This is a genomic window from Rhodococcus sp. DMF-1 (assembly GCF_021441945.1).
Taxonomy (GTDB): domain Bacteria; phylum Actinomycetota; class Actinomycetes; order Mycobacteriales; family Mycobacteriaceae; genus Rhodococcus; species Rhodococcus ruber.
In genome coordinates this window covers 3,659,731-3,773,741 of record NZ_CP090442.1, presented here as the reverse complement: position 1 = coordinate 3,773,741, position 114,011 = coordinate 3,659,731, and the positions used below count along the sequence as shown (strand labels likewise).

At 71.8% G+C, this 114,011-nt stretch carries 104 protein-coding genes (2 of these 104 only partly in view); 59 read left to right on the top strand and 45 right to left on the bottom strand.

The genetic code is table 11. The annotated features are described in order from the left end of the window. Positions 1 to 972 carry the 3' portion of an alpha/beta hydrolase family protein gene (locus tag LZP97_RS17130; protein WP_048773733.1) on the top strand. The gene continues 327 nt to the left of window position 1, outside the view, so the window shows 972 of its 1,299 coding nt (coding positions 328-1,299); its start codon lies beyond the left edge, outside the window; its stop codon occupies positions 970 to 972. A 390-nt stretch (positions 973 to 1,362) separates the two neighbouring features. Beyond that, positions 1,363 to 2,073 (top strand): M23 family metallopeptidase, encoded by a 711-nt coding sequence (locus LZP97_RS17125; RefSeq protein ID WP_048773735.1) that lies wholly within the window; start codon positions 1,363 to 1,365, stop codon positions 2,071 to 2,073. Between the two features lie 52 nt (positions 2,074 to 2,125). On the opposite strand, the gene LZP97_RS17120 is transcribed toward LZP97_RS17125, so the two are convergent. Further along, complete coding sequence (locus LZP97_RS17120; protein ID WP_040274850.1) at positions 2,126 to 4,099, bottom strand: M13 family metallopeptidase; 1,974 nt, start codon at positions 4,097 to 4,099, stop codon at positions 2,126 to 2,128. Positions 4,100 to 4,235: 136 nt separating this feature from the next. Between LZP97_RS17120 and LZP97_RS17115 the strand changes: the two genes are divergently transcribed. Both LZP97_RS17115 and LZP97_RS17110 read left to right on the top strand, forming a co-directional pair. Next, on the top strand, positions 4,236 to 5,630 hold the full coding sequence (locus LZP97_RS17115) for a WS/DGAT/MGAT family O-acyltransferase (protein ID WP_048773736.1): 1,395 nt from the start codon (positions 4,236 to 4,238) through the stop codon (positions 5,628 to 5,630). Next, the gene (locus LZP97_RS17110; protein ID WP_017681967.1) at positions 5,630 to 6,838 is read left to right on the top strand and encodes a serine hydrolase domain-containing protein; all 1,209 of its coding nucleotides are present in this window, start codon (positions 5,630 to 5,632) and stop codon (positions 6,836 to 6,838) included. The genes LZP97_RS17115 and LZP97_RS17110 overlap by 1 nt, the downstream gene beginning before the upstream one ends. A gap of 56 nt (positions 6,839 to 6,894) precedes the next feature. Here LZP97_RS17110 and LZP97_RS17105 read toward each other — a convergent pair whose 3' ends face one another. The 3 genes from LZP97_RS17105 to LZP97_RS17095 all read right to left on the bottom strand — a co-directional run bounded on the left by LZP97_RS17105 (position 6,895) and on the right by LZP97_RS17095 (position 9,683). Next, positions 6,895 to 7,803: a PaaI family thioesterase gene (locus LZP97_RS17105; RefSeq protein ID WP_048773738.1), complete on the bottom strand. Its 909-nt coding sequence runs from the start codon at positions 7,801 to 7,803 to the stop codon at positions 6,895 to 6,897. Positions 7,804 to 7,885: 82 nt separating this feature from the next. Next, positions 7,886 to 8,659 carry a pirin family protein gene (locus LZP97_RS17100; RefSeq protein WP_017681965.1) on the bottom strand — a complete coding sequence of 258 codons (774 nt, stop codon included), beginning with the start codon at positions 8,657 to 8,659 and terminating at the stop codon, positions 7,886 to 7,888. A gap of 55 nt (positions 8,660 to 8,714) precedes the next feature. After that, on the bottom strand, positions 8,715 to 9,683 hold the full coding sequence (locus tag LZP97_RS17095; RefSeq protein ID WP_010593601.1) for a pirin family protein: 969 nt from the start codon (positions 9,681 to 9,683) through the stop codon (positions 8,715 to 8,717). 445 nt (positions 9,684 to 10,128) lie between these two features. Between LZP97_RS17095 and LZP97_RS17090 the strand changes: the two genes are divergently transcribed. After that, positions 10,129 to 10,581, top strand: a complete 453-nt coding sequence (locus LZP97_RS17090; protein WP_010593600.1) for a VOC family protein — start codon at positions 10,129 to 10,131, stop codon at positions 10,579 to 10,581. A gap of 9 nt (positions 10,582 to 10,590) precedes the next feature. Here LZP97_RS17090 and LZP97_RS17085 read toward each other — a convergent pair whose 3' ends face one another. Then, the gene (locus LZP97_RS17085) at positions 10,591 to 11,586 is read right to left on the bottom strand and encodes a sigma-70 family RNA polymerase sigma factor (RefSeq protein WP_048773740.1); all 996 of its coding nucleotides are present in this window, start codon (positions 11,584 to 11,586) and stop codon (positions 10,591 to 10,593) included. A 167-nt stretch (positions 11,587 to 11,753) separates the two neighbouring features. Between LZP97_RS17085 and LZP97_RS17080 the strand changes: the two genes are divergently transcribed. Continuing rightward, entirely contained in the window at positions 11,754 to 13,154 is a 1,401-nt protein-coding gene (locus LZP97_RS17080; RefSeq protein ID WP_010593598.1) for an ABC1 kinase family protein, read from the top strand. A 116-nt stretch (positions 13,155 to 13,270) separates the two neighbouring features. Here LZP97_RS17080 and LZP97_RS17075 read toward each other — a convergent pair whose 3' ends face one another. Next, complete coding sequence (locus tag LZP97_RS17075; RefSeq protein ID WP_017681964.1) at positions 13,271 to 13,969, bottom strand: SDR family NAD(P)-dependent oxidoreductase; 699 nt, start codon at positions 13,967 to 13,969, stop codon at positions 13,271 to 13,273. Positions 13,970 to 14,147: 178 nt separating this feature from the next. Continuing rightward, positions 14,148 to 14,960: a bifunctional hydroxymethylpyrimidine kinase/phosphomethylpyrimidine kinase gene (gene thiD, locus LZP97_RS17070; RefSeq protein ID WP_017681963.1), complete on the bottom strand. Its 813-nt coding sequence runs from the start codon at positions 14,958 to 14,960 to the stop codon at positions 14,148 to 14,150. Between the two features lie 247 nt (positions 14,961 to 15,207). Between thiD and LZP97_RS17065 the strand changes: the two genes are divergently transcribed. Beyond that, positions 15,208 to 15,915 carry an SOS response-associated peptidase gene (locus LZP97_RS17065; protein WP_010593595.1) on the top strand — a complete coding sequence of 236 codons (708 nt, stop codon included), beginning with the start codon at positions 15,208 to 15,210 and terminating at the stop codon, positions 15,913 to 15,915. A 77-nt stretch (positions 15,916 to 15,992) separates the two neighbouring features. Beyond that, complete coding sequence (locus LZP97_RS17060; RefSeq protein WP_010593594.1) at positions 15,993 to 16,766, top strand: alpha/beta fold hydrolase; 774 nt, start codon at positions 15,993 to 15,995, stop codon at positions 16,764 to 16,766. Positions 16,767 to 16,782: 16 nt separating this feature from the next. On the opposite strand, the gene LZP97_RS17055 is transcribed toward LZP97_RS17060, so the two are convergent. Next, complete coding sequence (locus LZP97_RS17055; RefSeq protein WP_228287118.1) at positions 16,783 to 17,292, bottom strand: acyl transferase; 510 nt, start codon at positions 17,290 to 17,292, stop codon at positions 16,783 to 16,785. 33 nt (positions 17,293 to 17,325) lie between these two features. After that, positions 17,326 to 17,568: a DUF2630 family protein gene (locus tag LZP97_RS17050; RefSeq protein ID WP_010593592.1), complete on the bottom strand. Its 243-nt coding sequence runs from the start codon at positions 17,566 to 17,568 to the stop codon at positions 17,326 to 17,328. 101 nt (positions 17,569 to 17,669) lie between these two features. Between LZP97_RS17050 and LZP97_RS17045 the strand changes: the two genes are divergently transcribed. From LZP97_RS17045 to LZP97_RS16970, 16 genes are all read left to right on the top strand, one after another. Next, the gene (locus tag LZP97_RS17045) at positions 17,670 to 18,095 is read left to right on the top strand and encodes a hypothetical protein (protein WP_048773742.1); all 426 of its coding nucleotides are present in this window, start codon (positions 17,670 to 17,672) and stop codon (positions 18,093 to 18,095) included. Between the two features lie 93 nt (positions 18,096 to 18,188). Then, positions 18,189 to 18,440, top strand: coding sequence for a hypothetical protein (locus LZP97_RS17040; RefSeq protein ID WP_010593590.1), 252 nt, complete (start codon positions 18,189 to 18,191; stop codon positions 18,438 to 18,440). Positions 18,441 to 18,654: 214 nt separating this feature from the next. After that, positions 18,655 to 19,011, top strand: coding sequence for a PadR family transcriptional regulator (locus LZP97_RS17035; RefSeq protein ID WP_010593589.1), 357 nt, complete (start codon positions 18,655 to 18,657; stop codon positions 19,009 to 19,011). Further along, positions 19,011 to 20,351 carry a permease prefix domain 1-containing protein gene (locus LZP97_RS17030; RefSeq protein ID WP_048773776.1) on the top strand — a complete coding sequence of 447 codons (1,341 nt, stop codon included), beginning with the start codon at positions 19,011 to 19,013 and terminating at the stop codon, positions 20,349 to 20,351. Before LZP97_RS17035 ends, LZP97_RS17030 begins: the two co-directional genes overlap by 1 nt. Before the next feature lie 145 nt (positions 20,352 to 20,496). Further along, positions 20,497 to 21,306, top strand: a complete 810-nt coding sequence (locus LZP97_RS17025; protein WP_048773743.1) for a crotonase/enoyl-CoA hydratase family protein — start codon at positions 20,497 to 20,499, stop codon at positions 21,304 to 21,306. Positions 21,307 to 21,353: 47 nt separating this feature from the next. Continuing rightward, positions 21,354 to 22,511: an acyl-CoA dehydrogenase family protein gene (locus LZP97_RS17020; RefSeq protein WP_048773744.1), complete on the top strand. Its 1,158-nt coding sequence runs from the start codon at positions 21,354 to 21,356 to the stop codon at positions 22,509 to 22,511. 32 nt (positions 22,512 to 22,543) lie between these two features. Beyond that, entirely contained in the window at positions 22,544 to 24,094 is a 1,551-nt protein-coding gene (locus LZP97_RS17015) for an acyl-CoA synthetase (RefSeq protein WP_048773751.1), read from the top strand. Beyond that, on the top strand, positions 24,091 to 24,714 hold the full coding sequence (locus LZP97_RS17010; protein WP_048773753.1) for a TetR/AcrR family transcriptional regulator: 624 nt from the start codon (positions 24,091 to 24,093) through the stop codon (positions 24,712 to 24,714). The genes LZP97_RS17015 and LZP97_RS17010 overlap by 4 nt, the downstream gene beginning before the upstream one ends. Positions 24,715 to 24,737: 23 nt before the next feature. Then, positions 24,738 to 25,886, top strand: a complete 1,149-nt coding sequence (locus tag LZP97_RS17005; protein ID WP_026138049.1) for an acyl-CoA dehydrogenase family protein — start codon at positions 24,738 to 24,740, stop codon at positions 25,884 to 25,886. Further along, complete coding sequence (locus LZP97_RS17000) at positions 25,886 to 26,950, top strand: acyl-CoA dehydrogenase (RefSeq protein WP_026138048.1); 1,065 nt, start codon at positions 25,886 to 25,888, stop codon at positions 26,948 to 26,950. Before LZP97_RS17005 ends, LZP97_RS17000 begins: the two co-directional genes overlap by 1 nt. An 89-nt stretch (positions 26,951 to 27,039) precedes the next feature. After that, the gene (locus LZP97_RS16995) at positions 27,040 to 27,807 is read left to right on the top strand and encodes a tyrosine-protein phosphatase (RefSeq protein WP_048773755.1); all 768 of its coding nucleotides are present in this window, start codon (positions 27,040 to 27,042) and stop codon (positions 27,805 to 27,807) included. Next, complete coding sequence (locus LZP97_RS16990) at positions 27,804 to 29,021, top strand: CaiB/BaiF CoA transferase family protein (RefSeq protein WP_048773756.1); 1,218 nt, start codon at positions 27,804 to 27,806, stop codon at positions 29,019 to 29,021. The genes LZP97_RS16995 and LZP97_RS16990 overlap by 4 nt, the downstream gene beginning before the upstream one ends. A gap of 94 nt (positions 29,022 to 29,115) precedes the next feature. Then, positions 29,116 to 29,760 carry an FMN-dependent NADH-azoreductase gene (locus tag LZP97_RS16985; protein ID WP_040274954.1) on the top strand — a complete coding sequence of 215 codons (645 nt, stop codon included), beginning with the start codon at positions 29,116 to 29,118 and terminating at the stop codon, positions 29,758 to 29,760. 266 nt (positions 29,761 to 30,026) lie between these two features. Next, on the top strand, positions 30,027 to 30,170 hold the full coding sequence (locus LZP97_RS16980) for a hypothetical protein (protein ID WP_017681953.1): 144 nt from the start codon (positions 30,027 to 30,029) through the stop codon (positions 30,168 to 30,170). Position 30,171: 1 nt separating this feature from the next. Next, positions 30,172 to 31,098, top strand: coding sequence for an ATP-binding cassette domain-containing protein (locus tag LZP97_RS16975; RefSeq protein WP_040274877.1), 927 nt, complete (start codon positions 30,172 to 30,174; stop codon positions 31,096 to 31,098). Then, complete coding sequence (locus LZP97_RS16970; RefSeq protein ID WP_010593577.1) at positions 31,095 to 31,907, top strand: ABC transporter permease; 813 nt, start codon at positions 31,095 to 31,097, stop codon at positions 31,905 to 31,907. Before LZP97_RS16975 ends, LZP97_RS16970 begins: the two co-directional genes overlap by 4 nt. A gap of 252 nt (positions 31,908 to 32,159) precedes the next feature. Here LZP97_RS16970 and LZP97_RS16965 read toward each other — a convergent pair whose 3' ends face one another. Genes LZP97_RS16965 through LZP97_RS16955 form a run of 3 tightly spaced genes read right to left on the bottom strand, consistent with a single transcriptional unit; the run spans position 32,160 to position 34,324 of the window. Further along, complete coding sequence (locus LZP97_RS16965; RefSeq protein ID WP_010593576.1) at positions 32,160 to 32,474, bottom strand: WhiB family transcriptional regulator; 315 nt, start codon at positions 32,472 to 32,474, stop codon at positions 32,160 to 32,162. A 13-nt stretch (positions 32,475 to 32,487) separates the two neighbouring features. Then, entirely contained in the window at positions 32,488 to 33,495 is a 1,008-nt protein-coding gene (locus LZP97_RS16960) for a MaoC family dehydratase (protein ID WP_048773757.1), read from the bottom strand. 1 nt (position 33,496) lies between these two features. Then, positions 33,497 to 34,324, bottom strand: a complete 828-nt coding sequence (locus LZP97_RS16955; RefSeq protein WP_010593574.1) for an HpcH/HpaI aldolase/citrate lyase family protein — start codon at positions 34,322 to 34,324, stop codon at positions 33,497 to 33,499. Between the two features lie 260 nt (positions 34,325 to 34,584). On the opposite strand from LZP97_RS16955, the gene LZP97_RS16950 reads away from it, so the two are divergent. Genes LZP97_RS16950 through LZP97_RS16940 form a run of 3 tightly spaced genes read left to right on the top strand, consistent with a single transcriptional unit; the run spans position 34,585 to position 36,990 of the window. Further along, on the top strand, positions 34,585 to 35,736 hold the full coding sequence (locus LZP97_RS16950; protein WP_010593573.1) for an acyl-CoA dehydrogenase family protein: 1,152 nt from the start codon (positions 34,585 to 34,587) through the stop codon (positions 35,734 to 35,736). Positions 35,737 to 35,764: 28 nt separating this feature from the next. Further along, a complete protein-coding gene (locus LZP97_RS16945) occupies positions 35,765 to 36,520 on the top strand; it encodes a GntR family transcriptional regulator (protein ID WP_040274957.1) in 756 nt (251 codons plus the stop codon). A 17-nt stretch (positions 36,521 to 36,537) separates the two neighbouring features. Beyond that, on the top strand, positions 36,538 to 36,990 hold the full coding sequence (locus LZP97_RS16940; RefSeq protein WP_048773759.1) for a MaoC family dehydratase: 453 nt from the start codon (positions 36,538 to 36,540) through the stop codon (positions 36,988 to 36,990). On the opposite strand, the gene LZP97_RS16935 is transcribed toward LZP97_RS16940, so the two are convergent. Then, the gene (locus LZP97_RS16935) at positions 36,918 to 37,613 is read right to left on the bottom strand and encodes a pyridoxamine 5'-phosphate oxidase family protein (RefSeq protein WP_048773760.1); all 696 of its coding nucleotides are present in this window, start codon (positions 37,611 to 37,613) and stop codon (positions 36,918 to 36,920) included. The two genes, LZP97_RS16940 and LZP97_RS16935, sit on opposite strands and share 73 nt — an antisense overlap. Before the next feature lie 79 nt (positions 37,614 to 37,692). Between LZP97_RS16935 and pdxR the strand changes: the two genes are divergently transcribed. Further along, positions 37,693 to 39,135 carry a MocR-like pyridoxine biosynthesis transcription factor PdxR gene (pdxR, locus tag LZP97_RS16930; protein ID WP_017682373.1) on the top strand — a complete coding sequence of 481 codons (1,443 nt, stop codon included), beginning with the start codon at positions 37,693 to 37,695 and terminating at the stop codon, positions 39,133 to 39,135. A gap of 39 nt (positions 39,136 to 39,174) precedes the next feature. Here pdxR and LZP97_RS16925 read toward each other — a convergent pair whose 3' ends face one another. Continuing rightward, positions 39,175 to 40,245 carry an alanine racemase gene (locus LZP97_RS16925; protein ID WP_010593568.1) on the bottom strand — a complete coding sequence of 357 codons (1,071 nt, stop codon included), beginning with the start codon at positions 40,243 to 40,245 and terminating at the stop codon, positions 39,175 to 39,177. A 117-nt stretch (positions 40,246 to 40,362) separates the two neighbouring features. Between LZP97_RS16925 and LZP97_RS16920 the strand changes: the two genes are divergently transcribed. From LZP97_RS16920 to LZP97_RS16905, 4 genes are read left to right on the top strand one after another with little or no spacing between them, the layout of a single operon-like run. After that, positions 40,363 to 42,261, top strand: coding sequence for an N-acyl-D-amino-acid deacylase family protein (locus LZP97_RS16920; protein WP_048773762.1), 1,899 nt, complete (start codon positions 40,363 to 40,365; stop codon positions 42,259 to 42,261). Beyond that, positions 42,258 to 42,893 carry a TetR/AcrR family transcriptional regulator gene (locus tag LZP97_RS16915; protein ID WP_010593566.1) on the top strand — a complete coding sequence of 212 codons (636 nt, stop codon included), beginning with the start codon at positions 42,258 to 42,260 and terminating at the stop codon, positions 42,891 to 42,893. Before LZP97_RS16920 ends, LZP97_RS16915 begins: the two co-directional genes overlap by 4 nt. Continuing rightward, positions 42,893 to 43,771 (top strand): alpha/beta fold hydrolase, encoded by an 879-nt coding sequence (locus LZP97_RS16910; protein WP_048773765.1) that lies wholly within the window; start codon positions 42,893 to 42,895, stop codon positions 43,769 to 43,771. The genes LZP97_RS16915 and LZP97_RS16910 overlap by 1 nt, the downstream gene beginning before the upstream one ends. After that, on the top strand, positions 43,756 to 44,238 hold the full coding sequence (locus LZP97_RS16905; RefSeq protein ID WP_010593564.1) for a nitroreductase/quinone reductase family protein: 483 nt from the start codon (positions 43,756 to 43,758) through the stop codon (positions 44,236 to 44,238). The genes LZP97_RS16910 and LZP97_RS16905 overlap by 16 nt, the downstream gene beginning before the upstream one ends. 144 nt (positions 44,239 to 44,382) lie before the next feature. Here LZP97_RS16905 and LZP97_RS16900 read toward each other — a convergent pair whose 3' ends face one another. Next, entirely contained in the window at positions 44,383 to 44,766 is a 384-nt protein-coding gene (locus LZP97_RS16900) for a DUF5313 family protein (RefSeq protein WP_010593563.1), read from the bottom strand. A gap of 148 nt (positions 44,767 to 44,914) precedes the next feature. Here LZP97_RS16900 and LZP97_RS16895 point away from each other — a divergent pair, with 148 nt between their 5' ends. The 3 genes from LZP97_RS16895 (at position 44,915) to LZP97_RS16885 (ending at position 47,928) form a co-directional block, all read left to right on the top strand. Continuing rightward, entirely contained in the window at positions 44,915 to 46,141 is a 1,227-nt protein-coding gene (locus tag LZP97_RS16895) for an acyl-CoA dehydrogenase family protein (RefSeq protein WP_010593562.1), read from the top strand. Between the two features lie 83 nt (positions 46,142 to 46,224). Then, positions 46,225 to 47,127 carry an alpha/beta hydrolase fold domain-containing protein gene (locus LZP97_RS16890; protein ID WP_017681945.1) on the top strand — a complete coding sequence of 301 codons (903 nt, stop codon included), beginning with the start codon at positions 46,225 to 46,227 and terminating at the stop codon, positions 47,125 to 47,127. Positions 47,128 to 47,235: 108 nt separating this feature from the next. Beyond that, positions 47,236 to 47,928 carry a TetR/AcrR family transcriptional regulator gene (locus LZP97_RS16885; RefSeq protein ID WP_040274892.1) on the top strand — a complete coding sequence of 231 codons (693 nt, stop codon included), beginning with the start codon at positions 47,236 to 47,238 and terminating at the stop codon, positions 47,926 to 47,928. Positions 47,929 to 47,934: 6 nt separating this feature from the next. On the opposite strand, the gene LZP97_RS16880 is transcribed toward LZP97_RS16885, so the two are convergent. After that, entirely contained in the window at positions 47,935 to 49,005 is a 1,071-nt protein-coding gene (locus LZP97_RS16880) for a class I SAM-dependent methyltransferase (protein WP_010593559.1), read from the bottom strand. Positions 49,006 to 49,185: 180 nt separating this feature from the next. On the opposite strand from LZP97_RS16880, the gene LZP97_RS16875 reads away from it, so the two are divergent. Both LZP97_RS16875 and LZP97_RS16870 read left to right on the top strand, forming a co-directional pair. Then, positions 49,186 to 50,871: a transposase gene (locus LZP97_RS16875; RefSeq protein WP_040269672.1), complete on the top strand. Its 1,686-nt coding sequence runs from the start codon at positions 49,186 to 49,188 to the stop codon at positions 50,869 to 50,871. Positions 50,872 to 51,062: 191 nt separating this feature from the next. Then, positions 51,063 to 51,461 carry a VOC family protein gene (locus LZP97_RS16870; RefSeq protein ID WP_048773296.1) on the top strand — a complete coding sequence of 133 codons (399 nt, stop codon included), beginning with the start codon at positions 51,063 to 51,065 and terminating at the stop codon, positions 51,459 to 51,461. Here the strand turns inward: LZP97_RS16870 and LZP97_RS16865 are convergent. Together LZP97_RS16865 and LZP97_RS16860 are read right to left on the bottom strand one after the other, a co-directional pair. After that, positions 51,458 to 52,279 (bottom strand): alpha/beta fold hydrolase, encoded by an 822-nt coding sequence (locus LZP97_RS16865; protein ID WP_010593557.1) that lies wholly within the window; start codon positions 52,277 to 52,279, stop codon positions 51,458 to 51,460. The two genes, LZP97_RS16870 and LZP97_RS16865, sit on opposite strands and share 4 nt — an antisense overlap. Beyond that, positions 52,276 to 53,811, bottom strand: a complete 1,536-nt coding sequence (locus LZP97_RS16860; protein ID WP_010593556.1) for an ABC-F family ATP-binding cassette domain-containing protein — start codon at positions 53,809 to 53,811, stop codon at positions 52,276 to 52,278. Before LZP97_RS16860 ends, LZP97_RS16865 begins: the two co-directional genes overlap by 4 nt. Positions 53,812 to 54,047: 236 nt before the next feature. Here LZP97_RS16860 and LZP97_RS16855 point away from each other — a divergent pair, with 236 nt between their 5' ends. The 3 genes from LZP97_RS16855 to LZP97_RS16845 all read left to right on the top strand — a co-directional run bounded on the left by LZP97_RS16855 (position 54,048) and on the right by LZP97_RS16845 (position 58,390). Then, positions 54,048 to 55,838, top strand: a complete 1,791-nt coding sequence (locus tag LZP97_RS16855; RefSeq protein ID WP_048773126.1) for a penicillin-binding transpeptidase domain-containing protein — start codon at positions 54,048 to 54,050, stop codon at positions 55,836 to 55,838. 83 nt (positions 55,839 to 55,921) lie between these two features. Beyond that, positions 55,922 to 57,598, top strand: coding sequence for an NTF2-like N-terminal transpeptidase domain-containing protein (locus tag LZP97_RS16850; protein WP_048773127.1), 1,677 nt, complete (start codon positions 55,922 to 55,924; stop codon positions 57,596 to 57,598). Between the two features lie 54 nt (positions 57,599 to 57,652). Further along, positions 57,653 to 58,390, top strand: a complete 738-nt coding sequence (locus tag LZP97_RS16845; RefSeq protein ID WP_026138042.1) for a sulfite exporter TauE/SafE family protein — start codon at positions 57,653 to 57,655, stop codon at positions 58,388 to 58,390. 143 nt (positions 58,391 to 58,533) lie between these two features. Here LZP97_RS16845 and LZP97_RS16840 read toward each other — a convergent pair whose 3' ends face one another. From LZP97_RS16840 to LZP97_RS16820, 5 genes are all read right to left on the bottom strand, one after another. Further along, positions 58,534 to 60,000 carry a peptide MFS transporter gene (locus tag LZP97_RS16840; protein WP_010593552.1) on the bottom strand — a complete coding sequence of 489 codons (1,467 nt, stop codon included), beginning with the start codon at positions 59,998 to 60,000 and terminating at the stop codon, positions 58,534 to 58,536. A 93-nt stretch (positions 60,001 to 60,093) separates the two neighbouring features. Next, positions 60,094 to 60,471 carry a DUF3054 domain-containing protein gene (locus LZP97_RS16835; RefSeq protein ID WP_010593551.1) on the bottom strand — a complete coding sequence of 126 codons (378 nt, stop codon included), beginning with the start codon at positions 60,469 to 60,471 and terminating at the stop codon, positions 60,094 to 60,096. A gap of 73 nt (positions 60,472 to 60,544) precedes the next feature. Beyond that, positions 60,545 to 61,105 carry a YceI family protein gene (locus tag LZP97_RS16830; RefSeq protein WP_010593550.1) on the bottom strand — a complete coding sequence of 187 codons (561 nt, stop codon included), beginning with the start codon at positions 61,103 to 61,105 and terminating at the stop codon, positions 60,545 to 60,547. Between the two features lie 105 nt (positions 61,106 to 61,210). Continuing rightward, positions 61,211 to 62,344, bottom strand: coding sequence for a lysylphosphatidylglycerol synthase transmembrane domain-containing protein (locus LZP97_RS16825; protein ID WP_040274897.1), 1,134 nt, complete (start codon positions 62,342 to 62,344; stop codon positions 61,211 to 61,213). Between the two features lie 70 nt (positions 62,345 to 62,414). Then, a complete protein-coding gene (locus LZP97_RS16820; protein WP_010593548.1) occupies positions 62,415 to 63,884 on the bottom strand; it encodes an adenylate/guanylate cyclase domain-containing protein in 1,470 nt (489 codons plus the stop codon). Positions 63,885 to 64,052: 168 nt separating this feature from the next. Here LZP97_RS16820 and macS point away from each other — a divergent pair, with 168 nt between their 5' ends. From macS to LZP97_RS16790, 6 genes are all read left to right on the top strand, one after another. Continuing rightward, a complete protein-coding gene (gene macS / locus LZP97_RS16815) occupies positions 64,053 to 65,261 on the top strand; it encodes a MacS family sensor histidine kinase (RefSeq protein WP_040274900.1) in 1,209 nt (402 codons plus the stop codon). Positions 65,262 to 65,292: 31 nt separating this feature from the next. Continuing rightward, positions 65,293 to 65,946 carry a LuxR C-terminal-related transcriptional regulator gene (locus LZP97_RS16810; RefSeq protein ID WP_225223230.1) on the top strand — a complete coding sequence of 218 codons (654 nt, stop codon included), beginning with the start codon at positions 65,293 to 65,295 and terminating at the stop codon, positions 65,944 to 65,946. Between the two features lie 89 nt (positions 65,947 to 66,035). Continuing rightward, entirely contained in the window at positions 66,036 to 68,906 is a 2,871-nt protein-coding gene (locus tag LZP97_RS16805; RefSeq protein WP_234574850.1) for an AfsR/SARP family transcriptional regulator, read from the top strand. A gap of 53 nt (positions 68,907 to 68,959) precedes the next feature. Further along, positions 68,960 to 70,369 (top strand): FAD-binding oxidoreductase, encoded by a 1,410-nt coding sequence (locus LZP97_RS16800; RefSeq protein ID WP_048773132.1) that lies wholly within the window; start codon positions 68,960 to 68,962, stop codon positions 70,367 to 70,369. 61 nt (positions 70,370 to 70,430) lie between these two features. After that, on the top strand, positions 70,431 to 71,105 hold the full coding sequence (locus LZP97_RS16795; RefSeq protein ID WP_017681937.1) for a DUF1707 SHOCT-like domain-containing protein: 675 nt from the start codon (positions 70,431 to 70,433) through the stop codon (positions 71,103 to 71,105). Positions 71,106 to 71,178: 73 nt separating this feature from the next. After that, a complete protein-coding gene (locus LZP97_RS16790; protein ID WP_048773134.1) occupies positions 71,179 to 73,026 on the top strand; it encodes a DUF2339 domain-containing protein in 1,848 nt (615 codons plus the stop codon). A gap of 38 nt (positions 73,027 to 73,064) precedes the next feature. Here the strand turns inward: LZP97_RS16790 and LZP97_RS16785 are convergent, their stop codons facing one another. Genes LZP97_RS16785 through trmB form a run of 3 tightly spaced genes read right to left on the bottom strand, consistent with a single transcriptional unit; the run spans position 73,065 to position 77,677 of the window. Continuing rightward, positions 73,065 to 76,196 carry an MMPL family transporter gene (locus LZP97_RS16785; RefSeq protein ID WP_048773137.1) on the bottom strand — a complete coding sequence of 1,044 codons (3,132 nt, stop codon included), beginning with the start codon at positions 76,194 to 76,196 and terminating at the stop codon, positions 73,065 to 73,067. A 9-nt stretch (positions 76,197 to 76,205) separates the two neighbouring features. Beyond that, entirely contained in the window at positions 76,206 to 76,898 is a 693-nt protein-coding gene (locus LZP97_RS16780) for an NYN domain-containing protein (RefSeq protein ID WP_010593540.1), read from the bottom strand. Next, positions 76,895 to 77,677: a tRNA (guanosine(46)-N7)-methyltransferase TrmB gene (gene trmB / locus LZP97_RS16775; RefSeq protein ID WP_172603663.1), complete on the bottom strand. Its 783-nt coding sequence runs from the start codon at positions 77,675 to 77,677 to the stop codon at positions 76,895 to 76,897. Before trmB ends, LZP97_RS16780 begins: the two co-directional genes overlap by 4 nt. A gap of 184 nt (positions 77,678 to 77,861) precedes the next feature. Here trmB and LZP97_RS16770 point away from each other — a divergent pair, with 184 nt between their 5' ends. The 4 genes from LZP97_RS16770 to LZP97_RS16755 all read left to right on the top strand — a co-directional run bounded on the left by LZP97_RS16770 (position 77,862) and on the right by LZP97_RS16755 (position 82,423). Then, complete coding sequence (locus LZP97_RS16770; protein WP_082170390.1) at positions 77,862 to 78,521, top strand: hypothetical protein; 660 nt, start codon at positions 77,862 to 77,864, stop codon at positions 78,519 to 78,521. Continuing rightward, positions 78,521 to 79,960 (top strand): hypothetical protein, encoded by a 1,440-nt coding sequence (locus tag LZP97_RS16765; RefSeq protein WP_010593537.1) that lies wholly within the window; start codon positions 78,521 to 78,523, stop codon positions 79,958 to 79,960. Before LZP97_RS16770 ends, LZP97_RS16765 begins: the two co-directional genes overlap by 1 nt. Before the next feature lie 10 nt (positions 79,961 to 79,970). Next, the gene (locus LZP97_RS16760) at positions 79,971 to 80,315 is read left to right on the top strand and encodes a DUF6802 family protein (protein WP_010593536.1); all 345 of its coding nucleotides are present in this window, start codon (positions 79,971 to 79,973) and stop codon (positions 80,313 to 80,315) included. Between the two features lie 278 nt (positions 80,316 to 80,593). Then, positions 80,594 to 82,423: a phosphoenolpyruvate carboxykinase (GTP) gene (locus tag LZP97_RS16755; protein WP_010593535.1), complete on the top strand. Its 1,830-nt coding sequence runs from the start codon at positions 80,594 to 80,596 to the stop codon at positions 82,421 to 82,423. Between the two features lie 90 nt (positions 82,424 to 82,513). Here the strand turns inward: LZP97_RS16755 and LZP97_RS16750 are convergent, their stop codons facing one another. Next, positions 82,514 to 82,990 (bottom strand): VOC family protein, encoded by a 477-nt coding sequence (locus LZP97_RS16750; RefSeq protein ID WP_010593534.1) that lies wholly within the window; start codon positions 82,988 to 82,990, stop codon positions 82,514 to 82,516. 251 nt (positions 82,991 to 83,241) lie between these two features. On the opposite strand from LZP97_RS16750, the gene cysK reads away from it, so the two are divergent. Continuing rightward, positions 83,242 to 84,177 carry a cysteine synthase A gene (cysK, locus tag LZP97_RS16745; RefSeq protein ID WP_003939081.1) on the top strand — a complete coding sequence of 312 codons (936 nt, stop codon included), beginning with the start codon at positions 83,242 to 83,244 and terminating at the stop codon, positions 84,175 to 84,177. A gap of 7 nt (positions 84,178 to 84,184) precedes the next feature. Then, complete coding sequence (gene epsC, locus LZP97_RS16740) at positions 84,185 to 84,763, top strand: serine O-acetyltransferase EpsC (protein WP_010593533.1); 579 nt, start codon at positions 84,185 to 84,187, stop codon at positions 84,761 to 84,763. Positions 84,764 to 84,868: 105 nt separating this feature from the next. Here epsC and LZP97_RS16735 read toward each other — a convergent pair whose 3' ends face one another. The 6 genes from LZP97_RS16735 to LZP97_RS16710 all read right to left on the bottom strand — a co-directional run bounded on the left by LZP97_RS16735 (position 84,869) and on the right by LZP97_RS16710 (position 91,331). Beyond that, a complete protein-coding gene (locus LZP97_RS16735) occupies positions 84,869 to 86,317 on the bottom strand; it encodes an aldehyde dehydrogenase (RefSeq protein WP_010593532.1) in 1,449 nt (482 codons plus the stop codon). Between the two features lie 11 nt (positions 86,318 to 86,328). Then, a complete protein-coding gene (locus tag LZP97_RS16730; protein WP_048773143.1) occupies positions 86,329 to 87,486 on the bottom strand; it encodes a hypothetical protein in 1,158 nt (385 codons plus the stop codon). Beyond that, positions 87,483 to 88,628: a phosphotransferase family protein gene (locus tag LZP97_RS16725; protein WP_040274913.1), complete on the bottom strand. Its 1,146-nt coding sequence runs from the start codon at positions 88,626 to 88,628 to the stop codon at positions 87,483 to 87,485. Before LZP97_RS16725 ends, LZP97_RS16730 begins: the two co-directional genes overlap by 4 nt. A 69-nt stretch (positions 88,629 to 88,697) precedes the next feature. Further along, the gene (locus tag LZP97_RS16720; RefSeq protein ID WP_048773146.1) at positions 88,698 to 89,612 is read right to left on the bottom strand and encodes a dienelactone hydrolase family protein; all 915 of its coding nucleotides are present in this window, start codon (positions 89,610 to 89,612) and stop codon (positions 88,698 to 88,700) included. Between the two features lie 79 nt (positions 89,613 to 89,691). Then, positions 89,692 to 90,576, bottom strand: a complete 885-nt coding sequence (locus LZP97_RS16715; protein WP_048773149.1) for an ROK family protein — start codon at positions 90,574 to 90,576, stop codon at positions 89,692 to 89,694. Continuing rightward, complete coding sequence (locus LZP97_RS16710) at positions 90,576 to 91,331, bottom strand: class I SAM-dependent methyltransferase (RefSeq protein ID WP_029539964.1); 756 nt, start codon at positions 91,329 to 91,331, stop codon at positions 90,576 to 90,578. Before LZP97_RS16710 ends, LZP97_RS16715 begins: the two co-directional genes overlap by 1 nt. Before the next feature lie 155 nt (positions 91,332 to 91,486). On the opposite strand from LZP97_RS16710, the gene LZP97_RS16705 reads away from it, so the two are divergent. After that, entirely contained in the window at positions 91,487 to 92,722 is a 1,236-nt protein-coding gene (locus LZP97_RS16705) for a glycosyltransferase family 4 protein (RefSeq protein ID WP_048773151.1), read from the top strand. Here LZP97_RS16705 and LZP97_RS16700 read toward each other — a convergent pair. After that, complete coding sequence (locus LZP97_RS16700; protein ID WP_061064873.1) at positions 92,627 to 94,384, bottom strand: hypothetical protein; 1,758 nt, start codon at positions 94,382 to 94,384, stop codon at positions 92,627 to 92,629. The two genes, LZP97_RS16705 and LZP97_RS16700, sit on opposite strands and share 96 nt — an antisense overlap. 89 nt (positions 94,385 to 94,473) lie before the next feature. Here LZP97_RS16700 and LZP97_RS16695 point away from each other — a divergent pair, with 89 nt between their 5' ends. Next, entirely contained in the window at positions 94,474 to 95,700 is a 1,227-nt protein-coding gene (locus LZP97_RS16695) for a polysaccharide biosynthesis protein (RefSeq protein WP_048773155.1), read from the top strand. 125 nt (positions 95,701 to 95,825) lie between these two features. Here LZP97_RS16695 and LZP97_RS16690 read toward each other — a convergent pair whose 3' ends face one another. Continuing rightward, positions 95,826 to 97,046: a DUF3068 domain-containing protein gene (locus LZP97_RS16690; protein ID WP_048773158.1), complete on the bottom strand. Its 1,221-nt coding sequence runs from the start codon at positions 97,044 to 97,046 to the stop codon at positions 95,826 to 95,828. Between the two features lie 191 nt (positions 97,047 to 97,237). On the opposite strand from LZP97_RS16690, the gene LZP97_RS16685 reads away from it, so the two are divergent. Beyond that, positions 97,238 to 98,407, top strand: coding sequence for an acyltransferase family protein (locus tag LZP97_RS16685; protein ID WP_048773160.1), 1,170 nt, complete (start codon positions 97,238 to 97,240; stop codon positions 98,405 to 98,407). On the opposite strand, the gene LZP97_RS16680 is transcribed toward LZP97_RS16685, so the two are convergent. From LZP97_RS16680 to LZP97_RS16665, 4 genes are all read right to left on the bottom strand, one after another. Continuing rightward, entirely contained in the window at positions 98,343 to 102,602 is a 4,260-nt protein-coding gene (locus tag LZP97_RS16680; protein WP_412177616.1) for an alpha-(1->3)-arabinofuranosyltransferase domain-containing protein, read from the bottom strand. The genes LZP97_RS16685 and LZP97_RS16680 overlap by 65 nt on opposite strands. Positions 102,603 to 102,711: 109 nt before the next feature. Then, complete coding sequence (locus LZP97_RS16675) at positions 102,712 to 102,885, bottom strand: DUF2613 domain-containing protein (protein ID WP_003939230.1); 174 nt, start codon at positions 102,883 to 102,885, stop codon at positions 102,712 to 102,714. Positions 102,886 to 103,034: 149 nt separating this feature from the next. After that, entirely contained in the window at positions 103,035 to 104,117 is a 1,083-nt protein-coding gene (locus LZP97_RS16670; RefSeq protein ID WP_010593520.1) for an isochorismate synthase, read from the bottom strand. Positions 104,118 to 104,161: 44 nt separating this feature from the next. Beyond that, positions 104,162 to 104,629, bottom strand: coding sequence for a universal stress protein (locus LZP97_RS16665; protein WP_010593519.1), 468 nt, complete (start codon positions 104,627 to 104,629; stop codon positions 104,162 to 104,164). A 203-nt stretch (positions 104,630 to 104,832) separates the two neighbouring features. Here LZP97_RS16665 and LZP97_RS16660 point away from each other — a divergent pair, with 203 nt between their 5' ends. Further along, entirely contained in the window at positions 104,833 to 106,014 is a 1,182-nt protein-coding gene (locus tag LZP97_RS16660) for a glycoside hydrolase family 3 N-terminal domain-containing protein (protein WP_010593518.1), read from the top strand. A 65-nt stretch (positions 106,015 to 106,079) separates the two neighbouring features. Next, positions 106,080 to 106,688: a TetR/AcrR family transcriptional regulator gene (locus LZP97_RS16655; protein ID WP_010593517.1), complete on the top strand. Its 609-nt coding sequence runs from the start codon at positions 106,080 to 106,082 to the stop codon at positions 106,686 to 106,688. Between the two features lie 102 nt (positions 106,689 to 106,790). Here LZP97_RS16655 and LZP97_RS16650 read toward each other — a convergent pair whose 3' ends face one another. The 6 genes from LZP97_RS16650 to LZP97_RS16625 all read right to left on the bottom strand — a co-directional run bounded on the left by LZP97_RS16650 (position 106,791) and on the right by LZP97_RS16625 (position 112,073). After that, on the bottom strand, positions 106,791 to 108,029 hold the full coding sequence (locus LZP97_RS16650) for an NAD(P)/FAD-dependent oxidoreductase (protein WP_010593516.1): 1,239 nt from the start codon (positions 108,027 to 108,029) through the stop codon (positions 106,791 to 106,793). Continuing rightward, positions 108,026 to 108,211, bottom strand: coding sequence for a rubredoxin (locus tag LZP97_RS16645; RefSeq protein WP_003939212.1), 186 nt, complete (start codon positions 108,209 to 108,211; stop codon positions 108,026 to 108,028). Before LZP97_RS16645 ends, LZP97_RS16650 begins: the two co-directional genes overlap by 4 nt. Position 108,212: 1 nt before the next feature. Further along, complete coding sequence (locus LZP97_RS16640) at positions 108,213 to 108,374, bottom strand: rubredoxin (RefSeq protein ID WP_003939211.1); 162 nt, start codon at positions 108,372 to 108,374, stop codon at positions 108,213 to 108,215. After that, positions 108,374 to 109,597, bottom strand: a complete 1,224-nt coding sequence (locus tag LZP97_RS16635) for an alkane 1-monooxygenase (RefSeq protein WP_048773169.1) — start codon at positions 109,595 to 109,597, stop codon at positions 108,374 to 108,376. Before LZP97_RS16635 ends, LZP97_RS16640 begins: the two co-directional genes overlap by 1 nt. Positions 109,598 to 109,869: 272 nt before the next feature. Continuing rightward, a complete protein-coding gene (locus tag LZP97_RS16630) occupies positions 109,870 to 110,727 on the bottom strand; it encodes a MaoC family dehydratase (RefSeq protein WP_048773172.1) in 858 nt (285 codons plus the stop codon). After that, entirely contained in the window at positions 110,727 to 112,073 is a 1,347-nt protein-coding gene (locus tag LZP97_RS16625; RefSeq protein ID WP_040274939.1) for a 3-oxoacyl-ACP reductase, read from the bottom strand. Before LZP97_RS16625 ends, LZP97_RS16630 begins: the two co-directional genes overlap by 1 nt. 143 nt (positions 112,074 to 112,216) lie before the next feature. Between LZP97_RS16625 and LZP97_RS16620 the strand changes: the two genes are divergently transcribed. Next, complete coding sequence (locus LZP97_RS16620; RefSeq protein WP_048773175.1) at positions 112,217 to 113,530, top strand: acetyl-CoA C-acetyltransferase; 1,314 nt, start codon at positions 112,217 to 112,219, stop codon at positions 113,528 to 113,530. Positions 113,531 to 113,774: 244 nt separating this feature from the next. Continuing rightward, positions 113,775 to 114,011: the 5' portion of a VanW family protein gene (locus tag LZP97_RS16615; protein WP_234574847.1), read on the top strand. Its footprint extends 2,277 nt past the window's final position; 237 of the gene's 2,514 nt are visible here — the first part of the coding sequence; the start codon lies at positions 113,775 to 113,777; the stop codon falls past the right edge of the window.

The window sequence follows — 114,011 nt, the reverse complement described above, 5'->3', positions numbered from 1 at the left end:
GACGGCCCGCTGCTGCCGACGTTCCGGCAGCATCGGGCGGCGTGGGACCGGTTCGTCGAGACCACCCCGCACCCGGCCGAACGGGTCGACATCCCCTACGAGGACGGCTTCCTGCCGGGCTACCTGCTCCGTCCGCTCGGTGAGGAGACCCGCGAGCCCCGCCCCACGCTGATCCTGAACAACGGCAGCGACGGACCGATCAGCAGCCTGTGGACCGCCGCCGGGGCCGGCGCCCTGGCGCGCGGCTACAACGTGCTGTTCTTCGACGGACCGGGCCAGCAGTCCATGCTGTTCGAGCGCGGCGTGCCGTTCCGGCACGACTGGGAGGCGGTGATCACCCCGATCGTGGACTTCCTCCTCCGGTACCCGGAGGTCGACGACTCGCGCATCGCCCTCTACGGGATCAGCCAGGGCGGATACTGGGTTCCGCGCGCACTGGCCTTCGAGCACCGGATCGCCGCCGCAATCGCCGACCCGGGTGTGGTCGACGTGTCCGCGTCGTGGCTCGCCCACATGCCGAAGAACATGATCGAGCTGCTCGAGAAGGGCGACCGGGAGAAGTTCGACCGTGACATGGCCTTCGGCATGCGGCTGTCGGGCCGGCTCGAACGCACCTGGCGGTTCCGGGCGCGCCCCTACCGTCGGATGGACTCGTACTTCGACACCCTCACCGAGGTGCTGAAGTACCGGCTCGGCGATCTCGCCGGCTCGATCACGACGCCGCTGTTGGTCACCGACCCGGAGGACGAGCAGTTCTGGCCCGGCCAGTCCCGCCGGCTCGCGGACGGGCTGCCGGGGGTGACGGAACTCGTCGCCTTCACCGCTGCGGAGGGCGCCAACTTCCACTGCCAGCCCCTCGCCCGCGCTCTCACCGATCAGCGGATGTTCGACTGGCTGGACACAATGCTGGTCGACCCGGACCGCGTCCGGGCTCCGGGCGGCGCGTCGTCGCGCGAGGCCGCGGAAGGCTGATCGAGGTGGCAGCCGGCAGGAGCCGGCCCCGCGGCGGTGTCCTGTCCACACCCGCGCGGTCCCCGGGCAGCCGCGACCGCCGTTGCTGTCGCGGCTGACTGCCCGGCGCGCGGTTGCGCTTCCTCCGACCGAATGTCACATTCGGGTCGCGGAACCGACCGGATGTGACATTCGGTCAGGCAGGACGCGCTACCCACAGCCGCTAGCATGCGCTAATCTGTGACTCGACCGTGACCAATCCGTTATTGAACGGACTACTCGAACGTCGAGGACAGCAGTTTGGCCCCGTACGCCCGCCCCGATGGTGACAACTTCAGCGAAACACTCGAACCCGCAGCGCCTCGGCGTGGGGCACACCGACGCTCGACCCGGACCGGGCCCGCGCGTCGATTGCTGACCATTCCCCTGGCGGTCGGCGCCGTGCTCGCGGCCGGCAGCGCCGCGGCCCAGGCCGCCCCCGGGCAGCCCCGGGCCGAGGCCGCCCCCGAGCGGCAGCAGCCGACCGTCGGGCTCTCGACCGCACCGCAGGTGCTGCAATTCCCGGACGCCGGCACCGACCGGTACGTCGACCAGTTGCAGCGCGCCGCCGAGCGCGAGACCGCCCGCCTCGCCGCGGAGGCCGAGGAGCGCCGGCATGAAGCCGAGCGCCTCGCCCGGGAGGAAGCCGAGCGGATCGCGCAGGAACTCGCGAGCCGCCCGAGTGCCGTCTTCCCCACCATCGGGGCGCTGACCTCCGGGTTCGGGCCCCGCTGGGGAACGGCGCACAACGGCATCGACATCGCCAACGCCATCGGCACGCCGATCAAGTCGGTCACCGACGGCACCGTGATCGAATCCGGCCCCGCCTCCGGCTTCGGACTGTGGGTGCGCATCCAGCAGGACGACGGCACGATCGGCGTCTACGGGCACATCGACCAGTCGCTCGTGTCGGTCGGCCAGCAGGTGCGGGCAGGCGACGTGATCGCCACGATGGGCAACCGCGGCCAGTCCACCGGGCCGCACCTGCACTTCGAGGTGTGGCAGCCGGGCGGCGCCAAGATGGACCCGCTGGCCTGGTTCGGCTCGCGCGGGGTATCCGTACCACAGTCCTCGCGTTCCTAGTCGGACGCCGGTACGCCGCCCCGTCGGGGGGCGCGGCGCACCGGCGTCCGGCTCACCAGATCCGCACGCGCTGCGCCGGGTCGAGATACAACTCGTCGCCGGGGTGCACGTCGAACGCCTCGTAGAAGGCGTCGATGTTGCGCACCACCCCGTTGCAGCGGAACTCCGGCGGGGAGTGCGGGTCCACGGCGAGCCGGCGCAGCGCCTCCTCGTCGCGGACCTTGGTCCGCCACACCTGCGCCCAGCCGAAGAACACCCGCTGCAGGCCCGTGAGGCCGTCGATCACGGGCGGTTCGGCTCCGTCGAGCGCGATCTCGTACGCCTTCAGCGCGATGGACAGCCCGCCGAGATCGCCGATGTTCTCGCCGATGGTGAAGCTGCCGTTGACGCGGTGCCCGGCGAGTCCCTTCGGTTCGAACTCGTCGTACTGCGCGATCAGTGCCGCGGTGCGCTTACCGAACTCGGTGCGATCGTCGTCGGTCCACCAGTTCTCGAGATTGCCGTCGCCGTCGTACTTGGCGCCCTGATCGTCGAAGCCGTGCCCGATCTCGTGCCCGATGACGGCCCCGATCCCGCCGTAGTTGGCGGCGTCGTCGGCATGCAGATCGAAGAACGGCGGTTGCAGGATCGCGGCGGGGAACACGATCTCGTTCATGCCCGGGTTGTAGTAGGCGTTCACGGTCTGCGGTGTCATGAACCACTCGTCGCGGTCCACCGGGCCGCCGAGCTTGGCCAGGTCGCGGTCGTACTCGGCGGCGTAGCCGCTGCGGTAGTTGCCGACCAGGTCGTCCGCGGCGACGGTCACGGCCGAGTAGTCGCGCCACTTGTCGGGGTAGCCGATCTTCGGCGTGAACTTCTCCAGCTTGCGCAGCGCCGCCTCACGGGTCTGCGGGCTCATCCATTCGAGCTCGGCGATGCTGCGCCGGTACGCCTCCTGCAGGTTGGCGACGAGCTGCTGCATGCGGTCCTTGGCCTCGGCCGGGAAGTGCCGTTCGACGTACAGCTTGCCGACAGCCTCGCCGAGCAGGTCCTGGACGAGCGCCACGCCGCGCTTCCACCGGTCGCGGATTTCCTGCGCCCCGGTCAGGGTGCGGCCGTAGAACGCGAAGTTCTCGTCGACGAGCTTCTCGGTGAGGTACGGCGCGCGGGAGTGCAGGACCCGCCAGGTGGCCCAGGCCTTCCAGTCGTCGAGGGGCGCCTCGGCCCACAGCTGCGCGAACGTGTCGAGAAAGCCCGGTTGGCGGACCACGATCTCGGCCCACTGTTCCTCGGTGGCCCCGAGCGCGCCGATCCAGCCGCGCCAGTCGAAACCGGGTCGCTCGGACGTCAGCGCCTCGAACGTCACCAGGTTGTAGGACAGGTCGGCGTCTCGCCGCTTGACCACGTCCCAGTGCCCGGCCGCCAGGCGGGTCTCGAGGTCGAGCACCCGCTGCGGGTCGTACTCGATGCCGGCGAGCTCGAACATGCGCCCGATGTGCGCGACGTACTGTGCCCGGATCTCGGCGTGACCGTCCTCGCGGTAGTACGACTCGTCGGGCAGGCCCAGACCGGACTGCGTCGTGTGCATCAGGTAGCGCGCCGAGTTCTTCGCGTCGGTGTCCACGTAGTGCCCGACGGCGCCGCCGATCCCGACGCGCTGCAACCGGCCGAGCACCGCCGCGAGCGCGTTCCGGTCCGCGGCGTCCGCCACGGCGGCCAGTTCGCCGGCGATCGGGTCCAGGCCCGCCGCCTCGACGGTCTCGGTGTCCATGAAGCTGGCGTACAGGTCACCGATGCGCTGCGCGTCGGTGCCCGGCTCGGCCGAGGACGCGGCCGCCTCCTCGATGAGGGTGCGGACGTCGACCTCGGCCTTGTCGAACAGGGTGCGGAATGCGCCGTCGAGGGCACGATCGGCGGGGATCTCGTGTTCGGCGAGCCAGCGGCCGTTGACGTGCTCGAACAGATCGTCCTGCGCTCGGGTGCGCTCGTCGAGGTGGGTCAGGTCGATGCCCGAGTGTCGGGCCCGGGGATGCTCCACGATGGTCATGCCGTCCATCCTTACACCCATTCCCCGCACCCGGCACGGGCCTGCGTACGGGCGACGGGCCGTCTCCGCCCGCGACACGCCGCGCTCGAGTTACCGTGACCGAAGCCACACAGACACGTGGAAGCGGGGTGGGCGAGTGGGTCTGATGGACCCGATCGACGCGGTTCTCATGACGGCAGAGCTGCTGGCGAACCCCATGCACGTCGGGGTGGTGCTGATCCTGAACCCACCCGAGGACGCCGGCTCCCGATTCGTCGACGACGCCTACCGGGACGCGCTCGGCCGGGGCGACGAGGTGGATCCGGTGCTGCGACGCCGGGCGCACCGGGGTGTGGACACCGGCGGGTGGTGGGCCTGGCGCGACGTGGACGACATCGATCTGAGCTACCACGTGCGGCGGGCGTCGCTGCCGCCCGGCGCTGGACGGGACGCGCTGTGGCAGCTGGTGGGGGAGCTGCATGCCGAACCGCTCGACCGCTCCCGCCCGATGTGGGAGGCCCACCTCGTCGACGGCCTTCCCGACGGCCGATTCGCGCTCTACACGAAGGTCCACCACGCGGTCCTCGACGGGATCGCGGGCCTGCGGATGATCGAGGAGTCGATGTCGCCCGACCCCGATCGCCGGTCGATGTCCCCGTTCTTCGCCACCGGCAGGCACCCGCGGCCCGACGCCGGGCACGGTGGTCTTCCGACGCCGCTCGGCCTGGCCCATTCGGTCCTCGGGGCCCTCACCTCCGGTGTGGGCCTGGTTCGCCGGACCGTCGAGGGGCAGGTCGGGGCCACGGTGCAGGGTCTGACCACCGACACCACGGTGCTGCCGTTCGGGGCGCCCCGCACCCGGCTCAACGGGCCACTCGGAACCGGACGCGTCTTCGCCGCCGCCGGCTGGCCGAAGTCGCGACTGCGCGCGATCGAGCGCGCTGCGGGCGTGACCGGCAACGACGTCGTCACGGCCGTGGTGGCCGGGGCGTTGCGCTCGTGGTTCGGCGAGCACGGCGAACTCCCCGGCGACTCCCTCGTGGCGATCTGCCCGGTCTCGGTGCGCGGACGGCAGGACGGCGCGACGGCGGGCAATGCGTTCGGAACGGCGGTGTGCACCCTGGGCACCGATCTCGCCGACCCGGCCGACCGGCTGCGGCTGATCCACCGCTCGATGCAGGTCGCCAAGGACCGCGTCGCAGCGCTGGGGCCGGTGCCGTCGCTGGTGGTGACGGCACCGAGCATCCTGCCGACCATCCTCGCCCCGATGCTTCCGTTCGACCCGGGGCTGCGGCCCGGGTACAACCTGCCGATCTCCAACGTGCCCGGTCCGCGCACCGAGCTGTACTGGAACGGCGCCCACCTCGAGGAGATGTACCCCGTCTCGATCGTCTACGACGGGATGGCCCTCAACGTCACGGTGTGCTCGTATGCCGACCGGATCGGTTTCGGATATGTGGCCGGCGGGGAAGCAATACCGGACATCGCGACGTTGATACCTCTGACGGAGCGGTCTCTGTCGGAGTTGGAGACTGCGGTAGGAGTGGCGTGATGAGTTCCGATGCCGGAGCGGCCAAGCGGGTGGACGGCGAGCACCCCCCGACCGAGATGATCGTCGACCCACGCTTCCTGCCGGTCGCCGACCGCTTCTTCAAGATGTTCCGCGACACCCGGAACGGCGGCGGGGCGCTCGCGGCGTACCTGCACGGCGAGCCGGTGCTCGACATCTGGGCGGGCTGGGCGTCCCGGGACAAGCGGTGGACCCACGACACCGTCGCGCTGTCGTTCTCCACGGGCAAGGGCGTCGCGAGCACCGTGCTGCACCGGCTCGCCGAGCGCGGGCTCGTCGACTACGACGAACCCGTCGCGACGTACTGGCCCGAGTTCGGGGCCGCCGGAAAGGAATCCATCACCGTCCGGGAACTGATGTCCCACCGCGCCGGTCTGCACCGCGCGCGGGGCCTCGTCCCGGGACGCTTCGGGCTGCTCGACTCCGATGCGGTGGCGGCCGCGCTGGCGGCCTCCGTGCCGGACCCGCGGCGGCTCGCCGGCCCCGGCTATCACGCCGTCACCTACGGCAACCTCGTCGCCGAGATCGCCATCCGGGTGACCGGCCTGTCCTTCACCGAGCTGGTCGAGCAGGAGATCGCCGGCCCGCTCGGTCTGCGCGAATTCTGGTTCCACGTGCCGCAGGACGAGCGGCACCGGATCGCCCGGGTCTTCCCCCGGCTGAACCCGACCCCCGCGCCGTGGGCGGTCACCGGCACCGTGCTGTCGCGGCTGCCCGGGCTGCGTGGCGTCGCCGAGGCGGGCATGGCCGAAGGCTTCGACGAGCTGGCCCGCAGCCCCGCCGCGCACGACGCGGTGATGCCGGGATGGAACGGGGTCTTCACCGCCCGCGCGCTGGCCCGGATGTACGGGGCGCTGGCGAACGGCGGCGAACTCGACGGAGCGCGGCTGCTGAAGGCGGAAACCCTCGAACAGGTCCTCGAGGTGCAGACCCGGCGCCGCGACTACGTGCTCGGTATCCGCCCCAACTGGCGGCTGGGCTACCACCCGGGCTGGGTCGCCCTGCGGGAACAGCCGCTGCAGTCGATCGGTCACTTCGGCTTCGGCGGCTCCGGCGCGTTCGCCGATCCGGAGACGGGCTTGTCCATCGCCTTCGTCACCAACCGCCTCGGCAGTGTCACCCCCATCTCGGACATGCGGTTCCCGCGGCTCGGGGCCGCGGGCGTCGTCGTCGCACGGCGGGCGGCCTGACGGCCGACGCCCGTTCCGTCACCGGTCCTCCGTCCGGCCGCGCTCGTGAGCCGTCGTCAGGGCGCCAGCAGCTGCACGCTCGCCTGGGCCCGGACCAGGACCGCGCCGTCGGGTGCGGTGAGATGCGTGTCGATCGAGGCGAGCCGTCGGCCGGCCCGGGTGACCCGGGCCTCGACGAGAAGGTCGGGGCCGGGTGCCGCGGGGGAGCGCAGGTAGTCGAGCGTCAGGTTCAGCAACCGGTACTCCTGTCCGGCAGCGGTGAGGGTCTGCGCCGCGAGTTCGGCGACGGTGCCGGCGACGGAGACCAGGACCCCACCCTGCACGGCGCCCATCGGATTGGCCATCCATTCCGCGGGTGGTACGACCGCGGCGACGCGTCCCTTCTCGACGGCGCCGACGCGCAGATCGAGCAGCCCGGCGAGCGGGCCCCGGGCCACGGTTCCGGCGGCGATGCCGGAGACCGTGTCGAGGCCGGTGCGCTCGGCGAGTTCCGAAGGGTCCGTCCAGGGTTCGGGTGCGGGCCGGACCAGTCCGGACGCGTCCGCGAACGCGTCGAACACGGCGGGACGATCCACGACCATCGACCGTCCCGTCAGCTGGATCACCAGATCGCCTGCGTCGTCGCAGATCTGCGCGGTGCTCAACGCGGTGGCGTCGTCCACGTGGACGGCGCGGCCGGTGCCGTGCAGAGCCCCCCGGGCCGGCATCGGATTCGCGGTCGAGGCGCTGAGCTGGCTCAGGACGGACCGGGTGTCGCGGCCCTGCCCGCGCCACACGAGGTGCGGGGCGGCGCCGAGAAGGACGTCGGTGAACACGCCGACGGATCCGACGGTGGTGCGGCCGCGGTGGTCGACGAATCGGGCGCCCAGCGGCTGGCGGAACGACACCGTGCCCGGCTCCCCGCTCACGGTGTCGATGCCCATGAAGGCGTTGAGACGATCGGTTTCGGGGACGGTGACGGTCACGGCGACATCCTGAGGTCGAGCGGAGCGAGGGTTCGCTCGGTCACGGTACCGAGGCCGGGGCCGGGCGTTGCGCCCACCCCGGTCAGCCGATGCGGGCGTGCATCTCCCACACGAGGATTTCCGCGGCCGTGTCGGTGTGGACCCGCTGTCCGCCGGAGCCGGTCAGCCGCACGGCGTCGCCCTCCCGCAGGATTCCGGCGCCTTCGAGCTCGGCTGTGCCCTGGGCGACGAAGAGGTGCAGGTAGGGGGCATCGGGCAGGACGACCGGCCGGCCCGGCTGCAGGCGGGCGACCGACAACCCGGCGTACTTGTTGTGGATGCGGATGGCGGCGTGATCGCGGTGCTCGGGGATGCCGGTGGCGACGGGCACCAGGCCGCCGCGCATGAGCTCGTCGTCGATCTCGAGTTGCTCGTAACCGGGGGTGATGCCCGATTCGTCCGGCACCACCCACATCTGGACGAAGCGGACCGGCTCGGCGTGCTCCGCGGCGTGCACGCCGGTGGCGCCGGGCAACCGCCAGGAGTCGTTCTTCTCCGAGTGCAGGATGCCCGTTCCGGCGCTCATCCGCTGTGCCAGGCCCGGATAGATGACGCCCGAGTGCCCGATCGAGTCCTGGTGCACGAGGCTGCCGCGCAGCACCCAGGTCACGATCTCCATGTCGCGGTGCGGATGCGTGTCGAAGCCCTGACCGGGCAGGACCGTGTCGTCGTTGTTGACCAGCAGCAGCCCGTGGTGCGTGTTGTCCGGGTCGTAGTGGTGGCCGAACGAGAACGAGTGCTTCGAGTCGAGCCAGGAGATGTTCGTCGTCAGCCGGTCCTCGGCGCGCCGGATGTCGAGAGTCGTGGCGTCGGTCATGGATTCTCCTCGGTGAGGTGCGGCGGGTTCAGGGTACGAGCGCGTCGGCGCAGCGTCAGGGCAGCTGTTCGTGCCCGGCCGGGATGGTCCCGAGACGTCCCGCCTGGAAGTCCTCGAACGCCTGGATGATCTCGGCCTTGGTGTTCATCACGAACGGCCCGTACATCGCGACGGGCTCGCGGATCGGCCGTCCGCCGAGCAGGAACACCTCGAGGGACGCGGTGCGCGAGTCCTGGGTGCGGTCGGCGGTGAACGTGACGCTGTCGCCGTCCGGGCCGAACACGGCGGTCTGTCCCGCCCGGATGGGGGCGTGCTCGGCGCCGACGGTGCCGTCCCCGGCGAGCACGTAGCCGAGCGCGTTGTACTCGCGATGCCAGGGCAGGGTCACCGACGCGCCCGGCGCGACGGTCAGGTGTGCGAGGGCGATCGGGGTGTGGGTCACGCCCGGGCCGCGGACACCGCCGATCTCACCGGCGACGACGCGGACGAGGGCGCCGCCGTCGGGCGAGGAGGCCAGGGCTACGTGGCTGCCGGCGATGTCCTGGTATCGCGGCTGCGCCATCTTGTGGTTCCGGGGCAGGTTCACCCACAACTGCACGCCGTGGAAGAGGCCGCCGCTGGCGACGACGTGTTCCGGCGGCGCCTCGATGTGCAGGATCCCCGAGCCCGCGGTCATCCACTGGGTGTCGCCCCCGCCGATGGTGCCGCCCCCGCCGTTGGAGTCCTTGTGTTCGAGGATCCCGTCGATCATGTAGGTGACGGTCTCGAATCCACGGTGCGGGTGCCACGGGGTGCCCTTGGGTTCGCCGGGGGCGTACTGCACCTCGCCCATCTGGTCCATGTGGATGAACGGGTCGAGGAAGCGCTGGTCGATGCCTGCGAATGCCCGGCGCACCGGGAAGCCCTCGCCCTCGTATCCGACGGGAGCGGTCCGCACGCCGAGGACCGGACGGGCGGTCGCGTCGGGTGCGGGGGCCGGGATGCGGGGCAGGGTGAGGATGTTGTCTACGGTCACCGCGGGCATGGCGGGCTCCTTCGGCATGTAGTTGACTATGCAACTACTCTAACCGACGGGCCGGGGGATTTGTTCCTGCGCTCCGAGCGGTGTGCAGGCGGACCCGAGAGACGACGAAACCCCCTGCCCGAGGGGAGGGAGGGCAGGGGGTCCGCGCCGGGCGTGTGACGCCCGGCGCCACGTCCCGCCTTCGGGGGGAGGGAGGAGGGACGCGGTGTCGGTGGCGGCCGATCGTCTCCGTCGGCCGGGTGAGGCCAGGATACATACCCGCAGGGGTATGGTCCATCACCTCGGCGCGCGGAGCACCGGGCGCCGAGCATAGTTTCTCGCTCCGATGCGTGCCGGGGTTTCGGCGATCCCGTCCGGCGCGATGAGTTTTCCGGAGCCGGACGGTCTACCTTCTCGACACCTCACACGAGGTGCCGGCCGTCCGCTCACACACAAGGAGTTGAAGATGTCCCGCATGCTCTTCGCCAACCTGTCCGTCAAGGACGTGGCTGCCGCCCGCACGTTCTTCGATGCTCTCGGCTTCACCTTCAACGAGATGTTCTGCGACGACAACACCGCCTGCCTCGAGATCAACGACCAGACCTACGTCATGCTCCTCGAGGAGGCGCGCTTCCGCGACTTCATCACCGGCGACATCTGCGACACCGCCACGGCCCGCGAGGTGCTCCTGAGCGTGTCCGCCGAGAGCCGCGACGACGTCGACCGCCTCGTCGATGCCGCGCTCGCCGCCGGTGGCAGCGACTGGATCACCGCCGGGTCGGAGGAGATGAAGACCGACTTCATGTACGGCCGGGCCTTCCGCGACCTCGACGGGCACGTCTGGGAGGTCATGTGGATGGACGTCCAGGCCGCGGCCGCCGCGATGGGACCGCAGGCCGAGACGTCCGCGCAGGCGTAGCGGCCGGCGTCAGGGGTGCTCGGGTAGTCCGAACAGGGCGAACAGATCGGTGTCGAAGAACACGGTCACATGCACGACCCGGTCACCCACGACGTCGAGCACCTGCAGCTGGAACGGATGGTGCTGCCCGTCCTCGCCTCGCATGTAGAGGCCGAGGGCGGGCTGCCCGTTCGCCACCGTGGGCAGCAGAACCTGGTCGCCGGGACCGCTCGCCGGGCAATGCGTCCGGATGAGGTTTCCGATCGCCTCGGCGCCGCGGTACCAGCCCTCGAACGGCGGCATCTCCCACACCGCCTCCTGGGTGAGCATCTCGACGATCGAATCGATGTCGTACTTCTCGAACCCCTCGACCCAGCGCCGCACCAGCGCCTGGGCCTCCGGACTCTCCGGCTCGACCAGATCGTCCTTCGTCACCTGCGCCTGCTCCAGCTGCGCGCGGGCCCGCTGGAGCAGACTGTTCACCGCGGCCGTCGAGGTGTCCAGCGCGGCGGCCACCTCGGTCGCCCGCCACTGCAGGACGTCCCGCAGCAGCAGCACTGCCCGTTGCCGCGCCGACAGATGCTGCAGCGCCGCGACGAACGCCAGGCGGATGGACTCCCGCGAGGTCACGATCGCCGCCGGGTCCGTCGGATCGTCCGGCCGGCCGTCGTCGCCGAAGGACCCGCCGGGAATCGGCTCGAGCCACGGCACCTCCCCGCGCTCGACGAGGTCGTCGGCCGGATCCGAGCTCGGCACCCCCAGCCCCGTCGGCAGCGGCCGGCGCGACCTGCCCTCGAGCGCGGTCAGGCACACGTTGGTCGCGATGCGGTGCAGCCACGTCCGCAGCGACGAGCGGCCCCCGAAGTTCGCGTAGCCGCGCCAGGCGCGCAGGTACGTCTCCTGCACGAGGTCCTCCGCGTCGTGGATCGAGCCGCTCATCCGGTAACAGTGCGCCAGCAGCTCCCGCCGGTACGGACCGGCCAGCGTCAGAAAGTCGTCCTGCGAGTCGAGAACCTGCTCCGTCATGTCGTACCCCCGCCTGCCCGTCGCTGCCGAAGTGCAGTTACGAGCGTGAGCGTAGTCCCGGGGGCCGACAGGAAACAGGGTCTCGAACTATCTGTGCACTCCGGGTACCGTCCAGTAACTGCCCCGGCCGACAGCCCCGCCGGCAGGCAGAAGGACGAAGGTGACCCGTGCCCGACATCGCGCCCCGACCGACAGGCCCGTACGCCGGGGGACCGCCCGCGTCGGCGCTGCATGTCGACATGCCCCCGCTCGAGCGTTTCGGCCTGCGCGAGGCCGGTCGCACGGTCGTCATCGGTGTGGTGCTCCTCGTCAGCGTCCTGCTGAAACTGCTCGCCTGGCCGCTGCGGCCCGACGGCCGCGGCCCCGCCGATGCCGCTGCCGAGGGCACCGTCGATGCGTTCGAGATCCTCGGTCCCACATTCGTCAAGCTCGGCCAGCTCATGGCGTCGTCGTCCGGGGTGTTCCCCAGGCCGCTGGCCGACGCGTGCCTGCGCTGCCTCGACGACGTCGCACCCGTGCCCGCGGACCGGGCCCGCGCCGTGATCGAGGAGGATCTCGGCCATCCCGTCGGCGAACTGTTCGCCCGGTTCGACGACGTCCCGCTGGCCGCCGCGTCCGTCGGCCAGGTGCATGCGTGCGTCTTGCACGACGGCCGGGAAGCGGTCGTGAAGGTGCAGCGGCCCGGCATCGCCCACCGCATGCTCGTCGACCTGCGGGCGGCCTACGTCGGCGCGCGTCTGCTGCAGGCGTTCGAGTTCTTCCGCATCGCCAACGCCACCGCCATCATCCGCGACCTGCACTCGTCCACGATGACCGAACTCAACAGCGCGGTCGAAGCGGACCGGCAGAGCCGATTCCGGGAGTGCATCGGCGCGTTCGGGGACAACACGACCGTCACCACGCCGCAGGTGTACTGGGACTACTGCGGTCCGCGCGTGATCTGCATGGAACGGCTCCGCGGTGTGCCCATGGACCGGGTGCCCGCCGACTCGGCGATCGACACCAGTCTGCTCATCCGCCGCGGGGTGAAGGTATGGATCGAATCGGTCGTCCTGCACGGACCGTTCCACGGCGACGTGCACGCCGGCAACCTGTGGCTGCTCGACGACGGCCGTCTCGCCTTCCTGGACTTCGGCATCGTCGGTGAGCTGCCCGAGCACTGGCGCGCCATCCTGCGCGACCTGTTCCGCGCGACCGCCATCGACGGGGACTTCGCCCGTGTGGCGCGCGGCATCCGCGCACTCGGCTACACCAGCGGGCTCGACGCCGACGACGCCGAGATCGGCCGCCAGGTGGCGCAGGCGCTCGCTCCGATCCTCGGGCGCGACCTGGGACAGCTGCGGCTCAGCGACCTCATCGTCGCGCTGATCCGGCTCGGCAAGCAGTGGGGGATCGCCAGCCCGGAGGAACTGGTGCTGTTCGGCAAGCAGCTCGGCTACTTCGAGCGCTACGCCACCGCCCTCGCCCCCGGCTGGGTCATCGGCCGGGACCTGTACCTGCTGCGCAACGTCTTCCCCGAGGAGGTGGCGCGCCGCGCCGCCGAACAGGGGCTCGAGCTACCCGCCTGACACGGAGGCGCCGGGCCGCGGAGCGTGCGGACCCATCGCCCGGCTCCGCACGCCGGCGGCATGGTCCGTTCGCTCGGTTCCAGCCGGCCCGGGCGGGGCGTGGTGTGTCCGGCGCGTCAGCCCACGTGGGTGACGGGGATCGAAGCCCCGGTGACGGCGGCGCCGTCGTCGGAGAGCAGGAACCGGATCACCCGCGCGACCTCGGCCGGCCGCGACCACGAGCGCCGGTCCGCGTCGGGCATCGCCGCCCGGTTCGCGGGTGTGTCGATGACGACGGGCAGCAGCGCGTTGACCCGGACACCGTCGCCGGCGTACTCGACGGCCAGGGTCTCGGCCAGTGCGGTCACGGCAGCCTTCGACGCGACGTACGCGGCACCCCCGGCGAACGGCCGTTTCGTCGCCGCGGTGGACATGCAGACCACCGACCCGCCGCCGCCCGCGAGCAGGTGCGGCAGCGCCGCGCGGGTCACGGCGTAGGCGGTACGCAGGTTCAGATCCAGCTGGGCGTCGAGGACCTCGACGGGCGTCTCGTGTACCCGGGAGCCCGAGGTGAACCCGCCCACCAGATTCACCACGCCGAACAGCGGCGCGGAGTCGTCGGCGGCCGCGAGCGCGACGGCCTGCCGCAGCTGCGCGTCGTCCGACACGTCCGCCTCCACGAGATGCAGACTCGGATGGTCCCCGAGCCGCCCGAGTTCGGTACGAGCCACCCAGGGGACCACGACCCGCCAGCCCGCCTCGAGCAGATGCGTCGTGACGGCGGCACCGAGACCGCCGGTGCCGCCGGTGACGAGCGCGGACCGGGTCGTGGTCATCGAAGATCCTCTCGGCGAGCGGACGGATGCCCGTCCACGATAGGCGCCGGGCGCACCCGCGCATCGCGATACCGGGCTACGCGCTCCGGTTCCCGACATCGACAACCGTCCCGACGGTTGTCGACGTCCGGATCTGCACTCCGGTAGGCGAATCCGGCCCGCCGGCGGAGAGGGGGCCCTACGCGGAGCGCGACGCCGCGTACGCGCCCTGCCACACCGTGTCGAACGGGGTGTGCGCCCCGACCCGGCCCTCGATACCGGCGGTGACGAAGTCCTTCGCGAGCGCGACGGCGGCCGGCACGTCGGCGCCCTTGGCGAGTTCGGCGGTCACGGCCGCGGCGAGAGTGCAGCCGGCACCCGACACCCGTTCCCGGCCGACCTTCGGCGCGGCGAGGACGGTGACCTGCTCGCCGTCGAAGAGCACGTCGACGGCATCGTCACCGGCGAGTTCGACGCCGCCCTTGGCCAGGACGTACCGCGGGCCCAGGGCATGGATGCGGCGAGCGGCCTCGACGAGGTCGTCGACGGTGTCGATGCGGTCCATCCCCGCCAGGGTGCGGGCCTCGAACAGGTTGGGGGTGACCACCGTGGCCAGGGGAAGCACGGACTCACGCAGCGCGTTGTCGGTGTCGAGCGCCGCCCCGGGTTCCTGACCCTTGCAGATCAGCACCGGGTCCAGAACGACGTGCCGCCACGACCGGCCACGCAGACCTTCGGCCACTACGTCGATCGTGGCGGGGGTGCCGAGCATGCCGATCTTGACGACGTCGAGGTCGTGGGCCGCGGTGGCCGCCTCGATCTGGTCCGCGACGACCTCGGGCGCGATCGGGACGAAGCGGTGCGACCAATTGTTGCGGGGGTCGAAGGAGACGATGCAGGTCGTGGTGCCGACGCCGTAGACGCCCAGCTCCTGAAACGTCTTCAGATCCGCCTGCAGCCCTGCGCCGCCGGTGGCTTCGGACCCGGCGATGACATAGGCGAGGTCGACCACGGTGTACTCCAATCCGATGGGGGACAGACTGCGTGCCGGACCGAGGAGCCCGCACGTCCGGGGAGACCACGGCTGTCCGCGACGTCGTCGCCGGATTCGCGACCGGTCCCGGCACCCAGGCTAGCGCGCCCGGTCCGGCGTCCCGGCCGGACGGCCCCCGCCGATGACCGGCGTCACACGCGTGTCGGTGCGGTGCGGCACCATGGGAACCGACCGGTCGAGGCCCGACGACGGAAGGTGAGTGCCCATGTGCGGTCGGTATGCGAGCACGGTCACCGATCAGGAACTGCGCTCCCTGTTCGACGTGGTGGAGACGGTGGGCGAGCCGCTGCCCCCGTCGTACAACGTCGCGCCGACGCAGACCGTGCGGGTGGTGCTCGAGCGCGCCCCGAAGGGCGAGCCCGGCGCGGAGGCGGTGCGGCAGCTCCGGTCCGCCCGGTGGGGGCTCGTGCCGTCGTGGGCGAAGGACCCGAAGATCGGCAACCGGATGATCAACGCCCGCTGCGAGACGATCACCGAGAAGCCGTCGTTCAAGGCCGCCGCTTCGCGGCGACGGTGCATCCTGCCGGCCGACGGGTACTTCGAGTGGCAGAAGCGCGAGGACGGCACCAAGATCCCGTACTTCCTGCACGGCGACGGCGTGCTCGCGATGGCGGGACTGTACGAGCTGTGGCCCGATCCGGACCTGCCCGACGACCATCCCGACAAGTGGCTGTGGACCGTCACCGTGCTGACGACGGAGGCCACCGATGCGGCCGGGCAGATCCACGAGCGGTGTCCGCTGGTGCTCCCGTCGTCCTTCCACGACGTGTGGCTCGACCCGGCCCTCACCGACCGCGACGACGTCGACGCGCTGGTCGCCTCGGTACCGGAACCTCACCTGCATCCGTACGAGGTCAGCACCGAGGTCAACAACCCCCGCAACAACCGTCCGGAGCTGCTCGAGCCGGTGTGACGGGGCCGGGTCCCCGGGCGTCCGGGTGGCCGCACCCTCCCGGTCCGGGCAGGATGGGCACGATGCACACTCCTCGATTGGCCTGTCGACGTGCCGGTTCCGGCGAGCCGCTGCTTCTCCTGCACGGGATCGGCGCTACTCGCGACGACTTCGCCGAACTCGTTCCGCGCCTCGCCGAGCACTTCGACGTCCTGGCCGTGGACCTTCCCGGCCACGGATCGTCGCCGATGCTGCCGACCCGTCCCACCGTCGAGTCTCTCGGCGCTGCCGTCGCGGCGGACCTCGACGCCCACGGGCTGGATCGGGTGCACGTCCTGGGCAACTCCCTCGGCGGCCGTCTGGCGTTGGACCTGGCGCGGCGCGGACGCGCCAGGTCGGTGGTGGCGCTGTCCCCGTCCGGTCTCGGGTTGCCGCCGGAGCGGGCGTTCCAGGGACTGCTCATGGCCGTCGCGCGGATCGTCAACAAGGCACGCAGCCCGTTGATCGAGCGGATGTCGGACAGCGCCGTCGGGCGCACTGCGCTCACCGCCGGGCTGCGGGCCCTGCCGTGGCGCACCTCGAAGGCTGAATCCCTGTCCGTGAAGGGGGGTTTCGCGGAATCGGAAGGTTACTGGTCGATGCTGTGGAATGCCGTGCTGGCGGACGTGCCGACGGGTCTCGACCGCATCTCGTGCCCCGTCACCCTCGCGCAGGGCGTGCTCGACGTCGTCGCATCCGCGCAGACGGTGCGGTACGTCCCACTGATTCCCGGGGCGCGGTTCGTGCCGCTGCCGTGGGCCGGGCACGCGCCGCAGTCGGATGCTCCCGTCGCGATCGTCGACCTCGTGCGGCGGACCGCGGCGCAGGCATGATTCCGACGCGGGTTCCTCAGTCGATCCGGACGCCGCCCGTGACGACCCAGATGCCGTCGGCCCCCTCGCGGACGGGCTGGCGTAGCTGAAGCACCACGATGCTGCCGTCCGTCCGGTCGGTCACCTCCACGGTGTGCGGGTCGGCCGTGCGCGCCTCGGTGTCGCTCCAGCCGAACCGGTCCGCCACGAACGCCTGCGCGACCAGGGACGGATCCAGCCGCCACGGCCGGCTGCCCTCGTCGACCGCACGCTGAAGTTCCCCGGCCTCCTCCGGGGTCAGGTTCTCGCCGGGAAAGGACGCGTCGGTCGGTGGAGCGGTGTCCCCGGTCGCTGTGGTCGACGAGGTGTTCGGCACGGGGGTGCTCCCAGCCGTCGTCGCCGTCACCGGTGCCGGTGACGACGCGGGCACGCCGGTGGTCGGCGCCGGGCCCGGCGGGGTGTCGCCGCACGAGGTGACCAGTCCGAGCGAGAGGGCCACTGCAGCAAGAGTTTTCGATGCTCTGAGCCGCACGCTTTCGAACCTCACGCCGTCCTCCTCGCGGTCCCGGTCACGAGGTCCTCACTGGCGGTAGGACTCGACCTCCCCGACCGGCCGCGCCTCCGCCTCGTCCGGGTCGTTGCCGAACTCGGCTTTCGCGCGGCGTTGCCGGAGCAGGTCCCAGCACTGGTCGAGGCGTTCCTCGACGGCGCGCAGGCGCTGCCGGTCCTGATCGCTCATGCCGTCGCCGCTCGACTTCGAACGCAGCGCCTTCTCCTCGTCCACCAGTTCCTCGATGTGCTGGAAGAGGTCGTTCTCGTCCATGGGAAGACTCCCTCGCTGTGGTCGTCTCCCCGGCATATCCGGCCTCCGACCCCGGTAAACCTGCGCGTTTCCGCGTTCGCCGGCTCGGGTACGTCACAGTCATGAGTATCGAAGACGGCCCCGGCGACACCCTCAGCCCCAGCGAGGGCCTCGACTCCGACGAAGTCCGCAACGACGACGGTGACGAGGTCGTGGACCCGCCGGAGGGCTGGAGCGGTGCCGACCGATTCGGCACCACGCAGCGGGAGGAACAGGAGGGCGAGTCGCTGGACCAGCGCCTCGCGGAGGAGGAGCCCGACGTGGCACCCGCGGAGCCGCTCGAACGGCCGGTCGCGGCCATGCCCGACGACCAACTGACCGAGGATGTCGTCGACGAGGTGGTCGACGGGGACGCCGCCGTCGCGGGCGGCGGTGGGAAGCACGCCGAGGTGGTCGAGGGTGTCATCGTCGAGGACTCGCGCGTCGATCGAGGGCAGATCGACGGCAGTCCCGAGGACGGCGACTCCCTCTTCCCGATCGTCGAGTGAGTCGGGCCGTGAGGACGTGCCGAAGCCGACACGGAGGGCGCCGAACCGCCGTTGGGATGTCCGCGGGCGCATTAGCTGTCATGATCATTTGTTATGAGTGACAACTCGGGAGACGCAGGTCGCGGCGGGCTCACCGTCGGCTCGCGGGTGGTGGTGCGCCGCGGCGACGAGAAGGGCCGTGCACCCGGTGTAGTGGTCGAGGACTATGCCAGCGAGGCTGCCCAGGCCGGCGAGCAACTCGGACGGGACTGGGCGCCGGTGCGCCGTTGGGCCGTCGCGCTGGACGACGGCCGGTTGGTCTTCGCCGACGACGACGAGGTGGAGGCGGAGCCGAAGAAGGGCTGACCGCGTCACCGGAGCCGCCTGCCGACCGGGTGGTACACGGCAGTACGGAGCAACGCAGGCCCACCGCGGGGAGGGCGCCGGACCCCGGCGCCCTCCCCGCGCTGTGCAGAGCGTGCGACGGGCGTTTCGGACGCGCAGTCCGCAGCCGAAGACCGACCGGCCTATGCCTAGGTCTGCTAGGTTCATGCCTAGCAGACCTAGGCATAGGAGACCTATGTACATCGAGAAGGACCTCGTGGCCGCGTCGGCGACCCCGCTCGTACTCGGAATCCTCGCCGAGGGCGATTCCTACGGCTACGCCATCCTCAAACGCGTCAAGGACCTGTCCGGCGGACGGATCCAGTGGACCGACGGAATGCTCTACCCCCTGCTGCACCGGCTGGAACGGTCCGGATACGTGTCGGCATCGTGGGGGAGTTCCGACACCGGACGACGACGCAAGCACTACGCGATCACCGACGCGGGACGGAGCGCGCTCGCCGAACGGCGCAGCCAGTGGGACGTGGTCGCGGACGCGCTCGACCAGGTCTGGCGCTGCGCGGAGATGCCCGCGGCCCCCGGGTGGTCGTGATGGACGCCGCGCTGGAGACGCAGATCGGCCGATGGCGAGGTTACGTCGAACGGCGTCGCGTGATCTCCACCGCCGACGCCGACGAGATGGAAGATCATCTGCGGGACCAGATCTCGGATCTGTCCGCCGCGGGACTGGCGGCCGACGAGGCATTCCTGGTCGCGGTCAAGCGCATGGGCAGCGTGGACGACATCTCCCGGGAGTTCGCGCGCGAGCATTCCGATCGGCTCTGGAAGCAACTCGTCCTGACGTCCGTCGCCGCGGACGACAGCGGTCCCCGGCCCAGGCGTGAGTTGCTCGTCGTTCTCGCGCTCGCCGTCGGCGGCGCCGTCGCACTGAAGGCGGGACTGGCGACCCTGGACGAGGGCATCGTCGCGCGCAACCTCGGCCTGCTCGTGCTCCCGTTCCTCGCCGCCTACTTCGCGTGGAAGCGCCGGATGTCGCCCCGCGGCGCCGTGGCGCTGCTGGTGCCGTTCGCGCTGGCGGCGGCCGTGACGAACGGATACCCCTTCGTCCCGAGCGGTTCGACCGAGGTGATCGTCGCGATCCACACCCCGATCGTGTTGTGGTTCGTCGTCGGTCTCGCCTACGTCGGTGGCGAGTGGCGGTCCGACCGGCGCCGGATGGACTTCATCCGGTTCACCGGCGAATGGGTCGTCTATCTCACCCTTCTCGCCCTCGGCGGGGGTGTGCTGGTGGGTCTGACGATCGGCGCGTTCGATGCGCTCGGCACGGATGCCGAGTGGGTCGTCGAGGAGTGGGTGCTGCCGTTCGGCGCGGCGGGCGCGGTCGTCGTCGCCGCCTGGCTGGTCGAGGCGAAGCAGAACGTGGTGGAGAACATCGCGCCCGTCCTCACCCGCGTGTTCACCCCCGTCACGATCGTCATGCTGCTGGTGTTGCTCGCGGCCCTCGCGACGACGGGAAGCGTCGTCGACGTCGACCGGAATCTGTTGATCCTGATGGACCTCATCCTCGTCGTCGTCCTGGGCCTATTGCTGTACGCGGTCTCCGCCCGCGAGCCGCATCTGCCGCCCGACCTGTTCGACCGCCTGCAACTCGTCCTCGTCGTCCTTGCGCTCGTGGTCGACGTGCTCATGCTGACCGCCATGCTCACGCGAATCGCGGAGTTCGGTTTCACTCCGAACAAGGTGGCCGCACTCGGGATGAACCTGGTTCTGCTGGTCGGTCTCACCTGGTCGGCTCGGCTCCTGTTCGGGTTCGTCCGTGGCCGCCGCGGTTTCGGCTCCGTCGAACGCTGGCAGACCCGCTACCTGCCGGTCTTCGGGATCTGGGCGGCGCTGGTGGTGTGCGTGCTCCCACCCCTGTTCGACTTCGCGTGAGCGCGGGCGTTCGACTTCGCGTGAGCGCGGCCGGCCCGGCCGTCGCGGCGTCCCCCTCTTTACAACGGGTCCTCGGCACAGTAATTTGAACGATCGTTCGACCTAATCTGCTGCCTGCCGTTCCGTCGGCCGAAAGGACCTCCGCATGAGCGCACCCGAGGACGTCGTACTCTCCAGCCGCGAAGGCCACGTCACGACGTGGACGATCAACCTGCCCGAGGCGCGCAATCCGATCTCCGGCGACGACGTCGTCGAGCGGCTGGTGCAGCTCGTGGACGAGGCGAACGCGGACTACGAGACCCGCGTGGTGATCCTCACCGGCGCCGGGAGCGCGTTCTCGGCCGGCGGCAACGTCAAGGACATGGCCGACCGTACGGGGATGTTCGGGGGTGCCCCGCATCAGCTGCGGGAGGGCTACCGTCGCGGAATCCAACGGCTGCCCAAGGCGATCTACCACTGCGAGGTGCCGATCATCGCCGCCGTCAACGGTCCCGCGGTCGGCGCCGGCTGCGACCTGGCCATGATGTGCGACATGCGGATCTCCTCGAACACCGCGTTCTTCGCCGAGAGCTTCGTCAAGCTCGGCATCATCCCCGGCGACGGCGGCGCCTGGCTGCTGCCCCGCGCCATCGGTGCGGCGCGGGCCGCGGAGATGGCCTTCACCGGCGACCGCGTCGACGCCGCCACCGCGCTCGAGTGGGGCATGGTCTCCCGGGTCGTCGAACCCGATCAGCTGCTCGCCGCGGCCGGTGAGCTCGCCGCCCGCGTCGCCTCGAACCCGCCGCACGCACTGCGCATGACCAAGAAGCTGATGCGCGAGGGGCAGCGCCAGGATCTCGACAGCATCCTCGAGCTCTCGGCGGCGTTCCAGGCCCTCTCGCACCACACCGCCGACCACGGCGAGGCCCTCTCGGCGTTCCTCGAACGCCGCAGCGGGAACTTCACCGGGAACTGACCGCCGCGCCCTCGCGGGTCGCCGCACGCAACGAAGGGAATACGGCCGTGGAGCGGACGATCTTCAGCCGGGAGCACGACGAATTCCGGTCCATGGTGCGCGATTTCATCGCGCGAGAGGTGCTGCCGCATCGCGAGGAGTGGGACGAGCTGGGCCGGCCCCCGCGCGAGTTCTTCCACCGCCTCGGTGAACTCGGCATCCTCGGCATCCAGGTGCCCGAGGAGTTCGGCGGTGGCGGCGAGGCGAGCTTCAAGTACAACGCCATCGTGTTCGAGGAAGTGGCGCGGGCCGGGGTGTCCTTCGGCTCCTACACCGTGCACTCCTGCCTGATCCTGCCGTACCTGCTCGAATACGGCACCGACGAGCAGCGGAAGCGCTGGTTGCCGGACTTCGCGTCCGGGCGGATGATGACCGCTATCGCGATGACCGAGCCCGGCACCGGCTCAGACCTGGCCAGCATCGCCACCACCGCCACGCTGTCCGCCGACGGCTCGCACTACGTCGTCAACGGCGCGAAGACGTTCATCACCGGCGGCGTCACCGCCGACCTGGTCCTCACCGTGTGCCGCACCGCCCCGTTCGACCCGGAGGACCGTCGCGCCGGACTGTCGATCCTCTGCGTCCCCACCGACGCCCAGGGGTTCTCCGTCGGCCGCAAGCTCGACAAGCTCGGTCTGCACCAGCAGGACACCGCCGAGCTGTCGTACCAGGACGTGAAGGTGCCGGTGGAGAATCTCCTCGGCGAGGAGGGCAAGGCCTTCGGCTATCTCGCCCACAACCTGCCCCAGGAACGTCTGAGCATCGCGTTGAACCAGGTGGGCCAGGCCGCGGCCGCGATCGAGCATGCCCTCGCGTACACCCGGGACCGCACGGTGTTCGGCAAGGCGGTGGCCTCCTTCCAGAACACCAAGTTCGTTCTCGCGGAATGTTCCGCCGAGGTGCAGGCGGCGCGGGTCTTCGCCGACCACTGCCTCGAGCTGCTCGACCGGGGCGAGCTGTCGGTCGCCGACGCCGCCCGGGCGAAGCTGTTCTGCACCGAGGTCGCCGGTCGCGTGATCGACAGGTGCCTGCAGCTGCACGGCGGGTACGGCTACATCACCGAGTATCCGATCGCCCGTCTCTACGCCGACACCCGCGTCAGCCGGATCTACGGCGGCACCAGCGAAGTCATGAAGACGATCATCGCCAAGGACCTCGGCCTGTAACCGTCCCGTCAGGGCAGGTGGAAGGAGCTCGGATGTATCCCGGACGCTACGCGTCGGTCACCCCGGACAAGCCGGCGGCGATCGAGGCCGCCACCGGCCGTGTGGTGAGCTACCGTGAGCTCGAGGACCGTTCGGTGCAGTTCGCACACTGGCTCCGCGCCCACGGCCTCGGCCTCGGGGACCACCTCGCGGTGCTGTCGGTCAACGACGCCACCGCATTCGAACTGTACTGGGCGGCAGTACGTTCCGGAATGTACGTGACGTTCGTCAACACGCATCTCGCCCCCTCCGAGGTCGCCTACATCGTCGACGACTGCGACGCCACCGCCCTCGTGGTCTCCGCGCCGCTCGCCGACCTGGCCGTCGCCGTTGCCGACGACACACCGAAGGTGCGGCACCGCTTGGCATTCGGCGGCGACATACCCGGACACCTCGGATACGAAGCCGAGATCGCCGCGATGAGCACCACCCCGCCGGCCGACCAGCCCGGCGGCACGGACATGCTCTACTCGTCGGGCACGACCGGCCGGCCGAAGGGGATCAAGCCCGCGCTCAGCGGAGTGCAGGTCGGTGAGCAGGCGGCCTCCAACGCGGTCGGGCTGCTGCAGAGTTTCGGCTTCGACGACGGTTGCGTGTACTACTCCCCGGCGCCGATCTACCATGCTGCGCCGCTGCGGTTCGGGGCCGCGGCGCAGGCCCTCGGGGGCACCGCGATCGTCGCGGGCAGGTTCGACGCCGAGACCTGCCTCGCCGACCTCGAGCGCCACCGCGTCACCCACAGTCAGTGGGTGCCCACGCATTTCGTCCGGTTGCTGAAGCTGTCCGAACGAGCCCGCGGCCGCTACGATCTGTCCGCGATGCGGGTGGCCATCCACTCGGCCGCGCCGTGCCCGGTCGAGGTCAAGCGCGCCATGATCGACTGGTGGGGCGAGCGGATCTACGAGTACTACTCGTCCACCGAATCCGTCGGCAGCACCCTCGTCTCGCCGCGGGAGTGGCTCCGCAAACCCGGCACCGTGGGCCGCACCGGTCACGGCCACCCCAGCCGTGCCCACATCTGCGCCGAGGACGGAACGGAGTTGCCGCCCGGGCAGATCGGGTCGATCTACTTCGAACGTCCCGGGTACAGCTTCGAGTACCACAACGATCCGGAGAAGACGGCCGAGTCGCGCCACCCGCTCCACCCCACCTGGGCGACGACCGGGGACATCGGATATCTCGACGAGGACGGCTACCTCTTCCTCACCGACCGGGCCATGTTCACCATCATCTCCGGCGGGGTCAACATCTACCCGCAGGAGATCGAGAACGCACTCGCCTTGCACCCCAAGGTGTTCGACGTCGCAGTGATCGGCGTGCCGGACGCCGAGATGGGCGAATCGGTCCGGGCGGTCGTCCAGCCGGCGGTGGGCGTCGCCGGCGACGAGGCGCTCGCCGCCGAGTTGATCGCCTACTGCCGCGACCGCATCGCCGGGTACAAGTGCCCGCGCAGCGTCGACTTCGTCGACGCGCTGCCCCGGACGCCCACCGGCAAGCTCGTCAAGGGGGCGCTGCGCCCCGTGACCGCCGGAGGTGACCGATGAGCGTCCGGCGGGGAACGTATGCACGACACGGAGACACCGTCGTCCCCTCGGAGCGGCAACGGGTGTTCATCGAGGCGGCCCGTCGCGAGTTCGTCCGCAACGGATACGGGGCCTCGTCGATCCGGACGATCGCCCAGGAAGCCGGCGTCAGCCTGTCCGCGCTGTACTACCACTACAAGAACAAGCAGGACCTGCTGCTGGCCATCCTGATCGACGGCGTCAACGCCTTCGACGCGATGTGCGACGAGGAACTCTCGCGTGTCGGGGACGACCCGGTGGAGCGACTGCGGGCCCTGGTGTTCGCCCTCGTCCGGTTCCGCACCACCTGCCAGGAGCAGAGCCTGATGATCGGCACCGAGGTCCGCAACCTGGAACCGGAGAACGCGGCGGTCTACGAGCAGCGGCGACGTTCCGGAAACGAGTTGCTGGGCAGCATCATCGAGGACGGCGTGAAATCCGGAGCGTTCACCACCCCGTACCCGGAGGATTGCCGTCGCTCGATCCTGGCGATGACGACCTCGATCGCGAACTGGTACGACCCGGACGGTCCGGACACCCCCGCCGACATCGCGGCCCGGTACGGCGACCTGGCCCTGCTGCTGCTGCAACCGCGACCCTGACCCCCTCACGGAAGAAGACGACGATGCGTACATCACTGGTGCCGTCCGCCGGTGCCCCCGACCCGAGCCTCGCCGCGTTGCGAGCCGAGGTGCGCGCCTTCCTGCGCGAGCAGATCGACGCAGGCGTGTTCACCCCCGGCGTGGACACCTGGCTCGCCCGCTGGAACACCGACTTCACCAAGGCCCTCGCCGCCCGCGGCTGGGTCGGCATGACCATCCCCACCGAGTACGGCGGGCACGGCCGCACCTTCATGGAGCGTTTCGTCGTCACCGAGGAACTCCTCGCGGTCGGCGCACCGGTCGCCGCCCAGTGGGTCGCGGACCGGCAGGCGGCGCCGTCGCTGCTCAAGTACGGCACCGAGGAGCAGAAACGGCGGTTCCTGCCCGGCATCGCCCGCGGCGAGATCTGCTGGGCCATCGGCATGAGCGAACCCGAGTCCGGATCCGACCTGGCGAGCGTGAAGACCAGGGCCGTGGAGGTCGACGGCGGCTGGCGCATCACCGGCACCAAGCTGTGGACCTCCGGCGCCCACCACGCCGACGCCTTCTTCGCGCTGGCCCGCTCCGCGCCGCTCGACCCGGCGCACCGGCACGCCGGACTGAGCCAGTTCATCGTCCTGCTGGACTCGCCCGGCGTGGAGATCCGGCCCGTGCTGTCGATGTCCGGTGAGCACCACTTCAACGAGGTCGTCCTCGACGACGTGTTCGTGCCCGACGACCTCGTGCTCGGCACCGTCGGCGACGGCTGGGCGCAGGTCACCTCCGAACTCGGCTACGAGCGCAGCGGCCCGGAACGCTTCATGTCCACGTTCGGGGTGCTCGCCGGGGCGGTGGACGAGGCCGGCGCCGGCCGTCTGCCGGCCGACCCCCGCATCGGCGCGTTCGTCGGCCGGATCTTCGGCCTGCACCACATGTCCCGCGGGGTGTCCGAGGCACTGCAGCGGCACGAGAACGCGGAGGTCGCCGCGTCGGTGGTCAAGGTGCTCGGCACCCAGACCGAGGGCGACATCGCCGACCTCGCCGACGAACTGGCCGACGAGAGCGACACCGCCGGGGAGGGGTTCGCCGAACTGGTCCGAGCCGGCGTCATGCAGCGTCCCGGATTCACCCTCCGAGGCGGCACGAGTGAGATTCTGCGCGGGGTCATCGCGCGGGGATTGGGGATGCGCTGATGAGTAACGCGACTACTGGCAACGACGTCGAGATGCGCGAACTCGCGCAGATGCTCGAACAGCTCTTCGGTGAGCGCCGCGGCGACGATCACCGCCTCGACGGGCCGCTGCGTCTCGACCGCGAACTGTGGTCGACCCTGGCCGAACTCGGTCTCGCCCGGCTCACCGGTCCGGAGGCGGACGGGGGCAGTGAGGCGGGCTGGGCCGAAGCCGCCTACCTGCTCGGCGCCGCGGGCGCCGGTGCCGCGGCGGTGCCGGTTGCCGAGAACGACCTCCTCGCCGGCTGGCTGCTGCAGCTGTCCGGCTGCGAGCGCGCGGTGACCGATCCGGCGGCGGCACGCACCGCCGCCGTGCTGACCGCCGACGGCTCGGCCCGGCACGTGCCGTGGGCCCGCGACGTCGACGCCGTCGTCGTGCTGTGGGAGGCGGACGGCACGTGGCGGGTCGCCGACGTCGCCCGCGCCGACGTCGAGGTCACCGAGGCGGTCGACGTCGCGTCCGAGCCGCGCGACCACATCCGCGTCGACGTCGCCGCGCTCTCCGGTGCCGAGGTGCCGGACGGCACCGCGGAGGAGTTCCTGCGCCGGGGCGCGCTCGCCCGGGCGCTGGCGATGAGCGGCGCGATGGAGCGGGTGCTCGACCTGGTGGTCGGCCACACCACCGCCCGCGTCCAGTTCGGCCGTCCGCTCGCCAAGTTCCAGGCGGTGCAGCACCTGGTGTCGGACATCGCCGCCGAGGGGGCGCTCGCCCGCGCCGCCGCGCAGGCCGCCGTGACGATCGCCGAGGATTCCGGATTCGGCAGCGACGAAGCGGGATTCGCGATCGCCGCCGCGAAGTCCTGTGCGGGGCACGCCGCGTCGGTGGTGGTGCGCAACGCCCACCAGAGTCTCGGCGCGATCGGCTTCACCATGGAGCACGAGCTGCACCGGCACGCGAACCGGCTGCTGTCGTGGCGCCGGGAATTCGGCTCCGTCCGGTTCTGGGACGACAGGCTCACCGCGGCGGCCGTCGAGGCCGGTTCCCGGGGGCTCTGGCCGCTGATCACCGACGGCCGGCCAGAGTAGTCCGTACCGGGACCCCGCTGGACAGGGACCGCCGGTCGGGTATCGACTGTGGGGCGACGGGGCACGGGGTCCCGGACGAACGAGAAGGGGTGCACGTGCAGGACGAAGAGCAGTCCGGACCCGGGCCGGTGAACCTGCGGGACCTCGGTGGGCTGGCGCTGACCGACGGCGGCCGCACCGCCGCCGGTGTGCTGTACCGCGGCGATGCCTGCTACACCGGCGACGTGGTTCGCGGACTCCTCGCCGAGCGGCCCCCCACGACGGTCGTCGACCTGCGCTCCGACGCCGAGCGCGGCCACCGCACCTACACCTGGCCGGACGGCACGCACGTGCACCGGCTGTCGCTGCACGCGGACGCCGCGCCGGGCGGGCGCACCGGCCTCGCCGAACTCTACGGCCGCGTGGTCGACGTGGCCGCACCGCTGTTCGCCGGGCTCGTGCCGGTCGTCGCGCGGGCCGCGGGCCCGGTCCTCGTGCACTGCACCGCCGGCAAGGACCGCACCGGCCTCGCCGTCGCCGTCCTGCTGCTCGCGGCGGGGGTGGAACCGCAGGCCGTCGTCGACGACTACGTGGCCACCGACACGAACATGCCCCGTCTGTACCGTCGCTGGGAGGCCGTCGGTCTGCGCGTGGGCGGCTCGTCCCCGGGTGGTGGCCGGGCGGTACCGTCGGAACTGTTCCGCGCGCCCGCCGAGGCGATCACTCCGATCGTGGAACGCCTCGTCGCGCATCCCGGCGGGCCGGAGGCGTGGCTGATCGACCACGGCGCGCCGGAGGACGATGTGCGACGGTGGCGCTGCCGTGCCCGGGGAGAGGCCGCGACGGCATACGAAGACAGGAAGGCACACACGCGATGAGCGAGCACAGCGAGCCGAGAAGCGAGGCATCGACGGGCCTGCCGCTGGCGGGCATCACCGTCGTCAGCCTCGAGCAGGCGGTCGCCGCCCCCATCGCGACCCGCCACCTCGCCGATCTCGGCGCCCGCGTCATCAAGATCGAACGCATCGGGGAGGGCGACTTCGCCCGCAACTACGACGCCGCCGTCCACGGGCTGGCGTCGCACTTCGTGTGGCTCAACCGCGGCAAGGAGTCGATCTGCATCGACCTCAAGGCCGCCGAGGGCCTCGCCACGGTGCGTCGCCTCGTCGACGACGCCGACGTGGTGCTCCAGAACTTCGCGCCCGGCGCGGCGGCGCGGCTCGGGCTCGGCGCCGACGAGCTGCGGCGCGCGCGGCCCGAGCTGATCGTGGTGAACATGACCGGTTACGGCACCGAGGGCCCGCTGCGCGAGCGCAAGGCCTACGACATGCTGGTCCAGGCCGAGACCGGGCTGTGCTCGATCACCGGCACCCCGGAGACCGCCACGAAGACCGGCATCCCGACCTCCGACATCGCCGCCGGCATGTACGCGCTCACGTCGATCCAGGCGGCGCTGTTCCGGCGCGAGCGCACCGGAGCGGGTGCGACGATCGACGTGTCGATGTTCGATGCGACCGTCGAGTGGCTCGGCCACCCGATGTACCTGCAGATGTATCAGGACACGCAGGTCCAGCGGATGGGTCTGAGCCACGCGTCGATCGCGCCCTACGACGCGTACCCGACCGTCGACGGGAAGATCCTCATCGGCGTGCAGAACGACCGCGGCTGGCGGGCGCTGGTCACCGAGGTGTTCGGCCGCCCGGATCTCGCCGGGCACCCGAAGTTCGCGACGAACATCCTGCGGGTGCAGCACCGCGCCGAGACCGACGCGGTCGTCGCCGAGCACACGCGCCGCTTCGAGACCGCCGAACTCGACAAACGGCTCGCCGCCGCGGGGGTACCCGCCGCCCGGCTGAACGAGATGAAGGATCTGATCGAGCACCCGCAGCTCGAGGAACGGAACCGCTGGCGGGAGGTGGGCACCGAGGCGGGCCCGGTGCGGGCCGTGCTGCCGCCCATGACGTTCTCCGACGTGGAGATGCGCATGGGGGCGGTCCCGGCGCTGGGCCAGCACACCGACGCGGTGCTCACCGATCTCGGCCTCACCGACGAGCAGATCGCCGGGCTGCGTGCCGCCGGCATCGTGCAATAGCCGGTAGCCGACCCGGCACGGTCATCGACCCGGCGCAGTGATCCACCGGCGCAGTGATCCACAGGTGCAGTACTCGAACCCGAAGGAGCCCGACGTGCCCCAGCTGTTGCAGCTCGATTCGTCCGCGAACCTCGAGACGTCCGTCTCCCGCGAGCTGACCCGTCTCTTCGCCGACACGTGGCGCCGGCGCGGACCCGGCCACACCGTGATCCAACGGGACCTGCACCGAGACCCGGTCCCGCATCTCGGGGACGCGGAACTGCACTACGCGCCACGCCTGCGGGCACCCGGCGCCTCCGTCGATCCCGCGGCGGAGGCCTTGCAGACGGAGCTGATCGCCGAGGTCCGGAGCGCCGATGCCGTCGTGATCGGTGCCCCGATGTACAACTGGTCGCTGCCGTCGACGCTGAAGGCGTGGATCGACCACATCCACGTACTCGGCACCACCGTGCCGTTCGACACCCCGGACCAGCCGTTCGCGGGCACGCCCGTCGTCGTGATCTCGAGCCGCGGGCTGGCCTACGGCCCCGGCGACCCGGACGAGGGCCTCGACCACACCGTGCCGCCGCTGCAGCAGGTGCTCGGCACGTCGCTGGGCATGGACGTCACGGTCGTGACCGCCGAATACACCCTGGCGGGACGTATTCCGGCACTGGAGCCGATGACCGAGCGCTCCACGGCAAGCCTGGACGCGGCGCGCGAACGGGTGCAGCGGCTCGCGCACGGTCTCGGCGCCTGAGCCGGGCGCGGCCGGTCCTCTCGTCGGCTCTCAGGCGAATCCGGCGGCGGCTCCGAGGCTTCAAAAGTAGTTCCGCGCCAGTGACTGCGCTGGGAGATGCGTCGTTTATGGCTGGCCGACGGGGCTCCCCCTCACGTCCATTCGTTCGGTTCTTCCGGGCCGCGCTCGAGCGGTCGCTGTCGGTGTGATGCGTCCAAATCGCGAGTCGCTCGTCAGAGATGTCGACTTCCCAACCCAGGGAAGCGCCGTCTCGGAAGGACCCTCAGATGACGACCATCCGTGTCCACATCGCGCTCGACGCCGACGACACCGACGCACCACCCCTCCTTGCGGGGGTGCCCCGACGTCCGGGCCGGCGACGCCGGAGCGCGCCGGCAGTGCACGTGCCCGGCACCGGTTCGGAGGCGTGAGATGAACGCCCCTGCAGTAGTAGTGGACGATCTCCACGTCGCCTACGACAAGACGTGGGCGCTCGACGGCCTCGACCTCGAGGTGCGGGCGGGCACGACGCTCGGCGTGCTCGGCCACAACGGCGCCGGTAAGACGACCTTGATTCGCGTGCTCACCACGCTGGTGCGGCCGACCGTCGGCCGGGCGCTGGTCGAGGGCCTCGACGTCGTCACCGACGCGATGGACGTGCGCCGCCGGATCGGAGTCACCGGCCAGTATGCCGGACTCGACGAGTTCCTCACTGCCCGAGAGAATTTGGAACTGATAGGCCGCCTCGCCGGTCTGCGCGGCCGGGCACGGGCTCGGGCCGACACTCTGATCGACCGGCTCGGGTTGCTCGACCTCGCGTCGCGGCGGGTCGGTGAACTCTCCGGTGGGTCACGACGTCGGGTCGACCTGGCCGCCAGCCTGGTCGGATCTCCGTCGGTACTGTTCCTCGACGAGCCGACCACCGGCCTGGATCCCATCGCCCGCAGCGCGCTGTGGGACGTCGTCGACGAACTCACCACCAACGGCACCACCGTCGTGCTCACGACCCAGTACCTCGAAGAGGCCGACCGGCTTGCCGACCACATTGTCGTGCTCAACCGGGGGCGGGTCGCCGCCCGCGGTACGCCCGCCGAGCTGAAGCGGATTGTCGGCGGCAAGGTGGTGACCGCCACGATTCCCACGCACCAGCTCGGCGGCCTGCCGTTCGGGCCCGAGACCGAGAATCCCGTCGACGGCGGTCGGGTCCGTGTCTCGCTCACCGTCGGCGACGCGATGACCGCTGCCGAACTCGTCGCCCAGCTCGCCCGGGACCGCGTCGACGTCAGCGACCTCGATGTCGCCTCGCCCAGCCTCGACGACGTCTTCACCCACCTCACCCACGACGGAGCCACCCCATGAACGCCATGCTCACCACCCGATCCGGGCGGTCACCCGCCGCAGACCAGCTCGCGGCCCTTGTGGTCCGCAATCTGCGCACCAGTGCCCGCGTCCCGCAGTTGCTGATGTTCTCGCTGACGATGCCGATGGCGATGTTGGTCCTGTTCAGTCAGGTGTTCCGCAGTGTGGCGGCCGGACCCGGTTTCCCTCCCGGGGTCAGCTACATCGACTTCCTCACCCCCGCCATGCTGGCAGTCTCCACCGTGATGGCCGGCACCAACGCGGGGGTGTCCGCGGCGATCGATCACACCAACGGCCTGCACGACCGCTTCGCCGCGCTTCCCATGCGGGCGGCGCTGCCCGGTGTGGCGCGCACGCTCAACGAAGCCGCGTTCACACTCGCCCGGGCCGCGCTCCTCGGTGTCGCCGCCGTCGTACTCGGGTTCGAGTTCCATGGCACCGTCGTCGACGCCCTGGCCGGCATCGTCGTGCTCGCCGTGCTGGCCGCGGCGATGAGTGCCCTGTTCGGGCTCATCGGTGACCGGCTCCGCCGTCCCGATGTGGTGCAGTTCGCCGGGATGATGGTGATGATGCCGCTGATGTTCGTCTCGAGCGCGTTCGCCCCGCTCGAGACCATGCCGGGTTGGATGCAGGCCGCCGCGACGCTCAACCCGGTCGCCCACGCCACCGATGCCCTGCGCGGATACGAGCTCGGCACCGCCACGTTCGGCGACACGGCCACTGCCGTTGTCGCCGCGGTCGCGCTGTGGGCGACGGTGACGCTCCTGCCCGGCATCGCGCGCCGGTTGCGCGCGTCGGTCGCGCGTTGAGCCTGCCCACCTGGGCGGTGCGCTGCCCGGATGGTTCATACCCGCGATCGGACTGACCGTCCACGGGACTGGAAGGTCGTCGTCGGTCGAACAGATCGCTCGACTGTGTAGTCGAGAGAAGGCGCAGGAGGCGAAGATCGCGCCCTACCTGAACGACCTCGTCATGCAGCGCGGACGCACACGCCGTGGGCGCTCGAATGGGACCTGCGACGAGATCGCCACGCCGGGGGGAGTGAGCGACCGCGGGTAGGGTCAGCCGGCCGCCGACGTAGCACGGTCCGGCAGCCAGCGGACGTACCGCAGTCCGCGGCGTTCCCTCTCGGTGAGTCCGCCCCAGATTCCGTGCTGTTCCTTGTTCTTCACGGCATGGTCGCGGCACGCGATACGAACGGGGCAGGGTGCGCAGATGTCCCGGGCCGCTCGTTCCCGGCGTTGCCGCTCGCCCAGGGTCTCGCCCTCGGGGGCGTAGAAGGTGTCCGGTCCGATGAACCGGCAGCGGGCGTGCAGACGCCAGTCGGGTGCGTCGGGGGCGACGATGGGGTCCGGTGCCGGGGCAGGAGAAGTCATGTCGGTTCCGGGGTCAGGCCATGAGTGCGGTGAAGCGCCAGTCCAGCACGGCTGCCGGCGCGTCGGTGCCGCGGTGGGCGTGGACGATCGAGCGCAGTTCGAGGACGCCCCCTCCGCTGTCGAGGGGGTGGGCGGAGTCGACGTGCAGGTCGCTGGTGAGGGTGTCGCCCTCGTGGACCGGACCGGTGTGGTCGCACGAGTGCCAGCCGAGGACGGTGACGAGGTTCGGCAGCGCCCGGGTGGCCTGGGCCAGGGCGAGACCGATGGTGTGACCCCCGTACACCAGTCGCCCTGCGGCACCGACACGTTCGTCGTGGTGGGTGGCGGCGATGTTGAGGGTCAGCCGCGCCAGCTCGGGTGCGCTGGTCACGACGTCGCCGCTCGACCGCAGCACCGCACCGGCCAGCGACGGATCGAAATGCGTTCCTGGAACCCGTGTCCGGTAGGCGGCGAGATCCCAGTCGGCGGGCGCGGACCACCGCGGCGGCTCCTGCGGGCCGATCGCGGACAGGTCGTCGGCGGCCACGACGCGTTCGGGATCGGGGTTTTCGTTCAGCGGCAGCATCGCGCACCGGTAGAAGTCGAGGACGGTCCGTCCGTTCTGGTCGACGGTGTTCATCCGCAGCGCCGCCAGGCCGGTGGGTTTGCGGCCGGGCTTGACCGAATTCTCCTTCAGACCAACCACTTCGGTGGTCGTGTAGAGCGTGTCACCGAGGTGCGGGAAGCGGTGGAAGCGCAGGCCGCGGTAGAACAGGTTGGCCTTGACGTGGTGGGTGACCAGGGTGGACTGGCCGATCGCGAGATCGGTGACGAGCCCGGCGTGCGCGACGGGCCCACCGGCGACGGCCGCCGACAGGTGCGCATCGAGGGGCAGGCGCAGCCGGTCGCCGAGGATCGCCTGGTGGGCGGCGGCGAGGCCGTCGGTGATCGTGACCGCGGGGGCGGTGTCGAAGACCTGGCCGACGGTCAGCTCGTCGAAGTAGGGGCCGCCGACCTCGGTGGCGGCGTTCGCGGTGGTCATCTCAGTTCTCTCCGATCAGGGCGAGGGTGCGGCGGGCGGCGACGGCGACCGCCTCGTCGAGCATCTGTCCGTCGAGCTGGGCGGCGCCCGCGCCGCGGGCCTCGGCCTCGGCCAGGGCGGCCAGCACCCGCCGCGCCTGCTCGGCCTGCTCGTCGTTCGGGGTGAAGGCCGCTGCGGCCGAGTCGATCTGGGCAGGGTGGATGACCCATTTGCCGTCGAAGCCGAGGTCGGCGGTCCAGCGGGCGGCGTGACGGAACCGATCGTCGTCGGTGATGCCGAGGAACGGGCCGTCGATCGCCTGCACGCCCGCGGCGCGGGCGGCGTGCAGGATCCGGTCCTGCACGTACAGCCAGTGCTCGGGGGCGGCGGTGCGGGTGCGGCCGAGCGCGGCGCCGAGGTCGGCGTAACCGAGGATCACCGCGGCCAGTCGCGGGCCGGTGACGATCTCGTCGAGGCGGGTCACCCCGGCCGGCGTCTCGATCAGCGCCTGCACGGCCAGGTCGGTATCGCCTGCCGCCGTGAGGATCCGGTCGGTCTCGGCGAGGTCGGCCGGGCCCTCGACCTTGGGCACCACCACCGACGACAGGGCCGATCCGAGGGCGGCGCAGGCGCGCAGGTCGTCGGCGAACCACGGCGTGCCGGGACCGTTGACACGCACCGCGATCGTGCGACCGGTGCCGTGCGTGGACACCAGGTCGGCGACGAGGTCGCGGGCGGTGTCCTTGTGGCCGGTGGCGACGGCGTCCTCGAGGTCGAGAACCACCTCGTCGGCCGGGGAGGCCAGAGCCTTGCCGGCCTTGCGGTCGTCGGAGCCGGGGGCGACGAGCACGGCTCGCCGGCGGCGGGGCTGGGCGAGAGTCACGGATCAACCTCTGCTGTGGGGCGGTCGGGAACGCGCTAAATGTACGGCCATTGTCCGGTCCGGCGCTACCCGGAGCGGACCTATAGGCGACGGCAGGGTCGACGTATAGGCGGTTCGAGGGGTGTCGTGCGACCGGATGGTGTTGACACGGCCGGGTGCGCCACGAAAAATGGCCGTACAAATGACGGGTGGGATCGCAGGTCCCGTGTCGATTCGAGGATTTTTCCGTGAGCTACCTGAGCGACGAAGAGACCTACCTGGTCAAGACGGTGCGCGAGTTCATCGACCGGGAGGTCAAGCCGTCGGTGCAGGAGGTCGAGCACTCAGGCGAGTACCCCGAGAAGTGGATCGAGCAGATGAAGCAGATCGGGATCTACGGGCTGGCCGTGCCGGAGGAGTACGGCGGGATGCCGGTGTCGATGCCGTGCTACGCGCAGGTCACCGAGGAACTCGCCCGCGGCTGGATGAGTCTGGCCGGGGCGATGGGCGGGCACACCGTCGTCGCCAAGCTGCTGGTGCTGTTCGGCACCGAGGAGCAGAAGCAGCGTTGGCTGCCGAAGCTCGCGACCGGTGAGGTGCGCGCGACGATGGCGCTGACCGAGCCGGGCGGCGGCTCGGACCTGCAGGCGATGACCACCACCGCCCGCCGGGACGGCGACGACCTGGTGATCACTGGCGCCAAGACGTGGATCACCAACGCCCGTCGCGCCGGGCTGATCGCGCTGCTGTGCAAGACCGACCCGGCCGCCACCCCCCGGCACAAGGGCATCTCCATCGTCCTGGTCGAGCACGGGCCCGGCCTGACCGTCTCGCGGGATCTGCCCAAGCTCGGCTACAAGGGCGTCGAGTCCTGTGAGCTGAGCTTCGACGGCTACCGCGCCCCGGCGACGGCGATCCTCGGCAGCGAGCCCGGCCGGGGTTTCGGGCAGATGATGAAGGGCCTCGAGACCGGCCGCATCCAGGTCGCGTGCCGCGCCCTCGGCGTCGCCGCGGCCGCGCTCGAGGACTCCCTGGCCTACGCGCAGCAGCGCGAGAGCTTCGGCCAGCCCATCTGGAAGCACCAGTCGATCGGCAACTACCTGGCGGAGATGGCCACCAAGCTCACCGCGGCACGGCAGCTGACCCGCTACGCGGCCGAGCGCTTCGACAGTGGCGAGCGGTGCGACATGGAGGCCGGCATGGCCAAGCTGTACTGCTCGGAGATCGCGATGGAGATCGCGCTGAACGCGGTGCGCATCCACGGCGGCTACGGCTACTCCACCGAGTACGACGTCGAACGCTACTTCCGCGACGCCCCGCTGATGATCGTCGGCGAGGGCACCAACGAGATCCAGAAGGGCGTCATCGCGTCCCAACTGGTGGCCCGCGGCGGCCTGTGACCGCCCGTCACTAGGATCCGTGATCGTCATGGGCGAACGCGACACGGAACCGGCGTACGCGCAGCTGTCGCGACGGCTGCGCGAGGCCGTCGACGCCGGCGAGTACCGCGGCGGCGTGCGGCTGCCCACCGAGGCCGAACTCGCGCAGCGCTACGGACTGAGCCGGCAGACGGTGCGGCGGGCGTTCCAGGACCTCGTCGCCGACGGCGTCGTCTACCGGGTGCCCGGCCGCGGCACATTCGCCGACGAGGGCGGGCGGCGCTACCGGCGCCAGCTCGGCTCCATCGAGGACCTGCTCGACCTCGCCGCCGACACCACGATGGAGATCGTCGCGCCACTGAGACGCGGCGTGCACATCGAGGCCGCGAGCCGGCTGCGACTGGACACCGATCTGGTGCATTCGGTGGCGCTGCGCCGCGTGCACGACGGGATCCCGTTCGCGCTGACCACCGTGTACCTGCCCGATCACGTGGCCGCGCACGTGCTCGATGCCCCGGAGCTCGCGGCCGGGGCGTCGAGCCGGAACACTGTGATGGGTCTGCTCGAACCGCACCTCGAGCATCCCATCGTCGAGGCGGCACAGACGATCACCGTCGCGCGGGCCACGGACGAGGTTGCGCGCGAGCTGAACTGCACCGCGGGGCATCCCCTGCTGCGGGTGGACCGGCTGTACTCGAACGATCTGGGCGAACCCGCCGAGCTGTCCGTCAGTTACTTTCTGCCCGAGCACTACACGTATCGCGTCACCCTCCGTCGCGCCGGACACCGTCCGCAGCGGCCCTGACCCAGGAGAAACGAATCATGCGCACCTTCCACGGAATCGACGAGATCGAGGCGGCCGTCGGCGAGGATCTCGGCCACAGCGAGTGGCTCGAGATCACCCAGGAGCGGGTGAACCTGTTCGCCGAGGCGACGGGGGACCACCAGTGGATCCACGTCGACCCCGAGCGCGCGAAGGACGGACCGTTCGGCACGACCATCGCCCACGGCTACCTCACCCTCTCGCTCCTGCCCGTCCTCGGATCGCAGATCTTCGCCGCCGAGGGACTGAAGATGCGGATCAACTACGGTGCCAACAAGGTTCGATTCCCGTCGCCGGTGCCGGTGGGGTCGAAGGTCCGGGCGACCGCGAAATTCACCTCGCTCGAGCGCACCGCGAAGGGCGCGAACCTCACCGTCACCTACACCGTCGAGGCCGAGGGTGCCGAGAAGCCGGCGCTGGTCGCGGAAACCATTGCCGTGCTCGTGGCGTAGCGGTCCACCAGCCTGCGGACGGACGCGGGCACGGGCACGTCGTCCGCGACCCACGGCGCGGCGACCGGACGGTCCGCGACCGTCCGCAACGGGACCACACCCGCCCACGAGCCGTCGCTCACGTCGGGCGCGGACGGGGGTGCGTCGCGGATCTTGACCGTCCACTGTCCGGCGCGGATGGGCAGGACCAGGGTGGCGGTGGCCGCCAGTTCCTTCCTGGTGTGTGCCCGGGTCTCGGTGCTGCGCCCCGGAATGAGGCCGTCCGACAGGGCATCCAGGGCGGCGGCGGACTCCTCGGCGGGCAGGGCCGTGACCTCGCCCCGGACGACGGCGGATCGGAAGTTCGCGGACGAGTGGAACAGATCCTGCGCGACGACGACACCGTCGAGGAGCGAGACGCACACGGCCACCGGCGCACCGGATGCGGCCAGGCGCAGTGCGCCCGCGCCGGTGGAGCCGTGCAGCAGGATCCGGTCGCCGTCGCGCGCGTACAGCATCGGTACCACCCACGGCAGGCCGTCGACGACGGTCGCGAAGGTGCAGGTGACGGCCGCGTCCAGCACCGCGTCGAGGTCGGCCCGTCGGGTGCGGGCCCGTTCGGGATAGCGCCTGATGTTCTCCATGCCGGTGAGTCTGTCGGTTATCCGGTCCACTGAACAGGTCCACAAAGCGCGCACAGTCCAGGACCAGTATCGTGGCGCCGTGCCCCGTGTCGCGCCCCCGGTCCATCCGGCCTTCGAACTGCCCGACACCGACGCGCCCCTCCGGCAGCGCCTCGCCGAGGCCGTCGTCGACCAGATCCGGTACGGCCGCATCCGGGTCGGCGATCCGCTGCCGTCGACCCGCGTGCTGGCCGCCGAGCTCGGGGTGTCCCGCGGGTGCGTCGTCGACGCCTACGACGAGCTGTGTGCCTCGGGATTCGCTGTGGCGCGGGCGGGTTCGGGCACGCGCGTCGCGCCCGGTGCCGACGTCGCGGCGCGGGCGCACGCCGCATCCCATCCCGTCGTGCCCGCGGCGGCGACGGAGCCGGATCCGGTGCGGCGCGCGCCCGCACTGGACCTGCGGCCGGGGATCCCGGATCCGGCGCTGATCTCGGAACCGGAGTGGCGTCGCGCGTGGCGGGCGGCCGCCGCGGCGCCGCGGGCCCTCGGCGTCGCGGATCCGGAGGCTCATCCGGATCTGCGCCGGGCGCTGGCCGACCATCTCCGGCGGACGCGGGGCCTCGCCTGCGGGGCGGACGAGATCGTCGTGCTGCCGGGCGTCGCCGCCGCGGTGCGGGTGCTCGCGATCGCGGCGCGGCTGCGAGACCGCGACGTCGCGTTCGAGGATCCGGGATACCTCCGTGCGCGACGGGCGCTCGTCGGTGAGGGCGCCCGGCCGCGTCCGGTCCCGGTGGGGGAGGACGGTCTGGATCCCGACCTGCTGCGGGACACGGACGCCGCGGTGTACTGCACGCCCGCACATCAGTATCCGTTGGGGGCGCGCATGCCCGTGTCCCACCGCGCCCGGCTCGTTGCCCGTGCCGCCGAGAGCGGAACGATCGTCGTCGAGGACGACTACGACGGGGAGTTCCGGTACGACGTGTCGGCCCTGCCGGCGCTGCGCAGCATCGACGGCGGCCGCGAGTGCGTCGCCTACGTGGGGACGGCCTCGAAGATCCTGTCGCCGGATCTGCGGCTCGCGTGGCTGATCCCACCGGCCCCGTTGCGCTCGCGCATCGCGGCGGCCGTGGCCGAGAGCGGGGAGGTGGCCGGCTCGGTCGCCGCGTCCGCGCTGGCCCGGCTGATCGAGTCGGGGGCGCTGTCTCGGCATCTGGCGCGTGCGTCCCGCACCTACCGCGCCCGTCGGGCGGCGTTCGTCGGTGCGCTTCATGGTCTCGAACGGTCCGGGGTGTCGGTGACCGGCATCGAAGCGGGTCTGCATGTGGTGCTCCGGTTTCCGGAGGGTGTCGACGACGTCGCGATCGCCGCCGCAGCGCGACGGCTCGGTGTGGAGACCACGCCCCTCAGCAGGTACAGCGCCGGCCCCGGTGGTCCGAGCGGCCTGGTGTGCGGCTACGCGCGGTTGCCGGAATCGCGGGCGGCGGCCGCCGCCGACGCGATCGGAGCCGCCCTACCCGGCGGTGTGCCCTTTGGGTTGCCCTAGCAGCCCAAAAGGCACACCGGCGGCGGAGCCGCCTGCGTGCTACGTGTTGCGGCCCCGCGCGGCGACTGCCCACCGGTCGACCGCCGTGTCCCCGGCGACGACAGTCAGGTCGTCGGCGAGGTTGACCGTGGAGCACACGTGGTTGGGGATCACCCGGAGGCGTGTGCCGAGGGTGGGGCGGTCGGAGTCGTCCGGCCACAGCACGGTGGCGTGGTGTTCGGACAGCGCGACGATGCGCGCGTCCGGGGCGCCGAGGATGCGGCCGTAGCCCGTCGCCCACGGGGCGCGGTCGGCGCCGAGCACCTTGCTGCCGGCGTCCAGCACGACGGTGTCGTCACGCGCCGACACCACCGTCGCCAACGCGGTCAGCGCGATCGCGTCCTCGTCGATCGTGCCCAGTTCGAGCTGCTGGGCGTCGCCGAAGACGTACACGCCCGGGCGCAGTTCGGTGGCGGCCGGCACGTCGAGGTGAGCGGTGGGGGTCGAGCCGCCGCTGATCACCTCGGCGTCGTGCCCGGTGGCCTCCAGGGCCGCCACCGCCCGGCTCAGCGCTGCCGCCTCGTCCGTCGCCGCGACCGCCGGCCGTCCCGGGCCGTACGAGTGCCCCGGAAAGGTGAACACGCCGCGCACCTCGAGCCCGACGGACGCCGCCGCGACGGCGACCGACCCGGCCCGCTCCGGCGCGACGCCGGTGCGGTGATGACCGCTGTCGACCTCGACGAGCACGGTCAGGCCCGGCCGGGCGTGCTCGGCGAGGGCCCGCGCGCCCTCCGCCGAGTCCACGCCCACGGTCAGCCGGACCTCCGCGGCGAGCGCGCGCAGCCGGGCACCGCGCGCGGCATCCGTCCACAGCGGATACGCGACGAACAGGTCGCGGAAGCCGGCATCGGCGAAGACCTCGGCCTCGGAGACCGTCGCGACGGTGAGCCCGACGGCGCCGGCGGCGAGCTGACGCCGGGCGATCTCGACGCACTTGTGGGTCTTCGCGTGGGGGCGCAGGGCCACCCCGCGGGTACGTGCCGCGTCGGCCATCCGCGCGATGTTGCGGTCGAGGACGTCACGGTCGACGAGGAGGGCGGGGGTGGCGGGAACCGCCGGGAACGCGGGCATGGCCGCACTCTATTCGCGGCGCTGTCCCGCGCCGGTCCGCACCCCGGGTTGCCCGAAAATAGAGAGCGGTCGTCCTCTTTCTGTCTATGCTTCGTGCATCGACGTGAGGGAGATCACATGAACACGACACCGGCGCCCACCGAGTTCGACCTGGTCGTCCGCGGCGGACTGTGGTTCGACGGCACCGGCGCCCCCGGCGTGGTCCGCGACCTGGGCATCAAGGACGGGGTGGTGGCGACGGCGAGCGCCGACCCACTGCCCGTCGGACCGGGCACCGAGGTGATCGAGGCGGCCGGCCGCTGGGTGATGCCCGGCTTCGTGGACCCGCACACGCACTACGACGCCGAGGTGCTCGTCTCGCCCGGCCTGCCGGAATCGGTGCGGCACGGCGTCACCACCGTCCTCATGGGCAACTGCTCGCTCTCGACGGTGTTCGTGCCGCCGCTCGACGCCGCGGACCTGTTCAGCCGGGTCGAGGCGCTGCCCCGCGAGCACGTCCTGACGGCACTCGAACAGGGCCGGACCTGGTCGTCGCCCCGGGAGTACGTCGCCGCGCTGGACGCCCTGCCGCTCGGCCCGAACGTCGCCGCGTTCATCGGGCACTCCGACGTGCGGGCGGCCGTCCTGGGCCTGGGCCGCTCCACCGATCCCTCGAGCCGGCCGAGCCGGGCCGAACTCGCCGCGATCGAGGCCGGCGTCGAGGACGCCCTCGACGCCGGCTTCCTGGGCGTGTCCACCATGACGAATCCCTGGGACAAGCTCGACGGCGATCGCTACCGCTCCCGCACCCTGCCCTCGACCCACGCGTCGTGGTCCGAATTCCGCCGGATCCACCGCATCCTGCGCCGCCGCGGCCGCGTCCTGCAGGCTGTGCCGAACCTCAACACCAAGTACGACGTGGCCTTCTTCGCCCTCGCCACCACGGGTGTGGGCCGCAAGCCGATGAAGGCGGCCGTGCTCGCCGCCGCCGACACCAAGGCCGAGCGCTGGGTGCACCGCATCTTCGGTCCGATCGCCTTCGCCGCCAACCGGATCGGGCGCGGCGCGTTCCGCTGGCAGCACCTGCCCACCACGTTCGAGGTGTACTCCGACGGGATCGACCTCGTCGTGTTCGAGGAGTTCGGTTCGGGGCGCGCCGCGCTGCACCTGAAGGAGGAGGTCGCCCGCAACGAACTGCTGCGCGACGAGGCGTACCGGCGCTGGTTCCGGCAGGACTTCGACAAGAAGTTCTCGCCGCGCGTGTGGCACCGCGACTTCGACGACACCACCATCGTCGAGTGCCCCGACGCGTCGCTCGTCGGTCGCTCGATCGGCGACGTGGCCCGCGACCGCGCCGTGCATCCGGTGGACACCTTCCTGGACCTCGTCGTCGAGCACGGACGGAAGTTCCGCTGGCACACGGTGATCGCCAACGACCGGCCCGAGGTGGCCAATCGGCTGCTCCGGCAGCCCGGCGTGACCGTGGGCTTCTCCGACGCCGGTGCGCACCTGCGCAACATGGCGTTCTACAACTACGGCATCTGCATGCTGCGCCGCATCCACGAATACGCACGGCGCGGCAAGCCCGTCATGCCCTTGGAGTCGGCGATCCACAAGCTCACCGGCGAACTCGGCGACTTCTACGGCATCGACGCCGGGCACCTGCGCGTCGGCGACCGGGCGGACCTCGTGGTCGTCGACCCGGCCGGGCTGAACCAGGACACCGACGCCTACCACGAGGCGCCCATGCCCGAGTTCGGCGGGCTGAGCCGCATGGTCAACCGCAACGACGCCGCCGTCACCGCGACCGCGGTGGCCGGTCGCGTGGTGTTCCGCGCGGGCGAGTTCGTCCCCGGGTACGGCGCCACCGTCGGCACCGGCCGGTTCCTGCGCGCGGGCACCGACGCGCGCGGACCGGTGCCGGCGCGACGCCCCGCTCCGCGCGCCGCTGCACCGCCCGCCGCTGCACCGCCCGCCGCCGCTCCGTCCGCCGCCGCTCCGTCCGCCACCGCCCCGGCCGGCAGCGCAGCACCATGACCGGGACCGCGGCACCGTCGCGCCGCACCCAGCAGCAGCGGCGCACGGCGACGATCGAACGGATCCTCGACGCGACCGTCGCGTCGCTGGGCGAGCTGGGTTACACGGCCACCACCATCGGGGAGGTGTGCCGCCGCTCGGGGGTGTCCTCCGGAGGGGTGTTCCGGCACTTCCCGACCCGGCTCGACCTGATGATCGCGGCCGCCGACGCCGTCCGCGAACGGCAGTTCGCGAACTTCCGGCTGGGGTTGACGCAACTCGGCGGGCCCGACGAAAGCCCCGAATCGGTCCGCGAGTGCCTGCGCCTGCTGCGGGCCGCGTGCCGTGCCCCGATCAACGCCGCCTGGTACGAACTGCTCGGCGCGGCGCGCACCGACCCCGCGCTGCGCGAACGCCTGGCCCCCATGGCACAGCGGTACCACGGCCGGATCGCCGAATTCGGGCGCACCCTGCCGATCGCCTCGCGATTCGAACCGGCGGAGTTCGACACGCTGCTGTTCACGCTGGTGCACCTGCTCGACGGGGAGGCCGTCGCGGCGGTGGTGCACCCGCAACCCGAGCAGGAGGAACCGCGCCTCGAACTGATGGCCCGCCTGGTGACCGGGGCCACGCCACGCAGTAGATTCAGGTAATGAGCATCGACAACGATTCGGCGCCGAAGTGGTTCGTCGAGGCCCTGTCCGCGCCGGTGGAAACGGGCAGCGTCGAGGTCGACGGCGCCTCGATCGCGTATCGCGCGTGGGGTGAGGAGGGCCGCCCCGGCATCGTGCTGGTGCACGGCGGGATGGCGCACTCGTGCTGGTGGGATCACGTCGCACCCCAGCTCGCCCAGGGCCGGCGCGTCGTCGCGCTGGACATGAGCGGGCACGGGGACAGCGACCACCGCGAGCACTACTCCCTCGAGACGTGGGCGCGCGAGGTGCTCGCGGCGGCGCAGGCGGGTGGGATCGCCGGAGCGCCGGTCCTGGTCGGGCACAGCATGGGCGGGATCGTGTCCTTCGTGGCCTCTCACCTGTACGGCGACCGGCTGGACGGGGTGATGATCCTCGACTCGCCGATCCGGGACCTGACGCCCGAGGAGATCGAGATGCGCGCTCAGGTGGCCCGCGAGCGCAGCGACACGAAGGTGTATCCGACGGCGGAGGAGGCGATGGCCCGTTTCCGGCTCGTCCCGCCGCAGGACACCGCCGAGCCGTACGTGCTCGAGCACATCGCCCGTCAGTCCATGCGGCAGGTGCCCGGCGGCTGGAGCTGGAAGTTCGACGCCCTGCGGATGACGAAGGACCGGCGCACCAGCCTCGAGAGCTTCGAGGCGAAGTGCCGCGTCGCCTATTTCCGTTCCGAGAACGGGATCGTCGCCCTCGATCTGCTCGGTCGCATGCGGCCGCAGTTCGGTCCGGGTGCGCTCGTGGCCGAACTGCCCGCCGCGGGGCACCATCCGATGATCGACCAGCCGCTCGCGGTGGTGACCGCCGTGCGGACGGTCCTGGCCGGATGGGCGGCGCCGTGAACCCGCTGCGTCCCGTCGCGGTGCAGCTCGGCCGGCAACCGTGGCTGCCGCGGTTCACCCCGCAGATCGTCACCGTCGACCACACCCTCCAGCGGGTGACGTCCGGCCGGGTCACGCTGTTGACGCTCGCCGGGCTGCCGGAACTGGTGCTCACGGTCCGCGGCCGCAAGAGCGGGGTGGAGCGCCGCACCCCCCTGCTGTGCGCCCCGCGCGACGACGGCTGGCTCGTCGCCGGAAGCAACTGGGGGATGCCCGAACTGCCGGGCTGGGCGCACAACCTCGAGGCCGCCGACGAGGCACTGGTGACCTACCGAGGGGAGGACACCGTGGTCGTGCCGCGCCGCGCGCGCGGCGTCGAGCGCGACGTGCACTGGGGGGTGCTGGTGCAGGTGTGGCCCAATTACGAGCTGTACGCCCGGCGCACCGAGCGGGAGATCCCGGTCTACCTGTTGACACCGAAGGACTGAGGACTCACCACCCTCGGGGTCCACGGAAATTCTTGCGCCGAACCGGAATTCGCCACCGCCGCGGCGCGAGCGGATTCCGGATCGGCGAGCAGATCCGGAACGGCTCCTGCAGCCCGGTACCCGGACGGCCGTGCGTCGGGGCCGTCAGCCGGCGCGCATCGCGGAATGCATCGCCTCGTAGGCGGCCTTCTCGGCGTCGCGCTGCCGGACGCGCCGGGGGTTCTCGAGGTCGCCCGGCAGTCCGTTGCGCTCGAGCCGGCGACGACGGTTCTGTGCCATGTAGGCCGCGGAGAAGAACAGGGCGAGCGCGACGCCGAGCCCCATCGTCGACAGGCGCAGCCACACCGGGCCGGGTAGCAGCAGGAAGGCGGCGTACAGCGGGAGGAACGGGATCTGGCTGCGGATCATGTGGCGGGCGACGGCGTGGTCGCCGACCAGGTCGTTGCGCACCCATTCGCGCATCGAGGCCGGGAGGGGACGGCCGAAGGCGTAGGCGAGCCATTGGAACGGTCCGGGGCGGGTGTGCATTCTCTCGGGCCTTTCGTACGGGAGTGGCACCTCGGAGTCTAGACATTTAGATAGTGCGTTAACTAATAGCAGGCTAAATATGTCCGACGTCACGATCGCGCCGCGCCGGCCTGTGTACCTTTTCGAGAACGTGTTCTATATTTCGTTCATGTACGAGTGGTCCGACACCGATCTCATGTTCCGTGACGCCCTGCGCGGATTCATCGACAAGGAGATCCGCCCGCACGTGGATCGGCTCGAGAGCGGTGAGCTGCCGCCCTACGACATCATCCGCAAGATGTTCGCCACCTTCGGCATCGACGAGCTCGCCCGCGACGGCCTGAACAAGGCCCTCGCCCGGGAGGAGGCCGGTGAGGTGCCGTCGGCAAAGTCGGGTGGCGGCATGGGCTCGGGCGGCATGGCGGCCCTGCTCAACAGCGAGATCGCCGGCGTCAGCCTCGGGCTCGTCGCCTCGATGGGCGTCAGCCTCGGCCTCACCGCCGGCACCATCCGCAGCCGCGGCACCCTCGCCCAGAAGAAGCGGTGGCTGCCCGAACTCGTGACGTTCGAGAAGGTCGGCGCCTGGGCCATCACCGAACCCGACTCCGGGTCGGACGCCTTCGGGGGGATGAAGTCCACGGTCCGGCGCGACGGCGAGGACTACATCCTCAACGGGCAGAAGACGTTCATCACCAACGGTCCCTACGCCGACGTCGTCGTCGTGTACGCCAAGCTCGACGAGGGTGACCCGAGCGTCGACCGGCGCGACCGCAAGGTGCTGGCCTTCGTGCTCGAGAAGGGCATGGAGGGGCTCACCCAGAGTCCGCCGTTCAAGAAGATGGGCATGAACTCCTCACCCACCGGCGAGCTGTTCTTCGACAACGTGCGCCTCACGCGCGACCGGCTGCTCGGTGAGACCGAGGAGGGTGGCCGCAGCGACGGCAAGGAGAGCGCGCGGGAGTCGTTCGCTGCCGAGCGGATCGGCATCGCCTACCTGGCCCTCGGCATCATCGAGGAGTGCCTGCGCCTGTGCAAGGACTACGCGCGCAGCCGCACCCTGTGGGGCCGCGAGATCGCGCAGTTCCAGCTGATCCAGCTCAAGCTCGCCGAGATGGAGATCGCCCGCATCAACGTCCGCAACATGGTGTTCAGCGCCATCGAGCGTGCCGAGGCCGGTAAGCCCGTCGCTCTCGCCGAGGCGTCGGCGATGAAGCTGTACTCCTCGCGTGCGGCCACCGAGGTCGCGATGGAGGCGGTGCAGCTCTTCGGCGGCAACGGCTACATGGCCGAGTACCGCGTCGAGCAGCTCGCGCGGGACGCGAAGTCGCTGATGATCTACGCGGGCAGCAACGAGATCCAGGTGACGCACATCGCCAAGGGTCTGCTCTCCGGGTGACCGCGGTCCGGGCCGCGCCGTGCGGTCCCGGTACCCGGGACAGGTATCTGCACTCGGGCTGCAGGTTCCACTATCGTGTCGCCATGCCCGAGCTCATGCCGGACTCGCCCGACGTCGACCCCGTACCGGCCGACGCGACACCCTTCCCCGACCCGGTCCTCGCGGCCCCCCACACCACCGGTGTCACCGTCGAGGAATGGCTCGTTCCCGGCGCGCTCGGCGACCCCGAGGTGCCCGTGCGGATACACACGCCCGACGCCTGTCCGGACGGCAACCCCGCGGCGCGGCCCGTCGTGCTCGAGATCCCCGGCCGCGGATCGGGCCCCGGCAGCGCCGCCCCCGACGAGGCCTTCGCCGCCGCCGTCGCCCGCGCGACCGGCGCGATCGTGGTCTCCGTCGACTACCGGCTCGTGCCCGAGGACCCTCCCGCTGCGGCGGACGACTGCTACGCGGTCCTCGAGTGGGTTGCCTCCGGCGCGGCCTGCCTGGACATGGATCCGGACCGCATCGTCGTCCTCGGCGACGCCGCAGGCGGCGCCCTCGCCGCGGCCGTCGCCCTGCGGGCACGGGACGAGGACGGCCCGCACATCGCGCTGCAGGCCCTGCTCGAACCCGAACTCGACGACCGGACCGGCTCCGTGCGCGACGGTGCCGCCGGACGGGACGACCTCGACGCCACCCGGGACCGGCGGCACCACCTCGGCGGCCGGGAGGCCACCGAGCAGTCCGGGCCCGCGCACCGGATCGACCTGACCGGACTGCCGTCGACCTACCTCGCCGTCGACGAGCACGGCCCCTTCCGGGACGCGGCAACCGACTACGCCCGACGGCTCCTGCAGGCCGGCGTGCCCGTCGAACTGCACTGCCACCGCGGCGCGTTCCCCGGATCCCTCCTCGCCCGGGATGCCGGCGCCCGTGCCACTCGCGCGCTGTGCGACGCGATCGTCCGGGCCACGGCCCGCACCCCCGTTCTCGATCCCGACTGAACCGCCCCCCCGCGCGGCGCCGCGCTCCTCGGTGACACAGGCCCTGGCACAATTGGGTTCGCCGCACCGGTTGGGAGGAGCCGGTCGGCGACACGGGAGGAGAGACACGTGACCGTCACCGACGGACGCGTCGCGCGGGCCGAACGGACCCGCCACGCAGTGATAGAGGCACACATCGCCCTGATCGAGGCCGGGGAGCTGAAACCGACGGGGGCGCAGATCGCCGCCCGGGCCGGGGTCTCGCTCCGGGCGCTGTGGGCGAACTTCAACGATCTGGAGACGCTGTTCGCGGAGACCGGGGCGGAGTTGCTGCGGCGACAGGACTCCGCGTTCGCCCCGGTCCCCGTCGACCTGCCGCTCGGCGAGCGGATCGACGCGTTCTGCCGGCAGCGCGCCGAACTGCTCGAACTGATGGCGCCGTTCGCGCGCTCGTCCGCGATGAGAGCGCCGCAGTCCGAACGGATCCGGCGAAACAAGTTGCGGCACATCGCCCGGGTGGTCGAAGAGGTCGACGCGCTGTTCGCGGCGGAGCTGACCGCGCTCGACCCGTCGCACCGGGGCCGGCTGGTGCGGTCCGTGGCGGTGGCGAGCACCTGGGGATCGTGGGTGGCGCTGCGCGACGTGCTCGGCCTGCCGGTCGCCGAAGCCACCGAGCTGATGAAGCACACCGTCACCGCGCTGTTGTCCGAGGCCGGCTCGCCGGCACTGTCCGAGGCCCGCCCGCCGGCACTGTCCGAGGCCGGCCCGCCGGCACTGTCGGAGGCACACCCGTCGGAGGCACGCCGGCCGGCGTCGTGCTGAGACCGGTCAGGGGGCCAGCCGGTAGAACCGCCAGAACCCGAAGTCCTCGATCGGCAGCACCGACACGTCCGAGAAGCCCGCGTCGAGCGCATACCGGCGCAGGGTGTCCGCGCGCATCACCGTGCCGGTTCCCGCGCTCGGCGGATGGCTCATGCCGTCCGGCAGGCAGCACACGATGCTGAACCCGTACATCAGCCGCTCGACCTCGTCGCCGGGCGCGGTGAACCGGTCGGCGACGGCCTCGTCCATGACGACCATGACACCGTCGGGCGCGAGTGCACCCCGCACCGCGGAGAGCACCTCGACGGGGCGCGGCATGTCGTGGACGCACTCGAAGGCGAACGCGGCGGTGAAGCGTTCGTGGGGCAGGCCGGCCGCGTCGGCCTCGACGACGGTGACCCGGTCGGCGACGTCGGGGCACGCCGCGACGTTCGTCCGGGCCAGGGCGACCGTCGCCGGATCTATGTCGACGGCGAACAACCGGGCCTGCGGGTACGCGCGGGCCAGCGCGATCGTGGACCATGCTCCGCCACAGCCGATGTCGGCGATCACGGCCCCCGGCCGGCGTAGCAGGGCGTCCAGGTCCGGCACGGACGCCAGGGCACCCGGAAGCGCCTTCTCGTACCACGGCCGGTTCATGTCCGCCTGGCTCTCGCGCGCATCGGTGCCGAGCTGCGCCCAGCTCACGCCGCCGCCGGTGCGGTAGGCGTCGAGCAGAGCCGGGAGTTGCACGGACACCCCGGCGAACATGCGGGCCAGCGGCCCGAGGTAGTTGAGACTCTGCTCGTCGGTGAGGACCTCGGCCACCGCGGGCGGGAGCGTGAAGCGCGGCGGATCGTCGTCGTCGACCTCGAGCAGACCGGTCACCGCCTGCTGCTCGAGCCACTCGCGGGCGTAGCGCGGGTCGGTTCCGGTGCGCGTCGCGAGTTCGTCGGCGGCGGCGGGGCCGTCGGTGACGAGGCTGCGGTACCAGCCGAGCCGGTCGCCGAGGTAGATCGCGATCAGATCGACGGCGCCGAGCGCGGAGTCGAGGACGCGCTGAGCAGCGGTGTCGACGGGGGAGACGGTGTGCGTCACGGTGGGGCCTTCCGGAGGGGACAGGGGTGATTCCGAGAGTCCTCCGACTCCGGGCGGCGGACAACACCCCCTTGGGGGCCGAATGTGACATCCCGTCGATCAGGGGGTTGTTGCAGAATCGTGGGTCGGCCCCGTCATGTCACGGCGGGGCTGACCTGCGGTTTCGTGTAGAATCCGTTGGTGGCCAAAGGATATCGACCCGTCGATCGTGACCAGCAGTTCCTGATCCCCCCGGACATGCGCGACTGGCTCGGCACCGACCATCCCGTGTGGACGGTCATCGACATCATCGACCGGATCGACACCACCGCATTCCATCGGACCGCCAAGACCGGTGGCGCCGGCCGTGCCGGCTACCACCCGGACATGCTGCTCACCTTGCTGGTGTGGGCCTGGTCCCGCGGGGAACGCTCCTCCCGCCGCATCGAACGGCTGTGCACCGAGGACGTGGCCTACCGGGTGATCTGCGCCCAGGACATCCCCGATCACGTGACGATCGCCCGGTTCCGCAAAACCCACGCCACCGCCTGCGAAGACCTGTTCACCCAGGTCCTGCTGCTGGCTGCAGCCCTGGGACTGGGCCGGCTGGAGACCATCGCGTTGGACTCGGTCAAGATCGCCTCCAACGCCTCGGCCGGCGCCAACCGCACCGAATCGTCGGTGCGGGCCGAAGCCGCCGCCCACGCCCGAGCAGTGGCGGCGGCAGCGGTGGCCGCGCATGCGGCCACCGATGCCGCCGAAGACGAACCCCACGATCACGGCGACCGCGGTCCCGGTTCGGTCCCACCGGCGTTGACCGACCCCCGGTCACGGGCAGCGCGGATCAGCGAGGCGATCGCCGCACTCGACGCTGCCCGCGCCGCCGACGAGCAGGCCCGGGCCGACAAGGACACCTCGGCCCGTCTGTATCTCGAGCAGGCCCGCGGCGGGCAGATGCCGATGGGTGCCCCGCCCGCCTCGGCGGCGGTCGCGGCAGCGGAACTGGCGTTGGAGAAGACCCTGGCTGCCCATGCCGCGAAAGTTCGGCGGTACGAGCAGCGGCGGGCCGAAGCGGCAGCGAAAGGCCACCGATACGGTGGCTGGGTGATCCGGCCGGCCGGGCAGGACCCGAAGGTGATCAAGGCCCGGGCACGTCTGGCTCGTGCCACCGCCGCAGCGGCGGCGGCGACTGCGGTCGCGGCGGCACGAGCCGATGCCGACACCGAGGGCCGGCCCGAGCGGGTGGTCAACACCACCGACCCGGAGTCCGGGTTGCAACCGTTGCGTGGTGGCGGCTGGGTGCAGGGGTTCAACTGTCAGGCCGTGACCAGCGGTGACGGGCTGATCATGGCGGTGTCGGTGGCGGCCAATCCCACCGATGCGCCGACGTTCGTGCCGATGATGCAGGCGGCGGTGGCCGCTGCCGGGTCGATCATCGCTGCCCGCCCCACCGGCACCGCCGATACGGACGGCACCGACGGCACCGACGGCGAGGGGATCGGGATGCTGCTCGCCGATGCCGGGTACTTCTCCGAAGCCAACATCACCGCGCCGGGACCGGACCGGTTGATCGCCCGCGGCAAGGCCCGCCACCTCGAACACGCGGCCCGGCACACACCGGTGTCTGGGCCGGCGCCGGTCGAGGCTTCACCGGTCGAGGTGATGGCCCACCGGTTGCGCACCGAGGAGGGAATCGCCACCTACCGCAAGCGTTCTCACATTGCCGAGACTCCGTTCGGGCATGCCAAACACAATCTGAATTTTCGGCGGTTCACCGGCCGGGGACTGGTCCGTGCCCGTGGTGAGTGGAGTTTTCATGCCGCGGTGCACAACATCGGCAAGATCCTCGCTGCGGTGGGTGGGGGCGGGTTGCCGGCCGCTGTGTGAGGCGGTGGTCCCGGGGCGGGAGACCCCGCCCCGGGACCGGCGCTTTGGTTCGCGGTCGCGGACCCTCGGCGATTTCGCAACAGCCCGTCAGATCGAAGCGATGTGACATTCGGCCACTCCCACGCAGCGGGGTGCGGGAACCAGATGCGTCCGCCGGACGTTCGGAGTCGTGCAACCGGAAGGAGTTCACCGTGCAGATCACCGCCAGTGCCCTGTCCCTCAACGTTCCCGACGTGGCCGCGTCGGCCGACTTCGCAACCCGCCACCTCGGGTTCACCGAAGCGATGGCCGAGGACGGGTTCGTCTCCCTCACCCGTGAGGACGCCGGCTTCAACCTCGTCTTCCTGCGGACCGGGCTCGGCAGCTTCAAGCCCGCGAGCATCGCGGGCGACGCCGGGCAGGGGATGCTCGTCGCCTTCGTCGTCGACACGATCGACGACGAGTACGAACGCCTGCGGGCCGAAGGAGTACCGATCGTCACCCCGATCGAGACCGAGCCGTGGGGCGAGCGGTACTTCCAGATGCGCGACCCGAACGGCATCGTCTACCAGCTCGTGCAGTGGGTGGACGAGCCGTCCTCGGCGAGTTAGCCGGACGAGTCGTCGGCGTGCGCCGCGAGGAACGGTTCGATCACGGACAGTACCTCCGGCGCCGCCGCGATCGTCGTCGCGTGGTCGTACCCCCGGATGACGGCGAGCAGGGCCCCGGGGATCGTCCGCGACAGCTCTCGGGTGTCGTCGATCCGTTCGCCGTCCTCCGAACCGACGAATGCCAGCGTCGGCACGTCCAGCGCGGCGAGGGCGGCGTCGTCGATGCCGGGTTCGCGATCCGACCGCCGCATGTACGCGGCGAGGGCGGTTGCGTCGTTCGCCCGGAACGCGGCCTGTGTCGCCGCGTCGACGGGTGCACCGAGGTGTTCCGCCCATGCCTCGAGGAACCCGTCGATGCCGTAGTGACCGAGCACGTCGGCGCATCCCGGGAAGAACAACCGGTCGAACGTCCCGGCCTGCGCACGGGCGCTGCCACCGCCCACGGTGAGCGTCCGTAGCCGCCCGGTGTCCCGCACCGCCAGCGACAGGCCGACCCGGGCTCCGAACGAGTATCCGAGGTAGTGGACGCGGTCGGTGCCGGCGGCGTCCAGTACCGCCAGCACGTCGTCGACGATCAGGTCCATCGCGTAGGCGTCCGGGACGTGGGGCTTGTCGCTGCGGCCGTGTCCGCGCAGGTCGGGCAGGATGAGCCGGTACCGCTCCCGCAGGGGACGCACGTACCCGAATCCCCGCCAGATGGCGGACGAGAGGGCGCTGCCGTGCGCGAGCAGCAGCGACGGGCTGCCGGCGCCGGCGTCGGAGTCGATCACCGAGAAGGCGATGCGGGTTCCGTCGACAGGGTTGATCGCATGGCTCACCGCTCCAGTCTGACCGACCGGGTCACGCCGATGTCGGCCAGGAACCGCTCGTCGTGGCTGACCACCACGAGGGCGCCCCGGTAGGCACGCAGCGCCTGCACCAGGTGTGTGAGGCCGGGCAGGTCCAGGTTGTTGGTCGGTTCGTCGAGGAGCAGCAGCCGCGGCGCCGGGTCCGCCGCCAGCAGGGTCGCCAGCGCCGCCCGCAGGCGCTCGCCGCCCGAGAGGGCGGCCGCCGGCACGTCCGCGTCGGCACCGCGGAACAGGAACCGGGCGAGCAACGCCCGGACCTGCTGCGCCGACAGGTGCGGGGCACGCAGCGCGACGTTGTCCGCCACCGACAGCGTCCCGTCGAAGATGTCCAGCCGCTGCGGCAGCACCGCGAACGGCACCCGGGGGCCGGCCGCGACGACGGCGTGCAGCAACGTCGTCTTGCCCGAACCGTTGGGTCCGCGCAGCGCGATCCGCTCCGGGCCGACGATCTCGAGCGGACCCTCGGCGACGCGCGCCCCGGCGTGCACCTCCGTCTCCGGCAGGTCCACCCGGATCTCCCGGTCGTCGCGCACGGTGTCCTGGGCCTGCTCGAGGGTCTCACGCGCGCCGGCGAGCTTGCCCTCGTGTTCGCGCCGCAGCCGGCCCGCCGACTCCTGGGCCTGCCGCTTGCGGGCGCCCATCACGATCTTCGGCTCCCGCTTGTTCTCGAACATCTTGCGGCCGTAGCGCTCTCGCCGGGCGAGCTTGACGTGCGAGTCGCGCAGTTCGCGCGCCTGCCGGCGCACGTCCGCGCGGGCGTCGCGCACCGCGGCCAGCGCGGCCTCCTGCTCGGCCGCGACGATGCGTTCGTACTCGCTGTAGTTGCCGCCGAACAGCCGCAGGTCTCCGTCCCGTACCTCGGCGACGGTGTCGACCCGTTCGAGCAGGTCGCGGTCGTGGGTCGCGACGACGAGGGTCCCGGGGAACTCCCGCAGCACGTCGTACAGACGCGTGCGGGCCGCCGGATCCAGGTTGTTCGTCGGTTCGTCGAGCAGCAGGACGTCGGGCTCGTCGAGCAGACGGGCCGTGAGGGCCAGCAGGACGGTCTCGCCGCCGGAGAGGGTGCCGACGGTGCGATCGAAGTCGCTGGGGGATCGGACGATTCGGTCGAGGCCGAGGTGGTGCAGGGTGGCCAGGGCGCGCTCCTCGACGTCCCAGCGCTCGCCGACGGTGTCGAAGTCGCGGGCGGCGGTCGAGCCGGCCTCGATGCGCCGCAGTGCCGCACGCACGCCGTCGATGCCGAGGACGGCGTCGACGGTGCGGTGCCGGTCGAGGACGATGTCCTGCGGCAGCAGCGAGACCCGGCCACGTATCGTGACGGAACCGCGGGTCGGGGGCAGATCGCCCGACATGATGTGCAGCAGAGTCGATTTGCCGGACCCGTTGCGCCCGACGAGTCCGGTGCGGCCGGTGGGGAGGGTGGTGTCGAGACCGTCGAACACCACGGTGCCGTCCGGCCAGGTGAACGCGAGGTCCGAGAGAATCGGGGAAGGGTGTGACATGGCTGCTCCCGGCAGTAGGTGACGACGTACCGCGCGCAGGGTGCGGCGCGGCGGGCGAAACCTCTACAGGAGCAACGGCCTTCTCCGATCGGCGGGAACGTGACGAGAATCCACGGTAGATCGGTGATCGCGGAGCGGCAACCGGTTTTCTGCGCGACCGCGACCCGCGTCACAACGTGCCGCCTGTACGGCACGCCCTCCCGGGTCGTGCCCGACGGCACCGTCCGAATTCGGGCATGATCGTGGTCGTGCTCATCCTTCGACGCCGACCGGTTCCGCTCCTGACGACCGTAGTCGCCGCGCTCGCGGCCGCCGGGTGCTCCTTCGGGCCCGACCAGCCCGAGACCGTCGTGGGCGAGTTCGCGGCGGCGCTCGAGGCCGGCGACGTGCAGGCCGCGGCGGACCTCACCACCGACCCCGCGGCGGCGGCCACGACGATCGGCGACGTGTTCGACGGTCTCGGCGTCGACGGGTCCGGCACGGTCCGCCCCGACGTGAACCTCGCCGGCACGGGGGACGCGGGCACGTTCGACCTCGACGTCGCGTGGACCTTCGGCGCCGGGCGGGACTGGGCGTACCGCACGTCCGGCAGTGCGGTGGACCTCGACCCGCAGGGCTGGCGCATCGAGTGGGATCCGGCGCTGCTCGCCCCGGACCTGACCGCCGGCACCACCCTGAGCTACACGACCACGGTGGGTCCGGCGCCGTCGGTGCTCGACCGCCGCGGGCAGCCGATCCTCGAACAACAGGTCGTGACGCTGGTGAGCCTCGATGCCACCGCCGACCCGGCGGCCGTCGCGCCCCTGCTGGCGACGGCCGCGCCCACGATCACCGCGCAGTCGCTTGCCGCCGACGTCGCCGCCGCGGCGGGCAAGCCCGTGACGGCGGTGACCCTCCGGGAGACCGACCTCGCGCCGATCGAAGCGCAGCTCGCCGCGCTGCCCGGGGTGACCCTCGTCCGGCAGACCCGGTTGCTGACGGTCGACCGAACCCTGGCCTCGCCGGTGCTGTCCGGGCTGGGCGAGCTGTGGCAGGAGGGGCAGGACGCGTCCGCCGGTTGGGCCGTGCGGCTCGTGTCCGGGGACGGCAGCGCGCGCCGCGTCGCCGGGGCCGACGGTCCACCGGCGCCGGACCTGCAGACCACGCTCGACCTGGACCTGCAGACGCGCGCCGAGGCGGTCCTGGCGCCGATGCAGCAACCGGCGGTGATCGTCGCGATCGAGCCGTCCACCGGGGCGGTGCGGGCGGTGGCGCAGAACGCCGCCGCCGACGCCGAGGGGCCGCTCGCCCTGACCGGGCTGTATCCGCCCGGCTCGACGTTCAAGACCGTCACCACCTCGGCCGCGCTGCAGGCCGGGGCCACGACCCCCGACACGGTGGTGCCGTGCCCCGGGACCGCGAACATCGAGGGCCGCGTCATCCCCAACGACGACAGCTTCGACCTCGGCTCCGTCCCGTTGCACACCGCCTTCGCCTTCTCGTGCAACACCACGATGGGCCGGCTCGCCGTGGGACTGCCGGCGACCGCGCTCACCGACGCGGCCGCACAGTTCGGGCTCGGGGTGGACTACGTCACGCCCGGACTGGTCACGGTCACCGGCAACGTGCCCGAGGCGCGGACGCCGGCGGAGCGCGTCGAGTCCGCGATCGGCCAGGGCCGGGTGACGGCGTCCCCGTTCGGGATGGCACTCGTGGCGGCGTCCATCGCGCACGGGTCGACACCGCTGCCGATGCTCGTCGAGGGCCGGCCGGGGGTGGCCGATCGCGCGCCCGGCGCCGCGCCGGAGGAGGTCACTGCCGCGTTACGGACGATGATGCGGGAGACTGTCACGGGGGGAACTGCGAGTGTGCTGCGGGACATCCCCGAACTCGTCGGTAAGACGGGGACGGCAGAGTACGGTGATGGCACCGGTGCCCACGGGTGGTTCGTCGGCTCGCAGGGAGACCTCGCATTCGCGGTTTTCGTTGCGGGAGCGGTCAGTTCGGCGCCGGCAGTGGACGTGGCGGGACGCCTGCTGAGGGGGTGATACGCGGTTCGAGGCGCAATCGTGATCGCATCGTAGGCAGGACGTGCTTGTTGCTGAAGTGACAGAAGTGAAAGTTGGTCGTTATGGGTTTTCGGGACTGGCGCAGGATGCGCGGCCGCGTGACAGCCCTGGTCTCCGTCGTGGTTCTCGCCGCGGGCATGGCGTCCTGCGTGTTCGACGACTCCCGGAGCGACGCGCAGCGACTCGTCGACGACTTCGTCGCGGAACTGAACGAACGCGACGCCGCTGGCGCGGCCGCCCTCACCTCGTACCCGAACGCCGCCGAGACGTCGATCAGCCAGATGTTCGAGGGCATGAAGGACGGTGACGTCGAGTTCGACGTCGCCCAGTTCGTCGAACTCAACGAGCAGACGGGATTCTTCTCCCTCGGAGCCGACTGGAACTTCGGGCCCGGCAAGGACTGGGGCTACCAGGTGGACGGCGTGGCCAAGAACCTCGCCGTCGGCTGGCGGATCTCCTGGGACCCGCAGGTGCTGGTGCCCGACCTGAACCGGACCCGCACCGTGCACCACGTGCGCACCGACGCCGCCCCGCCGAAGATCTTCGACCGCACCGGTCGGCTGCTCATGGCCGAACAGACCATCAACGCCGTCGTCGTCGACCCCGCCCTCACGTCCGATCCGGTCGACACCACGACACGGCTCGCGAAGGTACTCGAACCGGTCGCCCCGGTCATCACCGCCGACCTGCTGCAGCGCAACCTCGCGGCCGACCCGGGCGCGCGCATCACCGCGGTGAAGCTGCGCGACCAGGACTACCAGTTCCTCGAGGACGACATCGTGTCCATCCCGGGCGTCGTGGTGGTCGAGACACCGACCCTGATCAGCGCGGACCGGCGGATCTCCACACCCCTGCTCGACCCGTTGCGCGCGGCCTGGCAGCTCGAACGCGACGCCACCGCCGGCTGGGCCGTCACCCTCGAAGAACCCGGCGCCGACCCCGTGCAGCTCGCCGGCTTCCAGGGCCCGCCGCCGCCGGACCTGCAGGCGACCCTCGATTCGCACGTCCAGCTCGCCGCCAAGGAAGCCGTGGTCAGCGTGGGTACCCCCGCGGCCATCGTGGCCATCCAGCCGTCCACCGGCGGCGTCCTGGCCCTGGACGTGAACAACTGGGCGATGGAACTCGGACCGGTCGCCTCGCGCGGGCTGTACCCGGCCGGACAGGTACTGGATCCGGTGCGCCTGGCCGCGGGCCTCGACCGGGGCGTCGATCCGGTCTCGGTGAGCACCGACGATCTGGCCGCCACCGCCCGCCGGCTCGGGCTCGGACTCGACTACGACGTTCCGGGGTTCGACTTCGAGACCGCGCAGATCGGGGACAACCGGTCGGGCGTGGTGCAGTTCTCCGGCTCGGACGGCGGCAGCGAGGCGCTCGTCAGTCCGTTCGGGGCCGCGCTGCTCGCCGCGTCCGTCGCGCGGGGGGAAGCGCCGCTGCCGGCGATCGTGCAGGGCAGGTCGGCGAAGGTCGACGAGACCGTCGAACCGCTGCCACCGCAGGTGACCGACGCGTTGCGCGCCGCGATGGCCGAGAACGTGCGCAGCGGCCCCGCATCGTTCCTGAAGGGTCACCCGGGTCTGGCCGGCATCGCGGCCGCGAGCGGCGACGACCGGTGGTTCTACGGATACACCGGCGATCTGGCGTTCGCGGTGTTCGTCGCCAACGCCGACGGCGGCGACCGTGCGGTGAAGATGGCCGACATGTTCCTGCGGGAGCTGGCCAAGCCGCCCACCGACGGCTGACCGCCGCGGACCTCGACGGTCCCGTCGGAGCGGACCCGGGTACGTTTGTCGCTCGTGACCCCCGTCGACCTGCTGCTGCTCGCGGTCGCGGGGTTCTTCGCCGGGCTCATCGGGTTCGTCACCGGCCTTGCGTCCATCGTGTCGTACCCGGCGCTGCTCGCCGCGGGGCTGCCACCCGTCGCCGCCAACGTCACCAACACCGTCGCGATGGTGGGGGTCGGCGTGGGGGCACTCGCCAACTCGACCCGCGAGGTCGTCGACACCGGCCCACGGCTGTGGCGGTGGACCGCGTACTCGGCGCTCGGCGGCCTCGTCGGCGCCGTCGTGCTGCTGTGGGCGCCGGCGGGGTCGTTCGAGGCGGTGGTGCCCTACATGGTGGCGTTCGCGGCTCTCGCGCTGCTGCTCCAGCCGCGGATCCGCGCCCTGTCCGGCGGCCGGGACCTGCCGGGACCGTACTCGGCGCTGCTGTTCGTCGTCGCCGTGTACGGAGGCTACTTCGGGGCCGGGGCGGGCGTCGTCTTCCTCGCCGTGACCCTGATCTGCACCTCCGAGCACATCTGGCGCGCCACCATCCTCAAGAGCTACCTGCTCGGGGTGGCCAACCTCGTCGCGGCCATCGGGTTCGCCGTATTCGGCCCGGTGCACTGGGGTGCGGCCGCGGCGATGGCGCTGGGGGCCGTCGCGGGCGGGTGGTGCGGACCGCCGGTGGTCCGGCGCATCCCGCCCGACGTGCTGCGGGTGGGGGTCGCACTCGCCGGATTCGGGCTGGCGGTGTGGCTGGCCCTCCGGTGAGCCCGCCGCGCCCGTGCACACCGTCGACCTACGGTCGGTGACATCGTCGACCTACGGTCGGTGACATCGTCGGCCTACGGTCGGTGACATCGTCGGCCTACGGTCGGTGACACCGTCGACCTACGGTCGGTGACACCGCCGGGTCAGTGCACCCCCTGCATCTTCCGCCGGATCCAGGGCGACAGCAGCGCCAGCACGACGCCGATCGCGATCGAACCGAAGCCGATCCACGCGAAGTACGGCTTCTCGTTCGCCTCGTCGTAGTACTTGGCGAGCGTGCCGGCCATCGCCGTGCCGAGTGCGACGGACAGGAAGAACAGCGCCACCATCTGGGTGTGGAAGTTGCGTGGGGCGAGCTTCGTCGCGAGGGACAACCCGACGGGGGAGAGCAGCAGCTCGGCGAACGTGAACAGCAGCAGGATGCCGGCGAGACCGAGCACGGGAGCACTGTTGGGGCCGCCGCCGGACATCGGGACGAAGCACAGGAATGCGATGCCCATGAGCATCGTGCCCATCGCGAACTTCGCCGGCGACGACGGCTGCCGGGGCCCGAGCCGGGTCCACAGCGCGGCGAACACACCGGCGAACACGATGATGAACACGGGGTTGATCGACTGCACCCATGCCGGCGGGAAGTCCCAGCCGAACAGGTTGCGGTCGAGGCGCTTGTCCGCGTAGACCGCGACGGTGGTGAACTGCTGCTGGAACAGCGACCAGAAGGCCGCGCTGGCCAGGAACATCGGGATGAAACTGACCACCCGGCTGCGTTCGGCCGGGGTGATCTGCCGACTGGACAGGATCACCACGAAGTAGACGACGGAGGCCGCGACGATCGTGCCGACCACGACGTCGGACAGGTTGTCGACGGTGACCAGTCCGGTCGCGAACAGCACCGCGATCAGGGCGAGCACGACGAGGGCGATCCCGGCGGCGCGGACCCGCTGGGTGGCGGGCAGCGGGTGCGGGGGCGTGGCGCCGATCCCGCGCAGGTGCTTGCGGCCGAGGGTGTACTGGATCAGGCCGAGCGCCATGCCGATCGCGGCCAGGCCGAATCCGTAGTGGAAGCCCAGCTCGGTCTGCGCCCACCCGGTGAGCAGCGGACCGATCAGCGCCCCGATGTTGATGCCCATGTAGAAGATGGAGAACCCGGCGTCGCGACGGGTGTCCTGCTCGTCGTAGAGATCACCGACGAGCGACGTCGCATTGGCTTTGAGGCCGCCGCTGCCGACCGCGACGAACACCAGGCCGACCGCCACTCCGGCGAGTCCGGGCAGCAGAGCCAGCGAGATGTGGCCGAGCATGATGAGGATCGCGCTGTAGAACAGCGTGCGTTCGGAACCGAGCAGCCGGTCCGCGATCCAGGCGCCGAGGATCGTCGACAGGTAGACCGTGCCGCCGTACGCGCCGACGATCGACGTCGCGGCCAGCTCGCTGATCCCCAGTCCACCGTCGGCGGCCGAGTAGTACAGGTAGTAGATCAGGATGCCCTGCATGCCGTAGAAGGAGAATCGCTCCCACATCTCGACACCGAACAGGTTGGCCAGGGCGAAGGGCTGGCCGAAGAAGGTTCGTTCCCGAGTCCGTTCGGGCGGCGGCGCGGTCTCGCTCATGGCTGTCACTCTCGCACAGCCCCGGTCTCCCGGACGGCGTTCGCCCCGGACCCTGTCCGATATGCGCACTACGGCTCGGACGGGGCGGAACGGTCAGGCGGCGTCGACGCGTCGGCGCGCCCAGAGGCCCGCCAGCAGGCGCCACCCGAGCAGGAACACCGCGAGCACGATCGATGCGACGACGATGAACGACCCGGCGGTGCCCTGGCCGGTGACGACCCGCAACAGCATCCCGACGACCACGGTGGACAGCCAGGCGAGCACGCCGGTCGGGACGACCAGCCACGGATCGAACTTCTCCTTGTAGAGCGCAGCCGTCGCGATCCATCCCGCGGTCAGGCCGGCCAGGAACGGCCATGCCGTGCTCGCGAGTCCGACCAGATCGACCCCCTCGTCGTGACTCGCGCGTCCGAGCGCGGCGAACACGATGACCAGGACGACGTCGATCAGGGCGGGTGCGTACTTCTTCACGTCGTCCAGCGTAGGGCGACGACGACAGCGAGCGCCCTCCGGGACGGGAGAGCGCTCGCTGTGCGGGACGGGATCAGGCCTGCAGGCCGGCCTCGATCTCGAGGTTGATGGTGATCTTGTCGCCGACGACGGCGCCGCCGCCCTCGAGCGGCATGTCGATGGAGATGCCGAAGTCCTTGCGGTTGAGGACGGTGGTGGCCTCGAAGCCGGCGACCGGGCCCTGGCCCATACCCGGGTTCACTCCGTTGAACTCGAGCTTCAGTTCGACGGGCTTGGTGACGCCGTGCAGGGTGAACTCGCCGTCGACCACGTAGTCGCTCCCGGCGGTGCGCACGCCGGTGGACCGGAAGGTCGCGGTCGGGAACTGCTCGGCGTCGAAGAAGTCGGCGGAGCGGATGTGGGCGTCGCGATCGGCGTTCCTGGTGTCGATGGACGCGACCTGGATCTCGGCGGCGACGGCGACCGTGCCGTCCTCGGCGACGGTGACGGCGCCCGAGAAGTCGTCGAACGTGCCGCGCACCTTGCTGACGACGAGGTGCCGGACGGTGAAGCCCACCGTGGAGTGGACCGAGTCGATGACCCAGGTGCCGGCGGTGAGCCCGGGGAAGGTGGCGGTGGTGGCGGCGGTGGTCATGGGTGCTCCTCCTGGTCGAGTATTGGTTGAAGTTTCAACCTTCGATGCAGTCAACGATCGCATCCAATGGTTGATTCCGCAACTACTTTTGATGTGAGGTGGATCTCACTCCGGCGCGGGGGTGCCCTCGCTCGCGGCCCGGCCGCGACGTCGTTCGAGCACCGAACGGGCGTGTTCCTCGCGTTCGAGATCGGCGTCGATGTCCTCCTCGTGCCGGCTCGTCCGGAACTTGAAAGCCACCACCGTCCACCCCACGAGCGCGACCAGGATGAAGCTCACGCCCCGGTACACGAACACCGCCGCCAGGGCCTGCGAGGCACTCATCCCGGCCGCGGTGAGCGTGGCGATCAACGTGCCGTCGACGAAACCCAGCCCGCCGGGCGCGAGCGGAATGCTCCCCACCGCCTTGGCGGCCGCGAACGCGATCAGCAGTCCCGGCAGCGACGGCTCCCCGCCCACCGCCCAGCACGCGAACCCCAGACACGCGACGTCGAAGACCCGGTGCACGGCCGACCAGCCGATCGTGGCGAGCCCGTCGCGCCGACCCAGGTGCACCGCCTCGATCTGCCCGAGGACCTGCTCGAACTTCTCCAACCCGGTGTCGGCCGGCTTGCGCAGCAGGCGGTTGACGCGCGCGAGAACCCACGCCCCGGCCGACTCGACGGACGACGGATTGCGGGACGCGTACCGGACGCCGACGATCAACGCGATCACCCCGGCCACCGACAGCACCAGCGTCACCGGGCTCACCCGCGTACCGACCGCGAACGCGCCGCCCACGCCGACCGCTGCGAGCGTCACCGCCGCGATCACCCCCGAGACCGCGAGTTGCCACGACGCCACCACCGGCGTCGCACCCCAGCGCCGGGTCTGCTGGTAGGTGAACGCGGTGGAGAACACCGGACCGGCCGGCAACGTCACCGCCATCGCCGTGCTCGCATAGATCACCGACGCCGAGCGCACGTGCCCGACGACGACCTCCCCGGCGCGCAGCAGCCGTCGCTGGACTTCCGCGAAGCCGCTCAGCGACAGGGCCTGCGCGAGGATGCACGCGGCCAGCCAGCCCCAGTGCAGTTCGGTCAGAGCGCGCCAGGAGTCGGCCAGCGTCGGCCACAGGTAGATGCCCTCGACGACCAGCAGGGCGACCAGCGCCACGGCGAGCAGCCACTTCACCCGCCCGAAGCGACCCCGGCGCCGCGTGGCGTCGGGTGCTGGCGGATCACGTCGGGGCTGCGCCACAGGATTCAGCGTAGCCAAGCGGACCGGAGGGTGGATCGTCCTTTTCGTCGCCGACTCGTCCGGCCGTCCGTCACTCGTGGCCCGATTCCGGATACCGCACCGGCCAGGCGAGATGCGTCACCCGGCGGCGGCCCCGCAGCTGCACCTCGTCGCCGAGCTCCCAGTGGGCCCGTTCCTCGTCGTCGGCGAAGTACAACGCGCTCGACGACGCGAGCACCCGGCTCGGCCGCAGCTTCGCCAGTTCGGTCAGCCGCGACGCCTCGTTCACCGGATCGCCGATGACGGTGTACTCGAACCGTTCGGCCGCGCCGATGTTGCCGGCCACCGCCAGCCCCGCCGAGACCCCGATGCCGATGTCGAGATCGGTGATCTCGTCCAGCGCGAATCGCAGCTCCCGGGCCGCCGCGAGCGCGGCGGTGGGCGCGTCGGGCCGGTCCAGCGGAGCGCCGAAGATCGCCAGCGCCGCGTCGCCCATGAACTTGTTGACGAAGCCGTGGTGCCGGTCGACGACGTCCACCACGACCCGGAAGAACTCGTTGAGCAGCTCGACGACCTCGCCCGGCGGGCGTTCGGCCGCCGTCGCCGTCGATCCCACCATGTCCACGAACAGCACTGCGACGTAGCGGGTCTCCCCGCCGAGCTCGGTGCCGTACTGCAGGGCACGGCGGGCCACGTCCTCGCCGACGTGCTGACCGAACAGCTGGCGCAGCCGCCGCCGCTCGTCGGACTCGGCCATCATCCGGTTGAAGCCGACCTGCAGGCGGCCGATCTCGCTGCCGTCGAACACCTCGACCTGCACGTCCGTCGCGCCGCGCTGGACCCGCTCGATGGCCCAGCGCAGCTGCTTGACCGGGTCGGAGATCTGGGCCGCGGTGAGCGACGACAGCACCCCCGCCAGACCGATCGCCATCACCGACAGCGCCAGCACCGCCCAGGCCATCGCGTCCACCGGGAACTCGACGTCGGTGGTCAACTGCGTGACGCACAGCAGGGCGATGCCGCCGGCCGGCATCAGCGTGCCGAGCCCCCACGTCATGGCGAGGCGCGTACCGACACCCGGCGCGAGGGTCCGGTCGAACTCCCCCTCGCTCAGGGCCCGCGCCGCCACCGGCCGCAGGATCCGCTCGCCGAGCATGTACGTGAACCCGAACGTGCTCGTGGCGGCCATCGCGACGGTGATCGCCACCGCCACCGCCAGCTCCGGCATCTCCTCCGCGGTGAGGAACACGAACAGCACGCCGCCGAGGATCCACAGGACCAGGTGCACGATCGCCTGCCGCAGCGGCGCGTGCAGCGCGGACATCTGCTCGGATCGGGTCGGCGGGCCGCCGCGCAGCTGCCACCGCACCACCGCCCGCAGCATCAGGGCCGCGGCCGTCAGGCTCACGATCCCGGCGAACACCAGATACACCGCGAACACCGCGAAGTTGCGGACCCGGTCCGCGATGATGTTCTCGTTCTCGGACAGCGGGATGCCGTACCGGACGAACGCGAACACCAGCAGCGCGCCGAACAGGTTCGACGCCCCCATCGAGGCCATGTAGAGCGGCCAGCGACTACGCAACGTCGCCGCGACGGCTCGATAGGACCCCAACACGACATCAAATCAAACCACTGTGCCCACCGTCACAGCGCACCATGGTCGTGATCCGGGCGTTTCGGGCGGTTACCCTCGGCGCGACGATCGACCGGGAAGGGGAACGTCCGCATGGTCCGGCGCAGAGCCGACGACAGGCCGCCGCGTCGCGTCGCCGTGCCCGCCGCACCCGCCCGGGACCGGATCGGCGCCGACCCGGACGCGCCGCTGTGGCGGGCCGCGCAGGTGTTCCGGCTCGTCACCGTCGTCTACGCCGTGAGCTCCCAGTTCTCCACCGTCACCCACTACACCTCCCCGCAGCTCAGCTGGTTCTTCGTCGCGCTGCTGGCGGTGTGGTCCGGCGTGTCGGCGGTGCTGCTGTCGCAGGGAGTCGGCCGGCGCGCCGTGGTGGTCGGGATGGATCAGGTCGTCGCGGTCGCACTCATGGGCGCGACGCGGCTCGTCGCCGACCACGAGTGGTACAGCGCCCATCAGACGCTGCCCACCACCCTCTGGGTCGCCAACGCGGTGCTCTCGGCCGCGATCCTCGGCGGTCCCGCCGCCGGCGTGGCATCCGCGCTGGCGATGGCCTCGGTCAGCGCGGTGGTCCGCGACCAGATCAACCTCGACCTGTGGCGGGACGCGACCGCCCCCGTCCTCGTCGCGGTCGGCGTCGCGATGGGATTCGCCACCACCACCGCCCGGCGCGCGCACCGGCAGCTCGAGCAGGCCGTGCGGGTGGCGGCCGCCACCGAGGAACGCGACCGGCTCGCCCGCGAGGTGCACGACGGGGTGCTGCAGGTCCTGGCCCTGGTGCGGCGCCGGGGCACCGCTCTCGGCGGGGAGGCCGCCGAACTCGCCCGGCTCGCCGGGGAGCAGGAGGCCGCGCTGCGGATGCTCGTCTCCGAACAGGGCACCCGGCTCGACCGCGGCGACGAACTCGTGGACCTGCGGGCGCTGCTGCGGGGCCAGGCCGGTGCCGGCGTCACCGTCTCGGCGCCCGCCGACCCGGTCCTGCTCGACCGCGTCCGCGCCGCGGAACTGGCGGCGATCGCCACCACGGCGCTGACCAACACCACGCTGCACGCGGGTGCCGGGGCGAAGGCGTACGTGCTGGTCGAGGACCTCGGCGACGAGGTGATCCTCAGCGTCCGCGACGACGGGAAGGGCATCGCGGACGGGCGGCTCGCCGAGGCCCGCGCCGAGGGCCGGATGGGTGTGTCGAAGTCGATCGTCGGCCGCGCGCAGTGGCTCGGTGGCGTCGCGGTGCTCGACAGCGCGCCCGGTGCGGGCACCGAATGGGAGATCCGGATTCCGAAGAGGGGAGCACGAGGTGGGTGAGGACAGCGCGACGAGCGGCCCGATCACGGTGATGGTCGTCGACGACCACCCGATGTGGCGCGACGGCGTCTCGCGGGACCTCGACGCGGCGGGCTTCCGGGTCGTCGCCACCGCCGACGGCGTCGGTGCGGCCGCGCGCCGGGCCGCGGCGGTGCAGCCGGCCGTCGTGCTGATGGACATGACGCTGCCCGACGGCACCGGCACCGAGGCCACCGTCGCCGTGCTCCGGGCCTCCCCAGCCAGCCGCGTGCTGGTGCTGTCCGCGTCCTCCGAGCGGGACGACGTCCTCGGGGCCGTGAAGGCCGGTGCCTGCGGGTACCTGGTCAAGAGCGCGTCGGCCGCCGAGCTGGCCGAGGCCGTGCGGGCGACCGCTGCCGGGCAGGCGGTGTTCACGCCCGGCCTGGCCGGTCTGGTCCTCGGCGAGTACCGCCGCATGTCCTCCGGCGAGTACCGCCGCATGTCGTCGGACTCCGGCCGGCGCGCCCCCGCCCCGCCCACCCTCACCGAACGCGAGACCGAGGTGCTGCGGCTCGTCGCGAAGGGACTGTCGGCCAAGCAGATCGCCGCCCGGCTCACCCTCAGCCACCGCACGGTGGAGAACCACGTCCAGGCCACGCTGCGCAAGCTGCAGCTGGCCAACCGCGTCGAGCTGACCCGGTACGCGATCGAACAGGGACTGGACTAGCGCACCGGGCGTCACCGGTCCTCTAGAATTCGACCGCTTCCGCAGTCCGGTTGCGGCGGTGGCGTGCTCGATCGAAAGGCGGAGCGCGGATGACTACCCCTGGCGTGGCGCTCGGCGTACTCGGAGGCTTCGCCGTCAGCGTCGACGGACGACCCGTCGACCTCGGTGGCATCCGGCAGCGCGCCCTGCTCGCCGCGCTCGTCGTCGCGTTCCCGGGCGACGTGTCGGGTGAGCGGCTGCTCGAGCAGGTCTGGCACGACGTCGACGACCCGAAGACGAGCTCGCTGCACTTCGCCGTCTCCAAACTGCGCGACCGGCTCAGCCCGCAGCGGCCGCGCGGGGACGAGGGCGTGATCGTCCGGGAGGGCTCGCGGTACCGGCTCGCCGTCGCCGCCGAGCAGATCGATGCCGTCCGGTTCACCGACCTCGTCGCGCGGGGCGACCGGCTGCGCGAGCAGGGCGCCGCTCAGGCCGCCGCCGAGGCGTACGCGACAGCCCTCTCGTGCTGGCGCGGGTCGCCCTACGCCGACGTCGCCGACGCCGAGTTCGTGCGCCCCGAAGTCGCCCGGCTGACGGCGGTCGAGTTGCGCACCCGCAAGGCCCTGCTGCAGATCCGGCTGGACCTGGGCGGCGCCGACGTCGTCGAGACCGCCGAGCGGCTCGTCGCCGCGCACCCGCTCGACGAACGGGCCTGGGAACTGCTGGTCGTCGCCCTCTACCGGGCGGGCCGGCAGGCGGACGCGCTGGCGGCGCTGCGCCGCGTGCGCACCGTGCTCGACGGTGAACTCGGCATCGAACCGGGCACCGGACTGCGCGAACTCGAAACGGCGGTGCTGCGGCAGGACGACGCGCGGCTGCTCGGCACGGCGATCCCGCCGGCGGCCGCGGCCCCGCGGAACCCGAACTCCACTCTGCCGTGCCCACGCACCGCCCTCGTCGCCCGCGGCCGTGAACTCGCGGAGGTCGGTGCGGCGGTGGCCCGGGAACCGTTGGTCACGCTCGTCGGCCCCGGCGGGGTCGGCAAGACACGTCTGGCGGTGGAGGTGTGCCGCCACGGCGGTGAACGCCGCGCCGACGGACCGTGGTTCGTGGACCTGGGGGCGGTGCGCGCCGACGCGCTGGTCGCCGCGACCGTGGCGGCAGCCCTGCAGATCCTCGGCCCCGGAACCGTCGATCACCTGGCGACGGTCCTCGCCCCCCGCGAGTTCGTCCTCGTCCTGGACAACTGTGAGCACCTGCTCGACGGGGTCGTGGAGCTGGTGACGGCGCTGCTCGAGCGCTGCCCCGGCGTGCGGATCCTGGCGACGAGCCGGGAGCCGCTCGGCCTCGACGGCGAATGGGTCTACGAGGTGCCGCCGTTGGACGAGGACGCGGCCGTCGAGCTGTTCGGCGTCCGGGCCGCCGGGGTGGTGCCGGGCTGGACGATCCACGACGCGGTGACCGAGCCCGTGCGCCGCATCTGCACCGAGCTCGACGGGATCCCGCTGGGCATCGAGCTGGCGGCGGCACAGCTGCGGGTGCTGTCCGAGCAGCAGATCGCGGAGGGGCTGAGCGACCGGTTCGCGCTGCTGCAGGGCGGCTCTCGCACCGCTCCGCCTCGGCAACGCGGACTCGCCGACGCGATCGAGTGGAGCTACCGGCTCCTCGACGACGAGCAGGCGCGGTTGCTGCGCGAGGTGGCGGTGTTCGCCGGCAGCTTCGATCTCGAGGGCGCCGCCGCCGTGCACGGCAGCGCGCCGCCGCTGAGCGTCCTGCCGCCGCTGACCGCCCTCGTGCGACGGTCGCTGCTACGCGTGGAACCGGCGTCGTCGCCGCGGCGGTACTCGATGCTGCAGACGATCCGGGAGTTCGCCCTGGAACGCGTGGACGCGTCCGAACGGGACCGGACCGCCGTCGTGCACCGCCGGTTCGTGCTGCGGCGGGCCCTCGCGGCGACGCCGCACCTGCGCGGCTCCCGGGCGCGGCAGACGTTCGACGCCCTGACGGCGGACATCGCCGAGCACCGCGCCGCGGCGGCGTCCGCCGCAGCCGCCGGCGACGCCGTCTACCTGCTCGAACTCGCCGGAGCGCTCTACTGGTTCTGGTACCGGCGCGGGCACATCCGGGAGGGCCTCGGGGTGATCTCGGCGGGGCTCGGGGCGGTGGAGGGGTCCGCCGCCGTCGTCCCGGATGCGACCCTGTCGTCGGCGCTGACCGGACTGGGCGGACTCACCTACCTGGCGGGCGACCCGGCCACCGCGGCGGCCGCGCTGCTCCGGTCCGCCGAGACCGCGGCGCGCACCGGCGATGCCGTCACCGAGGCATGGATGCGCTCCTGGTGGGCGTACTGCTCCGCGATCACGGGACCGTCCGAGGAGTTCCTGCGCGCAGCCCACGAGAGTGCCGACGTCCTGCGCCGGGAGGGTGCCGTGTGGCAGCGCGCCGACGCGCTGCTCATCGAGGGCATGATCCTGCGCTTCCTCGGCCGGCCCGAGCGGGCCCAGCAGGTGTTGCGCGAGGCCGTCGAGACGGGCGAGCGCTGCGGCCACGGCTGGGCGGTCGGCTCGGCGTCGTGGACCCTCATGCGCACCGCGATGGACGTCGGGGACACGGATGCGGCGCTCGACGCGGTCCGGGTGATGCAGCCGGTTCTCGAGGCCGAGGGTGACGTGACGTCGTGGCTGGTACTCGTCCACAGCGCCGCGGCCCTGGTGGCCCGGCTCGGCACACCCGACGTCGGCGCGATGCTGCTCGGCGCGGTCCGTGCCCTCGGTGGCCGCATCGGCTTCCTGCCCGAGGTGATGGATCCCGTCGACGGGCCGCGCGAGGTGGCGGTCGTCCGCGATGCGCTCGGGGGGACCGAGTTCGAACGGTACGTCGGTCTCGGCGCCGGCCTGGACCGCGCGGAGGTGAGCGCGCTGCTCGACCGGCTGTGCCGGACGGGGCACGTCGGTGCCCAGCCGGAGCTAAGCGGCAGCTAAGCCCCGTTCGCTGTCCTGGAGGGGACCCCGAGTCGTCCCCACCGAGGAGCATCATGTCCCACCAGCCGTCCCCGACCCTGGCCGCCACGTCCGTCGCCGACCGCCTCCGCACCGCCGTCGCCGGCGCGGTCCACGCCCCCGGCGACGAGGGGTACCGCCTGTCCGCCACCGGCTTCAACGTCGCCACCGTGCATCGCAGCGCCGCGGTGGTGGTCGCCTCGAGTGCCGCCGACGTCGCCACCACCGTCCGGATCGCGGCCGAGTGCGGACTGACCGTCGCGGTGCAGGCCACCGGCCACGGCGCGGCCCCCGCACCGGAGAACAGCATCCTCGTCGACACCGCCCTCCTCGACGGGGTGAGCATCAACCGGGCCGAGCGCACCGCCACCGTCGAGGCCGGGGTCCGCTGGCGGCAGGTGCTCGATGCGGCCGCCCCGCACGGGCTGGCACCGCTGGCCGGGTCGTCGCCCGACGTCGGCGTGGTGGGGTACACCCTCGGCGGTGGTCTCGGACCGATCGCCCGCACCCACGGCTTCGCGGCCGACCGGGTGCTGCGGATGGAGGTCGTCACCGCCGACGGACAGCTGCGGCGGGTCACCCCCGACGAGGAACCCGACCTGTTCTGGGCGCTGCTCGGCGGCGGCGCGGCGTTCGGGATCGTCACCCAGATGACCTTCGAGCTGCTCCCCATCCAGACCCTCGACGGCGGCGGCCTCTTCTACGACATCGCCGACGCACCGGCCGTGCTGCGCCGCTGGCGGGACTGGATTTCCGCCGCGCCGATGTCCGTGTCCAGCTCGCTGGCGATCGTCAACTTCCCGCCCCTGCCCGTCCTGCCCGAGCCGCTGCGCGGCCGCACCGCCGTGCACGTGCGGTTCGCGCACGTCGACGACCACGAGGACGGGGTGGCAGTGCTCGCCCCGATGCGGGCGGCGGCCACCCCGATCCTCGACACCGTCGCCGAGATCGTGTACCCGGCGCTGGGCTCGATCCATGCCGACCCCACCGATCCGATGCCCGCCGCGGAACGTTCCGTGTTGTTGCGGGAACTCCCGGACGCCGCCCTCGACGCCCTGCTCGCGGTCGCCGGTCCCGCCGGCGGGCTGCCGATCGCGTTCGCCGAGCTCCGCGCGATGGGTGGCGCCCTGAGCGCGCCGCCGGAGACCGCCAACGCGGTCGGGGGTCGCGACGCCGCGTTCAACCTGTTCACGGTCGGTGTGCTGGCGCCGCCCGTCGCCGACGCGGTGCCCGGTGCCCTCGAGTCCGTCGTCGGGGCACTCGCGCCGTGGGGAACCGGGGGTGCATCGACGAACTTCGCCGGCGCGGCGGACGGTGTCCCTGCCGCTCGGGTGGCGAGGGCGTGGACCCCGGCCCAGCGTGCGCGGCTCGCCGGGATCCGCGCGGCCTACGACCCCGCCGGGGTCTTCGCGTCCGCGGCGCGGTGGCCCGCCTCGGCGGTCTGAGCCCGACGATTCCTCGCTTCATGATCGTCCGGCAAGCGCGTCAGCGCCTACCCTGTCGATCATGGAGTCGAGGGATCTGCGTGTTTCGGACGCCGAGCGCGAACACGTCGGAACGTTGCTGCAACGGGCGGTGGGGCAGGGGATGCTGTCGCTGGGGGAGTTCACCGAGCGGATGGACACCGCGCTGGCCGCGAAGACCCGCGGAGAACTGAACGCCGTGCTCGTCGACCTGCCCGGCGTGCAGGTGCGGCCCGAATACCTGCCGCACCCGGCCCAGCCCGGTCCCGTCCCGGCGCCACCCGTGCCCGGCCCGGGGCATTCCGCCCCACCCGTGTCCGGCCCGGTGTATCCCGCGCCGTCCCCGCACATGCAGGTACCCACCATCCGTGGCCGGATGTCCACCCTCAGCCGCAAGGGCCGGTGGGAGGTGCCACCGGTGCTGCGGCTCGACACCCTGATGTCCTCGGTGACCCTCGACTTCACCGAGGCCGTCATGCGCACCCAGGTCGTGCGGATCCAGGTCGACGACTACCTCAGCTCCCTCACCCTGATCGTCCCCGCCGAGGCCACGGCCGACATCAACGGTCTCGACACGGTCGCCGCGAGTGCCCAGTCGAAGGTGCGCAACGGACCCCCGTTCGGTCCGCTGCACCTGATCGTCGACGGGACCGTCCGCCTCGGTTCCGTCAACGTCAAGCACCCGCTGGGGACGACCCTACGCAAACTGCTGGGCTAGGCAGCACTACCCGAGCCGCATGTGTGGTAGTGATACTCATGCCCACGGACGCCGGGCCGCGGACCATGTAGGCATGAGTACGCCGACTCCGCCCGGTCTCGATCCGCGGCTCGTCGCCCAGCTGTCCGGCGAGTGCTACGCGCTCGAACAGCACCTGCACGCCGTCGGCGCGCACGTCGCACACCTACGGGCCCAGCTCGACCGCCTCGCTGTCGTACCGGCGCCCGTACCGGCCCCGACCCCGAGCCCGGTGCCGGCCCCGCCGCCGGCGCCGTCCATGACGCGGACCCCGCCGCCACCCCGACGGCCGGTCCCGCCGGTGGCCCCACCGAAACCGTCGGCACCGGCGCGGGAACCGTGGTGGCAGCGCGACGGCGTGATCAGCCGCCTGCTCGCCGTCGCCGGGGTGGCGGTCACCCTCATCGGCGTCGTGATGCTGCTCGTGCTCGCCGCACAGGCCGGGATCTTCGGTCCCGTGCCCCGCGTCGTCTCCGGTGCGGTGCTGTCGGCCGCGCTCGTGGCTGCCGGGATCCGGGTGCACCGCCGCGAGGGCGGACGCGTCGGCGGGGCCGCCCTGGCCGCGACCGGTTTCGCGGGCGGCTACCTGGTGGTCTTCGCCGCGACCGCGTACTACCGGTGGGTGCCGGCGGTCGTCGGTCTGGCCGCCGCGCTCGTCGTCGCCGGCGCGGGCGTCGCGCTCGCGGTGCGCTGGTCGGACCGGATCCTGGCCGTGCTGCTCGTGCTCGGTGCCGCACTGCTCGCCCCGGTCCTGTCGGAGGGCGACCCGCTGCCGCTGCTCGGCTTCCTGCTGGTGTTGCTCGTCGCGAGCTTCCCGGCCCAGTGGCAGCGCAACTGGGCGCTGCTGCATCTCGCGCGGGTCGTGCCGATCGTCGCGGTCCTGCAGGCGACGATCGGCGGGGGCGAATTAGCCGACCGCGGCGAGCAGGCCTGGCTGGTCGGATTCCCGGTGGCGGTGGCCGTCTTCGTCGCCGGCACCGCGGTGCTGCTGCTGCGCCGGGACCCGGGCGACGTCGTCGCCGCGGTGTGCCTGGCGATCGCGGCACTGCCGCTGCTCACGGTCGGAACAAGGCTGGACCGGTGGCCCGCCGTCGCACTCGAAGCCACGGCCGCCGCCGGGTACCTCGCGCTGTTCGCGCTCGCCGGCCCCCGGTCGCGCCCGCTTCGGGTGGCGTCCGCCGCGGTGGCGGCGTTCGCGCTGCTGCACGCATGCCTCACCGGTGCGAGCCCCGACGCGGCCGCCACCGTCCTGCTCGCCGTCGCCGCCGGTTATGCAGGCGCGGCCGCATCGATGCGCTCGCGTCTGCTGTTCGTCGCCGGCCTCGGCTTCTGGGTGCTCGGCGGCGCGATGTTCTACGACGGGGCCGAAATCGACAATCTCACCGACCGGATGCAGGCGGTGGACCGCCTCGACGTGACCACGCTGGTCACGGCGGTCCTGCTCGCCGCGGTCACGCTGCTGTTCGCGTGGACGGCGACACGACTGCATCTCGTCCGGGACCGGGGCGTGCCCTGGGTGTGGAGCGGCGCGGCGCTCGTGGTGCTGTACGCGGTGACCACCGCCCTCGTCACGGCCGGCGTCCTCCTGGGCGGCGCGGATGCGGGGTTCGTCGCCGGGCACGCCGCCGCGACCATCTGCTGGATGATCGCGGCGACCGCGATGCTGGCGTTCGGTCTCGCCCGCACCGAGTATGCGCATGCCGCGCTGGCCGCCGGGCTGTCGCTGACCGGTGCCGCCCTCGCCAAGCTCTTCCTCTTCGACCTCGCCGCCCTCGAAGGGGTGTGGCGGGTCGTCGCCTTCATCGTCGTGGGCCTGCTACTGCTCGCGGTCGGCACCCGCTACGCCAAGGCGTTCGCCGGCCGGGAAGCCGGCTCGTCGGAGTCGGGGCACGACGAGGACTGATCCGTGCGGGTCAGTCGCGGCGGGTCAGTCGCGGCGGGTCAGTCGCGGCGCTGCCGCGCGATCAGTTCGCTCACGCTGATCGACTGGCTGTTCTCGGCTCCGCCGTGCCGGCCGCCCTGCGCGTTCTGCTCGTCGGCCTGCGCCCGCTGGGCCGGGGCGTCGTCGGTGGGGGCGCCGGTCTCCGCCGGCGGTGTCGTCTGCGTCCGATCGCCGGTGACCGGCTGATCCGCCGTCCGCGGATTCGCCCGGCGTAGCTGTGAGAGCCAGTTCTCGATCGCCTGCGGGTCCCGGACGGGTGCGCCGGAAGAGCGCGGTTGCGGCGGTTGTGGACGCACGTAGGTCTGCGTCACCGGGGGTGGCACGTCGCCGCGTTGCCGACGGGGCAACGGGGGCGTGGCGGGCCGCCCCGCGGGGGAAACGCCGCCCGGCTCGCCGCTCGGGGCCGGGGACGGCGCCTGCGGATCCGGGGCCTGCTGCGGGCGGGGCCGCTGGGGCAGGGGACGTTGCGGCAGCGGTTGCGGCGCCTGCGTCGGCTCGGCGCGCGGTGGCCGCGGTTCGGGTGCCGGCGGACGGGGACTGTCCTGGGCGGGCGGACGGGGACTGTCCTGAGCGAGCGGACGGGGACTGTCCTGGGCGGGAGCCGGCCGGGGTGGCGTCGGTGCCGGGATCCGGCCCGACGGATTCTGGGCCGCCGGTTGCTGCGGCCGTGCCGGCGAGGCCGGGGCGGCACCGGTCGGGCGGCGGGGCGGCCGGTCCCGATCCTCCGGTGCCCGTGCCGGGGGCTCCACCGGGCGTGAGGGGCGCGGCGGCGCCGACCGGCGGACGGGCGGCTGCAGGTCGCGCACGCGTCGCTGTTCGGCGGCCGAGCGGGGTGCGGCGATCTTCGGCAGCGGCTGCGTCATCGGATCGTCCAGGGCGACGCCGGCGACGGTCGGCAGTCGATGCGATCCGGTGGCTGCGACGGTGGCCGGGCCGAACATGCCGACGGTGATCAGCTCCGGCACGTCCTGCGGCATGAGCTCGTTGTCGAGGATCGGTTCGGCGAGCCCGATCTTGGCCTGGATGCGTTTCATCCACGCCGGCGCCCACCAGCAGTCGTCGCCGAGCAGTTTCATCGTCGCCGGAACGAGCAGCATGCGGATGACGGTGGCGTCGATGATCAGGGCCGCGATCATGCCGTAGGCGATGTACTTCATCATCACCAGTTCGGAGAAGCCGAAGGCACCGGTCACGACGATCAGGATCAGCGCTGCGGCCGTGATGATGCGGCCGGTGTGGGCCGTGCCGATCCGGATGGACTCGGTGGTGCTCGCCCCCTGCGAGCGGGCTTCGACCATGCGGGAGAGCAGGAACACCTCGTAGTCGGTGGACAGGCCGTAGATGATCGCGATGATGAGCACGAGCACCGGCGACATGATGGGGCCGGGGGTGAAGTTCAGTGGGCCGGCCCCGTGGCCGTCGATGAAGATCCACGTGAGGATGCCCAGGGTCGAGCCCAGACCCAGGGCGCTCATCAGCGCCGCCTTGATCGGCAGCACCAGCGACCCGAAGGCCAGGAACATCAGCAGGGTCGTGAGCACCACGACCACCGTCACCATCAGCGGCAGCGTGTTCATCAGGGCGGCGATCGAATCCTGCTCGATCGCCGGTGTCCCGCCGACGAGTACCTCCACGCCGTCGGGCCACTGCGCCGCATGCAGGTAGTCGATGGTCTCCGCGGAGTTGTTGCGGTCCTCGAGGCCGGCCTTGACGACGCGGACGCCGTCCCGGGCGGGGCCCTCGATGGTGAACTTCTCCACCAGGCCGGGGGCCGAGCTGGCCGTCTGGATGATCTGGTTGAGGTCGCCCCCCTCGGCCCCGCGGACGACGATGCGTACCGGCTCGGCGCGCTGGCCGGGGAACAGGTCGTCGAACTGCTCCTGGGCGAGCCGTGTCGGATGGTCGGGCGGCAGGTAGGTCTCGTTGATGCCGCCGAACTTGATGCCGGTCAGCGGCACGATGAGCAGCAGCAGGCCGATCACGGTGGGAATCGTGACCTTGAGCGGGTTGCGCATCACCCAGCGGGTGATGCGTCCCCAGATGCTGTTCTCGATCTGTTCGTTGGACTGGATCTGCCCGAACCGGGACCAGCCCCACTTGTCGATGTTCCTGCCGAGGATGGCCAGCATGGCGGGCAGCAGTGTGATCGAGGTGATCGCCGCGAGGGACACCGTCGCGATCGCGCCGTAGGCGACGGACTTGAGGAATCCCTGCGGGAACAGCAGCAGGCCGCCGAGGCTGGTGACGACCATCGTGGCGGAGAACACCACGGTGCGTCCCGCCGTCATCACCGTGCGCCGGATCGCGGCGGGCGTGGCGTAACCCTCGGCGAGTTCCTCCCGGAACCGGGACACCATGAACAGGCCGTAGTCGATCGCCAGACCCAGGCCGATCAGGGACACCACCGGGGCGACGAACGAGTTCACCTCGGTGAAGTTCGTGATGAGCCGCACGATGCCGTTGGCGGCGACGACCGTCAGTCCGCCGGTGATCAGCGGCATCGCGGCCGCGATCACGCCGCCGAAGACGAAGAACAGCAGGATGCCGACCGCCGGAATGGCGAGCAGTTCCATGCGCTTGATGTCCTGCGCCATCGTGTCGTTGAGGGCGCCGGAGATCGGTTGCAGGCCGGCGAGCTGCACGTCGACCCCGTCGATGAGGAACTCGTCCTTCACGTCGCGGAAGTTGTTGGTCAGCTCGGTGTCGTTGTCACCGGCGATGGCGATCGACGCCACCGCGTGCTGCCGGGACTCGTCCGCGAGGGCGGGCACCGCGGGCGCCCCGTTGGTCGGCCAGTACGCGCCGTTGATCTTCAGGATCTGCTCGGAGTGGTCCTCGACCAGCGAGTTCAGGCTGTCCTTGACCTTCGCCGCGAACTCCGGATCGTCGACCGTCCGGCCCTCCGGCGCCGTGTACAACGCGAGGACGTCGCCGTTCGTGTCCCGGCCGAAGGTTCCGTCGGCCAGCTTCGCCGCGGCGACGGACTCCGAGCCGGGATCGTCCCAGCCGCTCTGGCTGAGATGATCGCTCAGGCCCGCGCCGTACCCGGCGAGCCCGAGCAGACCGGCGACCATCACCGCGATGACGGTGAAGCGCGCGCGGTGGACGAGCTCTCCCCAGCGGTCGAACACGAAACTCTCCTATTCGGCCACGCTCTTGCGGCCCACGAGCAGGGCGGACAGCGGTCGGAACGGCTGCAACCAGGCGCCCTCGTCGGGCAGCGAGTCCAGGCTCACGCGTGGCAGCGGCTCGCGGAACACCCCCGGGATGTCCTCGAGATCGAGGAAGTCGAGCACCTCGGACGTGACCGCCCAGCTGGCGTGCTCGCGGAAACCGAGGACCTGCACCGCCACGCCGGTGGCGGCGATCTCCTCGAGCGGTTCCCGGAACGCCTGTCCGTCGGCGGAGGCGACCATCACCCCCGCCAGACCCTCACTGCGTCGCAGCGCGATGTGCCGCAACATGTCGGAGTCTACGTCGCTGTCCTCGTCGATCTTCGGCTTGGCGAACACCGCGAAACCCACGTTGCGCAACGCCTCGACCCACGGGCGCACCACGTCGGCGCTGCCCGGCGCGATGTTCGTGAACACTGTCGCCTCGGGTTCGAGGGTGGCCGTCGTGGTGCGGGAGAGTTCGGCCGTGCGGCTGAGCAGCCACCGTCCGAGCGCGTCGAACCGCGGCCGGTACGCGGCGGTGGGCCGGCCACCCAGAATGGCACCGAGACCCATGTCCAGGTTCGGGGCGTCCCACACGAGCAGCACCCGCTCGCGCCGCTCGGTGCCGTCCGCCGTGGGAGCCGCGGACACGTCGGACAGTTCTTCGTGGACGCTCATGCCCTGATCTTCCCCCACACGAGCTCCGTGATGCTGCTGCCCACCCGCTGCGCCTTGTCCTCGAACTTCGTGACGGGGCGTTCGTGGCTGATGGGGGAGTCCCAGTCGAGGCTCGTCAGCAACGGCTCGGCGTTGCCCGCCTCGGCGATGGCTTCGGCGTACTCGGCGTGGTCGGTCGCCACGTGCAGCACGCCACCCGGCTGCAGCCGGCTCGCGATCAGGGCGAACGTCGGCGGCTGCAGGAGCCGGCGCTTGTGGTGGCGGGCCTTGGGCCACGGGTCGGGGAAGAACACCCGCACTCCGGTCAGCGACTCGGGCGCCACCATGTGCTCGAGCACCTCGACGGCGTCGCCGCGCAGGATCCGCAGGTTCCGGATCGGCGTGTCGGTGTCGTAGGTGCGCTCGATCTGCTGCAGGGTCTGCGCGATCCCGGGCTTGTAGACCTCGACGGCGATGAGGTTCACGTGCGGTTCGGCGCGGGCCATCGTCACCGCGGCGGTGCCGGTGCCGGAGCCGATCTCCAGCACGACCGGAGCCGAACGGCCGAACCAGGCGTCGACGTCGAGCCGGTCGTCGCCGACGTCGCGGCCCAGCTCGGGCCAGCAGCGGTCCCACGACTCCTGTTGCGGAAGCGTCAGCGCACCCCGCCGCGAGCGGAAACTCGTCACCCGCGGGTACAGACGGTTTCCTCGGGTCGGGCCCTGCTCCAGCGTCTCGGTCGTGTCCAGATCGGCGTCGTTCACCCGACCATTGTCGCGTATCGACGGAGTGTGTGGCAGGAGGGACTGATGTGACCACAGTGTTTTCTCAGGGTGCCCCGGGATTTCTCGGGGTGCCCCGGGATTTCTCGGGGTGCCCCGGGATTTCTCGGGGTGCCCCGGGTTTTCTCGGGGTGCCCCGCCCCGGGCCGCTGCCGTCGGCGGCCCCCTCTGCCAGAATCGGCGGCGACACACGGGGGTGGTCATGGTGGGGGATGCGGGGGCCGCGCACGCTCGGTGGCGGCAGATCGTCGAGGACATCGGCCGGTTCGACGCCGGAGCCGGCCGACAGGCCCAGTGCGCCCTCGAGCGGCACGACGCCCCGCTGCGGGTGCAGATCGCCGGCCGCGGCGGTGCGGTCCGTCCCACCCTCCGCACCGCCGTCGAGTCGGCGGTCGCGACGGTCGCGCACGTCGAAGCCGCGCACGTCGAAGCCGCGCACGTCGAAGCCGCGCACGTCGAAGCCGCGGAACTCGACTCGCCGGACCGGCCCGAACCGGTCCTCGACGCGGACGTCGTCCTCCTCGTCCTCGCCGCGCGGGCACACCCCGCCGATCTGGCGGCCCTCGCCCGCTCCGCGGATCCGGCGGCACCGGTCCCGGGCCGCGACGAGCGCCTCGTCGTCGTGCTCGATCGGACCGAGGGACTCGACGACGCCGACGCCGCGTTCGCCCGTGCCGCCGCGCAGGTGCGACGGCCGGTCCTCGCGCCCGGGTCGGCGCCGGCGGCGGTGGCCGACCGGCTCGGATCCGCGCGCCGCCGCCGGGCCGCCGCGCTCGCCCGCGACCTGGCCGGCATCGCGGCCGGCCCGCGGGCCCGCGACGTCATCGAGGCCGCCCTCGACGATCTCCTCGGGACGGCGTGATGAGCCCGGCCGACGTCGGCGACGTCGTGCGCCGCTGGAACCCGGACGGATGGACGCGGCTGCACGCACCGTCGGGCCCGCCGCGGGTCCGGGTCGCCGGGGTGGACGGCTGCGTTTGCGCAGCGCTCGTCGACGAACTCTCCGCGCTCGACGCGGCCCCGGAGTACGTCCGTGACGGCCGCGCGACCGTCGTGCTGACGGTGTTCGAGGCCTCGGCCTACCTCGGCCGGACCGAACTCGCCGTCCTCGAGTCCGCCGGACGGGGCGCCGGCCGCGTGGTGTGCGCCCTCACCGGCATCGACGCGCACCCCGACTGGCGGGAGGTGCACGAACGGGACGTCGCGCTGCTGCAGCGGCACGCGCCCTGGCTCGGTCCGGTGACCCTGCTGCCCGTCGGGACGTCGCTCGCCGCCCGCGCCCGCGTCGTCGGCGGCGACGCGGGCGCGGTGCTGCGGCTCGAATCCGGGATCGTGGACCTGCACGAGGCCCTGACAGCGGCACTCGTCGCGGGCCCGCACACGGACCGGGCCCTGCGCACCGCCGTCGTCGCGGAGACCCGCCACCTCGTGGCCCGCGCGGCCGCCGAGTTGCGCGCCGGCGACGACACCGCGGCGCTGCGCGCCGAACGGGCGCGGTGGAGCCTGCGCGCGTCCACTCCCGCCGACGACGGCGGTCTCCGCGCCGAACTGCAACGGGCCCGCCTCGACACCGCACAGGCCGTCTCGGCGGCCGTCCGGGCGGCGTCCGCCGAGGTCCGCGACGCCCTCGAGTCGGTGGACCCGGCGCGCGTGCCGGACCTGCTCGGCGACGCGGTGCGCGACCTGTACGTCCGGGTGGATGCGGTCGTCACCGCGCGGCTGGCCCGCATCGGTCCGGCCGAACAGCGACCGGACGGACCGCCGGTGGCGCCCCCGCGTCTCGCGCCGCCGTCCCCGCGACGTTCCGTGGAGGACCGCCTCACCGTGGTGATCGGTGCTTCGGCGGCGGCCGGGCTGGGGCGGGTCGCGGTGTCCCCGCTGTCCCTGGTGCCCGGGCTCGAGCTGGCGACGGTACCGCTGAGCCTGCTGCTCGGCGCGGCGGCGGCGTGGTGGCTGGTGCGGATCCGGCGCCGGCTCGCCGAACGGGACCGGATGCGCCGGTGGGCGCTCGAGGAACTCGTCGACGTGCGGGCCGAGCTCGAGGCAGTCGCGCTCGAGCGGATCGTCGACGCCGAGGCGCGGCTCGGGGCCGCCGTCGCCGCCGGGCGCGCCGCCCGGATCGCCGCCGCCCGGGAGCGCATCGCCGCCGTCGACGACGAACTGCGACGTCGCGCCGAGGACCGGGCCGGGAAGCTGGTGGCCTGCGAGCGCGATCTCGCGGTACTCGCCCGGGCGGGAACCGGAGGCCGGGCGGGCGCGTCCAACGCGATGACGGCGTCCGACGGTGTGACGCGGGAGTGAGGAGCGCACGATGGTGGACGGTTCGATCGGTATCGACGACGGGGAACCCGACCCACCCGCCCCGGGACGTCCGGCGTTCGTCCCGGGACTGGCCCCGGCGCTGCTCGACCCGGCCGGTCCGGGTGCGCTGCCCCCGGCCGTGGACGTCGACGGCGACGGGTTGCCCGAGACCGTCACGTTCACCACCGCGGAGGCTCTCGTCGTCGCCTCGGACACCGACGCCGACGGCTGGTTCGACCGGGTCACCGAACTCGGCGACGACGGACGGTTCGGCGTGTGGCAGTTCCGGCGCGACGTCGACGGGGCAGAGTCCTGGACCCGGATTGACGAAGGTCACCTGGACGGGGGAAAGTGAGGCAAATCGCCTGTGCCGGGAGGGTGTGATGCGGGTACGCTGTCGCCCCTCTGAATCGTTTCTGTGACATTTCCGACCGGCCCCGATTGCCATCACCCCGAAGTCCGGCGTTAACCTCTATGAATAGGACATCCGGCGCCCGCCTCGTCCGTTCGGCCACGGAGGAAGCGGGTGGTACCCCTGCCGAGAGGGGGAGTCCGGGTCCGCCGCTGGTCCCTGGGACGGTTCGTCGCAGGTCGGGGGAGGGATCCGGTTCCGGCGCACCCCAGGAGAGTTTGATGACCTCAGTGACCATTCCCGGTCTGAACGGCACCGACGGCACACCCCCGACCCAGCATGCCGAGCTGCTCGCATGGGTCCAGGAGGTCGCCGAACTCACTCAGCCGGACCGGGTCGTCTGGGCCGACGGGTCCGACGAGGAATGGGACCGGCTGACCACCCAGCTGGTCGAGGCGGGGACCTTCACCCGCCTCAACGACGAGAAGAAGCCCAATTCCTTCCTGGGTAACTCCGACCCGTCGGACGTCGCGCGCGTCGAGTCGCGCACCTTCATCTGCTCGCGCAACGAGGTCGATGCCGGACCGACCAACAACTGGATGGATCCGGCCGAGATGCGGGCCACCATGACCGAGCTGTACCGCGGCAGCATGCGCGGACGCACCCTGTATGTGGTGCCGTTCTGCATGGGCCCGCTCGGCGCGGACGACCCGAAGCTCGGCGTCGAGATCACCGACTCGGAGTACGTCGTCGTCTCCATGCGGATCATGACCCGCATGGGTGCCGCAGCTCTGGAGAAGCTGGGCACCGACAAGCCGTTCGTCAAGGCCCTGCACTCCGTGGGTGCGCCGCTCGAGCCCGGCCAGAAGGACGTGCCGTGGCCGTGCAACGACACCAAGTACATCACCCACTTCCCGGAGGACCGCGAGATCTGGAGCTACGGCTCCGGCTACGGCGGCAACGCCCTCCTCGGCAAGAAGTGCTACTCGCTGCGGATCGCGTCGGCCATGGCGCACGACGAGGGCTGGCTCGCCGAGCACATGCTGATCCTCAAGCTGATCTCGCCGGAGGACAAGGCCTACTACATCGCGGCCGCGTTCCCCAGCGCCTGCGGCAAGACCAACCTCGCGATGATCCAGCCGACCATCCCGGGCTGGCGCGCCGAGACCCTCGGCGACGACATCGCCTGGATGCGCTTCGGTGAGGACGGCCGGCTGTACGCGGTCAACCCGGAGTACGGCTTCTTCGGCGTCGCGCCCGGCACCAACCACGGCTCCAACCCCAACGCCATGAAGACGATGGAGGCCGGCAACACGCTGTACACCAACGTCGCGCTGACCGACGACGGCGACGTGTGGTGGGAGGGGCTCGAGGGCGATCCGCAGCACCTTACGGACTGGAAGGGCAACGACTGGACGCCCGAGTCCGGCACCCCGGCCGCGCACCCGAACTCGCGGTACTGCACCCCGATGTCGCAGTGCCCGATCCTCGCCCCCGAGTGGGACGATCCGCAGGGCGTGCCGATCTCCGCGATCCTGTTCGGCGGTCGCCGCAAGACGACCGTGCCGCTGGTGAGCGAGTCCCTCGACTGGCAGCACGGCACGTTCCTCGGTGCGACGCTGTCGTCCGAGCAGACCGCCGCCGCGGAGGGCAAGGTCGGCACCGTCCGTCGTGACCCCATGGCGATGCTGCCGTTCATCGGCTACAACGCCGGCGACTACCTGAACCACTGGATCAACATCGGCAAGTCCGCCGACTCGGACAAGCTGCCGAAGATCTTCTACGTGAACTGGTTCCGTCGCGGTGACGACGGCCGTTTCCTGTGGCCGGGCTTCGGGGAGAACTCCCGTGTGCTCAAGTGGATCGTCGACCGCATCGAGCACCGGGCCGGCGCCCAGTCCACGCCGATCGGCTTCGTGCCGTCGGCCGCGGACCTCGATCTCGAGGGCCTCGACGTCGACCGCGACGACGTCGACGAGGCCCTGAAGGTCGACGTGGCGGAGTGGAAGGAAGAGCTGCCCCTGATCGAGGAGTACTTCGAATTCCTCGGTGAGAAGGTGCCCTCCGGCATCCGTGACGAGTTCGAGGCCCTGAAGCAGCGCCTCGGCTGACGCCTGACCGACCGAATACTCGACCGAATGTCACATCGGATCGCTTGGATCGATCCGATGTGACATTCGGCGTTTCAGGGTGCCGGTTGCTCAGGACGACCGGCTCGTGAGCCATTCGTCGATGCGACGTCGTGCCTCCTCGGGCGCGACGTCCTCGACCCGCGTCATGATCGCCCACCGGTGCCCGAACGGGTCGAGGATCGTCCCGAACCGGTCGCCGGTGACGAATGTCGACGGTTCCTCGAAGACCTGCGCCCCTTGCTCGACGGCGCGGGTGAACGTCGCGTCGACGTCGGTGCAGTACAGCACGTAGGAGTGGTCGACGACGTTCGTCCCGTCCGGGGCGCGCAGGCCCATGGCCGGCGCGGGGTCGCTCAGCTGGAGCCGGCCGCTGCCGAAGTCCAGTTCGGCGTGCGCGATCGTGCCGTCGGGCCCGTCGGTGCGATCGACGACCTCGGCACCGAACACGGTGCGGTAGAACTCGACGGCGCGGGCCGCACCGTCCACGACGAGGAACGGGGTGAGGGCGGTGTAGCCGGTGGGAATCGGTTTCACGGAATGCGTCATGCGACCAGTCTCGGGTCGTCACCACCCGCAGTATTGGACGTTTCCGACATCGTTCGCCCGGCCCACGGACCGAATGTCACATGGGTTCGATTCGATCGAAGCCATGTGACATTCGGTCCGTTCCGCGGCGACGGGTTCGCGGTGGCACGCTGTGCGGCTCCCCACGTGAATCGGGCATCCGGCGGAATGATGCAATAGGTGACGACGGAACCAATCCGGTCGGCACTGCGACCGGGAGGAGGATCGGGCCCATGAGCGGTATCTACAACAATGTCACCGAGCTGGTCGGGCGAACCCCGATCGTGCGGCTGAACCGGCTGACCGAGGGGCTCGACGCCCAGGTCGCGGTCAAGCTCGAGTTCTACAACCCGGCCAACAGCGTCAAGGACCGGATCGGCGTGGCGATCATCGACGCGGCCGAGAAGTCCGGCGAGCTGCGTCCCGGGGGGACGATCGTCGAGGGCACCAGCGGCAACACCGGCATCGCGCTGGCGATGGTCGGTGCCGCGCGCGGCTACAAGGTCATCCTGACGATGCCCGAGACGATGTCCACCGAGCGGCGGGTGATGCTGCGTGCGTTCGGCGCCGAGATCGTCCTGACCCCCGGCTCCGAGGGCATGGCCGGGGCGGTGTCGAAGGCGGAGGAGATCGTCGCGAAGACCGAGAACGCGATCCTCGCCCGCCAGTTCGCGAACCCGGCGAACCCGGAGATCCACTACAACACCACCGGTGAGGAGATCTGGAAGGACACCGGCGGGGAGGTCGACATCTTCGTCGCCGGCATCGGCACCGGCGGCACCATCACCGGTGCGGGCCGCAGGCTCAAGGAATACAAGCCGGAGGTGAAGATCGTCGGCGTCGAGCCCATCGATTCGCCGATCCTCACCGGCGGGCAGCCGGGCCCGCACAAGATCCAGGGCATCGGCGCGAACTTCGTGCCCGACGTGCTCGATCGCGCGGTCTACGACGAGATCGTCGACGTCTCGTTCGACGACGCCGTGCGCGTGGGCCGGGATCTCGGTACGCAGGAGGGCATCCTCGGCGGCATCTCGTCCGGCGCGATCGTGTGGGCGGCGCTGGAACTGGCGAAGCGCCCGGAGAACGCCGGCAAGCTCATCGTCGCCGTGGTCTGCGACTTCGGCGAGCGGTACATCTCCACTCCGCTGTTCGAGCACATCCGGGACTGAACGAATCGTGAGTGTTCTGCGCACCCTCCGGGAAGACCTGCAGGCGGCCCGGGGCCACGATCCGGCCTCGCGTGGTGACATGGAGAACGCCCTCGTGTACTCGGGCCTGCACGCGATCTGGTCGCACAGGCTGGCACACCGGATGTGGGCGCGACCGGCGCTGCGGGGACCGGCTCGCGTCCTGGCGCAGTTCACCCGCTTCCTCACGGGCATCGAGATCCACCCCGGCGCGACGATCGGCCGGCGATTCTTCGTCGACCACGGCATGGGCGTGGTGATCGGGGAGACCGCCGAGATCGGCGACGACGTGATGATCTATCACGGCGTCACGCTCGGCGGGCGGTCGCTGGCACGGACCAAGCGGCACCCGACCATCGGCAATCGGGTCACCATCGGCGCGGGGGCGAAGGTCCTCGGGCCGGTGGTGATCGGCGACGACGTCGCGATCGGCGCGAACGCGGTCGTCACGCGCGACGTCCCCGCCGACTCGATCGCCGTCGGCATCCCGGCGACGATCCGGCCCCGCAAGTCGCACGAGGAACTCGTCGACCCGGCGTGCTACATCGATCCCGCGATGTACATCTGACGTCTGCCGCCGCGTGACGGCCGCAGGTCGCGTGACGGCCGAATGTCACATCGGGTCGATTCGATCGACGCGATGTGACATTCGGCCGAAGCCCGCGAGAGTCCGTCAGGCGCCGTAGCCGGGCGGGTACAGCACCGACTTGGTCTCGCAGAACGCCTCGACGCCCTCGGGGCCGTTCTCCCGTCCGATGCCGGAATTCTTGTAGCCGCCGAACGGTGAGCCCGGATCGAAGGCGTACCAGTTGATGCCGTAGGTGCCGGTGCGCACCCGCGACGCCACCTCGAGGCCCTTGTCGACGTCGGTGGTGTAGACGGAGCCGGCGAGGCCGTAGTCGGAGTCGTTGGCGATCTTGATCGCCTCGTCCACGCTGTCGTAGGGGATCACGCACAGCACGGGGCCGAAGATCTCCTCGCGCGCGATGGTCATGGAGTTGTCGACGTCCGCGAAGATCGTCGGTTCGACGAAGTACCCCTTGTCCAGGCCTGCGGGCCGGCCGCCGCCGAGCACCAGTCGCGCGCCTTCCTCCTTGCCCGTGGCGATGTAGCCCTCGACGCGGTCGCGCTGCTTCGCGGAGATCAGCGGTCCGAGTTGCGCCGCCGCGTCGTCGGGCATGCCGACGGGGAAGAACGCGGCGGTCGCCACCATCTTCTCGACGACCTCGTCGTAGCGCGAGCGCGGCGCGAGGATGCGGGTCTGGCCGACGCAGGCCTGCCCGGTGTTCATCAGGCCGGACATCACGAGCATCGCGATCGTCGAGTCGAGGTCGGCGTCCTCGAGGACGATGGCGGCGGACTTGCCGCCGAGCTCGAGTGAGCAGCGGGTGAGGTTGCGTGCTGCGATCTCGCCGATGTGCTTGCCGACGGCGGTCGAGCCGGTGAAGGTGATCTTGTCGATGTCCGGATGCGCGACGAGGTACTCACCGGTCTCGGCGCCGCCCGGGACGAGGGAGAGCACGCCTTCGGGCAGGCCCGCCTCGGCGAAGATCTCGGCGACCGCGTTGGTGGTCAGTGGCGACTCGGGCGCGGGCTTGAGCACGACGGTGCAGCCGGCGAGCAGGGCCGGGCCGAGCTTGTTGATCATCAGGAACAGCGGCACGTTCCACGCGATGACGGCGGCGACCACGCCCACGGGTTCACGCGTCACCCGGGAGCGTCCGAAGGCGCCGGTGCGCTCCTCCGTCCACGGAAACGAATCGGCAAGGCCCGCATAGTAGTTGATCGTCGCCAGCGACGGCGTCACCTGCATCATCTGCACCGAGGCCGGCGGCTGGCCCATCTCGGCGGACAGAGACGCCGCAAGGTCGGCGCTGCGTTCCTCGATCAGCTTGGCGGCCTTGGCGAGCACCTGGGCGCGCTCGGACGGCGAGGTGCGGGGCCACGGTCCGTCGTCGAAGGCGCGACGGGCGGCGGCGACGGCGGCGTCGATGTCCTGCGGCCCGGCGACCGGCACGGAACCGACGCGTTCCTCGGTGGCCGGCGAGAACACCTCGAGGCGCTCGTCGGTGGATGGGGCGGCCCAGCGTCCGCCGATGAAGAGCTTGTCGTAATCGGTCATGTCACCTTTCCTCAACGATCTTCGGTTGCGCACTTGTCCGACCGGGCGGGGTGGGTGTCGACGAACCCGGTGAAGCCGTACTGCCGGTGCGGTCCGATCACGGCGACCTCGAACAGTCCCGTGCCGACGGCGTCCGACCCGGTGATCCGGAACCGCGCGAGATGGTCGGTGGGGCAGAACAGCAGCAACGCCGGGTCGATCTCGCGGACGTCGCGGCGCAGCGCCTGCACCACCAGCTCGCCCTGCCACATGCCGTGCCGCCAGTCCTGCTCGAGCCCGTAGCCGGTACCGACGGCGAGCAGGTTCGGCACCAGCAGTTCGCAGTCGACGGTCACGACCTCGGACCCGGGCCGGTGGAACGTCAGCACCGCCCCCGTGACGTTGCGGGTGCCCGGCGCGAACACCAGCCGGTGCTCCGGCCGGCCCAGCCACTCGGGCTCGGCGGCGGGCCGGATCCGGATCGCCTCCTCGACCAGACGCCGACCCTGGTCGTCCTCCTGCACGATCGTGACGAGCGTGTCGTTCTCGAACTGCATCACCGAGTAGATCCAGAAGAAGCCGGGCGTGCCCTCGTGCGCCTTGCGTCCGGGCGGCTCCGGTTCCCCGACCGGGCGCACGCCCCACGAGCGGTCGCGGTTGCCGAGCCACGTGCGCGGATCCACGTGCCGCGTCTGCCCGTCGACCGTGAGGGTGCCCGACCATCGGCCGGATTGGACGAACCGTGACGTGTCCATGACGACGCGCTCGAGCTGGCGCAGTCGCTGCGGTGTCTCCTCGGTGGCCGGGACGGTGCCCTCGAAGGTGAGATCGAAGGAGAGGTCGGCGGTCTCGGCGTGGCCGGGTTCGAGGACCACCCGCAGTCGTCGCAGCCCCTCGAGCACCTCGACGCGCAGCGGTCCGACGGCCGTGTCGGCCCGATCGCTGCCCAGTGCCTTCGACGCCCGGACGACGAGGTGGTCGTCGCCGCGGCGCAGCACCGCGAAACCGTCGGCCACACCGAGATTCGGGTACTGGCCCATGCCGACGATCAGGAACAGGTCGGCGGTGTCGGCGGGGTAGCAGTTGAAGTAGTACCGGTCGTAGAAGTTGCGGTCGGACGTCGCGACGCGCCGGATCGGTTCGGCCGTCTGGTGGACGGGGTAGTCGTCCAGGGGGGACAGGGAGCTCACGACGCCGACCCCTGCCGGTCGGTGCCGTCGAGCATCGCCTCGAGGGTGGCGCGGTGCATGATCGCGTCGTCGGGGTCGTGGGGTGGCTGCGCCTGCCCGAAGTGCACCGCGCGAGTGTGGATGCGCAGCATGATGATCGCGTGCTGCAGCGCCGCGTGGACGGTGTAGAAGTGCAGGTCGCGCGGGACGTGACCGGTGCGCTGCGCGTACGTGCGGGCAACGTCGTCGAGACGCAGGAAGCCCGGCAGACCCGGGAGCCCGGCGGAGGCGGCGATGTCCTCGAAGAACCGGTGCAGGAACGTCATCCAGGCCAGGTCCATCTCGCGGGCGCCGAGGGTGGCCAGTTCCCAGTCGAGCACCGCGACGGGCCGGAACCCGTCGAAGAGGATGTTGCCGATCCGCGCGTCGCCCCAGCACAGCACCGCGGGGGAGCGGTCGTCGGGACGGTGGGCGTCGAGCCAGGTGAGCGCCCGCTCGACGAGCGGGGAGCGGGGGCCGCCGGTGCGGGTGGTCCATTCGTAGTAGGCGCGCTGACGATCCAGGTGCGCCCGGACGGCGTCGGCGACGGTGCCGGCCGGTCCCAGCCCGGCGCTCGCCGGCGGGACGTCGTGGACACCGGCGAGCACCTCGACGCAGGCGTCCTGCATGGCGGCGCGCTCGGTGTCGCCGGCCTCGGTGACCCAGGAGCCGAAGTTGTACGGCATGACGTCCGGCGGTACGCGACCGGCGACGCGGGTCATGACGAAGAACGGGGCCCCGAGCGGGGCGGGGTCGGGTTCGTACCAGTGCACGGCCGGGACGGGGACGCGGGAGTGCTCGGCGACGGCGCGCATGACACGGGCCTGGCCCTCGAGGTCGTACGTGGGGAAGACGGGCACGGCGGTCTCGGCCGGGGCGACGCGGGCGACCAGCGGACGGTCGGTGCCGTCCCAGCGGGCGTCGAACAGCAGCGTCTCGCTGGACATGCCGGTGGTCTCGGGGATGTGCACGTTCTCGACGATCGGGTCGGTCACCTTCGTCGCGAGCCACGATCGCAGGTTCTCCCGGACCTGCTCGGGATCGCGCCGGGAGTCGCTGGGCCGCGCGACCTCGGCGTCGTGGCCGGCGGCGCCGGACGTCGACGCGGCAGGATCGATGCTCACGCGCTCTCCTTCCGGCCACCGGGACTGTGACCTCGAACACTAGAACACGTTACAAGTTTTCGGAAGGGGTCACCCCAGGTGAGTCCCGAACCAGGCGAGCATCCGGTCGTACGCTCCCGCGGCCGCGTCCGCGTTGTACCGGGGGCCGGTGTCGTTGAAGAAGGCGTGGTCGGCGCCGGGGTAGGTGACCACCTCGTGCGCCAGGCCCGCCCGCTCGAGCGCCGCGGTCGCCGCGTCCCGCGAGGCGTTCACGCGCTGGTCGAGTTCGGCGTAGATCGCGAGGACGGCGGCTCGGGAGCCGGCGAAGTCGGCAGCGTCGGGCAGCGGTCCGTAGAACGGGACGGCCGCCGCGACGCGCGGGTCGCCGGTCGTCAGCAGCAGCCACGTCATGCCGCCGCCGAAGCAGAACCCTACGGCCCCGACGTCCCGATCCGGCACCCGCCGGGTCAGCTCGTCGATGCCCGACCGCATGTCCTGGGAGAACCGTTGCGGCGGAACGGTACTCAGCGCCGCCGTGGCCTGCGCCGGGTCCGTGAACACGGCCGTGCCCCCCTCCTCGGAGAGCAGGTCGATCGCGAGCGCCGAGTAGCCGGCCCCGGCCAGGCGCCCGGCCACCGAGCGGATGTGATCGTTGAGTCCCTTGTTCTCGTGGATCACGAGCACGGCGCCCCGGGGCTCCGCCGCCGGCGCCCATGCGCCCTGCAGCGTCCGTCCTTCCGGGCCGGGGAACGTGATCGGCTCCGTCGCAACGGCCGTCGCGCTACCCGGCGGTGTCCGGTCCGGGGATGCGGAAGCCGCCCCGGACGGGGTGGAAGGTGTTGCGGTCGAACCGTTCTCGTTCGAGCAGGCCGCCAGCAGGGCGGATGCCGCGGTGAGGCTCAGCCCCATCAGCCCCAGCCGGCGCAGCGCCTCGCGGCGGGTGAGCAGACCGTCGGCGTGGTCCACCGCGATCTCCTCGGCGATGTAGCGCTGGAAAGGCGTCATGGCCGCTCCCGTCCCGAGGGCAATACCCTCGTATTGTGACGCGGGAAGGGGCCGCGGCGCGGGCGATTCGCGTCGAAGCTCAGCCCGCGACGGCGAGGAGCCCGGCGCCCGTCAGGGTTCCCGCGGCGGCGAGCCGCGCCGGGACGAGCCGCAGCCCGGACAGGAACGGCAGCCGGGCGTGCCGGGCCGCGGCCGCGCGCATCGGCCGCCACAGCGGCGCGCCGGCCTGCGCGAATCCCCCGCCGACCACGACGAGGTCCACGTCGACCAGCGCCGCGGCCGACGCGATCACCTCCCCCAGGGCCGTCCCCGCCCGTCCCAGCGCCGCCACCGCGACAGGATCGCCCGCCCCCGCGTCGCGGGCCAGCGCCGCACCGTCGGCACCGGACCAGCCGTGCCCCCGCGCCCACCGCACCGCGGCGGGCCCGCTCGCCACGGTCTCCACGCACCCGGCGCCCCCGCACGCACACGCCTCGGTACCCACGCTCGACACCATGTGCCCGATGTGGCCCGCGTTGCCGGTCCGGCCCCCGGCAATCCGGCCGTCCAGCACCAGACCACCGCCGATGCCGGTCGAGACCACCACAGCGACGAGGTCGGCCGTACCCCGGCCCGCCCCGAGCCGGTGCTCGGCCAGCGCGGCCGCGGCCCCGTCGACCGCGAGCCGCACCCCCGCGCGCGGGAACAGTCCGCGCACGGCATCGGCCAGATCGAAGCCGCGCGCCCACTCGCCGATGTTGATCGGCGCCACCGAGCCGGCGCCGGTGTCGACCGGGCCGGCACTGGCGATCCCGACGGCGGTCACCTCGTCCCCCGCGGCGACCTGCCGCAGCAGCTGCGCGCACGCCGCCCACACCCCGTGCACGGGCGTCGGCACCGTCCGCGGTGGGTCGAGCGTGCCGTCGGCGCGAACGCGGGCGGCGGCCATCTTGGTGCCGCCGACGTCGAGGGCGAGCGCGACCATCAGCGCCGGCGCAGCACGAGCACCAGGTTGCTGACCAGGAACTCCCGTAGCGCGGGGACCCGAACCAGCCACCACGCCCAGTGCGGGTGGTACCGGGGGAACGCGGCCAGCAGCTCCCCGTGCGGCGTCGACCGTGCCCAGTGCAGCCCGTCGCGGCAGCCCACCTCGAACAACGAGACCCCGTACCGGTTCTTCGGTTCCCGGCCGTGCCGGCGGGCGTACCGCCGGGCCGCGTACTCACCGCCGAACGCGTGCCACGGGCCGGTCTCGTGCCCCCCGAACGGACCCCACCACAGCGTGTACGACAGCACCGTCAGCCCGCCCGGCCGCGTCACCCGCAGCATCTCCTCGGCCATCACCCACGGCTGCGCCACGTGCTCGGCGACGTTCGACGAGAAGCACACGTCCACCGACCCCGTGCGCAGCGGCAGCGCGAGGCCCGAGCCGCGGACCGACCCGCCCACGGCGAGGCCGGCCGCGTGCATCTCCGACGGATCCGGCTCGACCGGCACGTAGCGGGCACCCGCCGCGCCGAACACCTCCGCGAAGTATCCCGGTCCGCCCCCGACGTCGACGACGGTCGTGCCGGTGAGGTCCCGGTCGGTCAGGTCCGCGTACAGGTCACCGATCAGGTCGACGGTGTCGCGCGCGAGCGCCCCGTAGAACAGCTCGGGTGCGGACTGCTCGTGCCGGAAGTCGCCGAGCAGCCCGACGGACCGGCGCAGGGTGGCGCGCCGGGCGAAGGTGCGGGCCACCGGGGGAACGGGCAGGGTCGGAACAACCACGAGGAGCAACCATAGCGGCCCCCGCACTGCACTACCCGCCGGTAACCCTCCACCGCGGGTGCTCCTGCACCCGTTAGTGTGTTCCGGGATACATCCGTCGACGACGAACCACAGGGGGTCGCCACGTGCGCGAGGTTCTGTTGCTGTGCTGGCGCGATACCGGGCACCCCCAGGGCGGAGGCAGCGAACGGTACCTCGAGCAGGTCGGAGCCCAGCTCGCCGCGCGCGGCATCCGCGTCACCCTCCGCACCGCCGCCTACCCCGGTGCCCCCCGCCGCGACGAGATCGACGGCGTCACCGTCAGCCGCGGCGGCGGACGGCTCACCGTCTATCCCCGGGCCCTCGCCGCGATCGCCGCCGGTCGTCTCGGCGTCGGCCCGCTGCGTCACCTCCGGCCCGACGCCGTGATCGACACCCAGAACGGCATCCCGTTCTTCTCCCGGCTCGTCGCCGGGGCGCCCGTGACCGTGCTCGTGCACCACTGCCACCGCGAGCAGTGGCCCGTCGCCGGGCGCGTCATGGCCGCCCTGGGCTGGTGGATCGAGTCCACGCTGTCGCCGCGCGTGCACCGCGACGACCAGTACCTGACCGTGTCGCTGCCGTCCGCCGACGAGCTCATGGCCCTCGGGGTCGACCGCGACCGCATCGCCGTCGTGCGCAACGGTGCCGACGCCGTCCCCGCCGGCGTCGAACCCGGCGACGAACACACCCGCACCGCGCATCCCACCGTGTGCGTGCTGTCGCGGCTCGTACCGCACAAGCAGATCGAGGACGCCCTCGTCGCCGTCGCCGCGCTGCGCGACCGCGTCCCCGGCCTGCACCTCGACGTCATCGGCGGCGGCTGGTGGGAACGGAACCTGCGCGCAGCCGCCGCCGACCTCGGCATCACCGACGCCGTCACCTTCCACGGCCACGTCGCCGAGGACCGCAAGCACGAACTGCTCGCCCGATCCTGGGTGCACGTGATGCCGTCCCGCAAGGAGGGGTGGGGGCTCGCCGTGGTCGAGGCCGCCCAGCACGGTGTGCCCACGATCGGCTACCGCAGTTCCAAGGGCCTGACCGACTCGATCATCGACGGCGTCACCGGCGTGCTCGTCGACTCCCCGGACGAGCTCACCGGTGCCGTGGCCGACCTGCTCGCCGACGCCGACCGCCGCCGGACCCTCGGCGGCAAGGCCCGGGTGCGCGCCGCCGAGTTCTCCTGGTCCGCGACCGGCGACGGGGTGCACGAGGTGCTCGCCGCGACGGCCGCGGGCCGCCGCGTCTCAGGACTGTTCCCGCGCCCGGCGCAGGCCGCCGTCGTGCTCGCGGCGCCGGACGCGCCGTCGCAGGACCAGCAGGCCCACGAGCCCGCCTGCTGACACCGCCGCCCACAGCGCGTGCGCGGCGATCGCCGCCGTCCGGTCGTCCGACCGGGTCCCGGCGACCCCGCGCACCCGGTACAGCGACAGCGCGGCGTCGGTGACCACCGGCTCGAGCTGCTCGAGCGTGCGGGCCGAGTCGCCGAGATCCCCGGGCGTGCCGTGCTCGACGAGCACCCACCCCACGCCGTGGGCCGCGAGGTCGGCCGGCGCCGCGCCCGCCAGCAGCAGGCGTTCCACCTCCGCGGCCCCCCGGCCCTCGCCGGCGACGGTGCCGCCGGCGACGATCAGCTCCCCGGACTGCAGCACGTCGGCGCGCAGCATCCGGGGGGCCGGATCGAGAACCGGTGCGGCGCCACTGAACTCGAATCGCCGGAACATACCCGCCGGCAGCACCGCCACATCGCCGTCGCCGGGCGGCACCGTCGCCGCGACCCGCTGCCACGCGTCCGGATACTGCACCGGGCGTACGCGCCCGCCCACGCCCCACGCCAGGTCCGGAAGGGCCAGCAGCACCGCCAGCGCGGTCGCCGTGGCCCAGACGCCGGCCCGCCCGCCGAAACGCGTCCGCAACGTGCCGACCCCCGCCGCGGCGGCCAGCGCGTACAGCGGCACCGCCCAGGCCACCCACTTCTGCGTGTCGCGCAGCAGACCCGCACCCGGGACGTGCACCATCGCCCACTCCCCGGCCCGCAGCCCCGGCCCCGTCGCCGCGAGGGCGGGACCGAGCACCGCGACCGCGGCCAGCGCCGTCAGCACGCCGAGCACCGGGTTGCGCCGTCGCCGCCACAGCGCCGGCACCCCGCACACCACCACCAGCAGCAGCGCCGCAGTACCGACCAGCGCCCACACCGTCGTCCGCGACGCGGGCACCGCGTCGGCGTTCCAGATGCCGCCGAGCCCCGCCACGCTGCCGAGCGTGCCCAGCGCGGGCTCGGCCCGTGCCGCGAAGGCGCGCACCCCCGCCGGATCCGATCCGTCGCCCGCGCCGCCGGACACGGCCGTCGCCACCAGCCACGGCGCCGCCACCGCACCCGCCAGCGCCACCGCGCCGGCCAGCCGCGGCACCCGCCGGGACCGCCCGCCCGGGGGCGCGAGCACGGCCAGCGCCGTCCCCGACGCCAGCAGCGCACCCGTCGGGGTCAGGCCCGCCACGCCCAGGCACACCGCCAGCGACGGCCACCCGGAGCGGTCGCCCCGCCGCACCGCCACGGCGGCCACCACCGTCCACGGCAGCGCCGCGTAGCCCACCAGCAGGCTCCAGTGCCCCTGCAGCAGCCGCTCCGCCACGTACGGGTTCCACACGCCCACCGTCGCCGCCACCAGCCGGGCCGGCAGCCCGGCCGTCGGCAACAGCACCGCCACCAGCCGGGCGCTGCCCCAGCCGGCCGCCCACAGGGCGCCGGTGAGCAACGCCGTCACCACCAGGCCGCCGTCCGCCACCGAACTCGCCGCCGCCAGCAACGCGTCCTGCGGGACGGCCCGCGCCGCGGCATCGGTCAGACCCAGCGCCGAGTCCGTCGGAAACGACCGCGGGGTGCTCACCGCGTCGCGCAACAGCAGGTAGCCGGGGGAGGTGAGCAGCGGCCCGAGCACCACGGCCGCCAGCGCGAGGCTGTAGAGGGCCGGGACAGCGGGACGCAGCGACACCGGCCTGGGCATGGCCGCACAATACCCATCTCGCGCCGGTGTCCCGCGCCTCGTCGCCCGCACCCGCCGCGTGCAACCATGGTCCGATGCCGCGACCTGAGATGCCGCGCCCGGCCACCGGAACCGCCGTCGCCGGGATGACGATGGTGACCGCCGGTGCCATGACCGCCAACCTGGCGTCCTATCTGCTGCACCTGCCGGCGGCCCAGTGGCTCGGACCCGCGGGATACGGGGAGTTCGCCAGTCTGCTGGCCGCCCAGCTGGTCCTGGCCGTGCCGGCGCTCGCCCTGCAGACCGTCGTCGCCCGGGAGACCGTGCGCGGTGCCGGCACCGCGGCCCTGCGCCGTCTCGGCTATCGCTGCGCCGGCCTCGCCGGGTTCGTCGCGCTCGCCGTCGTGCCCCTCGTCGCGTGGGCCCTCGACACCAGCGTCGCCGGTGCCCTCGGCTCGCTCGTCACCGCACCCCTGCTCGTGCTGCTCGCCGCCGAACAGGGGCTGCTGCAGGGCCGGGGACGGTTCGGCGCGCTCAGCGTCGTCCTCGCCGCGGCCGGCGTGGCGAAGGTCGTGCCCGCCGTCGCGGTGCTCGCCGTCGGCGGCGGACCGGGGGCGGCCCTGTTCGCCGGCGCGGTCGGCACCGGGTTCGTCGCGGCCGCGGCCGCCACGCTCGTGTCGCGCTCCCCGGCGGGGCCCGGATCCGGGACCGCCCCGGCGGTCGGCGTGCTCGCGGTGCTGCGCGCTTCCCAGGTGCAGCTGGCGCTGATCGCCCTGACGTCGCTGGATCTGCTGCTCGCCCGCACCGTCCTCGACCCGCAGGACGCGGGATTGTATGCGCTCGGCGCCGTCGCGACGAAAGTCGCGTTCTGGCTGCCGCAGGCGGTCGGGGTGGTGCTGTACCCGCGGATGGCCGACCCCGCCCAGTCCGCGGCCGCGGTCCGCTCGGCCCTGACCGTCCTCGTCGGGATCGGTGCGGCGCTCGTCGCGGGCGCAGCCGTGGGCGCGCCGCTCGTGCCGCTGCTCGTCGGTGACGCCTACGCCCCGGTGCAGTCGCTGCTGTGGCTGTTCGCCCTGCAGGGCGCGTGCCTGGCGGTCCTGCAGGGCGCACTGCTGTCCGCGATCGCGGGCGAACGCACCCACCTCGCGGCCGTCGCGTGGGTCGGTCTCGCGGTGGAGGCTGCCCTCATGCTCACCGTCGCCACCACCACGAGGCAGTTCGTGCTCGTCGCTGTGGCCGTCGCGGCGACGACGGCCGCGGTGGTCTCCGTCCTCGCCGTGCGCGCCGCCCGCACCGTCGGGCCGGATACGCGGCCCGCCCCGTCGGGCCGAATGTGACATCGGTTCGATCCAACCGACGCGATGTCACATTCGGTCACACGCCGGTGCCCCTCCCGATCGGGAGGCCACACGCCGATGCCCCTCCCGATCGGGAGGGGCACCGGCCGGGTACCTACTGCTACCTACTGCTGCGGCGGTTCCTTGCGCAGGTCGGTGCGCGGGATCTCCTGCGTCTGGTCGGTGGTCCAGTCCCGCTGCTGCGGGGGAGCGTCCGTGCGGGGGATCTCCTCGGTGCGGTCGCTGGTCCAGTCGCGCTGGGCCGGGGCGGCGTGGGCCGGTCCGGCCGGTGCGGTCGGGCCGCCCGTCGCGGCGACGGGACGGCCGGTGCGGCCGCTGCCGCCGCGCAGGCCGAGCACGATGCCGGCGATCAGCGCGAGCAGGCCGAGGATGCCGAGGATGATCGGCACGGTGCGACCGAACAGGTTCAGGGTGTCGATACCGTTCTTGGCCTGTTCCACCTGGAACTCGATGGTGTCCTCGTTGAACGGCAGGGACACCTGCAGCACCGTCACCTCGGGACGGCTCGCCTCGCGGGCGTAGTACTGGTACTGCTGCTCCTGGCCCTTGATGACGACGCCGGTCTCCGGCTCGACCCACAGGTCACGGACGTTGGTGTACCAGCGGGTCATGGTCACCGGCGTCTCACCGCCCTCGACGCCCCACGTGGAGGCGGGCAGGCTCAGCTTGTAGGTCGGCACCGACGGATCGACCGCGGACAGGTCGACGGGCTCGATCTCGTGCCGGAAGTGGTAGACCTTGACGCCGTTGATCTCGGTCTCGTCGATGTAGTCGATCGGGTAGGTCTCGCGCGCATTGAGGTCGAAGTACGGGTAGGACTTCTGCTCGGTGCCGAACGGGAAGCGGTACTGCAGACCGTCGCGGTTCGGGATCTCCGTCGGCGGAGCCGTGGCCGAGGTCTGGATGGTGCTGACCGCGTCCGGGTTCTCCTCCTTGGTGACCGGCATGCCGCTGACCCGGTCCACCGTGACCCGGTCGACGATGGCGGAGACCAGACCCGTGTCGCCCTGCATGTCCAGGCGACGGACCGTCTGGCCCGCCTGCAGGGTCATGATGTCCGCATCCGACGGCTCCTCGACGGTGACGAACCGCTGCGCCACGATCGGCACGTCGGTGTCGACCTGCGCCCGCCCCGACAGCAGCGCCCGCGCGTTGAGGATGTCGCCGGTGCCCTCGGCGACCGTGGTCACCTCGAGGTCCAGCGGCGTCTTGGCGAGTTTGCCGACGGTATACGTCGGGATCAGTATTGCCGCGACGATGAGGAAGGCGCCGAGGCCCACCAATGCCAATGCCAGTTTCCGGCCCGAGCCCGAACGCTCAGCCATGCTGTGTCTCCTCACTCAACGGTTCCATCGAGTACCCCCACCGGCAGCCGGTCTGCACGGATCGCCTGGCATCCGGCTCGCGAATACCACGTGAGCCCAGACACTAACAGGGCATCCGCCCGGCGCGCGCCACCGTTCGGACTCGAGATCCAGGCTTCCCCGCCCCGAAGCGACCGGGCAGACTGTCGTCGATGACCAGCAGTGCCCCCCCCACCGCCTCGGCTCCCGCCGTCTCCGGCTTCCTGCCGGCGCTCGAGGGCATGCGCGGATTCGCGGCCGTCGGCGTCCTGATCACGCACGTGGCATTCCAGACCGGCGCCGTGCACGACCCGGTGCTCGGCCGCATCTGGGGGCGGTTCGACCTCGCCGTCGCCCTGTTCTTCGCGCTGTCGGGCTTCCTGCTGTGGCGGCCGCACGCGGCGGCCGCGCGTGGTCTCGGGGCCGCGCCGACCACCGGGCGCTACCTGCTGTCCCGGGCCACCCGCATCCTGCCTGCCTACTGGGTGGTGGTGTGCATCGTGCTGCTCCTGCTGCCCGAGGCGGGCGGCGGGTGGCGGCTGTGGCTCGCGAACCTGACCCTCGTGCAGGTGTTCGTGCCGCTGAGTCTCACCGAGGGGCTCACCCAGATGTGGAGCCTGTCGGTGGAGGTGGCCTTCTACCTGCTGCTGCCGCTGTTCGCCGCGGCGCTCGCCGGTCTGCGTGGCGAACGGGCCCGGTTCCGCGTCCCGCTGTTGCTCGCCCTGAGTGCGCTGTCGCTGGTGTGGGCGTGGCTGCCGGTTCCCACCCCGGACCACATCAACCACGACAACTGGCTGCCCGGCTATCTGCCGTGGTTCGCCGCCGGCATGGTGCTCGCGGAGCTCGTGACGGGCGAGCGGACCTGGGTGCACCGCCTCGCGGCGCACCGGGTGCTCATGGCGGTGGTCGCCGTGGCCGCGTTCGCGCTGTCCACCACGGCCCTCGGCGGGCCGGAAGGCCTCGTGAAGATCGATCCGTGGCAGTACAACGGCAAGATCCTGCTCGGCGCCCTCATGAGCTTCGCACTGCTGGCGCCCCTCGTCCTGGCGCCGCGCGCCGAGCACCGCATCCTGGCGAGCGGTCCGGCGCTGACCGTGGGCCGATGGTCGTACGGCATCTTCATCTGGCACCTGGCCGTGCTGTCCATCGTCTTCCCGGTCTTCGGTCTCATCCCGTTCCAGGGCGACTTCTGGTTCGTGCTCACGGTGACTCTGGTGCTGAGCATCGCCGTCGCGTCGGTCAGCTACGCCCTCGTCGAGGAACCGGTGCGCCGGGAGGTCAGGCGCCGTCAGAGCCGCGTCGCCTCCACCGCAGAACGCGTCGCAGATTCCGCCGCGCCCTGACCGAGACCGGCAGCGCCGCGATTCCCAGCGCGACGAGCCCGCACAGCGCGGCGAACTGGACGGCGACCGAGTGCCCGACGTAGCCGTCCGGCGCTCGCCACGGCCCGGTGGACAGCAACGCCATCGCCGTCATGGTGGCGCATCCGGTCACGACGACCAGGGTGCGGGCAGCCACGTCGCGGCCCCAGCGGGCGCCCACCGCCACGATCGCCGCTGCCGCCACGACCGTCGTCGCCGCGCCCACCGCGCCGGCCGCGAGGACCGCGACGGCCAGCACGCCGGCGAAGCCGACGGTGGTACTGCCCCAGACCCGGGGCGACGGCCCCGGATCGGCGACGGGGCGCCGGCGCGGCCACGCCGCGAGCGCGAACAGCGGCAGCAGCAGGAGCAGGCCGCCGAAGATGCCGAGGCGATACCACCGGTCGGTGGCGAATTCGAGGGTCACGGTGCCGCCGGTCCCGGCGGGCACGACCCAGCCCTGCTGCCAGCCGTCGACCACCACGGGTGTCAGTTCGGTGCCGTCCGCGGCCGTGGCGACCCAGCCGACGTTGGTGCTCTCCGGCACGACGACGAGCCGGTCCCGTTCGGACGCGGGCACCTCGAGCTCGCGCAGGTTCTCCGTCCAGGTGCCGACGGCGAGTTCGGTGGGTTCGGCTGCCGGCGGGCTCGCGGCGCCGGGAACCGGGAGCCGCAGCGTCCCGACGGTGAACGCCTGGCCCGGGTCGATCTCGACGTCGACGCGCCCGGCGGGCAGCGGCGCGACGGTCTCGTCGCACAAGGTGGCCGGCACCTCGACACCGGCGGCGAGGTCCGCGACGGTCGCGGTGACCGAGGTCCGGTAGCTGCGTCCGTCGACGGTGAGCACGGGCCCGGTGTCGCAGCCGACCGTGACCTGCCGGTCGTACACCGGATCCTGCGGACCGATCGGACCGTCCGGGCCGAGGACGGTCACCTCCGCCAGACCCGGCGGGACGACCTTCGCGAAGCCGAGCACCGTCTGGTCCAGCACGTCCTCCCAGCCGACCAGGCCGAGCACCACCCGATCCGTCACGTGTGGTTCGAGATCAATTGTCGTCGTTGATGATTCGACGTCGCGCACCTGCGGTCCGCTGCCGAGGTCGACGGCGACGCGGGTCGGGCGCGCCGGCAGCGGTCCCAGGCCCGCGGTCACCTCCAGGCCGGTCACCAGCTGCGGGGACGGCAGGTCGAGCGTGACGGTCGGTCGCGGCGCGCCGGGGCGCACCGACTCCTCCGACGCCGTCCACGTGGTGCGCGGATCACCGTCGGTCGCGGCGAACGCGGAGCCCTGCAGGTCGACGACGTCGGCGGCGCCGCGGGCGACCACCCGGTCCGGCAGCGCGGCGATCTCGGCGAGGGCCGGGCCGGGCCGGGCCCGCACCCACGGTTGCGGCGTCACCGACGTCGCGTCGGGCACCGACAGGGTGCGGGTGAAGAGGTTCGGCTCCTCGGCTGCGACGGCCAGACCCCGCGCACACCGCACCCGATCGGGGGTGTCGACGCAGCCGCCGCGGCCGGGCAGTTCCTGACCGAGATTCCAGCCCCGCACCGTCGCCCCGGCGACGACGTCCGGCAGCACGATCCGCTGCCGGATGTCGACCGGCCGGGGGTTGTCGCGGTCGGTGAAGTCGTCCACCGCCACCTCGGTCAGCCCGAACTGGTTGCCCACCGACCCGTCCTCGGTGCGGGTGGAGGTGATCCGGATCCAGGTCGTCCGTCCGAGCGGCAGCGCCACGGTCTGTTCGCGGCCGGGTTTCTCGACGCGCACGGCCGTGCTGCCGCGGTCGGTGGTCACCTCGAGCCATTTCACCGCGGGGCCGAGCGCGCCGGGGCTGGTGCTCAACCGCAGCAGCCCGGCCTCGAGGGGCCGGTCCAGGTCGAGCTGCAGCCACTGGCCGACCGCGGACTCGAGGCCGTTGCTGTGCCAGCCGGTGGTGGGATCGCCGTCGACGGTGGCCGCCGGTCCGCTGCCCACGGAGGTGCCGCCGAGCTGGGTGGCGTCGGACGCGGAGCTGGACACACTGATCCGGGCGCCCTCCCATTCGGCATGCACGAGGTCGGTGTCCGGCACCGGATAGTCCGGTACGAGGTTGTAGGTGCGCCGCGGGTCGCCGGCGGCACGGATCGCCGAGCTGTGGTGGTCGACCTGGCCGTAGTCGGTCTCACGGGCGGTGGGGGTGTCGGTGACGAGGACGTCGTCGACGGGCAGACCCGCGCGGTTCGCGTCGGCGGCGAGCAGGGCGGGGCCGGTGCTGCCCGGCTCGGCGTCGTCGAGGCGCAGCAGGGCCTCGGGGCCGCCCTGCACCCGGGGCACGTCGGCCGCGTCCACCGCGTACGGCCCGACCGGAGCGCCGGGCAGGTCCACGCGGTAGATCTCGACCGCCGGGTACGCCGGCCGCAGGTCGGAGTCGGCGGTGAAGCCCTCCTCGAAGTTCCGGGTGATCTCGTTGCCGAACTCCGCGACCCGGACCAGCCCGGGGGAACCCTCGATCGCCCGGTGCACGAGCACCGGCCGCGCCGACGGCGACGTCTCCGGGTCGAGGTCGTTGCGGATCACCACGTACCCGATGCCCTGACCGCGCAGCGTCGCCGCCAGCCCCGGGGTGGGCCGGCCGTCGGCGATGTGCCGCTGCACCGAGTCCAGGGCCCGGATCGCGCCCGGCGGCACGAGGGGCACGGCGTCGCGGGAGGCCCACGGCGTCGACGCGAGCGCCTGGAGGGGCTCGTCGCGGGTCAGGCCCCAGATCTGGCTGCCGAAGGGGGCGCCCGGCACGATCAGCGCGCGTTCCCCACGGGTGTGCTCGTCGAGCCACGCGGCGGTCTCGTGCCAGTATCCGGGCACCGCATCGTAGGCACCGCGCGGGGCGAGCCGGCCGGTCCACGCGAGCGACGTCGCGAGGGTCAGCGCCACGAGGATCAGGGTGGCGAACGCGACCATGGGCTGCCGCTCGGGATGCGCGAACGCGGTCCGGGCCTGCCGCCACGGCACCGCGCCGGGCAGCGGCACCCGGCGCAGCAGATGCGCGAGCCCGAGCACGAGCGGCAACCGCACCAGCGGCTCGAGCTTGTGCACGTTGCGCAGCGGGGCGCCGGTCGAATCCAGGAAGTGCCGGACCTGCTCGGCGATCGGCGAGCCGAGGTCACCGACGTACCCGGCGGCCAGCCCGGCGATGCCGGCGAACAGGATCAGCGTCCACCGCCCCCGGGCGGGCATCGAACGCATCGCCAGTCCCGCCAGGCCCGCGGCCGCGAGCAGACCGGTGACGAGGACCGCCGCGGGCTGGGTGACCAGCACCGCGCCGGCGATGCGCTCGGGGGAGACGAACGGGGTCCAGCTGTCGGTGCCGCGCAGCACCTCCGCCAGCGAGGTCCACTGCGTGGTCACCCCGGACGATTCGATGTAGTCCAGGAACGGCGGGCTGACGCGGCCGAGCAGCAGCAGCGGCACGATCCACCACAGCACCGCGACGACGCAGGCCGGGATCCACCACAGCGTGAACCGCCACCATCGCCGGTTCGGGCGGTGTGCCAGCCACCACAGCCCGGCGACGAGGCACGCGGCGACGGTGGCGACGGCGTTGATCGCACCCATGAGCGCGACGGCGACGGCGGACTGCGCTGCCGCTCGTCGAGCGGAATACGACGCTGCCGCTCGTCGAGCGGAATACGACGCTGCCGCTCGTCGAGCGGAATACGGCGCTGCCGCTCGTCGAGCGGAATACGACCCGTCGCCGTCGAGGTAGCGCACGAGCGGCAGCAGCACCCACGGCGCCAGCATCATCGGCAGCGTCTCCGACGAGATGGATCCCAGGGTGGTCAGCACGCGGGGGGAGAGCGCGAACGCCGCCGCGGCGATCAGCCGGGAACCACGGTTACCGACGCCGAGCGCCTCCGCGAGCCGCACCACGCCCCAGAACCCGGCGAGCAGCAGCAGCGCCCACCACACCCGCTGGGTGATCCACGGGGGGATGTGCAGGAGCTGGCCGACGGCGAAGAAGGAACCGTGCGGGAAGAAGTAGCCGTACGCCTGGTTCTGTACCTGGCCGAGCGGCGCGATGCTGCTCCACTGGTGGGCGGCGCGGGTGAGGAACCCGAGGGGATTCTGGGTCAGGTCGTACTTGGTGTCGGCGACGATCAGGCCGGGGGCCTGCGCGAACGCCAGCAGCAGCGACACCACGGCGGCCCCGTACAACCACCGCCTGGAGAAGGGGTCGGCGGACGGTGCCCCACCGGGGTGGGGTGCCGTGCCGTGGGAAGTGCGTGAACTCGTCGCGTGGACGGCGCCGTCAGCGGCTGCCGTACTCAACCTGGTTCAGCAGGGAGGAATCGGCGTTGCCGCTGCGGTCGACCTGCGGGCGGGTGTTCTCCTGAACCGCCGCCGTGACGCCGAACACCGCCACGGCGCCGAGGACGGCACCGATCGCCGCGCTGGCCAGGCCCGGGCCCACGAACTTCGCCATACCCATCTCCCCATCGTCCATCGTCGGCTCCCGTGTGAGCCGACATCCGTCGCGCGCGCCCGTCGCCGGATCCGAACCGGCGTCGTCGCGCTCCGCGTCAAGGTATCACCCGCACGGGGACAACTGTGGCGTGCTCCACTCGTGGCGGCCTAGAGGCCGAGCACGCCGAGCAGTGTGCGCAGCTTCGCGGTGGTCTCGTCGAGTTCGGCCTGCGGATCGGATGCCGCGACGATGCCCCCGCCGCCCCACGCGAGGGCACGCCTGCCGTCGGCGCTGAGTTCGGCGCAGCGGATCGCCACCAGCCAGTCCCCGTCGCCGTTCGCGTCGCACCACCCCACCGCTCCGCCGTAGAAGCGACGGTCGCCCTCCGTGCCGCGGATCGCGGCGAGCGCGGCCTCGGTGGGAGTGCCGGCCACGGCCGGGGTCGGGTGCAGCGCCGCGGCCAGGGTCAGGACGTCCGTCCCGGGATCGCGCAGGGTGCCGGTGATCGGGGTGGCCAGGTGCCACACGTCGCTCGTCGCGGTCAGCACGGGCGTGCCGGGGATCTGCAGGTCACCGCACAGCGGGGCCAGGCGAGCGCGGATCCACTCGATGACGAAGGCGTGCTCGGCGAGGTTCTTCGCCGAGGCGAGCAACTGGCGGCCCGCCTCCCGGTCGGCGTCCGGGTCGGCGCAGCGCGCGGCGGTGCCGGCGAGCGGACGGCACGTCACGGCGTCGCCGCGACGGCTGACCAACAGCTCGGGCGTCGCACCGACCAGGGTGTGACCGCGGTACCGCTCGCCGGCGGCGCTCAGATCCACCGCGTAGACGTGCGCGGTGGGGTGGCGTTCGGCCATCCGGGCCGCGAGGGCGAGCGGGTCGACAGGGGTGTTCGCGACGAGCGTGACCGAGCGGGCGGCGACGACCTTGTCGAGTTCGCCGCGGCCGAGCCGGTCGCGCAGCGCCGCGACCCGCGCGACGTGTTGCTCCGGCGCCGGGGTCTGCGCGGCGATCCGCACCGTGGGCAGGCCGGGCAGGGCGTCCGGCGGCTGCCACGCCGCGCCGGTTACCTCGGCGGTTTCGGGCTGGGTCAGCGCGGCCGGACGCTCGGGGTCGAACGGCAGCGCGCCCACGATCAGGTCGGCCTCCCCGCGGCGCAACGCGAGGGAGGCCTCGGCGATGTCGGTGAACCGGCGGCGCGTCCCGGTGGTGTGCACGGTGCGATCGGCGCGGGAGAGCAGGAAACCGTCCATGGTGGGTCGACGATAGCCTCGCCCGCGTGCGGTTCGCGCCGCGGCTAGCGTCCCGGCGGGACGATCAGCACGGGCCGGTGGCTGTGCCGCAGCACATGATCGGCCACCGACGACTGCAGCAGCGAGCGCAGGCCGGTGGTGCCGCGGGTGCCGGTGACGATGATGTCGACGTTCAGCTCGTCGGCGGCCTCGACGATGGCGGTCCACACGGCACTGACCACCTCGAGGGTGCGGCCCTCCGCGGCGAGGCCGGCGGAGCGGGCCAGGTCGAGTCCCTCCGCGTTGATCACCTTCGCGTCGGTGAGGGCGACGTCCTCGGTCTCCTCGTCGGGGACCCACTCCGGCTGCATCACCCCCGACAGCCCGGACATGCGGGCGGCCTGACGGACCATCGGTTCCCAGGCCGTGACGACGACGGCGCGGCACGAGGCGAGGAATCTCCCCGCATATTCCACGGCCCGCTTGGCGTTCTCGGAGCCGTCGTAGGCGATGAGGATGAGATCTGCGGGCATCACGAATCCCTGCTGTCGTGGCGGTCCTTGGGGGACACTTTACCGGCCGCCGTGGGCCGCGGGGACCACCCGCCGCCGCGGGTCGTGGGGACCACCCGCCGCCGCGGGTCGTGGGGACCACCCGCCGCCGTGGGCCGTGGGGACCACCCGCCGCCGCGGGTCGTGGGGACCGGCACGGTGGTGGTCGGCTACCGTCGGAGGCCATGCGGATCCGTCACACCCTCACCGTCGCGGTCGCGGCCGTCCTCGCCGTCGCCGGGTGCGGAGGACAGGACGCTCCCCGGGCCGCCGAGTCCACGGCTGCGCCCACGTCGCAGGACACCTCGGCCGTCGCGCAGCCACCGTCGCCCGCCCCCATGGCGACCGCGTCCGCCGCACCGGCGTGCGGCGACGAGCTGCTCGCGTCGCTGACGGTGCGGCAGCGGCTGGCGCAGCTGCTCAACGTCGGCGTCACGGGCACGGCCGACGCACTCGAGGCGGTGCGGTCCGAACAGATCGGCGGGATCTTCGTCGGCAGCTGGACCGATGTGTCGATGCTGGCGAACCGGGAGATCCCGCAGGTGACGGCGGCGAGCCGGCTGCCGCTGATGGTCACCATCGACGAGGAGGGCGGCCGGGTCTCGCGCGTTGGGGCGCTGCTGGGTCCCGATCCGTCGGCGCGGGTGACGGCGCAGACCATGACGGTGGAGGAGACCTACCGGATGGCGCTGGAGCGGGGCCGTGAGCTCCGCGAGCTCGGCGTCACCGTCGACTTCGCCCCCGACGTGGATGTGAGCAGCCAGCCCGACGACGCGGTGATCGGCGACCGTTCCTTCTCCGCCGATCCGCAGGTGGTGGTGCAGTACGCCGGCGCCTACGCGCGCGGGCTGCGCGACGCGGGAATCCTGCCGGTGCTCAAGCACTTCCCGGGCCACGGTTCGGCGTCGGGCGACTCGCACACCGGTGCGGTCACCGCGCCGCCGCTCGACCAGCTGCAGCAGGTGGACCTGGTGCCGTACCGGGAGCTCGTCGATTCCGGGGTCGCGGTGATGCTCGGGCACTTGGACGTGCCGGGTCTGACCGAGGGCGTGCCGGCGAGCATCAGCCCGCAGGCCGTGCAGTTGCTGCGTTCCGGAACGGGCTACGGCGCCCCGCCGTTCGACGGGGTGGTCTTCACCGACGACCTGTCGGGGATGCGGGCCATCACCGATACGTACGACATCACCGAGGCGGTGCAGGCGGCGCTCGCCGCCGGGGTGGACCAGGCGCTGTGGCTGTCCACCGACGACGTCCCGCGGGTGCTCGACCACCTCGAGCAGGCGGTGGCGACGGGGGAGCTCCCGGCGGCGCGGGTGGACGACGCGGTGCGCACCGTCGCGCGCGCCAAGGGCGCGCTGGACTGCTGAATCGACGTCGGAAACCCGATCCTTACTCTAGAGTAAGGATCGGAGCATCGGGACTTGGAGGAGACATGGCCGGCGGTACCAAGCGACTGCCTCGCGCGGTGCGGGAACAGCAGATGCTCGATGCCGCGGTGGAGGTCTTCTCCGAGAACGGATTCCACAATACCTCGATGGACGCCATCGCGGCCCGGGCGCAGATCTCCAAGCCGATGCTCTACCTGTACTACGGCTCGAAGGACGAACTGTTCGCCGCGTGCATCAGCCGCGAGGGGCAGCGGTTCGTCGAGGCGCTGACACCCGCCGGCGACCCCGGGCTCACGCCGCGCGACCAGCTGCGGGTGGCGCTCGAGTCGTTCCTCGGGTTCGTCGACGCCCACCGCAACTCGTGGATGGTGCTCTACCGCCAGGCGATGTCGCAGCAGGCGTTCGCCGGGCAGGTCCGCAGCAGCCGGGACCGGCTCATCGAGCTCACCGCGCATCTGCTGGAGTCGAGCACCCGCGACCCGGAGCCGGGAACGGACTTCGCCATCATGGCGGTGGCGCTGGTCGGTGCCGGTGAGGCGGTCGCCGACCGCATCGCGGGCGGCGAGATCGACGTGGAGAAAGCCGCCGACCTGCTCGAGAACCTCGCCTGGCGCGGACTGGCCGGCAAGAAGCGCACCGACCAGCACGGCTGAGACGCCCCGAGGCCCTGTCGGGGCAGTCCGGAGACGGCCCCGGCAGGGCCTCGGGGGAGCCTTCCGCCGGACGTCGTCCGGGCGAGCCGAGGTGGCTGCCCGTTACAGCGAGGCCGGCACGGCCGCGCCCCGACCGGCGACGTCGCCCAGTGCGACGGACTCGTCCGCCAGGGCGGCGCGGTCGATCGGGGCGCCGGCGGCCACGAGCCGGCGCACGATGCGGATGTCCTTCGGACGGCCGAGGGCGATCGCCCCCACGAGCCGGTCGCCGCGCAGCGCGAGCGCCGTGAAGTCGCGGTCCTCGATCGACCCGCGCACCACGTAGTCGTCGTCGTGCCGGGACCAGCCGGCGAACTGCAGGTTGTGCCCGTACTGGTTGGACCAGCCCCACGGCACCTCCGCGGCGCCGAGCGGCTGCCCGAGAACGGATTTCGCCGCGGCAAGGCCCTGCGCCCGGGCGCTGTTCCAGTTCTCCGTGCGGTGCCGGCCGCCGAGTACCGGGTCGGGTTGCTCGATCACGTCGCCCGCGGCGTACACCCCGGCGGCCGAGGTGCGGTAGGCCTCGTCGACGACGATGCCGTCGCCGACGGTGAGCCCGGCCGCCCGGGCGAGCGCGGTGTCCGGCACCGAGCCCACCGCGACGAGCGCGGTGCCCGCCGTCCAGGAGCGGCCGTCCTCCGCGACGGCGTGCACCCCGTCGTCGCTCCCGGTGAGGGAGCGCAGCGCGACGCCGGTGTGGACGGGCACGTCGTGTTCGGCGTGCAGGCCGACGTACATCCGGGCCACCGCGGGCGGCACGATGCGGGCGAGCGGCGACGGCGCACTCTCGAGCACCGTGACCTCGGCTCCCAGTTCTCGTGCGGTGGAGGCGACCTCGCAGCCGATCAGGCCGGCGCCGACGACGAGGAGCGCTCGGTGCGACGCGATCGCGGCCCGCAGCGGCGCGACGTTCTCCGCCGTGCGCAGGCTCAGCACCCGGTCCCCGGCGTCGTGCTCGAGGTGACGGGCGCGCGCACCCGTCGCCAGGATCACCGCGTCGTACTCGACGATCTCGTTGTCCCACAGCCGGAGTCGGTGACGTTCCGGGTCGAGTTCGACGACCCGGGTCTCGGTGCGCAATTCGATGTCGTGGTCGGTCCAGTAGCCGGCCGGTTCGAGTTGCGCCTTCTCGTCGGTGATCCTGCCGGCGAGCAGGTCCTTCGAGAGCACCGGCCGCCGGTACGGCAGTGCGGCCTCCTCGCCGATCAGCACGACACGGCCGGCGAAGCCTTCGTTGCGCAGGGTCTGTGCGGCGGTCGCGCCGGCCACCCCGGTGCCGACGACGACGATCGTCTCGGTCACGTCCGGCTGACCTCGACCATCTCGAAGTCGGACTTGGCGGCGCCGCAGTCCGGGCAGGACCAGTCGTCGGGGATGTCGTCCCAGCGGGTGCCGGGCTCGATGCCGTCCTCGGGCCAGCCCTCGGCCTCGTCGTACTCGAATCCGCACTGCAGGCAACGGAACAACTTGTAGTCGGTGGTCATCTCAGCGTCCTTCGAAGTCGATCTTCTCGCGGACCCCGCAGTCGGGGCAGCACCAGTCGTCGGGAATCGCGTCCCAGGGGGTGCCGGCGGGGAAACCCTCGCGCGGCGCGCCGGCGGTCTCGTCGTAGACGTAGTTGCACACCGGGCATTCGTAGGCGGCCATCACTGTGCTCCGTACTGCGCGAGAACCTTGTCGCGCTTGCGCGGCTGGATGTTGGCCCGGGTGAGGTCGCCGTCGTAGTGCTCGACGACGCGATGGTCCATCACCTTGCGCCACAGCGGCGGAAGGTAGGCGAGGCCGATCATGCTCGCGTAGCCGCTGGGCAGGTTGGGGGCGCCGTCCATGCTCCGCAGGGTCTGGTAGCGGCGCGTCGGGTTGGCGTGGTGGTCGCTGTGCCGCTGCAGGTGGTACAGGAAGATGTTGGTGACGATGTGGTCGGAGTTCCAGCTGTGCGCGGGGGTGCAGCGTTCGTACCGGCCCGAGGCCGTCTTCTGCCGCAGCAGTCCGTAGTGCTCGAGGTAGTTCACCGTCTCGAGCAGGGAGAAACCGTAGACGGCCTGCAGGATCAGGAACGGAACGATGACCGGGCCGAACACCGCGACGAGCACGCCGAACAGGACCACCGACATCGCCCACGCGTTGAGGACGTCGTTGCGCAGGGTCCACGGGCTCTTGCCGAGCCGCTGCAGGCGGGTCTTCTCGAGCTCCCACGACGACTTCAGGCTGCCCCACACGCTGCGCGGCAGGAACGCCCAGAACGATTCGCCGAAACGGGCCGAGGCCGGGTCCTCCGGGGTGGAGACCCGCACGTGGTGGCCGCGGTTGTGCTCGATGTAGAAGTGGCCGTAGCCGGTCTGGGCCAGGGTGATCTTCGACAGCCACCGTTCGAGGTCGTCCTTCTTGTGGCCGAGTTCGTGGGCGGTGTTGATCCCGACGCCCCCCATCACGCCGACGCTGAACGCCAGGCCGATCTTCGAGACCAGACCCAGGCCGCCGTCGATCCCCAGCCAGGACAGGTCCGTGGCCGACCACAGGTAGCAGGCGAAGACGAGGCTGGCCAGCTGGAACGGGATGTAGGCGTAGGTGCAGTACCGGTAGTACTTGTCGTTCTCGAGCATCTCCATCACCTCGTCGGGCGGATTCTGCCCGTCGGGGCCGAAGAACCGGTCGAGGATCGGCAGCAGCACGTACACCAGCAGGGGACCGATCCACCACCACACCGGCGAGACCGCGGTCCAGCCGAGTTGGTTGAATCCCCAGACCAGCGCCGTCGCGAGGAAGATCGCCGTGGGCGGGATCAGCCCCATGAGCCACAGATACCGCTTGCGATCGCGCCACTGTTCCACCGGCGTGTGCGCGTGCCGGCCGATGTCCGACGTCGTCACCGTTCGACCTCCCTGTCCCGTGATCCGCGGAGGAGCTGGTATGAGCCAGCTCACTGTCTCTTGGACAGTACATCAGTTTGGGTCGGCGCGGTAGACAAAGGAGAAGATTTGTAAATAGAGCCACTTCGCGACGCGGACGTCTTCGGAGTGAGGGACGCCAGAGTCAGCGACGCCGTGCGTGTTTTCGGTAGTCGGTACTACCGAAAACACGCACGGCGGTGGCGGTGCGTCGATGGTTCAGCGTGTGAGTGCGGACTGCGGCGCAGCCGCTCTCAGCGCAGGGTGGCGGTGAGGTGCGGGTAGCCCTTCTTCGGGTCGCGCAGCGCCAGGTCCCAGCCGGCGGCGGCGCGCGCGGCGTACAGATTCACGGTCGCGGGCAACAGGACCGGCTTGCCGAACCGGACCGAGTACGTCGCGTGCGACGGGATGCGGCCCTCCACGGCCCGCAGCGCCGCGGCCGCGCTCCACATGCCGTGCGCGATGGGCCTGGGGAACCCGAACGCCTTGGCGCCGAGCCGCGAGACGTGGATCGGGTTGCGGTCACCCGAGATCGAGGCGTAGCGGTCGATCGTCTTCTGGTCCACCCGCAACGTCGACGTCGGCACCGGCGGAATCTCCTCGGCCTTCGGTTCGGGCTTCGGCTGATCCGACAGCGAGGTGCGCTGCCGGCGCAGGAACGACGACGTCTGCCGCCACACCAACTCCCGGCCGACGCTGATCTCGCTCACCAGGTCGACGAGCAGGCCCTTGCGGTGTTCCCGCAGGTTCTCGGCATGCACCCTCAGATCCAGCGGCTCGGTCACGGACACGGGCCGCAACTGCTCGATCACGTTCTCGGCGTGAACGGAACCGACGGCGGCGAAGGGGAAGCCCTTCGACACCATCAGCTTCATCACGACGGGGAACGTCAGGGTGAACGGGTAGGTCAGCGGCAGTGTGTCGCCGAAGCGCAGCCCGCACACCTTCGTGTACCCGGCCAGGTTGTCCGGGTCCACGCGCAGGCCGCGCAGCACGAGGGTGTCGTCGGGCAGGCTGTCGCCGGAAGCACCCACGACCGGCAGCGCCGAGAGCACCGCCCGGGAGTAGACGTCGAGAGTCGAAGGGCGCGAAGAAAGTTCGATGACAGCCATCACGCCCCCAGCATGGACTGGCCGCACACGCGCACGACCTGGCCGGTGACCGCGCTCGACGCCGGGTTGGCGAACCAGGCGACGGTCTCGGCGACGTCGACGGTCTGCCCGCCCTGCTGCAGCGAACTCATCAGCCGGCCGGCCTCGCGGGTGGCCACCGGGATGGCTGCGGTCATGGCCGTCTCGATGAAGCCGGGCGCGACGGCGTTGACGGTGATGTTCTTCTCGGCCAGCACGGGCGCGGTCGCCTGCACCATGCCGATGACGCCCGCCTTGGACGCGCCGTAGTTGGTCTGGCCGCGGTTGCCGGCGATGCCGGCGATCGACGACACGTCGACCACCCGGCCGCCCTCCTTCAGTGCGCCCCGCTCGACAAGTTTCTCGGTGATCTTCTGGGGGGCGAGCAGATTCACGGCCATGACGGCGTTCCACCGCGCGGCGTCCATGTTGGCGAGCAGCTTGTCGCGGGTGATGCCGGCGTTGTGGACGATGACGTCGGCGCCGCCGTGCCGCTCGAGCAGGTAGTCGGCGAGCTTGTCGCCCGCGTCCGGGGCGGTGACGTCCAGTGCGAGGGAGACCCCACCGACCTTGTTCGCCGTCTGCGACAGGGCGTCGCCGGCCGCCGGCACGTCCGCGCAGACGACGTGCGCGCCGTCGCGGGCGAGTACCTCGGCGATCGTGGCGCCGATCCCGCGGGCGGCGCCGGTCACGACGGCCACCTTCCCGGCGAGCGGACGCTCCCACGATTCGGGCGCCGTCGCGTCGCCGGCTCCGACACGGATCACCTGACCGGAGACGAACGCGGACTTCGCGGACAGCAGGAAACGCAGCGTGGATTCGAGACCGGAGAGTCCGGTGGCGGCGTCGGGGGAGACGTACACCAGTTGCGCCGTGGCCCCCCGGCGCAGCTCCTTGCCGACGCTGCGGGTGAAGCCCTCGAGCGCGCGCTGGGCGATGCGCTCGTCCACGGAGGACGCCTCCTCCGGGGTGGTGCCGAGCACGACGACCCGTCCGCTCGGACCGAGGCCCTTGATAGCGGGCTGGAAGAAGGTGAACAGCTGTTCCAGCCCGGCGACGTCCGTGATGCCGGTGGCGTCGAAGACGAGCGCGCCGTACTCGGTGTCGGCGGGGTCGGCGAAGGGGTAGTCGGACAGCAGCGTGCGGATCGGTTCGACGAGGCGGCCGTTGCCCCCGAGGAGCAGCGGGCCCGCCAGCGGCGGCTGCCCCGGCTCGTACCGGCGCAGCTTCTGCGGCTGCGGCAGGCCGAACTGCTTGGCGAGGAATGCTCCGGGCGCGGACCCGATCAACTGGGCGTAGAGGCCGGGGGCGGTCTTGGTTTCAGCCACGATTCCACCTTCTCTGGTTCGGACGTCGGTATTGTCGGGAGGGGCCGACGATGTGGTGTCGACAATGAACTTACTCGCGAGTAAGAATAGTAGCGAGAGCCTGTACTCACCGCCATCATCCACCAGCATCCCGGGAGACGTCAGTGACCACCACCGCCCGTTCCACGCAGCTGCGCCGTGTCGCAATCCTCGGCGGCAACCGGATCCCGTTCGCCCGGTCGGACCGCAAGTACGCCCGCGCCTCGAACCAGGACATGTTCACCGCCACGCTCGACGGCCTGGTGAGCCGGTTCAATCTGCAGGGTGAGCGGCTCGGTGCCGTCGTCGGCGGTGCCGTCCTCAAGCACAGTCGCGACTTCAACCTGATCCGCGAGTGCGTGCTCGGCAGCGCGCTGAACCCCCACACCCCCGCCTGGGACCTGCAGCAGGCCTGCGGCACCGGCCTGCAGTCGGTGATCTCCGTGGGGGACGCCATCGCCGCCGGCCGCATCGAGGCCGGCATCGGCGGCGGAGTCGACACCACCTCCGACGCCCCCATCGGTGTCAACAACGAACTGCGCGAGTTCCTGCTCTCCCTCAACCGGGCCCGTTCGACGGGGGACCGCATCAAGCTGCTCGGCCAGGTCCGGCCGTCGATGCTCGGTGTCGAGATCCCCCGCAACGGCGAGGCCCGCACCGGGCTGTCCATGGGGGAACACGCGGCCATCACCACCAAGGAGTTCGGCATCTCCCGCGAGGCGCAGGACGAACTCGCCGCCGCGAGCCACCGCAACATGGCCGCCGCCTACGACCGGGGCTTCTTCGACGATCTCGTCACCCCCTTCCTGGGCCTCACCCGCGACGACAACCTGCGCCCGGACTCGACCGTCGAGAAGCTCTCCGGCCTGAAGCCGGTGTTCGGAGTCAAGCTCGGCGACGCCACCATGACCGCGGGCAATTCGACCCCGCTCACCGACGGTGCGTCGGCGGCGCTGCTGTCCTCCGAGGAGTGGGCCGCGGAGCGCAGGCTCCCCGTGCTCGCCTACCTCGTGGACTCGGAAACCGCGGCCGTCGACTACGTCCACGGAGGTGACGGCCTGCTCATGGCCCCCACCTACGCGATCCCGCGCCTGTTGCGCCGCAACGGCCTGACCCTGCAGGACTTCGACTTCTACGAGATCCACGAGGCGTTCGCCTCCGTCGTGCTGGCCACGCTCCAGGCGTTCGAGTCGGAGGAGTACTGCAAGGGCCGGCTCGGCCTGGACGCTCCCCTCGGGTCCATCGATCGCACCAAACTCAACGTCAACGGCTCGTCGCTGGCGGCCGGGCACCCGTTCGCCGCGACCGGCGGACGCATTCTCGCGTCCCTGGCGAAGATGCTGCATGAGAAGAAGCAGGAGACCGGCAAGCCCGTGCGGGGCCTGATCTCCATCTGCGCTGCAGGTGGGCAGGGTGTGACCGCCATTCTCGAGGCCTGAGTCCCGCTTCCCGCGGTCCCGTCCGGAAAAAATCTCGGAAGTCTGTAACGCCCGGGCGGGACCACCGATAAACCAGGCGACCTCGCGTTGCTGCCTGACCCCCGACCTGGCGGCAGCGCGAGGTCTTTCGCTTCTCCGTGCGCGCTCCGGCCGCCCGTCCGATCGGGAGCGCTCGGAATCCGACATTAGGCTGGATACCGAGTGGTGCGCCCGAACCGGGGTGCACCCCGGTGAAAGGACACGGGTGAGCGGCAAGAACGGGACGAACGACCCCGAGGACGGTCAGGACGACGCTCGATCGGTCGTCCCCGAACCGGAGGCGGCGGCTCAGGACGCCGCCGGTGACCGGTCGGAGGCAATCCCCGGGGAGAGCCCCGAGCACACCTCGCCGTCCGTCGCCGACGACGCTGCGCCCGAGCCCGCCCGGTCGGGCCCGGACGCCGAGCCGGCACCGCCGGCGGAGGTACCGCCCTGGGAGGCG

Excerpts from the sequence above, each read along its gene's own strand:
- LZP97_RS16800 (WP_048773132.1), top strand. The coding sequence starts at position 68,960 with ATGTCCCACCAGCCGTCCCCGACCCTGGCCGCCACGTCCGTCGCCGAC.
- LZP97_RS17000 (WP_026138048.1), top strand. The coding sequence starts at position 25,886 with ATGAGTAACGCGACTACTGGCAACGACGTCGAGATGCGCGAACTCGCG.
- LZP97_RS16700 (WP_061064873.1), bottom strand. The coding sequence starts at position 94,384 with ATGCCCAGGCCGGTGTCGCTGCGTCCCGCTGTCCCGGCCCTCTACAGC.
- LZP97_RS17120 (WP_040274850.1), bottom strand. The coding sequence starts at position 4,099 with ATGACCATCGTGGAGCATCCCCGGGCCCGACACTCGGGCATCGACCTG.
- LZP97_RS16910 (WP_048773765.1), top strand. The coding sequence starts at position 42,893 with ATGAGCATCGACAACGATTCGGCGCCGAAGTGGTTCGTCGAGGCCCTG.
- LZP97_RS16630 (WP_048773172.1), bottom strand. The coding sequence starts at position 110,727 with ATGGCTGTCATCGAACTTTCTTCGCGCCCTTCGACTCTCGACGTCTAC.
- LZP97_RS16945 (WP_040274957.1), top strand. The coding sequence starts at position 35,765 with ATGGGCGAACGCGACACGGAACCGGCGTACGCGCAGCTGTCGCGACGG.
- LZP97_RS16715 (WP_048773149.1), bottom strand. The coding sequence starts at position 90,576 with ATGGTCGCGCTCGCCCTCGACGTCGGCGGCACCAAGATGGCCGCCGCC.
- LZP97_RS16765 (WP_010593537.1), top strand. The coding sequence starts at position 78,521 with ATGAGCCCGGCCGACGTCGGCGACGTCGTGCGCCGCTGGAACCCGGAC.
- LZP97_RS17025 (WP_048773743.1), top strand. The coding sequence starts at position 20,497 with ATGAGCGCACCCGAGGACGTCGTACTCTCCAGCCGCGAAGGCCACGTC.
- LZP97_RS16720 (WP_048773146.1), bottom strand. The coding sequence starts at position 89,612 with ATGACGCCTTTCCAGCGCTACATCGCCGAGGAGATCGCGGTGGACCAC.
- LZP97_RS16905 (WP_010593564.1), top strand. The coding sequence starts at position 43,756 with ATGGGCGGCGCCGTGAACCCGCTGCGTCCCGTCGCGGTGCAGCTCGGC.
- LZP97_RS16935 (WP_048773760.1), bottom strand. The coding sequence starts at position 37,613 with ATGGAGAACATCAGGCGCTATCCCGAACGGGCCCGCACCCGACGGGCC.
- LZP97_RS17065 (WP_010593595.1), top strand. The coding sequence starts at position 15,208 with ATGTGCGGTCGGTATGCGAGCACGGTCACCGATCAGGAACTGCGCTCC.
- LZP97_RS16820 (WP_010593548.1), bottom strand. The coding sequence starts at position 63,884 with ATGGCCTCGATGGGGGCGTCGAACCTGTTCGGCGCGCTGCTGGTGTTC.
- LZP97_RS16970 (WP_010593577.1), top strand. The coding sequence starts at position 31,095 with ATGAACGCCATGCTCACCACCCGATCCGGGCGGTCACCCGCCGCAGAC.
- LZP97_RS16640 (WP_003939211.1), bottom strand. The coding sequence starts at position 108,374 with ATGGCCGCCTACGAATGCCCGGTGTGCAACTACGTCTACGACGAGACC.
- LZP97_RS17015 (WP_048773751.1), top strand. The coding sequence starts at position 22,544 with ATGTATCCCGGACGCTACGCGTCGGTCACCCCGGACAAGCCGGCGGCG.
- LZP97_RS16665 (WP_010593519.1), bottom strand. The coding sequence starts at position 104,629 with ATGCCCGCAGATCTCATCCTCATCGCCTACGACGGCTCCGAGAACGCC.
- LZP97_RS16915 (WP_010593566.1), top strand. The coding sequence starts at position 42,258 with ATGACCGGGACCGCGGCACCGTCGCGCCGCACCCAGCAGCAGCGGCGC.
- LZP97_RS17045 (WP_048773742.1), top strand. The coding sequence starts at position 17,670 with ATGAGTATCGAAGACGGCCCCGGCGACACCCTCAGCCCCAGCGAGGGC.
- LZP97_RS17005 (WP_026138049.1), top strand. The coding sequence starts at position 24,738 with ATGCGTACATCACTGGTGCCGTCCGCCGGTGCCCCCGACCCGAGCCTC.
- LZP97_RS17035 (WP_010593589.1), top strand. The coding sequence starts at position 18,655 with ATGTACATCGAGAAGGACCTCGTGGCCGCGTCGGCGACCCCGCTCGTA.
- LZP97_RS16780 (WP_010593540.1), bottom strand. The coding sequence starts at position 76,898 with ATGAGCGTCCACGAAGAACTGTCCGACGTGTCCGCGGCTCCCACGGCG.
- LZP97_RS16860 (WP_010593556.1), bottom strand. The coding sequence starts at position 53,811 with ATGTCACACCCTTCCCCGATTCTCTCGGACCTCGCGTTCACCTGGCCG.
- LZP97_RS16660 (WP_010593518.1), top strand. The coding sequence starts at position 104,833 with ATGCGGATCCGTCACACCCTCACCGTCGCGGTCGCGGCCGTCCTCGCC.
- LZP97_RS16855 (WP_048773126.1), top strand. The coding sequence starts at position 54,048 with ATGATCGTGGTCGTGCTCATCCTTCGACGCCGACCGGTTCCGCTCCTG.
- LZP97_RS16990 (WP_048773756.1), top strand. The coding sequence starts at position 27,804 with ATGAGCGAGCACAGCGAGCCGAGAAGCGAGGCATCGACGGGCCTGCCG.
- LZP97_RS16695 (WP_048773155.1), top strand. The coding sequence starts at position 94,474 with ATGCCGCGCCCGGCCACCGGAACCGCCGTCGCCGGGATGACGATGGTG.
- LZP97_RS16975 (WP_040274877.1), top strand. The coding sequence starts at position 30,172 with ATGAACGCCCCTGCAGTAGTAGTGGACGATCTCCACGTCGCCTACGAC.
- LZP97_RS17050 (WP_010593592.1), bottom strand. The coding sequence starts at position 17,568 with ATGGACGAGAACGACCTCTTCCAGCACATCGAGGAACTGGTGGACGAG.
- LZP97_RS17040 (WP_010593590.1), top strand. The coding sequence starts at position 18,189 with ATGAGTGACAACTCGGGAGACGCAGGTCGCGGCGGGCTCACCGTCGGC.
- LZP97_RS17085 (WP_048773740.1), bottom strand. The coding sequence starts at position 11,586 with ATGACGGAGCAGGTTCTCGACTCGCAGGACGACTTTCTGACGCTGGCC.
- LZP97_RS16690 (WP_048773158.1), bottom strand. The coding sequence starts at position 97,046 with ATGGCTGAGCGTTCGGGCTCGGGCCGGAAACTGGCATTGGCATTGGTG.
- macS (WP_040274900.1), top strand. The coding sequence starts at position 64,053 with ATGGTCCGGCGCAGAGCCGACGACAGGCCGCCGCGTCGCGTCGCCGTG.
- LZP97_RS17110 (WP_017681967.1), top strand. The coding sequence starts at position 5,630 with ATGAGTTCCGATGCCGGAGCGGCCAAGCGGGTGGACGGCGAGCACCCC.
- LZP97_RS16920 (WP_048773762.1), top strand. The coding sequence starts at position 40,363 with ATGAACACGACACCGGCGCCCACCGAGTTCGACCTGGTCGTCCGCGGC.
- LZP97_RS17010 (WP_048773753.1), top strand. The coding sequence starts at position 24,091 with ATGAGCGTCCGGCGGGGAACGTATGCACGACACGGAGACACCGTCGTC.
- LZP97_RS16770 (WP_082170390.1), top strand. The coding sequence starts at position 77,862 with ATGGTGGGGGATGCGGGGGCCGCGCACGCTCGGTGGCGGCAGATCGTC.
- LZP97_RS16940 (WP_048773759.1), top strand. The coding sequence starts at position 36,538 with ATGCGCACCTTCCACGGAATCGACGAGATCGAGGCGGCCGTCGGCGAG.
- LZP97_RS16760 (WP_010593536.1), top strand. The coding sequence starts at position 79,971 with ATGGTGGACGGTTCGATCGGTATCGACGACGGGGAACCCGACCCACCC.
- LZP97_RS16795 (WP_017681937.1), top strand. The coding sequence starts at position 70,431 with ATGGAGTCGAGGGATCTGCGTGTTTCGGACGCCGAGCGCGAACACGTC.
- LZP97_RS16645 (WP_003939212.1), bottom strand. The coding sequence starts at position 108,211 with ATGACCACCGACTACAAGTTGTTCCGTTGCCTGCAGTGCGGATTCGAG.
- LZP97_RS16830 (WP_010593550.1), bottom strand. The coding sequence starts at position 61,105 with ATGACCACCGCCGCCACCACCGCCACCTTCCCCGGGCTCACCGCCGGC.
- LZP97_RS16790 (WP_048773134.1), top strand. The coding sequence starts at position 71,179 with ATGAGTACGCCGACTCCGCCCGGTCTCGATCCGCGGCTCGTCGCCCAG.
- LZP97_RS16675 (WP_003939230.1), bottom strand. The coding sequence starts at position 102,885 with ATGGCGAAGTTCGTGGGCCCGGGCCTGGCCAGCGCGGCGATCGGTGCC.
- LZP97_RS16965 (WP_010593576.1), bottom strand. The coding sequence starts at position 32,474 with ATGACTTCTCCTGCCCCGGCACCGGACCCCATCGTCGCCCCCGACGCA.
- LZP97_RS16980 (WP_017681953.1), top strand. The coding sequence starts at position 30,027 with ATGACGACCATCCGTGTCCACATCGCGCTCGACGCCGACGACACCGAC.
- LZP97_RS16735 (WP_010593532.1), bottom strand. The coding sequence starts at position 86,317 with ATGACCGATTACGACAAGCTCTTCATCGGCGGACGCTGGGCCGCCCCA.
- LZP97_RS16840 (WP_010593552.1), bottom strand. The coding sequence starts at position 60,000 with ATGAGCGAGACCGCGCCGCCGCCCGAACGGACTCGGGAACGAACCTTC.
- LZP97_RS17030 (WP_048773776.1), top strand. The coding sequence starts at position 19,011 with ATGGACGCCGCGCTGGAGACGCAGATCGGCCGATGGCGAGGTTACGTC.
- LZP97_RS16960 (WP_048773757.1), bottom strand. The coding sequence starts at position 33,495 with ATGACCACCGCGAACGCCGCCACCGAGGTCGGCGGCCCCTACTTCGAC.
- LZP97_RS17090 (WP_010593600.1), top strand. The coding sequence starts at position 10,129 with ATGTCCCGCATGCTCTTCGCCAACCTGTCCGTCAAGGACGTGGCTGCC.
- LZP97_RS16755 (WP_010593535.1), top strand. The coding sequence starts at position 80,594 with ATGACCTCAGTGACCATTCCCGGTCTGAACGGCACCGACGGCACACCC.
- LZP97_RS16895 (WP_010593562.1), top strand. The coding sequence starts at position 44,915 with ATGTACGAGTGGTCCGACACCGATCTCATGTTCCGTGACGCCCTGCGC.
- LZP97_RS16890 (WP_017681945.1), top strand. The coding sequence starts at position 46,225 with ATGCCCGAGCTCATGCCGGACTCGCCCGACGTCGACCCCGTACCGGCC.
- LZP97_RS17075 (WP_017681964.1), bottom strand. The coding sequence starts at position 13,969 with ATGACCACGACCCGGTCCGCGCTCGTCACCGGCGGCACCGGCGGTCTC.
- LZP97_RS17095 (WP_010593601.1), bottom strand. The coding sequence starts at position 9,683 with ATGCCCGCGGTGACCGTAGACAACATCCTCACCCTGCCCCGCATCCCG.
- LZP97_RS17100 (WP_017681965.1), bottom strand. The coding sequence starts at position 8,659 with ATGACCGACGCCACGACTCTCGACATCCGGCGCGCCGAGGACCGGCTG.
- LZP97_RS16670 (WP_010593520.1), bottom strand. The coding sequence starts at position 104,117 with ATGGACGGTTTCCTGCTCTCCCGCGCCGATCGCACCGTGCACACCACC.
- LZP97_RS16655 (WP_010593517.1), top strand. The coding sequence starts at position 106,080 with ATGGCCGGCGGTACCAAGCGACTGCCTCGCGCGGTGCGGGAACAGCAG.
- LZP97_RS16805 (WP_234574850.1), top strand. The coding sequence starts at position 66,036 with ATGACTACCCCTGGCGTGGCGCTCGGCGTACTCGGAGGCTTCGCCGTC.
- cysK (WP_003939081.1), top strand. The coding sequence starts at position 83,242 with ATGAGCGGTATCTACAACAATGTCACCGAGCTGGTCGGGCGAACCCCG.
- LZP97_RS16810 (WP_225223230.1), top strand. The coding sequence starts at position 65,293 with ATGGTCGTCGACGACCACCCGATGTGGCGCGACGGCGTCTCGCGGGAC.
- LZP97_RS16685 (WP_048773160.1), top strand. The coding sequence starts at position 97,238 with ATGACCAGCAGTGCCCCCCCCACCGCCTCGGCTCCCGCCGTCTCCGGC.
- LZP97_RS16925 (WP_010593568.1), bottom strand. The coding sequence starts at position 40,245 with ATGCCCGCGTTCCCGGCGGTTCCCGCCACCCCCGCCCTCCTCGTCGAC.
- LZP97_RS16900 (WP_010593563.1), bottom strand. The coding sequence starts at position 44,766 with ATGCACACCCGCCCCGGACCGTTCCAATGGCTCGCCTACGCCTTCGGC.
- LZP97_RS16850 (WP_048773127.1), top strand. The coding sequence starts at position 55,922 with ATGGGTTTTCGGGACTGGCGCAGGATGCGCGGCCGCGTGACAGCCCTG.
- LZP97_RS16750 (WP_010593534.1), bottom strand. The coding sequence starts at position 82,990 with ATGACGCATTCCGTGAAACCGATTCCCACCGGCTACACCGCCCTCACC.